The organism is Sulfitobacter sp. 1A13421 (genome assembly GCF_043557285.1).
GTDB lineage: Bacteria > Pseudomonadota > Alphaproteobacteria > Rhodobacterales > Rhodobacteraceae > Sulfitobacter > Sulfitobacter faviae.
In genome coordinates this window covers 230,687-338,874 of the sequence record NZ_JBIFFQ010000004.1, presented here as the reverse complement: position 1 = coordinate 338,874, position 108,188 = coordinate 230,687, and the positions used below count along the sequence as shown (strand labels likewise).

Annotated in this window: 120 protein-coding genes (2 of these 120 running past the window's edge); 62 read left to right on the top strand and 58 right to left on the bottom strand. The window is 63.7% G+C overall.

What is annotated here, in order from left to right; translation table 11 throughout:
* Positions 1-1,188 carry the 5' portion of an AsmA family protein gene (locus ACGYLI_RS10620; protein ID WP_394419162.1) on the bottom strand. It extends 750 nt beyond the left edge of the window, so the window shows 1,188 of its 1,938 coding nt (coding positions 1-1,188); the start codon lies at positions 1,186-1,188; its stop codon lies off the left edge, out of view.
* A gap of 62 nt (positions 1,189-1,250) precedes the next feature.
* On the opposite strand from ACGYLI_RS10620, the gene rimO reads away from it, so the two are divergent.
* Complete coding sequence (rimO, locus tag ACGYLI_RS10615; protein ID WP_394419161.1) at positions 1,251-2,624, top strand: 30S ribosomal protein S12 methylthiotransferase RimO; 1,374 nt, start codon at positions 1,251-1,253, stop codon at positions 2,622-2,624.
* Positions 2,625-2,642: 18 nt separating this feature from the next.
* Here the strand turns inward: rimO and ACGYLI_RS10610 are convergent, their stop codons facing one another.
* Positions 2,643-3,137: a lactoylglutathione lyase family protein gene (locus tag ACGYLI_RS10610; RefSeq protein ID WP_209217428.1), complete on the bottom strand. Its 495-nt coding sequence runs from the start codon at positions 3,135-3,137 to the stop codon at positions 2,643-2,645.
* A gap of 95 nt (positions 3,138-3,232) precedes the next feature.
* Between ACGYLI_RS10610 and ACGYLI_RS10605 the strand changes: the two genes are divergently transcribed.
* From ACGYLI_RS10605 to ACGYLI_RS10595, 3 genes are all read left to right on the top strand, one after another.
* Positions 3,233-4,123, top strand: coding sequence for a LysR family transcriptional regulator (locus tag ACGYLI_RS10605; protein WP_394419160.1), 891 nt, complete (start codon positions 3,233-3,235; stop codon positions 4,121-4,123).
* A gap of 138 nt (positions 4,124-4,261) precedes the next feature.
* Positions 4,262-4,645: a hypothetical protein gene (locus ACGYLI_RS10600; RefSeq protein WP_394419159.1), complete on the top strand. Its 384-nt coding sequence runs from the start codon at positions 4,262-4,264 to the stop codon at positions 4,643-4,645.
* A 69-nt stretch (positions 4,646-4,714) separates the two neighbouring features.
* Entirely contained in the window at positions 4,715-5,335 is a 621-nt protein-coding gene (locus ACGYLI_RS10595; protein ID WP_394419158.1) for a hemolysin III family protein, read from the top strand.
* On the opposite strand, the gene ACGYLI_RS10590 is transcribed toward ACGYLI_RS10595, so the two are convergent.
* Both ACGYLI_RS10590 and ACGYLI_RS10585 read right to left on the bottom strand, forming a co-directional pair.
* Positions 5,332-5,688 (bottom strand): YigZ family protein, encoded by a 357-nt coding sequence (locus ACGYLI_RS10590; RefSeq protein ID WP_394419157.1) that lies wholly within the window; start codon positions 5,686-5,688, stop codon positions 5,332-5,334. The two genes, ACGYLI_RS10595 and ACGYLI_RS10590, sit on opposite strands and share 4 nt — an antisense overlap.
* Positions 5,689-5,692: 4 nt before the next feature.
* Positions 5,693-6,412 carry a M48 family metallopeptidase gene (locus ACGYLI_RS10585; RefSeq protein WP_394419180.1) on the bottom strand — a complete coding sequence of 240 codons (720 nt, stop codon included), beginning with the start codon at positions 6,410-6,412 and terminating at the stop codon, positions 5,693-5,695.
* A 163-nt stretch (positions 6,413-6,575) separates the two neighbouring features.
* Between ACGYLI_RS10585 and ACGYLI_RS10580 the strand changes: the two genes are divergently transcribed.
* From ACGYLI_RS10580 to ACGYLI_RS10525, 12 genes are all read left to right on the top strand, one after another.
* Complete coding sequence (locus ACGYLI_RS10580) at positions 6,576-6,806, top strand: hypothetical protein (protein ID WP_067261534.1); 231 nt, start codon at positions 6,576-6,578, stop codon at positions 6,804-6,806.
* A 10-nt stretch (positions 6,807-6,816) separates the two neighbouring features.
* The gene (locus tag ACGYLI_RS10575; protein WP_394419156.1) at positions 6,817-7,695 is read left to right on the top strand and encodes a branched-chain amino acid aminotransferase; all 879 of its coding nucleotides are present in this window, start codon (positions 6,817-6,819) and stop codon (positions 7,693-7,695) included.
* A 97-nt stretch (positions 7,696-7,792) separates the two neighbouring features.
* Entirely contained in the window at positions 7,793-8,251 is a 459-nt protein-coding gene (locus tag ACGYLI_RS10570) for a universal stress protein (RefSeq protein ID WP_040700546.1), read from the top strand.
* 113 nt (positions 8,252-8,364) lie between these two features.
* The gene (locus ACGYLI_RS10565; protein ID WP_067261530.1) at positions 8,365-8,925 is read left to right on the top strand and encodes a NifU family protein; all 561 of its coding nucleotides are present in this window, start codon (positions 8,365-8,367) and stop codon (positions 8,923-8,925) included.
* The gene (tsaB, locus tag ACGYLI_RS10560) at positions 8,918-9,541 is read left to right on the top strand and encodes a tRNA (adenosine(37)-N6)-threonylcarbamoyltransferase complex dimerization subunit type 1 TsaB (RefSeq protein WP_394419155.1); all 624 of its coding nucleotides are present in this window, start codon (positions 8,918-8,920) and stop codon (positions 9,539-9,541) included. Before ACGYLI_RS10565 ends, tsaB begins: the two co-directional genes overlap by 8 nt.
* A complete protein-coding gene (locus tag ACGYLI_RS10555; protein WP_394419154.1) occupies positions 9,538-9,993 on the top strand; it encodes a GNAT family N-acetyltransferase in 456 nt (151 codons plus the stop codon). Before tsaB ends, ACGYLI_RS10555 begins: the two co-directional genes overlap by 4 nt.
* 107 nt (positions 9,994-10,100) lie before the next feature.
* Entirely contained in the window at positions 10,101-11,102 is a 1,002-nt protein-coding gene (locus ACGYLI_RS10550) for a BMP family protein (RefSeq protein WP_271689361.1), read from the top strand.
* Positions 11,103-11,238: 136 nt separating this feature from the next.
* A complete protein-coding gene (locus tag ACGYLI_RS10545; RefSeq protein WP_394419153.1) occupies positions 11,239-12,840 on the top strand; it encodes an ABC transporter ATP-binding protein in 1,602 nt (533 codons plus the stop codon).
* A 1-nt stretch (position 12,841) separates the two neighbouring features.
* Complete coding sequence (locus ACGYLI_RS10540; RefSeq protein WP_394419152.1) at positions 12,842-13,978, top strand: ABC transporter permease; 1,137 nt, start codon at positions 12,842-12,844, stop codon at positions 13,976-13,978.
* A gap of 35 nt (positions 13,979-14,013) precedes the next feature.
* Positions 14,014-14,982 (top strand): ABC transporter permease, encoded by a 969-nt coding sequence (locus ACGYLI_RS10535; protein WP_394419151.1) that lies wholly within the window; start codon positions 14,014-14,016, stop codon positions 14,980-14,982.
* Positions 14,983-15,096: 114 nt separating this feature from the next.
* Positions 15,097-16,011, top strand: coding sequence for a sulfite exporter TauE/SafE family protein (locus ACGYLI_RS10530; protein ID WP_067261874.1), 915 nt, complete (start codon positions 15,097-15,099; stop codon positions 16,009-16,011).
* Entirely contained in the window at positions 16,008-16,775 is a 768-nt protein-coding gene (locus tag ACGYLI_RS10525) for a TIGR02186 family protein (protein ID WP_271689357.1), read from the top strand. Before ACGYLI_RS10530 ends, ACGYLI_RS10525 begins: the two co-directional genes overlap by 4 nt.
* On the opposite strand, the gene ACGYLI_RS10520 is transcribed toward ACGYLI_RS10525, so the two are convergent.
* From ACGYLI_RS10520 to ACGYLI_RS10500, 5 genes are all read right to left on the bottom strand, one after another.
* Positions 16,772-18,310 (bottom strand): ATP-dependent RecD-like DNA helicase, encoded by a 1,539-nt coding sequence (locus ACGYLI_RS10520; protein ID WP_271689356.1) that lies wholly within the window; start codon positions 18,308-18,310, stop codon positions 16,772-16,774. The genes ACGYLI_RS10525 and ACGYLI_RS10520 overlap by 4 nt on opposite strands.
* A gap of 80 nt (positions 18,311-18,390) precedes the next feature.
* Positions 18,391-19,110, bottom strand: coding sequence for a LuxR family transcriptional regulator (locus tag ACGYLI_RS10515; RefSeq protein WP_067261877.1), 720 nt, complete (start codon positions 19,108-19,110; stop codon positions 18,391-18,393).
* The gene (locus tag ACGYLI_RS10510; RefSeq protein ID WP_082851964.1) at positions 19,058-19,264 is read right to left on the bottom strand and encodes a hypothetical protein; all 207 of its coding nucleotides are present in this window, start codon (positions 19,262-19,264) and stop codon (positions 19,058-19,060) included. Before ACGYLI_RS10510 ends, ACGYLI_RS10515 begins: the two co-directional genes overlap by 53 nt.
* Positions 19,265-19,455: 191 nt before the next feature.
* On the bottom strand, positions 19,456-20,736 hold the full coding sequence (gene ccrA, locus ACGYLI_RS10505) for a crotonyl-CoA carboxylase/reductase (RefSeq protein ID WP_209217441.1): 1,281 nt from the start codon (positions 20,734-20,736) through the stop codon (positions 19,456-19,458).
* 125 nt (positions 20,737-20,861) lie between these two features.
* Positions 20,862-22,259, bottom strand: coding sequence for a 1-acyl-sn-glycerol-3-phosphate acyltransferase (locus ACGYLI_RS10500; RefSeq protein ID WP_394419150.1), 1,398 nt, complete (start codon positions 22,257-22,259; stop codon positions 20,862-20,864).
* Positions 22,260-22,424: 165 nt separating this feature from the next.
* Here ACGYLI_RS10500 and ACGYLI_RS10495 point away from each other — a divergent pair, with 165 nt between their 5' ends.
* From ACGYLI_RS10495 to deoD, 3 genes are all read left to right on the top strand, one after another.
* Positions 22,425-24,392: a methylmalonyl-CoA mutase family protein gene (locus tag ACGYLI_RS10495; protein ID WP_394419149.1), complete on the top strand. Its 1,968-nt coding sequence runs from the start codon at positions 22,425-22,427 to the stop codon at positions 24,390-24,392.
* 83 nt (positions 24,393-24,475) lie between these two features.
* Complete coding sequence (locus ACGYLI_RS10490; protein ID WP_271689351.1) at positions 24,476-24,820, top strand: H-NS histone family protein; 345 nt, start codon at positions 24,476-24,478, stop codon at positions 24,818-24,820.
* A 199-nt stretch (positions 24,821-25,019) separates the two neighbouring features.
* A complete protein-coding gene (gene deoD / locus ACGYLI_RS10485) occupies positions 25,020-25,724 on the top strand; it encodes a purine-nucleoside phosphorylase (RefSeq protein WP_394419148.1) in 705 nt (234 codons plus the stop codon).
* 191 nt (positions 25,725-25,915) lie between these two features.
* Here the strand turns inward: deoD and ACGYLI_RS10480 are convergent, their stop codons facing one another.
* The 10 genes from ACGYLI_RS10480 to ACGYLI_RS10435 form a co-directional block, all read right to left on the bottom strand.
* Complete coding sequence (locus ACGYLI_RS10480; protein ID WP_394419147.1) at positions 25,916-27,568, bottom strand: FAD-binding dehydrogenase; 1,653 nt, start codon at positions 27,566-27,568, stop codon at positions 25,916-25,918.
* A gap of 55 nt (positions 27,569-27,623) precedes the next feature.
* Entirely contained in the window at positions 27,624-27,839 is a 216-nt protein-coding gene (locus tag ACGYLI_RS10475; protein ID WP_067261889.1) for a hypothetical protein, read from the bottom strand.
* A 54-nt stretch (positions 27,840-27,893) separates the two neighbouring features.
* Positions 27,894-28,673 (bottom strand): succinate dehydrogenase iron-sulfur subunit, encoded by a 780-nt coding sequence (locus ACGYLI_RS10470; protein ID WP_067261891.1) that lies wholly within the window; start codon positions 28,671-28,673, stop codon positions 27,894-27,896.
* 10 nt (positions 28,674-28,683) lie between these two features.
* Positions 28,684-29,019, bottom strand: coding sequence for a hypothetical protein (locus ACGYLI_RS10465; RefSeq protein ID WP_394419146.1), 336 nt, complete (start codon positions 29,017-29,019; stop codon positions 28,684-28,686).
* Complete coding sequence (sdhA, locus tag ACGYLI_RS10460; RefSeq protein ID WP_209217448.1) at positions 29,019-30,824, bottom strand: succinate dehydrogenase flavoprotein subunit; 1,806 nt, start codon at positions 30,822-30,824, stop codon at positions 29,019-29,021. Before sdhA ends, ACGYLI_RS10465 begins: the two co-directional genes overlap by 1 nt.
* A 28-nt stretch (positions 30,825-30,852) precedes the next feature.
* The gene (gene sdhD / locus ACGYLI_RS10455) at positions 30,853-31,224 is read right to left on the bottom strand and encodes a succinate dehydrogenase, hydrophobic membrane anchor protein (RefSeq protein ID WP_132446572.1); all 372 of its coding nucleotides are present in this window, start codon (positions 31,222-31,224) and stop codon (positions 30,853-30,855) included.
* Between the two features lie 11 nt (positions 31,225-31,235).
* A complete protein-coding gene (gene sdhC / locus ACGYLI_RS10450; protein ID WP_067261898.1) occupies positions 31,236-31,619 on the bottom strand; it encodes a succinate dehydrogenase, cytochrome b556 subunit in 384 nt (127 codons plus the stop codon).
* Positions 31,620-31,870: 251 nt separating this feature from the next.
* The gene (gene mdh, locus ACGYLI_RS10445) at positions 31,871-32,833 is read right to left on the bottom strand and encodes a malate dehydrogenase (protein ID WP_067261933.1); all 963 of its coding nucleotides are present in this window, start codon (positions 32,831-32,833) and stop codon (positions 31,871-31,873) included.
* Positions 32,834-32,987: 154 nt separating this feature from the next.
* Positions 32,988-34,103, bottom strand: a complete 1,116-nt coding sequence (locus ACGYLI_RS10440; protein WP_394419145.1) for a PRC-barrel domain-containing protein — start codon at positions 34,101-34,103, stop codon at positions 32,988-32,990.
* A 178-nt stretch (positions 34,104-34,281) separates the two neighbouring features.
* On the bottom strand, positions 34,282-34,608 hold the full coding sequence (locus tag ACGYLI_RS10435; RefSeq protein ID WP_067261901.1) for a hypothetical protein: 327 nt from the start codon (positions 34,606-34,608) through the stop codon (positions 34,282-34,284).
* Between the two features lie 303 nt (positions 34,609-34,911).
* Between ACGYLI_RS10435 and ACGYLI_RS10430 the strand changes: the two genes are divergently transcribed.
* The 14 genes from ACGYLI_RS10430 (at position 34,912) to lpdA (ending at position 48,582) form a co-directional block, all read left to right on the top strand.
* Positions 34,912-35,778 (top strand): HpcH/HpaI aldolase/citrate lyase family protein, encoded by an 867-nt coding sequence (locus ACGYLI_RS10430; protein WP_394419144.1) that lies wholly within the window; start codon positions 34,912-34,914, stop codon positions 35,776-35,778.
* Complete coding sequence (locus ACGYLI_RS10425; protein WP_394419143.1) at positions 35,775-36,332, top strand: NnrU family protein; 558 nt, start codon at positions 35,775-35,777, stop codon at positions 36,330-36,332. Before ACGYLI_RS10430 ends, ACGYLI_RS10425 begins: the two co-directional genes overlap by 4 nt.
* A 14-nt stretch (positions 36,333-36,346) precedes the next feature.
* Positions 36,347-36,550 carry a DUF1737 domain-containing protein gene (locus ACGYLI_RS10420; protein ID WP_067261906.1) on the top strand — a complete coding sequence of 68 codons (204 nt, stop codon included), beginning with the start codon at positions 36,347-36,349 and terminating at the stop codon, positions 36,548-36,550.
* Positions 36,550-37,581: a MaoC family dehydratase gene (locus tag ACGYLI_RS10415; RefSeq protein WP_394419142.1), complete on the top strand. Its 1,032-nt coding sequence runs from the start codon at positions 36,550-36,552 to the stop codon at positions 37,579-37,581. Before ACGYLI_RS10420 ends, ACGYLI_RS10415 begins: the two co-directional genes overlap by 1 nt.
* Positions 37,582-37,804: 223 nt before the next feature.
* A complete protein-coding gene (gene sucC / locus ACGYLI_RS10410; RefSeq protein ID WP_271691982.1) occupies positions 37,805-38,998 on the top strand; it encodes an ADP-forming succinate--CoA ligase subunit beta in 1,194 nt (397 codons plus the stop codon).
* Between the two features lie 133 nt (positions 38,999-39,131).
* Positions 39,132-39,425 carry a hypothetical protein gene (locus tag ACGYLI_RS10405; protein ID WP_394419141.1) on the top strand — a complete coding sequence of 98 codons (294 nt, stop codon included), beginning with the start codon at positions 39,132-39,134 and terminating at the stop codon, positions 39,423-39,425.
* 73 nt (positions 39,426-39,498) lie between these two features.
* Positions 39,499-40,185: a hypothetical protein gene (locus tag ACGYLI_RS10400; protein WP_394419140.1), complete on the top strand. Its 687-nt coding sequence runs from the start codon at positions 39,499-39,501 to the stop codon at positions 40,183-40,185.
* A gap of 52 nt (positions 40,186-40,237) precedes the next feature.
* Positions 40,238-41,125 carry a succinate--CoA ligase subunit alpha gene (gene sucD, locus ACGYLI_RS10395; RefSeq protein WP_067261915.1) on the top strand — a complete coding sequence of 296 codons (888 nt, stop codon included), beginning with the start codon at positions 40,238-40,240 and terminating at the stop codon, positions 41,123-41,125.
* 305 nt (positions 41,126-41,430) lie between these two features.
* Positions 41,431-44,391, top strand: a complete 2,961-nt coding sequence (locus tag ACGYLI_RS10390; protein ID WP_394419139.1) for a 2-oxoglutarate dehydrogenase E1 component — start codon at positions 41,431-41,433, stop codon at positions 44,389-44,391.
* 3 nt (positions 44,392-44,394) lie between these two features.
* Positions 44,395-45,969 carry a 2-oxoglutarate dehydrogenase complex dihydrolipoyllysine-residue succinyltransferase gene (odhB, locus tag ACGYLI_RS10385; protein ID WP_394419138.1) on the top strand — a complete coding sequence of 525 codons (1,575 nt, stop codon included), beginning with the start codon at positions 44,395-44,397 and terminating at the stop codon, positions 45,967-45,969.
* A gap of 79 nt (positions 45,970-46,048) precedes the next feature.
* Entirely contained in the window at positions 46,049-46,432 is a 384-nt protein-coding gene (locus ACGYLI_RS10380; RefSeq protein WP_271691987.1) for an MAPEG family protein, read from the top strand.
* A gap of 11 nt (positions 46,433-46,443) precedes the next feature.
* Entirely contained in the window at positions 46,444-46,707 is a 264-nt protein-coding gene (locus ACGYLI_RS10375; RefSeq protein ID WP_271689334.1) for a hypothetical protein, read from the top strand.
* Positions 46,704-47,099, top strand: coding sequence for an MAPEG family protein (locus ACGYLI_RS10370; protein WP_394419137.1), 396 nt, complete (start codon positions 46,704-46,706; stop codon positions 47,097-47,099). The genes ACGYLI_RS10375 and ACGYLI_RS10370 overlap by 4 nt, the downstream gene beginning before the upstream one ends.
* A gap of 94 nt (positions 47,100-47,193) precedes the next feature.
* Positions 47,194-48,582 (top strand): dihydrolipoyl dehydrogenase, encoded by a 1,389-nt coding sequence (lpdA, locus tag ACGYLI_RS10365; protein ID WP_394419136.1) that lies wholly within the window; start codon positions 47,194-47,196, stop codon positions 48,580-48,582.
* Between the two features lie 418 nt (positions 48,583-49,000).
* Here lpdA and ACGYLI_RS10360 read toward each other — a convergent pair whose 3' ends face one another.
* From ACGYLI_RS10360 to ACGYLI_RS10350, 3 genes are read right to left on the bottom strand one after another with little or no spacing between them, the layout of a single operon-like run.
* Complete coding sequence (locus ACGYLI_RS10360; protein ID WP_394419135.1) at positions 49,001-49,738, bottom strand: lysophospholipid acyltransferase family protein; 738 nt, start codon at positions 49,736-49,738, stop codon at positions 49,001-49,003.
* A complete protein-coding gene (locus ACGYLI_RS10355) occupies positions 49,735-50,643 on the bottom strand; it encodes a cell division protein FtsX (protein ID WP_394419134.1) in 909 nt (302 codons plus the stop codon). Before ACGYLI_RS10355 ends, ACGYLI_RS10360 begins: the two co-directional genes overlap by 4 nt.
* Positions 50,640-51,317 carry a cell division ATP-binding protein FtsE gene (locus ACGYLI_RS10350; RefSeq protein WP_394419133.1) on the bottom strand — a complete coding sequence of 226 codons (678 nt, stop codon included), beginning with the start codon at positions 51,315-51,317 and terminating at the stop codon, positions 50,640-50,642. The genes ACGYLI_RS10355 and ACGYLI_RS10350 overlap by 4 nt, the downstream gene beginning before the upstream one ends.
* A 162-nt stretch (positions 51,318-51,479) precedes the next feature.
* Here ACGYLI_RS10350 and ACGYLI_RS10345 point away from each other — a divergent pair, with 162 nt between their 5' ends.
* Positions 51,480-52,460, top strand: coding sequence for a zinc-ribbon domain-containing protein (locus tag ACGYLI_RS10345; protein WP_394419132.1), 981 nt, complete (start codon positions 51,480-51,482; stop codon positions 52,458-52,460).
* A 6-nt stretch (positions 52,461-52,466) separates the two neighbouring features.
* Here the strand turns inward: ACGYLI_RS10345 and ACGYLI_RS10340 are convergent, their stop codons facing one another.
* The 6 genes from ACGYLI_RS10340 to argH are packed head-to-tail and all read right to left on the bottom strand — an operon-like array spanning position 52,467 to position 58,390.
* Positions 52,467-55,019 carry a DUF4175 domain-containing protein gene (locus ACGYLI_RS10340; RefSeq protein WP_394419131.1) on the bottom strand — a complete coding sequence of 851 codons (2,553 nt, stop codon included), beginning with the start codon at positions 55,017-55,019 and terminating at the stop codon, positions 52,467-52,469.
* A gap of 35 nt (positions 55,020-55,054) precedes the next feature.
* On the bottom strand, positions 55,055-56,320 hold the full coding sequence (gene lysA, locus ACGYLI_RS10335) for a diaminopimelate decarboxylase (protein ID WP_394419130.1): 1,266 nt from the start codon (positions 56,318-56,320) through the stop codon (positions 55,055-55,057).
* A 27-nt stretch (positions 56,321-56,347) separates the two neighbouring features.
* Positions 56,348-56,665: a DUF2834 domain-containing protein gene (locus ACGYLI_RS10330; protein ID WP_394419129.1), complete on the bottom strand. Its 318-nt coding sequence runs from the start codon at positions 56,663-56,665 to the stop codon at positions 56,348-56,350.
* Positions 56,665-56,826: a hypothetical protein gene (locus ACGYLI_RS10325; protein WP_271689321.1), complete on the bottom strand. Its 162-nt coding sequence runs from the start codon at positions 56,824-56,826 to the stop codon at positions 56,665-56,667. Before ACGYLI_RS10325 ends, ACGYLI_RS10330 begins: the two co-directional genes overlap by 1 nt.
* Positions 56,823-57,002 carry a hypothetical protein gene (locus tag ACGYLI_RS10320; RefSeq protein WP_271689320.1) on the bottom strand — a complete coding sequence of 60 codons (180 nt, stop codon included), beginning with the start codon at positions 57,000-57,002 and terminating at the stop codon, positions 56,823-56,825. Before ACGYLI_RS10320 ends, ACGYLI_RS10325 begins: the two co-directional genes overlap by 4 nt.
* On the bottom strand, positions 56,999-58,390 hold the full coding sequence (argH, locus tag ACGYLI_RS10315; protein ID WP_394419128.1) for an argininosuccinate lyase: 1,392 nt from the start codon (positions 58,388-58,390) through the stop codon (positions 56,999-57,001). The genes ACGYLI_RS10320 and argH overlap by 4 nt, the downstream gene beginning before the upstream one ends.
* A gap of 23 nt (positions 58,391-58,413) precedes the next feature.
* Between argH and ACGYLI_RS10310 the strand changes: the two genes are divergently transcribed.
* Positions 58,414-58,983 (top strand): TlpA disulfide reductase family protein, encoded by a 570-nt coding sequence (locus tag ACGYLI_RS10310; RefSeq protein WP_394419127.1) that lies wholly within the window; start codon positions 58,414-58,416, stop codon positions 58,981-58,983.
* A gap of 36 nt (positions 58,984-59,019) precedes the next feature.
* On the opposite strand, the gene ACGYLI_RS10305 is transcribed toward ACGYLI_RS10310, so the two are convergent.
* Positions 59,020-60,087 carry a Hint domain-containing protein gene (locus tag ACGYLI_RS10305; protein ID WP_394419126.1) on the bottom strand — a complete coding sequence of 356 codons (1,068 nt, stop codon included), beginning with the start codon at positions 60,085-60,087 and terminating at the stop codon, positions 59,020-59,022.
* Between the two features lie 198 nt (positions 60,088-60,285).
* Between ACGYLI_RS10305 and ACGYLI_RS10300 the strand changes: the two genes are divergently transcribed.
* On the top strand, positions 60,286-60,813 hold the full coding sequence (locus ACGYLI_RS10300) for a winged helix DNA-binding protein (RefSeq protein WP_394419125.1): 528 nt from the start codon (positions 60,286-60,288) through the stop codon (positions 60,811-60,813).
* 39 nt (positions 60,814-60,852) lie between these two features.
* Here the strand turns inward: ACGYLI_RS10300 and gap are convergent, their stop codons facing one another.
* The 6 genes from gap to ACGYLI_RS10270 all read right to left on the bottom strand — a co-directional run bounded on the left by gap (position 60,853) and on the right by ACGYLI_RS10270 (position 67,891).
* Positions 60,853-61,854 (bottom strand): type I glyceraldehyde-3-phosphate dehydrogenase, encoded by a 1,002-nt coding sequence (gene gap / locus ACGYLI_RS10295; RefSeq protein WP_394410865.1) that lies wholly within the window; start codon positions 61,852-61,854, stop codon positions 60,853-60,855.
* 148 nt (positions 61,855-62,002) lie between these two features.
* Positions 62,003-63,283 carry an amidohydrolase family protein gene (locus ACGYLI_RS10290; RefSeq protein ID WP_394419124.1) on the bottom strand — a complete coding sequence of 427 codons (1,281 nt, stop codon included), beginning with the start codon at positions 63,281-63,283 and terminating at the stop codon, positions 62,003-62,005.
* Positions 63,284-63,352: 69 nt separating this feature from the next.
* A complete protein-coding gene (locus ACGYLI_RS10285; protein ID WP_394419123.1) occupies positions 63,353-64,297 on the bottom strand; it encodes an ABC transporter permease in 945 nt (314 codons plus the stop codon).
* On the bottom strand, positions 64,297-65,346 hold the full coding sequence (locus tag ACGYLI_RS10280) for an ABC transporter permease (RefSeq protein ID WP_394419122.1): 1,050 nt from the start codon (positions 65,344-65,346) through the stop codon (positions 64,297-64,299). The genes ACGYLI_RS10285 and ACGYLI_RS10280 overlap by 1 nt, the downstream gene beginning before the upstream one ends.
* Positions 65,336-66,883: an ABC transporter ATP-binding protein gene (locus ACGYLI_RS10275; protein WP_394419121.1), complete on the bottom strand. Its 1,548-nt coding sequence runs from the start codon at positions 66,881-66,883 to the stop codon at positions 65,336-65,338. Before ACGYLI_RS10275 ends, ACGYLI_RS10280 begins: the two co-directional genes overlap by 11 nt.
* Positions 66,884-67,891, bottom strand: a complete 1,008-nt coding sequence (locus ACGYLI_RS10270) for a BMP family protein (RefSeq protein ID WP_394419120.1) — start codon at positions 67,889-67,891, stop codon at positions 66,884-66,886.
* Between the two features lie 173 nt (positions 67,892-68,064).
* Between ACGYLI_RS10270 and ACGYLI_RS10265 the strand changes: the two genes are divergently transcribed.
* The gene (locus tag ACGYLI_RS10265) at positions 68,065-69,399 is read left to right on the top strand and encodes an aspartate aminotransferase family protein (protein WP_394419119.1); all 1,335 of its coding nucleotides are present in this window, start codon (positions 68,065-68,067) and stop codon (positions 69,397-69,399) included.
* A 17-nt stretch (positions 69,400-69,416) separates the two neighbouring features.
* Here the strand turns inward: ACGYLI_RS10265 and ACGYLI_RS10260 are convergent, their stop codons facing one another.
* The 5 genes from ACGYLI_RS10260 to ACGYLI_RS10240 are packed head-to-tail and all read right to left on the bottom strand — an operon-like array spanning position 69,417 to position 72,288.
* A complete protein-coding gene (locus tag ACGYLI_RS10260) occupies positions 69,417-70,385 on the bottom strand; it encodes a TonB family protein (RefSeq protein WP_394419118.1) in 969 nt (322 codons plus the stop codon).
* On the bottom strand, positions 70,382-70,771 hold the full coding sequence (locus ACGYLI_RS10255) for a biopolymer transporter ExbD (RefSeq protein ID WP_209217482.1): 390 nt from the start codon (positions 70,769-70,771) through the stop codon (positions 70,382-70,384). The genes ACGYLI_RS10260 and ACGYLI_RS10255 overlap by 4 nt, the downstream gene beginning before the upstream one ends.
* A gap of 2 nt (positions 70,772-70,773) precedes the next feature.
* A complete protein-coding gene (locus ACGYLI_RS10250) occupies positions 70,774-71,151 on the bottom strand; it encodes a biopolymer transporter ExbD (RefSeq protein ID WP_394413674.1) in 378 nt (125 codons plus the stop codon).
* The gene (locus tag ACGYLI_RS10245) at positions 71,144-71,830 is read right to left on the bottom strand and encodes a MotA/TolQ/ExbB proton channel family protein (protein WP_322329195.1); all 687 of its coding nucleotides are present in this window, start codon (positions 71,828-71,830) and stop codon (positions 71,144-71,146) included. The genes ACGYLI_RS10250 and ACGYLI_RS10245 overlap by 8 nt, the downstream gene beginning before the upstream one ends.
* Complete coding sequence (locus ACGYLI_RS10240; RefSeq protein WP_394419117.1) at positions 71,830-72,288, bottom strand: hypothetical protein; 459 nt, start codon at positions 72,286-72,288, stop codon at positions 71,830-71,832. The genes ACGYLI_RS10245 and ACGYLI_RS10240 overlap by 1 nt, the downstream gene beginning before the upstream one ends.
* Positions 72,289-72,567: 279 nt before the next feature.
* Here ACGYLI_RS10240 and ACGYLI_RS10235 point away from each other — a divergent pair, with 279 nt between their 5' ends.
* Complete coding sequence (locus ACGYLI_RS10235) at positions 72,568-73,026, top strand: beta-lactamase hydrolase domain-containing protein (protein WP_394419116.1); 459 nt, start codon at positions 72,568-72,570, stop codon at positions 73,024-73,026.
* Between the two features lie 27 nt (positions 73,027-73,053).
* Here the strand turns inward: ACGYLI_RS10235 and ACGYLI_RS10230 are convergent, their stop codons facing one another.
* On the bottom strand, positions 73,054-73,359 hold the full coding sequence (locus ACGYLI_RS10230; RefSeq protein ID WP_067261016.1) for a metalloregulator ArsR/SmtB family transcription factor: 306 nt from the start codon (positions 73,357-73,359) through the stop codon (positions 73,054-73,056).
* 92 nt (positions 73,360-73,451) lie between these two features.
* Between ACGYLI_RS10230 and ACGYLI_RS10225 the strand changes: the two genes are divergently transcribed.
* From ACGYLI_RS10225 to ACGYLI_RS10200, 6 genes are all read left to right on the top strand, one after another.
* Positions 73,452-73,886: a YeeE/YedE family protein gene (locus ACGYLI_RS10225; RefSeq protein ID WP_271692019.1), complete on the top strand. Its 435-nt coding sequence runs from the start codon at positions 73,452-73,454 to the stop codon at positions 73,884-73,886.
* Between the two features lies 1 nt (position 73,887).
* Entirely contained in the window at positions 73,888-74,331 is a 444-nt protein-coding gene (locus ACGYLI_RS10220; protein ID WP_394419115.1) for a DUF6691 family protein, read from the top strand.
* Complete coding sequence (locus ACGYLI_RS10215; protein ID WP_394419114.1) at positions 74,328-75,245, top strand: MBL fold metallo-hydrolase; 918 nt, start codon at positions 74,328-74,330, stop codon at positions 75,243-75,245. The genes ACGYLI_RS10220 and ACGYLI_RS10215 overlap by 4 nt, the downstream gene beginning before the upstream one ends.
* A gap of 49 nt (positions 75,246-75,294) precedes the next feature.
* Positions 75,295-77,019 (top strand): SulP family inorganic anion transporter, encoded by a 1,725-nt coding sequence (locus ACGYLI_RS10210; RefSeq protein ID WP_394419113.1) that lies wholly within the window; start codon positions 75,295-75,297, stop codon positions 77,017-77,019.
* Positions 77,020-77,072: 53 nt separating this feature from the next.
* Positions 77,073-77,537: a CreA family protein gene (locus tag ACGYLI_RS10205; RefSeq protein ID WP_394413652.1), complete on the top strand. Its 465-nt coding sequence runs from the start codon at positions 77,073-77,075 to the stop codon at positions 77,535-77,537.
* A gap of 116 nt (positions 77,538-77,653) precedes the next feature.
* Positions 77,654-78,802: a lytic murein transglycosylase gene (locus tag ACGYLI_RS10200; RefSeq protein ID WP_271692024.1), complete on the top strand. Its 1,149-nt coding sequence runs from the start codon at positions 77,654-77,656 to the stop codon at positions 78,800-78,802.
* Positions 78,803-78,964: 162 nt separating this feature from the next.
* Here the strand turns inward: ACGYLI_RS10200 and ACGYLI_RS10195 are convergent, their stop codons facing one another.
* Positions 78,965-80,305: a FliI/YscN family ATPase gene (locus ACGYLI_RS10195; RefSeq protein WP_209217492.1), complete on the bottom strand. Its 1,341-nt coding sequence runs from the start codon at positions 80,303-80,305 to the stop codon at positions 78,965-78,967.
* A 70-nt stretch (positions 80,306-80,375) separates the two neighbouring features.
* On the opposite strand from ACGYLI_RS10195, the gene flgB reads away from it, so the two are divergent.
* The 8 genes from flgB to flhB are packed head-to-tail and all read left to right on the top strand — an operon-like array spanning position 80,376 to position 86,606.
* The gene (flgB, locus tag ACGYLI_RS10190; protein WP_067261029.1) at positions 80,376-80,780 is read left to right on the top strand and encodes a flagellar basal body rod protein FlgB; all 405 of its coding nucleotides are present in this window, start codon (positions 80,376-80,378) and stop codon (positions 80,778-80,780) included.
* A gap of 9 nt (positions 80,781-80,789) precedes the next feature.
* The gene (gene flgC, locus ACGYLI_RS10185; RefSeq protein WP_067261031.1) at positions 80,790-81,200 is read left to right on the top strand and encodes a flagellar basal body rod protein FlgC; all 411 of its coding nucleotides are present in this window, start codon (positions 80,790-80,792) and stop codon (positions 81,198-81,200) included.
* 12 nt (positions 81,201-81,212) lie between these two features.
* Positions 81,213-81,545: a flagellar hook-basal body complex protein FliE gene (locus ACGYLI_RS10180; RefSeq protein ID WP_067261033.1), complete on the top strand. Its 333-nt coding sequence runs from the start codon at positions 81,213-81,215 to the stop codon at positions 81,543-81,545.
* A gap of 3 nt (positions 81,546-81,548) precedes the next feature.
* The gene (gene fliQ / locus ACGYLI_RS10175; RefSeq protein WP_067630399.1) at positions 81,549-81,818 is read left to right on the top strand and encodes a flagellar biosynthesis protein FliQ; all 270 of its coding nucleotides are present in this window, start codon (positions 81,549-81,551) and stop codon (positions 81,816-81,818) included.
* On the top strand, positions 81,815-82,645 hold the full coding sequence (locus ACGYLI_RS10170; protein ID WP_394419112.1) for a lytic transglycosylase domain-containing protein: 831 nt from the start codon (positions 81,815-81,817) through the stop codon (positions 82,643-82,645). The genes fliQ and ACGYLI_RS10170 overlap by 4 nt, the downstream gene beginning before the upstream one ends.
* Positions 82,642-84,726, top strand: coding sequence for a flagellar biosynthesis protein FlhA (flhA, locus tag ACGYLI_RS10165; protein ID WP_394419111.1), 2,085 nt, complete (start codon positions 82,642-82,644; stop codon positions 84,724-84,726). The genes ACGYLI_RS10170 and flhA overlap by 4 nt, the downstream gene beginning before the upstream one ends.
* Before the next feature lie 2 nt (positions 84,727-84,728).
* On the top strand, positions 84,729-85,484 hold the full coding sequence (locus tag ACGYLI_RS10160) for a flagellar biosynthetic protein FliR (RefSeq protein ID WP_394419110.1): 756 nt from the start codon (positions 84,729-84,731) through the stop codon (positions 85,482-85,484).
* Positions 85,485-85,487: 3 nt separating this feature from the next.
* Positions 85,488-86,606, top strand: coding sequence for a flagellar biosynthesis protein FlhB (flhB, locus tag ACGYLI_RS10155; RefSeq protein ID WP_394410929.1), 1,119 nt, complete (start codon positions 85,488-85,490; stop codon positions 86,604-86,606).
* A 7-nt stretch (positions 86,607-86,613) separates the two neighbouring features.
* Here the strand turns inward: flhB and ACGYLI_RS10150 are convergent, their stop codons facing one another.
* From ACGYLI_RS10150 to fliL, 4 genes are read right to left on the bottom strand one after another with little or no spacing between them, the layout of a single operon-like run.
* Positions 86,614-87,243, bottom strand: coding sequence for a MotE family protein (locus ACGYLI_RS10150; RefSeq protein ID WP_067261044.1), 630 nt, complete (start codon positions 87,241-87,243; stop codon positions 86,614-86,616).
* Positions 87,240-87,638: a flagellar motor switch protein gene (locus tag ACGYLI_RS10145; protein ID WP_394419109.1), complete on the bottom strand. Its 399-nt coding sequence runs from the start codon at positions 87,636-87,638 to the stop codon at positions 87,240-87,242. Before ACGYLI_RS10145 ends, ACGYLI_RS10150 begins: the two co-directional genes overlap by 4 nt.
* Positions 87,622-88,569: a flagellar motor switch protein FliM gene (locus ACGYLI_RS10140; RefSeq protein WP_394419108.1), complete on the bottom strand. Its 948-nt coding sequence runs from the start codon at positions 88,567-88,569 to the stop codon at positions 87,622-87,624. The genes ACGYLI_RS10145 and ACGYLI_RS10140 overlap by 17 nt, the downstream gene beginning before the upstream one ends.
* Positions 88,566-89,099, bottom strand: coding sequence for a flagellar basal body-associated protein FliL (gene fliL / locus ACGYLI_RS10135; RefSeq protein WP_394419107.1), 534 nt, complete (start codon positions 89,097-89,099; stop codon positions 88,566-88,568). Before fliL ends, ACGYLI_RS10140 begins: the two co-directional genes overlap by 4 nt.
* Positions 89,100-89,281: 182 nt before the next feature.
* Here fliL and fliF point away from each other — a divergent pair, with 182 nt between their 5' ends.
* The 5 genes from fliF to ACGYLI_RS10110 are packed head-to-tail and all read left to right on the top strand — an operon-like array spanning position 89,282 to position 93,975.
* Positions 89,282-90,985 (top strand): flagellar basal-body MS-ring/collar protein FliF, encoded by a 1,704-nt coding sequence (gene fliF, locus ACGYLI_RS10130; RefSeq protein WP_394419106.1) that lies wholly within the window; start codon positions 89,282-89,284, stop codon positions 90,983-90,985.
* Positions 90,982-91,644, top strand: coding sequence for a FliH/SctL family protein (locus tag ACGYLI_RS10125; protein ID WP_394419105.1), 663 nt, complete (start codon positions 90,982-90,984; stop codon positions 91,642-91,644). Before fliF ends, ACGYLI_RS10125 begins: the two co-directional genes overlap by 4 nt.
* The gene (locus ACGYLI_RS10120; RefSeq protein ID WP_394419104.1) at positions 91,631-92,080 is read left to right on the top strand and encodes a FliM/FliN family flagellar motor switch protein; all 450 of its coding nucleotides are present in this window, start codon (positions 91,631-91,633) and stop codon (positions 92,078-92,080) included. The genes ACGYLI_RS10125 and ACGYLI_RS10120 overlap by 14 nt, the downstream gene beginning before the upstream one ends.
* Positions 92,067-92,903 (top strand): flagellar type III secretion system pore protein FliP, encoded by an 837-nt coding sequence (gene fliP / locus ACGYLI_RS10115; RefSeq protein WP_394419103.1) that lies wholly within the window; start codon positions 92,067-92,069, stop codon positions 92,901-92,903. The genes ACGYLI_RS10120 and fliP overlap by 14 nt, the downstream gene beginning before the upstream one ends.
* 22 nt (positions 92,904-92,925) lie before the next feature.
* On the top strand, positions 92,926-93,975 hold the full coding sequence (locus ACGYLI_RS10110) for a flagellar motor switch protein FliG (RefSeq protein WP_394419102.1): 1,050 nt from the start codon (positions 92,926-92,928) through the stop codon (positions 93,973-93,975).
* A gap of 6 nt (positions 93,976-93,981) precedes the next feature.
* On the opposite strand, the gene ACGYLI_RS10105 is transcribed toward ACGYLI_RS10110, so the two are convergent.
* The 11 genes from ACGYLI_RS10105 to ACGYLI_RS10055 form a co-directional block, all read right to left on the bottom strand.
* On the bottom strand, positions 93,982-94,815 hold the full coding sequence (locus ACGYLI_RS10105) for a DUF1217 domain-containing protein (RefSeq protein ID WP_394419101.1): 834 nt from the start codon (positions 94,813-94,815) through the stop codon (positions 93,982-93,984).
* Entirely contained in the window at positions 94,812-95,237 is a 426-nt protein-coding gene (locus ACGYLI_RS10100; protein WP_394419100.1) for a flagellar biosynthesis repressor FlbT, read from the bottom strand. The genes ACGYLI_RS10105 and ACGYLI_RS10100 overlap by 4 nt, the downstream gene beginning before the upstream one ends.
* Before the next feature lies 1 nt (position 95,238).
* Positions 95,239-95,643, bottom strand: coding sequence for a flagellar biosynthesis regulator FlaF (flaF, locus tag ACGYLI_RS10095; RefSeq protein ID WP_300053929.1), 405 nt, complete (start codon positions 95,641-95,643; stop codon positions 95,239-95,241).
* 105 nt (positions 95,644-95,748) lie between these two features.
* Positions 95,749-96,711 (bottom strand): flagellin, encoded by a 963-nt coding sequence (locus tag ACGYLI_RS10090; protein ID WP_394419099.1) that lies wholly within the window; start codon positions 96,709-96,711, stop codon positions 95,749-95,751.
* Positions 96,712-96,818: 107 nt separating this feature from the next.
* On the bottom strand, positions 96,819-97,196 hold the full coding sequence (locus ACGYLI_RS10085) for a hypothetical protein (protein ID WP_394419098.1): 378 nt from the start codon (positions 97,194-97,196) through the stop codon (positions 96,819-96,821).
* Positions 97,193-97,495 (bottom strand): rod-binding protein, encoded by a 303-nt coding sequence (locus ACGYLI_RS10080; protein WP_394419097.1) that lies wholly within the window; start codon positions 97,493-97,495, stop codon positions 97,193-97,195. The genes ACGYLI_RS10085 and ACGYLI_RS10080 overlap by 4 nt, the downstream gene beginning before the upstream one ends.
* Before the next feature lie 9 nt (positions 97,496-97,504).
* Complete coding sequence (locus ACGYLI_RS10075) at positions 97,505-98,605, bottom strand: flagellar basal body P-ring protein FlgI (RefSeq protein ID WP_168612836.1); 1,101 nt, start codon at positions 98,603-98,605, stop codon at positions 97,505-97,507.
* 13 nt (positions 98,606-98,618) lie between these two features.
* The gene (locus ACGYLI_RS10070; protein WP_394419096.1) at positions 98,619-99,680 is read right to left on the bottom strand and encodes a flagellin; all 1,062 of its coding nucleotides are present in this window, start codon (positions 99,678-99,680) and stop codon (positions 98,619-98,621) included.
* A gap of 7 nt (positions 99,681-99,687) precedes the next feature.
* Positions 99,688-101,103, bottom strand: coding sequence for a flagellar hook-associated protein FlgK (flgK, locus tag ACGYLI_RS10065; RefSeq protein ID WP_394419095.1), 1,416 nt, complete (start codon positions 101,101-101,103; stop codon positions 99,688-99,690).
* Between the two features lie 12 nt (positions 101,104-101,115).
* Positions 101,116-102,384, bottom strand: coding sequence for a flagellar hook protein FlgE (locus ACGYLI_RS10060; RefSeq protein ID WP_394410967.1), 1,269 nt, complete (start codon positions 102,382-102,384; stop codon positions 101,116-101,118).
* A gap of 98 nt (positions 102,385-102,482) precedes the next feature.
* Positions 102,483-104,243, bottom strand: a complete 1,761-nt coding sequence (locus tag ACGYLI_RS10055; protein ID WP_394419094.1) for a hypothetical protein — start codon at positions 104,241-104,243, stop codon at positions 102,483-102,485.
* A 98-nt stretch (positions 104,244-104,341) separates the two neighbouring features.
* On the opposite strand from ACGYLI_RS10055, the gene flgF reads away from it, so the two are divergent.
* From flgF to ACGYLI_RS10030, 5 genes are all read left to right on the top strand, one after another.
* Complete coding sequence (flgF, locus tag ACGYLI_RS10050; RefSeq protein ID WP_394419093.1) at positions 104,342-105,085, top strand: flagellar basal-body rod protein FlgF; 744 nt, start codon at positions 104,342-104,344, stop codon at positions 105,083-105,085.
* A 32-nt stretch (positions 105,086-105,117) separates the two neighbouring features.
* Entirely contained in the window at positions 105,118-105,903 is a 786-nt protein-coding gene (gene flgG, locus ACGYLI_RS10045; RefSeq protein WP_067262392.1) for a flagellar basal-body rod protein FlgG, read from the top strand.
* Complete coding sequence (gene flgA / locus ACGYLI_RS10040) at positions 105,903-106,562, top strand: flagellar basal body P-ring formation chaperone FlgA (RefSeq protein WP_394419092.1); 660 nt, start codon at positions 105,903-105,905, stop codon at positions 106,560-106,562. Before flgG ends, flgA begins: the two co-directional genes overlap by 1 nt.
* Positions 106,559-107,329 carry a flagellar basal body L-ring protein FlgH gene (locus tag ACGYLI_RS10035; protein ID WP_394419091.1) on the top strand — a complete coding sequence of 257 codons (771 nt, stop codon included), beginning with the start codon at positions 106,559-106,561 and terminating at the stop codon, positions 107,327-107,329. Before flgA ends, ACGYLI_RS10035 begins: the two co-directional genes overlap by 4 nt.
* A gap of 80 nt (positions 107,330-107,409) precedes the next feature.
* Positions 107,410-107,988, top strand: a complete 579-nt coding sequence (locus tag ACGYLI_RS10030) for a hypothetical protein (protein ID WP_394419090.1) — start codon at positions 107,410-107,412, stop codon at positions 107,986-107,988.
* Between the two features lie 19 nt (positions 107,989-108,007).
* On the opposite strand, the gene ACGYLI_RS10025 is transcribed toward ACGYLI_RS10030, so the two are convergent.
* Positions 108,008-108,188 carry the final stretch of a flagellar hook assembly protein FlgD gene (locus ACGYLI_RS10025; RefSeq protein ID WP_067262400.1) on the bottom strand. It continues 488 nt past the right edge of the window, so the window shows 181 of its 669 coding nt (coding positions 489-669); the start codon falls outside the window, past its right edge; the stop codon is at positions 108,008-108,010.

Below are 108,188 nucleotides of genomic sequence, written 5' to 3'. Positions count from 1 at the left end.
ACGGTCATTGCGCAGCACAGCGCGGGTGGGGCCAAGGTCAAGCTGCCCCAGATCGATGTTTTCCGCGCTCAGGGCGATGTTCCCGTCAAAGGTGGCGAGCCAGTCGCCGTTGATCTCTTGCCGTGACCAGCCCTCTGTCTCAGCCGTGACGGTGCCGTCGGCGCCCGCGGCCTGTTCGCTTTCCTCGGACAGGGCCGAGAGGTCCAGCGCCCCGGTCCGCAGGTTTGCGGTGATCCGCGGCCTGCCGTTCAGGGCCAGATCGGCCTGCCCGGTCAGGCTGTTGCCACCCAAATCCACCGCGAGATTGCGCAGCGACAGACGCCGATCCGCCGTCAGGGTCAGCCCAGAGCGCAGATCAACCGACCGGCCCAAACCGCGCGGCAGCGTCACAGCGCCCGCGCCGAGCGACGCCAGAAACCGCGCCGTATCAGGGCTGTCGATCCGGATATCCCCCGCCAGCGCCCCGTTGAGCGCGCCGCGCCCATCGAACAGGGCTTCACCCCCGCCCGTCGCAACCTCCGCCCGCAGCGGCTGCACGCCGCCTTCCAGAAAATCCGCGAAACCTTCGATCCGCACGGCGAGCTTAACCGGCTCGCTCGCTGGTGCCATGCTGGCGGTGATCTCCCCCGCCCCGCCCCGCTCGGGCCAGTCCAGCGCCAAATCGACACCATCATAGCGTAGCAGGTCCGCCCCTTCGGCGTCATAGATCAGCGTGGCATCGGTGACCGTCAGCTTCTGAATACTCAGCGGGCGGCGGCTGGCGCTCGGCGCGCTCTCGGTCTCGATCCGCGCACCGCTGGCGCTGTCGGTGAACTGCCAGCTTGCGCGCCCATCAAGACGTTGCTCCAACCGGATCACCGGGCTTTGCGCCGCGATATTGGTGATGCGTATCTCACCGCGCAAAAGCGCGCCCGCGTCCACCCCAATCGCCGCATTGGCCGCCGTCAGCAGCGCGCCCTTATCGGTCCAATCGGCATTGCCGACCTCAAGCCCGCCCGCGGTCACCCCCAGCACCGGCCAGAGCGTCACCCCCACATCGCCGGTGATCGACACCTCCCGCCCGGTCATCCGGCTGAGTTGGTCACTGGCGATCCGCGCGATCCGCTCAGCGGGCAGCAGGAACAGCGCCCCCAGCATGATCACGACGATCAGCAACAGCGCGCCGATGACCCGTATAATCCATCTCATGGCTCTCTCCTCCTGCCAGGCGGCTCTTTCCCCGCTCATCCGCTTGCCTTATAGCGCAAGCCATGAGCACAAACCCACCCAATCTGCGCCCCGACCTCGCCCCGCAGGCGAAGATCAGCGATCCCGCCCGCCCTGGCCAGCCGACCATCGGCATGGTCAGCCTCGGCTGTCCTAAGGCATTGGTCGATTCCGAACGCATCCTGACCCGGCTCCGCGCCGAGGGCTATGGCGTTTCGCCCGATTACGCGGGCGCCGATGCGGTGATCGTGAACACCTGCGGCTTTCTAGACAGCGCCAAGGCCGAAAGCCTTGATGCCATTGGCGAGGCGCTAACTGAAAATGGCAAGGTGATCGTCACCGGCTGTCTGGGTGCCGAGCCGGATTATATCCGCGAACATCACCCCCGCATCCTCGCCGTCACGGGCCCGCATCAATACGAACAGGTGCTCGACGCCGTGCATGGCGCGGTGCCGCCCGCGCCTGATCCCTTCATCGACCTTCTGCCCGCGCAGCAGGTCTCGCTCACCCCACGGCACTACAGCTACCTCAAGATTTCCGAGGGCTGTAACCACAAGTGCAAGTTCTGCATCATCCCCGACATGCGGGGCCGCCTACGATCGCGCCCCGCCCATGCCGTGATGCGCGAGGCCGAGCGGCTGGTCGATAATGGCGTCAAGGAACTGCTGGTCATCAGCCAAGACACCTCCGCCTACGGGGTCGACATCAAACATGCCGAAGACCGTGGCCACCGCGCGCATATCACCGATCTGGCGCGGGATCTCGGCTCGCTCGGCGCATGGGTGCGGCTGCACTACGTCTATCCCTACCCGCATGTGCGCAAGCTGATCCCGCTGATGGCCGAGGGGCTGGTGCTGCCCTACCTCGACATCCCCTTCCAACACGCGCATCCGGACGTGCTGAAACGCATGGCCCGCCCCGCCGCCGCCTCGAAAACCCTCGATGAGATCGCCGCATGGCGCGCCACCTGCCCCGACATCACCCTGCGCTCGACCTTCATCGTCGGCTACCCGGGTGAGACGGAAGCGGAATTCCAAACCCTGCTCGACTGGCTGGACGAGGCGCAGCTCGACCGGGTCGGATGCTTCCAATATGAAAACGTCGAAGGCGCGCGCTCGAACGCGCTGCCGGACCATGTGGCGCCCGAGATCAAGCAAGACCGTTGGGAGCGCTTCATGGAAAAGGCGCAGGCCATTTCCGAGGCCAAGCTCGCCGCCAAGGTCGGCAAACGCCTCGACGTGATCGTGGATGAGATCGACGAAGACGCCGCCACCTGCCGCACCAAATCCGACGCGCCCGAGATCGACGGTAATCTCTTCATTGACGAGGATTTCCAGAACCTCAAAGTGGGCGATATCGTCACGGTCGAGGTCGAAGAAGCCGGCGAATACGATCTTTGGGGACGTCAGATCACCTGACGCCCCCAAAGGCTGCTCTCAGGCGTATGCGCCCGCCGAATAGGTCAGCTCATAGCTGTGGCTATAAAGCTCGAAGACGATGCCGAAGGGGTCTTCGACATAGACCATGCGGTAGGGTTTCTCGCCCGGGAAATACTCCCGCACCGGCATCCGCTGCTTGCCCCCCGCCGCGATGATCCGCTCCAGCAGACCTTCGACATCGGGGTCTTGGATGGCGAAGTGGAAGGTGCCGTGGCGCTTATGTTCCAGCTTTTCTTCGGGGGCGTAGTTGCCGGGGAACTCGAAGATTTCGATCCCGATGCCATCCGCTGTCGCCAAATGGGCGATGCGCAGCGATCCCCAGCCGGGGCCGAAAACATCGGTGCACATGACGCCGATGGCGCTGTCTTCTTCCACCGCTTCGGTGGGCTGCATCACGACATAGAACCCAAGAACTTCGGAATAGAATTTCACGGCGGCGTCGAGGTCCGGCACGGACAGGCCGATGTGGGAAAAGGTACGGGGGGTGGTCATATGCGGTCTCCTGTTTGCATTGAGGTTGAGATAGACAGGCGCACCCCACATGTGAAATTATCAAATCTCATCGAAATCATAACGAACTGTTTGCCATGCTGAACGCCACCTGGCTTGAGACCTTCACCACCCTTTGCGAGACCGGCCATTTCACCCGCACGGCGCAGCGGCTCAACATGACCCAGCCGGGGGTGTCGCAGCATCTGCGCAAGCTGGAAGACCAGTTGGGACAGCCGCTGATCGCGCGCGAGGGCAAAAGCTTCACCCTGACCCCGGCGGGCGAAGCGCTGTTTGAAACCGGCCTTGCCCGCCGCCGCGAAGAGCAGCGCCTGCGCGAACGCATCGCGACCGACCTGCCCGACCGGGGAGTGGTGCATATCGCCTGCTCCGGCAGTTTCGCCATGCTGCTTCAGCCGCTGCTGCTGGAGTGGATGGCCGAAGCGCCCGACCTCTCTCTCCATCTCGAAGCCGCACCCCAAGCCACGATCCGCGCCGGGCTGCTCGATGGGCGGTTTGATCTGGGCGTGCTGGCCGATGACCCTGCCCATGCAAGGCTTGAGGCCCGGCATCTGGGGCGCGAGGAACTTTGCCTTGTGCTGCCGGTTAATGCATTGGAACAGATAGAAAGTTTTGCCGATCTCGAAAGCCGGGGCTTCATCGCCCACCCCGATGGTTTCGCCTATGCCGACGATCTGCTCCAGCTAAATTTCCCGGACAGCTATCCGGGGGCCGACCGGATGCGCCTGCGCGGCTATGTGAACCAGATCGGCCAGATCCCGGCGGCGGTGGCGCGGGGCGTGGGCTATACGCTTCTGCCCCGCAGCGGGGTCGAAACCTTTGCCGCCAAGGACCGGCTCAGGCTGCTGCCTTTGCCCAAGCGGCGCTGGCATGACCTCTGGCTCGCCTCACGGCGTGGGCGGCCCCTGCCCGCGCGGATGGTGAAGACGGCGGAACTGATCGCAGAGGCGGCAGAACAGCTACGATAGCGCGCGCATCACAGATATTGCGGAACAAAACACCCTCGCTACTAGATATACCACCATGGAAGGGCGTGATTACGGAGAGACTTGCATATGTTCCCTTTCTGTTCTATATGTAGAACGCAGTAGCAGAGGAATGACCACATGTCTTTTCAACCTCAGTTCCCCGGCATCTTCGACCTTGAGCAGCAAGGTCGCCCGCCCCGTGGCAACGATAGCGCGCAGCCCAAACAGGCCGACCGCCGCATGCCCGCGACCGAAAAACAGATGCAATACGCCCAGTCCCTCGCCAAGCGAACGGGTGAAGAGCTTCCCAAAGGCATCGAAGCGGATCGCGCGGCGGTCTCGGAATGGATCGACGCCCATAAACCGCAGGCGTTGGAGGGGCCCTTTGCCGCCTACCCTTCCGCCAAACAAGTCGCCTTTGCCGAACGCATCGCGCGGTTGAAACGCCGCGATGTCCCGCAGGAGTGTTTTCGCGACAAAACCCTGATGTCGCGCTGGATCGACGGCAACAAACCGCGCTGATCCACCGGGCTCTGCGCTTTACCTTTCGTCACCCATGGCAGAGGGCGGTTTCGCTGCTACCTTTCTGTCATGGGCTATCCGACCTCCATCGCTGAGACTTTGGCCGACGGCACCGTGCATGTGCTGAGCCTCGGCTTCGCCATTCCCGCCAGTATCCTTTTGATGATCCATGCCGCCGGGCAAGAGGGGCAATTGACCGCAACGGCGATCTACGCGGGCTGCATCCTTGCCTCTTTTACTGCCTCTGCCATCTATCACCTGCTGCCCTTCGACCGCAGCCGTGCCTTTCTGGGCCGGGTCGATCATGCGGCGATCTATTTCAAGATTGCGGGCACCTATACGCCGCTGGTGATGGTGATCGGCTCTGGCTTTGCCTATGGCATCCTTGGAGTGGTCTGGGCACTGGCGGTGATCGGCGCGGTGGCCAAGCTCTGGTTCTGGCGCACCGATGCGCGCGGATCACTCGCGCTCTACCTCGGCATGGGCTGGCTCTCGGTGCTGCTGATCTACCCGATGTGGCACAATCTTCCGGGGGCGGCACTGGCGCTGGTGGCCGCGGGCGGGCTGACCTATTCGGCGGGCACCTTGGTCTATGCCCATCCCGGCATGCGCTATCAAAACGCGATCTGGCATGTCTTCGTGCTGGCCGCCACGGCCTGTTTCTTTGCCGCCATCGCGCTCAGCCTTTAGCCTGCAGGCGCATCCAGATAGGCCCGCACGCAGGTCTGCACATGGCGAAACCGATCGCCGCCCAGATGTTTGCCGCCGTACCAGCGGGTGACGACGATCAGATGATCGGTCAGCCCCTCGCGCTCCAACATCCGCAGGATCACCATGCCCGCGCCGGATTCGCCATCGTCGCCTTTGAGCGGGCCGCCATCCGACAGCAGCACCGCCCAAGTGTTATGCGTGGCCTTGGCGTAGGATTTGTCGCGTTTGAGGTCTTTCAACGCGGCATCGACCTCGGCGCGGTTGCGCGCAGGGCAGCCCGACACCGCATATTTCGACCCGCGGTCGTTCAGCACCTGCCCCAGTTTGCGCAAACCGTTAAAGCCCCGCCATTGTGCGCCGCACGATATCAATCCGGGCGTTATTGGGCGGATGGGTGCCAAGGAAACGGTCGCCGGGATCGGGAATGCGGGTAAAGAACTCGGCCCCCCTCAGCGGATCATAGCCCGCCCGCGCGGTGATGATCGTGCCAAGGGCGTCGGCCTCAAGCTCGAAATCCTTGGAATAACGCCGCGCGCCGACCTCTGCACCCAATTCCTGCGCCGTGCGCACGGCAGTCGCATCGCCCCCGCTGAGCGTGGCGAGACCGGCAAAGATCACCGCTCCCGCCATGGCGTTTTGCTGCTGCCGTTCAATATGGCCCGCGATGTGATGCGCGGCCTCATGGCCCAGCACGAAGGCAAGCTCGTCTTCGTTGCGGGCATCGGCGATCAGCGCCAATGTGAACGCCACGATGGGGCGGCCATTTTTATCAAGCGTTTGAAAGGCGTTGGCCGGTTGGCCGGGGCGGTCATCAACCACGATATTGAAATCACAGTTCATCCCCGTCGTCCGGTTGCGACACTCCCGTTCGGCCACGGGTTCAAGCGTGCGGACCACCTGAACAAAGCTCCGCGCCGCCGCGCTTGCGCTCAGCCGCGGGCTTGTCTGCCCCGTGGTCTGCGGCCCGTCGGCCGGGATTGGGCCTGTTTGGATCGGTGCCACCTCACAGGCAGAAAGCAGGGCGATGACGGCAAATGCGCCAAGGGCATTTAACAATTTCACGGCTGATCCTCGCTCGGGGGTCCTTGAGCCACCTGTCTATCATGACGCCTTGCCGCCGCCACCCCCGTTCACGGCGCTTTGACACCCCACGGCGGTCTTGCGCTTGGCGTCACAAACCCTGTCTTGCGCTCGCGAGCACAAAGCCTAATGTGCCCTCATGTTTACCATCGAGCATGAATTCGACGCCACCGTCATCACCCTGATCGACGAATCCGACGCGCCCCTGCGCGAGGACGTCACCGTCTCTGCCTTCGCGGGACAAATCACGATCGAACAGTGGGACGCCCGAACCGACCGTGTGGCCAAGATCACCCTGTCCCCCGCGCAGCTGAGCGATCTGACGGCGGCACTGAACCTGCCCGAGGGCATCTACCGAAGCAATTCCTGAGGATCGTCACATGGCCACCGGCACAGACATCAAGACCTATTTCAACGGCGCATGGCATGACGGCGATCTGCCGACCATCAGGGCCGCCGACCACGGCGCATGGCTCGGCACCACCGTTTTCGACGGCGCACGGCTGTTTGACGGGCTCGCCCCCGACCTTGAGGCGCATTGCGCGCGGATCAACCGCTCGGCCCGCGCGCTGATGATCACCCCCACGGTTGAGACCGAGGATATGATTGAGATGTGCCGCGAGGGGCTGAAGAGCTATTCGCGTGATCAAGCGGTCTATATCCGCCCGATGTATTGGGCGCTGGCGGGCGACGAGCTCGGGATCGTACCGCGCGAAGGTGCCACCGGCTTTGCCATCAGCCTTGAGGCCATTCCCATGGCCCCGCCCGAGGCCGCGACCACCCTCACCCGTACCCGCTTCCGCCGCCCGGTGCTGGAAGATAACGTGGTCAACGCCAAGGCGGGCTGCCTTTACCCCAACAACGCCCGCATGATGGTCGAGGCGCGCGCCAAAGGGTTTGGCAACGCACTGGTGGCCGATGCCATGGGCAATGTCGCCGAAAGTGCCAGCGCCAATGTCTTCATGGTCAAGGATGGTGAGGTCTTCACCCCCATCCCCAACGGCACCTTCCTTGCCGGGATCACCCGTGCGCGGCATATGTCGAACATGCGCGAGGCGGGGATGAAGGTGCATGAGACCGTCCTCAGCTTTGACGACTTCCATGCCGCCGATGAGGTCTTTCTGTCGGGCAATATGATGAAGGTCACACCTGTCAGCGCCTTTGACGACACGCAATATAGCACCGGGGACAACCAGAACCCGGTCACGCGCCGGGTGCGTGAAATGTATTGGGATTGGGCCGCAAGTCAGCGCGGCTGAAGGCCCGGACGGCGGCGGCGCGCGAAAGCAATTGCCAGCGCCGCCCGCCCGCGCCATGATCGTACCGCACCGGGAGGAGGTGCGGAGAGAGGGTTTGATGCGGAAATTCCTAGTGGTGTTGGACGATAGCACCGAATGTTTGAATGCCATGCGTTTCGCCGCCCTGCGCGCGGCGCGCACGGGGGGCGGCGTGGCCGTGTTGTCGGTGATCCCGCCCGAAGAGTTCAACCATTGGATCGGCGTTGGCGACCTGATGCGCGAAGAGGCCCGCGAACGGATCGAGGTGCATTTCGAGGTCTTCGCCAAATGGATGCGCGACAAACAGGGCGTCGATCCTGAGTTAATCATCCGCGAGGGCGAACCCACGGATGAGATCATCCAGCAGCTGTCCGACGACCCCGACATCGGCGTTCTGGTGCTCGGCGCCAGCGGTGACCGCAAGAAAGGCCCCGGCCCGCTGGTCACGCAATTGTCGCGCTCTGCCGGTGCCCTGCCTGTGCCGATCACCATCGTGCCCGGCGATCTGAGCAAGGAACGGCTCGAAGCGATCACCTAAGCGCTCTGCCGCCCGCCCAATGCCCGGCGCCGTAATTTAGAACGGTTCTAAATCTTGACTTGCCGCCCGCGCAGGCGCATATCAGGAGCCACGCCGAAAGCGAGGTACACTCCATGTTCATCCAGACCGAATCCACTCCGAACCCCGCAACGCTCAAGTTCCTGCCGGGTCAGACCGTGCTGGAGATGGGCACCGCTGATTTCCCCTCCCCCGAAGCCGGGGCGACCTCCCCGCTGGCCCAACGGCTCTTTGCGGTCGAAGGCGTGACCGGTGTGTTCTTCGGCACCGATTTCGTCACCGTGACCAAGCAAGACGCGGTGGAATGGGACCATGTGAAACCCGCCCTGCTCGGCGCCATCATGGAGCATTTCCAGTCCGGCGAGCCGGTCATGGCCTCCGACCACCAGCCCACATCCGGCCACGCCGCGCATGACGGCGAAGACGGTGAAATCGTCGGCCAGATCAAAGAGTTGCTGGACAGCCGCGTCCGCCCCGCCGTGGCCCAAGACGGGGGCGACATCACCTTCCACGGCTTTGAGCGTGGCGTCGTCTATCTGCACATGCAGGGTGCCTGCGCGGGCTGCCCCTCTTCGACACTGACGCTGAAGATGGGCATCGAGAACCTGCTGCGCCATTACATCCCCGAGGTCACAGAGGTGCGCCCGGTTGCCTGAGCATCACGCAAGCGGGCCACTGATTCTGGCCTTCGACACATCGGCCGCGCATTGCGCGGCCGCTTTGCTGTCGGGCGACCGGATCTTGGCCTCCCGCACCGAGCCGATGACCAAGGGTCAGGCCGAGCGGATCATGGTCCTTTGCGAGGAATTGCTGAGCGACGCCGGGCTCGCCTATGCCGACCTCACCGCGCTTGGCGTCGGCATCGGGCCGGGCAATTTCACCGGCATCCGCATCGCCGTTTCTGCCGCCCGCGGGCTGGCGCTTGGCCTTGGCATTCCGGCGGTTGGGGTCGATGCCTTCGACGCGCTGCGCGAAGGCCATGATGGCCCCTGTGCCTGTGCGGTGGATGCCCGCCGTGATCAAGTTTTCTTGCAAGGCTTTGACAACCCCGGCATTTCCGAACCCGCACTACACGACGCCGCCGCCCTCCCGGCCTTCAACGGCCCGCTGATCGGCGCGGGCGGAGAGCCGCCAGCGATGCCTGTGGCCGAAGCCATCGCCCGCATCGCCGCGCGCCGCTTTGCCAGCAATCCGCCGCGCCCCGCGCCGCTTTACCTGCGCCCCGCCGATGCCGCCCCCGCCCGTGACGCGGCACCGGTGCTGTTGCCGTGACACCGGCAGAGCTTGCCGCGCTCCATGCTGCGGCCTTCACCCAAGACAGGCCGTGGCAAGAGGCAGAATTCGCAAGCCTGCTCGACAGCCCCTTCGTGCGGCTTTTCACCCGCCCGGGCGGCTTTGCCCTGACCCGCACCATCGCGGGCGAATCCGAATTGCTGACCCTTGCCGTTGACCCTGCGCAGCAGCGCCGGGGGCTGGGCCGGGCGCTCCTGCGCGACTGGCTGGCAGCCCTGCCCGCCGACTGCGAAAGCGCCTTTCTCGAAGTCGCTGCCGATAATCTGCCCGCCCGCGCGCTCTATGCGGATCAAGGCTTTGCCCAAATCGCCATCCGCCGTGCCTATTACGCGCGCAGCGGCGTCCCACCCGTGGATGCCTGCATCCTGCAACGCGTCTTGACCCATGGTCACGCTGGCGATCCGTGCGGCTTGCCCTCAAAAAGCGGTTGACCCTACCCCCCGCCTGCGCCCTAGATTATACCTGATCACATGATCCACAAACGCCGTGGCGGCAGCATCTGATTGACCGCCCGACACCACAACCCGGGAGACACCAAATGACCCTCATGACGAAATTCCTCGGCGCTGCTGCGGGCCTTGCCCTCACCGCGGGCGCGGCAGCGGCTGAACCGGCGCTGATCTTCGACCTCGGCGGTAAGTTCGACAAGAGCTTCAACGAAGCGGCCTTCAACGGTGCCTCCCGCTGGGCCGAAGAAACCGGCGGCAAGTTCGCCGAGATCGAAATGCAGTCCGAAGCGCAGCGTGAGCAGGCCTTGCGCCGCTTCGCCGAATCCGGTGCCAACCCGATCATCACCATGGGTTTTGCCATGGCCGATCCGCTGGCGACCGTCGCGCCCGACTATCCCGACACCAAGTTCGCCGTGATCGACGTGAACTGGCTCGACCTGCCCAACGTCCGTCAGGTCAGCTTTGCCGAACATGAAGGCTCCTACCTCGTCGGCGTCATGGCCGCGATGGCCTCCGAGAGCGACACCGTGGGCTTCGTCGGTGGCATGGACGTGCCGCTGATCCGTCACTTCGGCTGCGGCTATGCCCAAGGCGTCAAAGCGACCAACCCCGATGCCACCGTCATCGCCAACATGACCGGCACCACCCCCGCCGCGTGGAACGACCCGGTGAAGGGCTCTGAGATCACCAAGGCGCAGATCAACCAAGGCGCTGACGTGGTCTATGCCGCGGCGGGCGGCACCGGCGTGGGCGTGCTGCAAACCGCTGCCGACGAAGGCATCCTGTCGATCGGCGTCGACAGCAACCAGAACCACCTGCACCCGGGCAAGGTCCTGACTTCCATGCTGAAACGCGTCGATGTCGCCGTCTATGACGCGATGATGGCGGGCGAAGACCTTGAAGTCGGCGAAGTCGTGACCCTCGGCCTTGCCGAAGAAGGTGTTGGCGTTGCCATCGACGAGCATAACCAAGATCTCGTGACCGAAGAGATGAAGGCCGCTGTCGACGAGGCGCGCCAGAAGATCATCGACGGCGAGATCAAAGTGGTCTCCTACTACGAGAACGACAGCTGCCCGGCACTGGACTTCTGAGCCCGATTTATCCACAATCGACCCCCGGGGCCGCGCCGATCATCGGCGCGGCCCCTTTTAAAACCCCACAGCGTGACCGGGGCAGCGATGGACCAACGCCAGATCAAGGGCTGCAACGCCCGCAGGACCTTTTGACATGACCGATACCGCCCCCGCGATCGAACTCAAGGGCATCTCCAAGGCCTTCGGCCCGGTACAGGCCAACAAAGATATCTCCATCCGCGTCATGCCGGGCACGATCCACGGCATCATCGGCGAGAACGGCGCCGGGAAATCGACGCTGATGTCGATCCTCTACGGCTTTTACAAGGCCGATGCGGGCGAGATTTACATCGGTGGCCGCAAGACCGAGATCCCCGACAGCCAAGCCGCCATCGCCGCCGGCATCGGCATGGTGTTCCAGCACTTCAAGCTGGTCGAGAACTTCACCGTTCTGGAAAACATCATCCTCGGCGCCGAGGATGGCCGCCTCTTGAAGCCCTCGCTGTCGAAGGCGCGCAAGACGCTGATCGAACTGTCGAAGGACTACGGCCTGAACGTCGACCCCGACGCGCAGATTCAGGACATCGGCGTGGGCATGCAGCAGCGCGTAGAAATTCTGAAAGCGCTCTACCGGCAGGCCGATATCCTCATCCTCGACGAGCCCACGGGCGTGCTGACCCCCGCCGAGGCCGACCAGTTGTTCCGCATCCTCGGGCGTCTGCGCTCCGAAGGCAAAACCATCATCCTGATCACCCACAAGCTGCGCGAGATCATGGAGATCACCGACACCGTGTCGGTCATGCGCCGCGGGCAGATGACCGCCACCGTGAAAACCGCCGAGACCTCGCCGCAGGAACTGGCCGAGCTGATGGTCGGGCGCAAGGTGCTCTTGCGCGTCAACAAAGAGCCCGCCACCCCGGGCGACGTGATCCTCGACATCAAGGGGCTGCGGGTCGTCGACGACAAGGGCGTCGAGCGGCTGCGCGGGATTGACCTGCAGATTCGCGCCGGCGAAGTGCTGGGCCTCGCGGGCGTTGCGGGCAACGGTCAGTCGGAACTCTTGGAAGTACTGGGCGGCTATGCCGACGGCAGTGGCAACGTTACGCTCAACGGCACCCCGCTGGACCTCTCGGGCAAGAAAAGCGACGGCCAGTCGCGCCGCGCGCGCGGCGTGGCCCATGTGCCCGAAGACCGCCAGCGCGAAGGTCTGATCATGGATTTTCAGGCGTGGGAGAACAACGTCTTCGGCTACCACCACGACGACCGCTTCAACAGCGGCATGTTGATGGATCACGCCGCGATCCGCGCCGATGCCGAAGACAAAATGGCGCGTTTCGATGTGCGCCCGCCAGACCCGACGCTGGCCGCCAAGAATTTCTCGGGCGGCAACCAGCAGAAAATCGTTCTGGCGCGCGAGATCGAGCGCAACCCCGACCTTTTGCTCATCGGCCAGCCCACCCGCGGCGTCGACATCGGCGCGATCGAGTTCATCCACGAGCAGATCATCGCCCTGCGCGATCAGGGCAAGGCGATCCTGCTGGTCTCGGTCGAGTTGGAAGAAATCCTCGCCCTGTCGGACCGCATCGCGGTGATGTTCGACGGGCAGATCATGGGCGAACGCGCCGCCGATCAGACCGACGAAAAGGAGCTTGGGCTGCTGATGGCCGGGATCACCGATACCGAGAACGAACACAGCGTGGCCGAGGTCGAGGCCAATCTCGCCCGGGCGGGCGGCGACGCGCGCAAGGAGGTCTGAGATGGACGTGATGCCGAAATGGGCCGAGGTGATCCTCGTGCCGCTGATCTCCCTGCTGCTGGCCGCCGTGCTCTCAGCGCTGGTGATCCTGTCGATCGGCGAAGACCCGGTCGCGGCGGTGAACCTCATGGTCAAGGGCGCACTCGGCTCGACCTATGGCTGGGGCTACACGCTGTATTACGCCACCAACTTCATCTTCACTGGTCTTGCCGTCGCCGTGGCCTTTCACGCGCGGCTGTTCAACATCGGTGGCGAGGGTCAGGCGATGCTGGGCGGCCTTGGCGTGGCGCTGGCCGCGCTCTACATCCCGTGGCCGCATTGGACGCTGGCACTGATCGGTTGCGGCGTCATGGCCGGTCTTCTGGGCGCGGTCTGGGCCGCGATCCCCGGCTGGCTGCAGGCCAAGCGCGGCTCCCACGTCGTGATCACCACGATCATGTTCAACTTCATCGCCGCGGCGCTTTTGAACTACGTTCTCGTCAACGTCATGCGCCCACCGGGCAGCATGGACCCGGCCAGCGCCCGCTTCCCCGAGGCCGTGCATCTGCCGACCTTGCACGAGTTGCTGGCGCCGCTGGGCATCGCCTTCTCGAAATCCGCGCCCGCCAACGTCTCGCTGCTGGTGGCGGTCGGCGCCTGCGTGGCGATCTGGATGCTGATCTGGCGCACCCGTCTGGGCTATGAAATCCGCGCCTACGGCCATTCGCAGCCGGCGGCGAAATACGCGGGCATCTCGCCCGTGCGCATCACCATGATCACCATGATCATCTCGGGCGCGCTGGCAGGGCTGATGGCGATCAACAACGTCATGGGCGAAAGCGAACGTCTGGTGCTGAACGCGACCGAGGGCGCGGGCTTCATCGGCATCGCCGTGGCGCTGATGGGCCGCTCGCATCCCGTGGGCGTCTTCTTTGCCGCGCTCCTGTTCGGCTTCCTCTACCAAGGCGGCGCGGAACTGGCGCTCTGGACCTCGATCCCGCGCGAGTTGATCGTCGTGATCCAAGCGCTCGTGATCCTCTTCACCGGCGCGCTCGACAACATGGTGCGGATGCCGCTGGAGCGTCTCTTCTTGATGTTCCGCCGCCCCGGCCCGCCCAAACCCGGCCCCCGCAGCGCCCAGTCGGAGAGCGCGGAATGAGCCCCTATACCCCCCTGAGAAAGCGGGTCTGACCTATGGACTACATCACGCTCATCCAATTGCTCGACAGCACCGTGCGGCTGGCCACGCCGTTGCTTCTGGCCTGTCTTGCCGGTCTTTTCTCCGAACGCGCGGGCGTCTTCGACATCGGGCTCGAGGGCAAGATGCTGGCCGCGGCCTTCTTCTCGGCGGCGCTTGCGTCGATCACCGGCTCGGTTTGGATCGGTCTGGCGGCGGGCATCGCCTCCTCGCTGGCGCTCAGCGCGGTGCATGGCCTTGCCTCGATCACCTTCCGCGGCAACCAGCTCATCTCCGGCGTGGCGATCAACTTTCTCGCCGCGGGCATGACGGTGCTGATCGCGCAGGACTGGTTCGCCCAAGGCGGCCGCACGCCCTCGCTCTTCGGCGGCGCGCGGTTCGAGCCGATCACTCTGCCCTTCGCCGAGGCGATGGAGGACGTGCCCATCATCGGCCCGCTTTACGAAGAGCTGATCTCCGGCCATTCGATCCTCGTCTATGCCGCTTTCCTCGCGGTGCCGCTGACATGGTGGATCCTGTTCCGCACCCGCTTCGGCCTGCGCCTGCGCGCGGTGGGCGAAAACCCTGCCGCCGTCGACACCGCCGGTGTCTCGGTCGTGGGTCTGCGCTATGCCGCGGTGGCCATCGCGGGGCTGCTCTGCGGCGTGGCGGGCGCCTACCTCAGCACCGCGCTGCAGGCGGGTTTCGTCAAGGACATGTCGGCGGGCCGCGGCTTCATCGCGCTGGCCGCGCTGATCTTCGCCAAGTGGCGTCCGTGGTACGCCCTTTGGGCCACCCTGCTCTTCGGCCTCTTCGGCGCGCTGGAGACCCGACCGGACGTGATCCAATCGGTCATCGGCATCAAGGTGCAGGGCCAGCTTCTGGGCGCCCTGCCCTACCTGATGACCGTGGTGATCCTCGCCGGTTTCGTCGGAAAAGCGATCCCGCCGCGCGCGGGTGGCGAGCCCTATGTGAAAGAACGCTGACACTTCCTTCCGGCCCTTGCACCCGAGGGCCGGATCGGCGCAACCTGTCAAAGTGGTCGCCTCACCGCGACAAGCTATGTTGAACTGCGCGGCCGTTCGGGGCTAGGAAACGTCATGCAAATCTACCTGCCCATTGCCGAAGTATCGGTTAACGCCTTCCTCCTTTTGGGGTTGGGCGGCATCGTGGGCATCCTTTCGGGCATGTTCGGCGTCGGCGGCGGGTTTCTGATCACGCCGCTGCTGTTCTTTGTCGGCATCCCGCCCGCCGTGGCGGTGGCGACCTCGACCAATCAAATCGTGGCCTCTTCCTTCTCGGCGCTTCTGGCGCATCTCAAGCGAAAGACGGTCGATTTCCGAATGGGCTGGGTGCTGCTGGCCGGAGGCCTGATCGGCTCCGGCATCGGCATGTTCATTTTCAACTACCTGAAATCGCTGGGCCAAGTCGATCTGCTGGTGACGCTTTGCTATGTCGTCTTCCTTGGCATTATCGGCGGGCTGATGTTCGTGGAATCGCTCCGCGCCATCCGCCGCACCCGCAAGGGGGGCCGGGTCAAACGCAAGAAACACTATTGGGTGCATGGCCTGCCGTTCAAAATCCGCTTTCGGGTGTCGGGTCTCTATATCTCGGTGATCCCGCCGGTGCTGGTCGGTGCGGCGGTCGGGATGCTCTCTGCGATCATGGGTGTGGGCGGCGGCTTCATCATGGTGCCCGCGATGATCTACCTGCTTGGCATGCCAACCAAAGTCGTGATCGGCACCTCGCTGTTGCAGATCATCTTCGTCACCGGCTTCACCACCATGCTGCATGCCACCACCAACCAGACGGTCGACATCGTGCTGGCGGTGCTGCTGCTGGTGGGCGGCGTGCTCGGCGCGCAGGTGGGCACGCGGATCGGCGTGCGGATGCAGGCCGAACAGCTGCGCATCCTGCTCGCGGTGCTGGTCTTGGCGGTCTGCGGCAAGCTGGCGCTTGACCTGTTGCTGGAACCAGCGGAACTCTATTCACTCAGCCCGGTGGCGGCGGAATGATGCGCGCGCTGATCGCCTTCCTTGGCCTGTGTTTCACGGCCCTGACCGCCACGGCGGAAGAGGAAATCGTGCTTGGCCTCAGCCAGGCCGAAGTCTCCATCACCACCAATTTCGACGGGTCCGAGATCCTCGTCTACGGGGCCGTTAAACGCGAAACCCCGATCCCCGATGGCGCGCCGCTCGAAGTTGTCATTACCGTCTCCGGCCCCTCGGCCCCGGTGATGGTGCGCCGCAAAGAGCGGCGCTTTGGCATCTGGGTGAACACCGCCGCGGTTGAGGTCGACCGCGCACCAAGCTTCTACGCCGTGGTCACCTCCGGCCCGCTGGCCGAGGTGCTCAAACGTATCGAAGACCTGCGTCACCGCATCTCCATCCCCCGCGCCATCCGGTCGGTCGGCGCCCCGATGGAGATCGCGGACCCCACCCAATTCACCGATGCGCTGATCCGCGTGCGCAAGGATGCGAACCTGTACCAAGTCATCGAAGACGGGGTGAAGGTCGATGAGCAAACCCTCTTCCGCGCCGCCGTCGCCCTGCCCGCCTCGCTCACCGAAGGGGCCTATGACACGCGGATTTTCCTCACGCGCGGCGGCGATGTGGTAGCGCAATATGAGACGATCATCGACGTGCGCAAAGTCGGGATGGAGCGTTGGTTGTTTAACCTCGCCCACCAACAGGCGTTTCTCTACGGGCTGCTGTCGCTCTTTATCGCGGTCGCGGCGGGTTGGGGCGCCTCTGCCGTCTTCGGCCTCATGCGCCGCTAAGCCGCGCCATCCTCGGTCGCCTCAAGCGTCAGCGCCGCCGCTGGCGCGGCCCGCAGATCATCCACCCGCAACGGCCCCGAAGGCTTGCTGAGCCGGTTGCGCACCACCCAGATCAGTCGCTCCTGAGCGCGGGTGATGGCGACGTAAGCCAGCCGTTTCCACAGCGGCTGCCCCGCCTCCGACCGCCCCATCCGCGCGGCGGCATAGAGATCGGGCGCAAAGACCTGCACGTTCTCCCACTGGCTGCCTTGGGCCTTGTGGATCGTCACCGCCGCCCCGTGCAGAAAGGTCGCCCCCATGCGCGCGGCGAAGGGGATGAAGGGCTCTTCTTCGTCGGGTTTCTCGATCTTCACGATCGAGGCGGCACTCACCTGCGGGTCTTCGGCGCCGATCACATGCAAGCGGCTGAAGCCGGGCTTGCGCCCCTCGCCCAGATAGACCACCTGCGCGCCCTTGATCAGGCCCCGCGCTTCAAGGTCCAGCCGTTTCTTCCGGTGTTTCAGCGGCAGTTCGATCCCATCGCAGATCAGCGGCTCGCCCGCCAGCAACGCATCCTCTGGCGCGCCATGCACGCTGCGGAACGCATTGATCAGCCGAATACGCGTCGCATTGCGCCAGACCAGCACCGGGCTGCGCGCCATCAGGTCGACCTCAACACGCTGGCCCCAGACCACGCGGTCATCGCGGCGCGCCGCGTCTTCGATCATCCGCTCGAAGTCATGAAACTCCAACTGCGGATCGGCCAGCGCATGGGCGAGATCAAGGATCGGGTTGTCGGCCTCTTGCCGGTGGATGCGGTTGAGGTTCAAGACGCGCTTCTCGGGCAGTTTCTCGAAGACCATCGTGCCCGATTGCCCCACCGGCGCCAACTGCGCCGGGTCACCGAACAACAGCAGCGTCGGGAAAATCTCTTTCAAATCCTCGAACTGCTTGTCGTCCAGCATCGAGCTTTCGTCGACGAAACCAATGTCCAAGGGCTCTTCCCGCCGTTTCCAGCCGGTGATGAAGTCGCTGCCGCGCAGCCCCGCCGCCGCCAGCGCCCCGGGCACGGACTTGTTGTTCGCAAAAAACGCCGCCGCCCGGTCCAGCGCCATTTCACTGAGGCCCTCGATCTCGGGCTTCTCGCCGTTGCCGGTCAGCCATTCGGCGATACGCTCGTATTCAGGGTGATAGACCGGCGTGTAGAGAATGCGGTGGATCGTCGTCGCGGGCACCCCGCGCAACCGCAGCACGCTCGCCGCCTTGTTGGTGGGCGCGAGGATCGCCAAGGTCCGCTTCTCGCGCTTCTTGCGCGATTCGTAATCGCCCGACACGATCTCGACCCCTGCCCCTTCCAGCGCGCGGTAAAGCTCGGCCAGCAGCAGGGTCTTGCCCGATCCGGCCTTGCCGGTCACCGCCATCACCTGATCCGGCCCGCCCGCAGGCGGCATCAAAAGCGAGTCGTCCAGATCGATGCCCGCCGAGCGCAGCATATCGGCCACCTTGTCATGGGCGGCGGCTTGGTCTTCGGAATAGGTGAGCGCGGTAGATGTCATTGGGCGACCCTAAATGAGCCCCGCGCCGGGGGCCAGATGGCTTTGCCCCGCGCGCCTGCGATTCATGTGGATTATCCGCCTCAGACGACGATCAGCCCCCGGCTGAGCGCACGGGCGACCGCATGGGTGGTATTGGACGCCCCCAGTTTGAAGCGGGCGCTTTCCACATAGGCGCGCAACGTATGTTCCGAGATCGACAGACGGTCAGCCACCTGCGCGCGGCTGTAGCCCACCGCCAGCAGGGTCATCGCATCCACCTCGCGCGGAGAGAGCGCCTGCACCGCACCCGGTGCCCGCTCCGGGGCCAGCGCCAGCGCCTTTTCGTTGAAGCAATGGGCCGCCCAGATCAAATCGCGCCGGTGCCGCGCGGTGAAAGCGGCCCAAACCCGATCGGTGCAACTGTGGTTCGTGGTGAAAAGCGCGAATTGCCCATGCGGCCCCCGGATCGGGACCGAGAACCCCTGATCGCCGACCCCATGGTCCAAAGCATCCCGGCGAAACTGCCGCGCCGCGCGCGAGGACCAATCGAGGTCTTTCCAATCCACCGGCTCGAACCGGCGATAGCAGCCCGCGACCACGGGATCGATGCGCAGGTAGTTATGCGCCTGATAGCGCTCAGACCAAAGCGCGCCATAGGTGCCGCAGCCATATTGCACCCCCGCCGTGTCGACCCAGTGATAGACGACATGCAGAATGCCATAGTGATCACGCAGGTCTTTGCAGGCCTGCCCAAGGGCGGGCTGGCCATCAGCCTGCGCCAGCCTTTCCCAAATCCGTTCCAGATGCGGCTCTATCCTCATGCGTCCGGCCCATGGCCCTTTCGCGTTGCAAGGACATCTCAGCCAGAGCGATCAGCGCCGCGTCGTCCAACTGTTCCGCCGTGCGCGGCAGTTGGTTCGCCATGGCAAAAGCCCTGAGATCGGCCAAAACGTCCAATATCCAATCATCTCGCATGAGGGTCGCCCAGCTTTGGTTAATGGCAGATTAATACAACCATAGCATGTACATTATTTTGCACCATCCGCGCTTTCTGCCCCCCCATAAATAGCGGGGCTTCGGGCGCTAAGCCTCTGTTTCGACAGGGCACCACGCAAAACCCCCGCAGCCGAAGCCACGGGGGTCTCATCTTAGCCGATCCGTGTCGCTTAGTCGCGGGCGACCAGCGTGTCTTCCAACGTGCGCAGCCCGGTCGTCGGGGCCTGCACCAGCACCGACATATTGCCCGGCTTATGCTCATTACGCATCATCTTCATATGCGCCTCGGGCAGATCGGCCCAGCTAAAGACCTCGGACATGCAGGGGTCGAGCCGCCGTTCCATCATCAGCTTGTTGGCGGCACTCGCCTGTTTGAGGTGGGCAAAGTGGCTGCCCTGCAAGCGCTTCTGGTGCATCCACATGTAGCGCACGTCGAAGGTCAGGTTGAACCCGCTTGTGCCTGCGCAGATCACCACCATGCCGCCCTTCTTCACCACGAAGGTGGAGACCGGGAAGGTCGCCTCACCGGGGTGCTCGAACACCATATCGACATTCACGCCCTTGCCGGTGATGTCCCAGATCGCCTTGCCGAACTTGCGCGCCTCCTTGAACCACTCGGCATATTCCGGCGTGTTCACGGTGGGCAATTGGCCCCAGCAGTTGAAGTCCTTGCGGTTCAGCACCCCCTTGGCACCCAGATCCATCACGAACTGGCGCTTGCTCTCGTCCGAGATCACGCCGATCGCATTGGCGCCCGCAGTGTTGATGAGCTGGATCGCATAGGAGCCGAGGCCACCGGAGGCGCCCCAGACCAAGACGTTCTGGCCGGGCTTCAGGTCGTGCGGCTCGTGGCCAAAGAGCATCCGGTAGGCGGTCGCCAGCGTCAGCGTGTAGCAGGCGCTTTCTTCCCATGTCAGATGCTTGGGGCGCGGCATCAACTGCTGGCTCTGCACCCGGGTGAACTGCGCGAAAGAGCCGTCGGGCGTCTCATAGCCCCAGATCCGCTGGCTGGGAGAATACATCGGGTCGCCGCCGTTGCATTCCTCGTCGTCGCCGTCGTCTTGGTTGCAGTGGATCACCACCTCATCGCCGACCTTCCAACGGGTCACCTTATCGCCCACCGCCCAGACGATGCCCGAGGCATCGGAGCCCGCGATGTGGTAAGGCTCGCCATGGCCGTCGAAGGGGCTGATCGGCACGCCGCGCGCGGCCCAGACACCGTTGTAGTTGATGCCCGCCGCCATCACGAGGACCAGCACGTCTTGGCTGTCGAGCTTAGGCACGTCGACCACCTCTTGCAGCATCGCGCTGTCCGGGTCGCCGTGCCGTTCGCGGCGGATCGCCCAAGCATACATCTGTTTCGGGACATGCCCCATCGGGGGCATCTCGCCCACTTCATAGAGGTCCTTTTGCGGGGCGTCATATTCGGCGTGTTTCGTATCCAGTGCCATGTGGGCCTCCTGCCGGTGATCGGTGTCTACAAGGTCTGTGCCGCACCGCAGAATCGCGGTGGCTCCCTTTCGGGATATGATCCACCGCGCAACAATGCAACCCCTAGATACCGCAGTTTGTAATTTTATGACCCAGCAGTCGCAGCAATTTCTGCCGCAGCTGCAGCATCCTCCGAGGGGAAATGTGCAATGGAATTAGCGTAGAAGGCCAAAACAGGCCCCTGCCCCTCGACGATCTCCAGCCCTTCCGGGCCTTCGGAAATGACGCCACGTTTCTTGAGCCGCGCGACGGCGCGGGCGACCCGTTCGGGCAGGACGTCTGGCTTCGGCACCCGATTGCGCGGTGGCATCTGCTCCAAAGTGGCAGCCACTTCGGCCAGCAGATCGGCCTCCTTCATCGGGCGGGCGGCCTGCAACATCACCCGCGCGATCAGCGGCACGGTCAGCACCGGCATCGCCTGCGCGATCCGGTCCATCAACATTTCGGACAACTCCGAGACCGGCACGCCGGCCCCAGTACGACGCAGCGACAGCGGATCGCCGAAAGTCACCGCCGCCGTGCCAAAACGCGTGTCGCGCCCGCGCAGCCGCCGCCACATCTTGCGCAGCACGAAGCCCACGACCACCGTGATCCGCGCCCCAAAACGCCGGTCCCCGCGCTGCCCGGCGGCGATCAACACGCGGTCTTCCAGCACCCGGTCATAGTTAATCGCCACGGGCACAAAGATGATATCGCGCGCGCCCTCGGGGTCGAACCCATCCACGACATAGGACAGAAGCCCGACCTTCGGCGGCTGCAAGGCCCCGGTCAGGCTCAAGCCGCCCTCGGGGTAGAAGGCCTGCGTCACCCCGCCCGTCGTGGCCATCTGCACGTAGCGCGCCAAGACCTTGCGATAGAGCGCCCCGCGCGACCGGCGCCGGATGAAGTAGGCCCCCATGGAGCGGATCAACGTGCTTAGCGGCCAAACCCGCGCCCATTCCCCCACCGCATAGCTCAGCGCCGAAGACCGCGCGGCGAGATAGGTCACCAGCATGTAATCCATGTTCGACCGGTGGTTCATGATGAAGACCACCGTGGCATCCCGCGGCAGCGCGGCGAATGTCGTCTCGTTACTCACCGCCGTCTCGACCCGGTAGACCGTATTGGTCAACAGCCGCGCCAAGCGGATGCCGAAACTGAAATAGGCGAAGGCCGAAAACCGCGGCACGATCTCGCGCGCATATTCCCGCGCCTTTTGAAAGGCCACGTTCTCCGGCACGCCGTTGCTGCGGGCATAGTTGACGATCTCCTGGCTGACCTCCGGATCATAGATCAGCCGTTGGATCATGTCGTACCGCCGCGCCAGTTTGAAGGGCTCGATGGGCCGCGTCAGCCGCTTGTTCAACCGCGCCACCGCCCGCTCAAGCCGCCGGCGAAAGAACCAACGCACCGAAGGCAGTAGAAAATGGCTCAGCGCCGTGACGGCTGCGAAAACCACGATGAGGATGAACAGCCAAAGGGGCAATTGCACAGTCTGCGTCATGGCTTAACCCTTACAGTGCAAGGGCGAGAGGACAATATTTATCTGTTTCCCGCCCGCCCAAGCGGCCCGAGTGATGCCGCAACGCAGCGAATTGACAGAGGCATATTATTTCCCCTATCAACGTCATGACGCAACTTTATTGCCACTCAGATTCAAGAGGCCACGATGACCCAACCGCAGAAAGACCGCCCCTGGCTCATTCGCACCTATGCGGGCCATTCCACCGCCGCCGCGTCTAACGCGCTTTACCGCTCGAACCTTGAGCGCGGGCAGACTGGGCTTTCCGTGGCCTTCGACCTGCCGACCCAAACCGGATATGACAGCGACCATGTGCTCAGCCGCGGCGAGGTTGGCAAGGTGGGCGTGCCGGTGAACCACCTCGGCGATATGCGCGCGCTGTTTGATGGCATCCCGCTGGAACAGATGAACACCTCAATGACGATCAACGCCACCGCCCCATGGCTGCTCGCGCTCTATATCGCGGCTGCCGAGGAACAGGGCGCGGATGTCTCCAAGCTGCAAGGCACGGTGCAAAACGACCTGATCAAGGAATACCTCAGCCGCGGCACCTATATCTGCCCGCCCGCGCCATCGCTCAAGATGATCGCGGATGTGGCCGAATTCTGCTATACGAATGTGCCGAAATGGAACCCGATGAACGTCTGTTCCTACCACCTGCAAGAGGCGGGCGCGACGCCGGAACAGGAATTGGCTTTCGCGCTGGCCACCGCCACCGCCGTGCTCGACGCGCTGAAACCCCGCGTCCCGGCAGAGGATTTCCCGAAATTGGTGGGCCGCATTTCCTTCTTCGTGAACGCAGGCATCCGTTTCGTCACCGAAATGTGCAAAATGCGCGCCTTTGTAGATCTTTGGGACGAGATTTGCCGTGAGCGCTATGGCGTCGAAGACCCCAAATTCCGTCGCTTCCGCTACGGGGTGCAGGTCAATTCACTGGGGCTGACCGAACAACAGCCCGAGAATAACGTCTACCGTATTCTCATCGAAATGCTGGCCGTGACCCTGTCGAAAAAAGCCCGCGCCCGCGCCGTGCAATTGCCCGCATGGAACGAAGCCCTCGGCCTGCCCCGCCCCTGGGATCAACAATGGTCGATGCGGATGCAGCAGATCATGGCCCATGAAACGGACCTTTTGGAATTCGACGATCTATTCGACGGCAACCCGGCGGTCGATGCCAAGGTCGAATTGCTCAAAGAAGGCGCACGGGCCGAATTGGCGAATCTCGACGGTATGGGCGGCGCGATTTCCGCGATCGATTACATGAAAGGACGTTTGGTCGAAAGCAATGCCGACCGGCTGCGCCGCATCGAAAGCGGTGAAACCGTCGTGGTGGGCGTCAACAAATGGCAGCAAGGCGCGCCCTCGCCCCTGATGACCGGCGCAGGCGATATCATGCAATCCGACCCCGGCGCCGAGGCCGACCAGCTCGCCCGGCTCGACGCGTGGCGCAGCGCCCGCGACGCGGCTGCCGTGAAACAGGCGCTGGCCGATCTGCGCGCCGCGGCGCAGGCGGGCGAGAACATCATGCCCGCCTCCATCGCCGCCGCGAAAGCCGGGGTGACGACCGGCGAATGGGCCGCGCAGATGCGCGCCGTTCACGGGGAATATCGTGGCCCCACAGGGGTTTCCGCAGGCCAGTCCAACAAGACCGAAGGTCTGGACGACCTGCGCGATGCGGTAGACGCGGTCAGCGACAAACTGGGCCGCAGGTTGAAATTCCTCGTCGGCAAACCAGGGCTCGACGGCCACTCAAACGGGGCCGAGCAGATCGCCGTCCGCGCCCGCGATTGCGGCATGGATATCAGCTATGAAGGCATCCGTCTAACGCCTGCGGAGATTGTCGAAGCAGCACAAACGGAAGCCGCCCATGTTGTCGGCCTGTCGATCCTCTCGGGCTCCCATGTGCCCTTGGTCGAAGACCTAATGAAACGCATGGCCGAGGCCGGGTTGACCCATATTCCCGTCATCGTCGGCGGCATCATTCCCGAGGCCGACGCCACCCGTTTGCGCGCCGCCGGGGTGGCGCAGGTCTATACGCCGAAGGACTTCGAATTGAACGTCATCATGCAGGATATTATTACGCTCGCCGATCCCAAAGCGGTGGCGGCGGAATAGGCTGACACAAAATACATCGTGCAATTAACCTATTGGCGCTATAATTCCCTCTACCAGCACAATCTGGAAAGGAAATATCAGATATGGAAAAAGACCTGAAATCCATGAGCCGCAAGGAACTGGAGAAACTTCTGTCGGATGTCAAAAAGGCATTGCAGGCCGCACAGGCGCGCGAACGCCGCGCCGCACGCAAGGCGGCGCAAAAGGCAGCGGCGGAATACGGCTTTTCCCTGAATGAGTTAGCTGATGAGGCCCCCGCGCCCAAGAAGGCCAAGAAGCCACGCAAAGCGCCTGCCGGTCCGAAATCGAAACCTCAGTTCGCCAATCCGGAGAACCCATCCCAGACTTGGACCGGAAAAGGCCGCCAGCCAAATTGGTTCCGCGCCCAAGTAGAGAATGGTGCCGATCCGGAAACGATGCGGGTTTAATACTTCCCGAAATACGGGAATTTTGCGCCGGTTGAATAGCAATTCACCGGCGCTTTTTTATTGCTAACGGAAATGTGAATTCGATAGCCACCGCCCGCACGGCACCGCGCGGAAGTTTACGTCACGCCCCCTGCCCCACCGCAGCCCTTGTGAAGCCCGCCTTGCGCGGGCAAAATGCGCCAAACATCAGGAGACAGAAATGACCGTCCATATTGGCGCAAAACCCGGCAATATCGCCGAAACCGTATTGATGCCCGGCGACCCCTACCGCGCGAAATGGGCGGCGGAGACCTTTCTCGAAGGGGCTGAACTGGTCAACGAAGTCCGCGGTATGCTCGGCTTTACCGGCACATGGCGCGGCAACCGGGTAACGATCCAAGGCTCGGGCATGGGCATGCCGTCGCTGTCGATCTACGCCAATGAGTTGATGACCGAATATGGCGCGCAGACCCTGATCCGCATCGGCTCTTGCGGGGGGATGCAATCCCATGTCGGCATCCGCGACGTGATCATCGCCATGACGGCGAGCACAATCACTTCGCCCTCCTCCGGCATTTTCCGCGAATTGAACTACGCCCCCTGCGCCGATTACGGCCTTTTGAGCGCCGCTGTGGCTGCAGCCGAAAAGCTGGAGGCCAAGACCCATGTGGGGGGGATCTATTCCTCGGATGTTTTCTATGCGGAGCGCCCGGATCTCGATGAGCAGATGGTGCGCCATGGCATCCTCGGTGTCGAGATGGAAGCGGCGGAGCTTTACACGCTGGCCGCGCGGCACAAGCGGCGTGCTTTGGCGGTGTTGACGGTGAGCGATCATTTGCAGACCGGCGAGGCGTTGCCGTCGGAGGATCGCGAAAAGAGTTTTGGCGATATGGTCGAGATTGCGCTGGAGGCGGCCTTTGCCTGAGTGCGGCGCCTGCTGAGAGGGCGGGATTGGTATTTGAAAAAGGATGAAGGGGCGCGGCGGGGGTCGCGCCTTTTTTCGTGGCTTGGCGGGTGGTTTGAGCGAGGGGGGTGCTTCGTTGGTTGGCGCTCGGGTGTGGGGAGAGTGCGGAAGGTATTTGGGAAAGGATGAAGGGAGGGGGTGTGGCGCGTCTTTTAGGCGTGTTGGCCGGCGAGGCGGCCGGAGTAGAGGCAGCCGCCCAAGAAGGTGCCTTCGAGGGCGTTGTAGCCGTGGTAGCCGCCGCCGCCGAAGCCGCAGACCTCTCCGGCGGCGAAGAGACCGGGGAGGATGGTGCGCGCAGGCGTGAGCACGCGGCCATGGGTGTCGCTGTGTAATCCGCCGAGGGATTTGCGGGTGAGGATGTTGAGGCGCACGGCGATGAGCGGGCCGTTGGCCGGATCGAGGATGGCGTGGGGTTTGGCGGTGCGGATCAGGCGGTCGCCACGGTAGTTGCGGGCGCCGCGGATCGCGGTGATCTGGGCGTCTTTGGCGAAGGGGTTGCCCAATTGGCCGTCGCGGGCTTTGATCTGGGCGCGGATGTGCTCTAGGGCGACGGGGGTCTCGGGTGTGAGGGCGTTCATGCGGGAAACGAGGGTTTCCAGATCCTCGGCGACGATGAAGTCCGCGCCTTTTTCTTTGAAGGCCTCGACTGCGGCGGTTGCCCCCTTCCCGAGCCGTGCTTTCAGGACTTCGCCCCATCTGCCGGAGGTGAGATCGGGGTTCTGTTCGGATCCCGAGAGGGCGAATTCCTTTTCGATGATCTTTTGCGTGAGGATGAACCAGCTGTGTTCGCCCGCCTGTAGGATGCGCCCCAGGGTCGAGAGCGTGTCGAAGCCGGGCAGGCAGGGGGCCTCCATCCGGTCGCCGCGCGCGTCGAACCACATGGACGAGGGACCGGGTAGGATGCGGATGCCGTGATTGGGCCAGATCGGCTCCCAATTTTGCACGCCTTCGCAGTAGTGCCACATGCGGTCTTCGTTAATGAGCCCCGCCCCGGCCTTTGCCGCGATGGCGTGCATCTTGCCGTCGACGTAGTCGGGCACGCCGCTGACCATCCGGCGCGGCGCGGGGCCGAGACGGTCTTTGGGCCAGTGTTGCCGCACCAGATCGTGGTTGGCGCCGATACCGCCGGTGGTGAGGATGACGGCCTCGGCGGTATGCTCAAAGTCGCCGGTAACATTTCGCGATGTGCTCTGACCGCGCGGGGCGTCGCTGTCTTCCAGCACCTCGCCCGCCACGCCGGTGACCGCCCCATCCGTTGCAACCAGCCGCGTGACGCGGTGGCGGAAGGCAAGGCGCAGTTTGCCCGCTGCCGCGTAGTCCTGCATCAGCCGCGCGAAGGGGCCGACGACGCCGGTGCCGGTGCCCCAAGTGATATGAAAGCGCGGGACGGAGTTGCCGTGGCCTCCGGCCCCTGCCCCGCCGCGCTCGGCCCAGCCGACGACCGGAAACCAGCGCATGCCAAACCCTTGGAGCCAAGCGCGCATGTCGCCTGCGGCCCATTCGATGAAACCCTCCGCAAGCTTGCGGGGGTTGGCGTCTTCGGAGCGGTCGAATTGCGCCGAGCCCATCCAGTCGCGATAGGCCAGTTCGGCGCTGTCGCGGATGCCCATGCGGCGTTGTTCGGGTGTGTCGACCATGAAAAGCCCGCCGAGCGACCAGAACGCCTGCCCGCCGAGGCTTTGCGGGCCTTCCTGATCCAGCAGCAGAACGCGACGCCCGCGCAGCACCGCTTCATGGGCGGCGACCATCCCGGCCAAGCCCGCGCCGACCACGATCACATCTACTTTGAAACTCTCATCGCCCATCGAACCGCCTCCCCTTTTGACAGGAGTGTGCGCTGCGTTCACCGCAAAGGCAATGTCACAGGCGCGGGGTGTCGAGCCCTTTGAGGCAACGATCTGGCGGCCCTTCGCTGCGGTAGGCTTCGGCCCCGCAGGCGACGCAGTGGTATTTGCGCAGCGCGCCCTTGTCCCCCGCCCGGTCTTCGCGCCAGCGGCAGTCGCGCGTGGGCGCGTTGCGACGGGCAAAGATCAGCACGATCACAAAGACGATAACGATGACAAAGGGCAGGATCATGGGAAAAACCAAAGGCCCGGCGCTTGGCCGGGCCTTCCTGTCGGATTGGGTGGATCAGACGGTGCGCTCGACCATCAGTTTCTTGATATTGGCAATCGCCGCCGCCGGGTTCAGCCCCTTGGGGCAGGTCTTGGCGCAGTTCATGATCGTGTGGCAGCGGTAGAGCTTGAACGGATCCTCAAGGTCATCCAGACGCTCGCCCGTCGCCTCATCCCGGCTGTCGATGATCCAGCGGTAGGCATGCAGCAGCGCGGCTGGCCCGAGGTAGCGGTCGCCGTTCCACCAGTAGCTGGGGCAGGAGGTCGAGCAGCAGGCGCACATGATGCACTCGTACAGACCGTCCAGCTTGGCGCGATCGTCGATCGATTGTTTCCACTCCTTGCGCGGCTCGGGCGTGTCGGTCTCCAGCCATGGCTGGATGCTGGCGTGCTGGGCGTAGAAGTGGGTCAGATCGGGGATCAGGTCCTTGACCACCGGCATATGCGGCAGCGGGTAGATCTTCACCACGCCGTTGATCTCTTCCATGCCGTAAGTGCAGGCCAGCGTGTTGATCCCGTCGATGTTCATCGCACAAGAGCCGCAGATGCCCTCGCGGCAGGAGCGGCGGAAGGTCAGCGTCGGGTCGATCTCGTTCTTGATCTTGATCAACGCGTCGAGAATCATCGGCCCGCAATCGTCCATATCGACGAAATAGGTGTCGAGCGCCGGGTTCTTCCCATCATCGGGGTTCCAGCGATAGATGTGGAACTCGCGCAGGTTGGTCGCCCCTTCGGGCTTGGGCCATGTCTTGCCGCTGGTCATGCGGGAGTTTTTCGGAAGCGTCAGTTGAACCATTATGCGTCTCCTAAAGCGTCAGACCGGCTGCGGGCGCGGCGGCCAGCAGGCAGGTACGGGTCTCGGGGCGCGACAGGATGGTGCGCACGGTGCCCGTTGTTGTGTCATCCACGCCAACCACGGTGGCGCGGGCCAATTCGCGCAGCTCCAGCGCATCGGCATTGTCGATGATGCAATCGGTGAAGGGGGTGATCAGCTCTTTCGGCACCTGCGGGAAACGGGTGGCCAGAACCTCGGTCACCACGCCTTTGGAGGTCTGGCGGGCGGTGTCATCCACCGCCTGCTGAACCTCCACACAGCCCGACAGACCGAGCAGCGTGGCCGCGATGAGTGCTGTGCGGACCATCAATACACCCGTGCCTTGGGGGCGATCTTCTTCATGTCGATGCCGCCTTCGTCTTCCTTGGTCAGCGGATCGAGATGCACGGCGCGGTAGGTCAGCTTGGCGTCGTTGCCATCGAACCATGCCAGCGAATGCTTGCGCCATTCGTCGTCGTTCCGGTCCGGGTAATCCTCATGCGCATGCGCGCCCCGGCTCTCTTTCCGCGCGGCGGCGGCGGTGATCGTGGCGGTGGCGTTGGGCATGAGGTTGGTCAGCTCCAGCGTCTCCATCAGGTCCGAGTTCCACACGAGGCTGCGGTCCGTGACATGCAGATCGTTCAGCTTGTCGGCCACGTCGATCATCTTCTTGCGGCCTTCCTCCAACGTCTTATCGGTGCGGAAAACGGCGGCATCGGCCTGCATGGTCTTTTGCATCTCAAGACGCAGTTCGGCGGTCGGCGTGCCGCCTTTGGCATTGCGCAGACCATCGAAGCGATCAAAAGCCTTCTCGACCGATTTGAGGTTCGGCGCGGGCACCGGGCTGTCGGCGTCGACGATCTTGGCCGCACGGATCGCGGCGGCGCGACCAAAGACCACGAGGTCGATGAGCGAGTTGGAACCCAGACGGTTCGCCCCATGTACCGAGGCACAGCCCGCCTCGCCCACAGCCATCAGGCCGGGTGCTACGGCATCGGGGTTGTCGGCGGTCGGGTTCAGCACCTCGCCCCAGTAGTTCGTGGGGATGCCGCCCATGTTGTAGTGCACCGTCGGCAGCACCGGGATCGGCTCTTTCGTGAGATCCACACCCGCAAAGATGCGCGCGGATTCCGAGATGCCCGGCAGGCGCAGGTCCAGCGTTTCCGGGGGCAGGTGGTTGAGGTGCAGGTGGATGTGATCCTTGTTCTCACCCACGCCGCGGCCTTCGCGGATTTCCATGGTCATGCAGCGCGAGACCACGTCGCGCGACGCCAGATCCTTATAGGTGGGCGCATAGCGCTCCATGAAGCGCTCGCCTTCGGAGTTGGTGAGGTAGCCCCCCTCGCCGCGCGCACCTTCGGTGATGAGGCAGCCCGCGCCGTAGATGCCGGTGGGGTGGAACTGGACGAATTCCATGTCTTGCAGCGGCAGCCCCGCACGGGCCGCCATGCCGCCGCCGTCGCCGGTGCAGGTATGTGCGGAGGTCGCCGAGAAATAGGCGCGGCCATAGCCGCCTGTCGCCAGCACGACCATCTTGGCGCTGAACAGATGCATGGTGCCGTCGTCGAGTTTCCAGCAGAGCACACCTTGGCAGACACCGTCGTCCGACATGATCAGGTCGATGGCGAAATATTCGATAAAGAATTCCGCGCTCTGCTTCAGCGACTGGCCGTAAAGCGTGTGCAGGATCGCGTGACCGGTCCGGTCAGCGGCGGCGCAGGTGCGCTGCACGGGCGGGCCTTCGCCGAATTCGGTGGTGTGGCCGCCGAAAGGACGCTGGTAGATCTTGCCCTCTTCGGTGCGCGAGAAGGGCACGCCGTAATGCTCAAGCTCGTAAACCGCCTTGGGCGCTTCGCGGGCGAGGTATTCCATCGCATCGGTATCGCCCAGCCAGTCCGAGCCCTTGACAGTGTCATACATATGCCACTGCCAATTGTCGGGGCCCATGTTGCTCAAGGACGCGGCGATGCCACCCTGCGCCGCCACGGTGTGGCTGCGGGTCGGGAACACCTTGGAAATACAAGCCGTGCGCAGCCCCTGCTCCGCCATGCCCAAAGTCGCGCGCAGACCAGCACCGCCTGCCCCCACCACGACAACGTCATATTCGTGGGTTTCGTATTCATATGCTGCCATTTAATCGGTCTCCCGTTTGGGCGTATTGTTACAGGGCGAGCTTGGCGATGGCGAAAACGCCAACCGCTGCTGCGCCGTAGCTGATGATGGTCATCACGATGAGAGCGACTTTGTTGGCCAGCCCATGGACATAGTCCTCGATCAGCACCTGCACGCCGTCATTGAAATGTTTAAAGCCCACGATCAGCGTCAGCGCCGCCACGATGGCCGGGAAGGGCCGCGCGTAATAGGCAAGGATCTCTTCATATGTGCCGCCAAGCGCGCTGCCGAAGGTAAAGACGAACAGCGGGATCAGCACCAACAGCGCCAGCGAGGAGACTTTCATCGCCCAGAAATGCGCGGTGCCGGTTTTCGCCGAGCCAAGGCCGCGGGCGCGTTTGCGATCTGTCATGTATGCCATGGTGTCGCTCCTCAAACGATGATGATGGTCAGGATGGTCAGCACGACCGATCCGATCAGCACGGTCCAGCCCAGCTTTTCCGCGGTGGGGATATCGAGCATGCGGCCCGTGTCCCAGATCAGGTGCCGAACACCGGCCAGCGTGTGATACCACAGGCCCAAAAGCGACAGGGTAAAGACCAGATCACCGAACCAGCTGGTCATGATCCCGTTCACCGTGTCGAAATACTCAAGCGACGTGGCCGCGGCGAGGAACCACCACACGATCAGCAGCGCGGTAATCAGCATCGCGTTGCCGGTGATCCGGGTGAGAATCGACGTCATGGAGGTCAATTGAGGGCGGTAGATCGTCAAATGCGGGGAAAGCGGGCGGTTACCCCGGTTCACATCGGCCATGGCGCGGTCCTTTGTCCTGTGCTTTGTCCTGTGCTTTGCATCTTGATAGCGGTTTTTACAGGACTGTCACGGGGAACTGCGGGGAATCTGCGGGGTTTGGCCGGTGTTTCGGTGGAAAAATGACAGAGTGATGTGGTCCTGCCCGCTTTTGTGATCACAGCAGATTATCGTGTGATCACAAAACTGCCCACCCCCGAACGAAAAAGCGCGCCCCGATTGGGACGCGCTTTCGAACGCATATGCCTTGAGGCTTAGGCGAGGCTCTCGTCGATGCCTTTGCAGGCTTCGACCAGACCTTTGACCGCGTTAACGGAATTGTCGAACATTGCCTGCTCGTCTTTGTTCATCGAAATCTCGACGACACGCTCAACACCGCCTGCGCCGATCACGGTGGGCACGCCCACGTAGAAGCCGTTCAAGCCGTAGGCCCCATCGACATGCGCCGCTGCGGGCAGAACGCGCTTTTGGTCCTTGAGATAGGCTTCGGCCATCTCGATCGCGGAGGTAGCAGGCGCGTAGAAGGCCGAACCGGTCTTCAACAGGCCCACGATCTCGGCACCGCCATCACGGGTGCGCTGCACGATCGCGTCGAGCTTGTCCTGCGTGGTCCAACCCATCTTGACCAGATCGGGCAGCGGGATGCCTGCGACGGTGGAATAACGTACCAGCGGCACCATCGTGTCGCCGTGACCGCCCAGAACGAAGGCGGTGACGTCTTTCATGGACACGTTGAATTCGGTCGCGAGGAAGTGGCGGAAACGCGCAGAATCGAGAACCCCTGCCATGCCGCAAACCTTGTTGTGCGGCAGGCCCGAGAATTCACGCAGCGCCCAAACCATCGCGTCGAGCGGGTTGGTGATGCAGATCACGAAAGCGTCGGGGGCGTGCTTGGCAATGCCCTCGCCCACGGATTTCATAACCTTGAGGTTGATGCCCAAGAGGTCGTCGCGGCTCATGCCCGGCTTGCGCGCCACACCGGCGGTGACGATGCAGACGTCCGCGCCGGCGATGTCGGCGTAGTCTTGGGTGCCCGACATGGTGGCGTCGAACTTGCCTGAGGGGCCCGACGACGCGATATCGAGAGCTTTGCCCTCAGGGGTGCCCTCGGCAATGTCGAACAGGACGACATCGCCCAATTCTTTCAACGCTGCGAGATGGGCGAGAGTGCCGCCGATTTGCCCCGCGCCGATAAGCGCGATTTTGGGTCTGGCCATGGTCATGTCTCCGACAGAGGTTTCATTTGCGCCGGAGATACCGAAATGCACGGTCCCGTGCAAGTTGCAGCATCGGCGGGCGGCTAACCCCTGCCCTCACCACGAAAAAGGCCGCCCCGAGGGGCGGCCAATTGCTAAACCTTAAGGCGAAGGATTAGTCGCCTTGGTACTCAGGCTGCGATTCCAGACGCTCTTCGGTGCTGTCGATGTAGATGCGCACGTCGTCGCCTTCCACGTTTTGCAGAACCTGAAGTTCGTCAAATGTCACGGCCACCGGCTTTTCGCCCAGACCAAGGAAACCGCCCACGTTGATGACAACACGGTCAATCTGGCCGTTGTCGCCGATCAGCAGCGAGTCGATTTCACCGACGGTCTCATCGTTGGCACCATAGACATAGGAGCCTTCGAGGTCTTCGGCGCTCATCTGCTCGATCATCTCGGCTTCGGCATTGGCATAGCCTTCACGCTCAACTTCGGGGCGCGGCAGCAGTTCACGCTCAACGGTTTCGTCACCTGTGATCACGGTGGTGTTGGCTTCCGCTTCGTTGACAGCTTCTTCTGTCTCGGCTTCGGCGTTCTCCATCATGGTTTCGGCTTCTTGCGCCATTTCCTGGGATTCGGCCTCTACGTCATTGGCCATCTCTTCGGTCTCGGCTTCAAGGTTCTCGGCCGTGTTCTCGGTGTCTTGCACCAGTTCCTCGGTCTCGGCCTCTACGTCATTGGCCATTTCCTCGGTCTCGGCTTCGACATCGTTCGCCATTTCTTCGGCTTCGGTCTCGCCGTTGATGACGGTGACGTTCGCGTCAGTCTCGTTCATGGCGTCGCCTTCCATCTGCTCGCCATCCATCATGGGACGTTCGAACTCAGGCGCCTGCTCCAGCATCTCTTTCGAGGTGTTCACAACAAGGAAGCGCTCGCCGCCTTCGTCATTCAGGATGCGAATCTTGTCCATGGAGATGGAAACGTCACGTTCGCCCATGCCAAGGAAGCCGCCGATGCCGAGGATCACGGCAGTCACTTCGCCGTCCTGCGACACGATGATGTCGTTAATCTCGCCAATGTCATCCCACTCCTGCTCAGCGCCATCGGCGACGGGGGTGGCCGCGTCAACTTCGGCTTCGGAGTTGTAGATGCGCATGCCGATCAGGTCGGATGCAAGGAAATCTGTCTGCTCTACGGCAACGTTGCCAAAGCCTTCGGAATGCGCGTCAGCAAAGGCTGCGCCGGTCATGGTCAATACGATGGCCGTGGTGCTCAGAAAACGTTTCATTGTAGGTCTCCTTCCAAAAATGAGCGTTGCTTGCTCTTCTGGAACCACAACCCGGATGGCCCTTTCCAGTTCCACGGCGGCACAAATAAATGTGCGGGACTTCGCCCAAGCATCGGCAAGCCCCAAACATGGAAAAGGTGGCCCTAGGCCGCCCGCGCTTCCCCGATATATTCCGCCCTCAGGCGTCTTCGCCCTTGGCGGGCAACTCCTCCGCCAGCGCCTCGAACCCTTGGCCCGAGGCGACGAGACAGGTGATGCCGTTGACCCCGGTGACCGTGATCGTCCAACTGCCCGTCTGGTCGGAGGCGAAAACCTCAACCACCGCATTATCGCCGCCTAGCCCCATGGACTGGCGCGTCTCGCCATAGCCATCGGCCAGCCGCAGCACCACATGATCGCGCGGCGCGCAATTGCGCGGCGTCTGCGCCTCGGTCGTGGTGGCCAGCACAATCGCCGAAGCGGCGGTGAGCGCCGCGAGGTGAAGAAATTTAACGAAACCTGTCATAGCATCTGCCTTCGTATCGAAAGGCGTGATCCTTGGAGGATGGCAATGCGCCGTCTTTCGCACTGGCCCCAAAGCAGCCTTGGTTGAAATGACTGCATCCGCTGCGCTGGAAACTGCCTCAGATGCGACGCAACAGAGAGTGCGCCCCAAGGCTGAAAGACTGGTTAATCCGCCGCGCGGAAATCACCCCAACAGCTTCGCTGCGTCGCGGCATGTTTTGCCTTGAAGTTTTCGCACAAAAATGCCCCTCTGTGCGCAACAATGTTAGGCGGCCAGCGCGCCGCCCTGCCTGAGGAGCCTCTCATGACCGCCACAACCCGCCCCCTGCGTTCCGTTCTCTACATTCCGGGCTCCAAGCCCCGTGCCTTGGACAAAGCTCGCGGATTGGCCTGCGACGCGGTGATCTTCGACCTAGAAGATGCCGTTTCCCCCGATGAGAAGGTCGCTGCACGTGAAACATTGGCCGAGGCACTGGCCGAAGGCGGCTACGGCGCGCGGATGCGGGTGGTGCGGATCAACGGGCTCGATACCGAATGGGGCGCCGATGACGCCCGCGCCGCCGCCGCAATGAACCCCGATGCGATTCTCCTGCCCAAGGTCGGATCCCCCGCCGATCTCGAAGCGCTGGCCGAGATCGTGGGCGACATCCCCCTTTGGGCTATGATGGAAACCCCGGGCGCCATGTTGAATGCTGCCGCCATCGCCGGGCACCGCCAGTTGCAGGCGATGGTCATGGGCACCAACGATCTGGCGAAAGACCTGCAAACCCGCTTCCGCCCCGACCGGCTGCCGCTGATGACCGGCCTCGGGCTTTGCCTGCTGGCCGCCAAAGCGCATGGCGTGGCGATCATCGACGGGGTGTATAACGCGTTCAAAGACGAAGACGGCCTGCGCGCCGAATGCGAACAGGGCCGCGACATGGGCTTTGACGGCAAAACCCTGATCCACCCCGCACAGCTCGACATCGCCAATGCGGCCTTTACCCCGTCAGAGGAAGAAGCCGCCCTCGCCCGCCGCCAGATCGACGCCTATGAAGAGGCACAGGCCGCAGGTCAGGGCGTGGCGGTCGTCGACGGTAAAATCGTGGAAAATCTCCATGTTGCCACCGCCCGCGAAACACTGGCAAAACTGGCGGCAATTGCAGCCATGAGCCCGGAGCCTTCGACATGACAATCCTCATCCTCGGCCTGATCCTTTGGATCGGGGCCCATCTCTTCAAACGCTTGATGCCTGCCCAACTGACGCAGATGGGCACCGCAGGCCGGGGCGCGGTGGCCGCCGCATTGGTCCTGGCGCTGGCCCTCATCATCTGGGGCTACCGCGCGGCGGAGTTCATTCCCGTTTGGAACCCGCCCAGCTTCCTGACGCACATCAACAATCTTCTAATGGTGCTGGCTTTCTGGGTCTTCGGCTCAAGTGCTGCTAAGGGCGCCAAAGCATGGCCCGCTTATAAAACCCGCCACCCGCAACTGCTGGCGGTGAAAATCTGGGCCACGGCGCACCTGCTGGTGAACGGCGATCTCGCCTCCATCCTGCTCTTCGGCACCATGCTCGGCTGGGCGGTGAGCGAGGTGATCTTGATCAACCGCGCCGAGCCGGGCTGGACACCCCCGCCCCGCGCAGGCCGCGCCACCTATATCCGCCTCATCGTGATCTCCACGATCCTCTTCGTTCTCGTCGCCGGCATTCACACATGGCTCGGCGTCATCCCCTTCCCCCATTGATCCCGGAGCCTTCCATGAAAGTTTACCGATTCCTCTCCGAAGAAGACACATCCGCCTTTTGCCACAAAGTCACCGATGCGCTGAACAAAGGCTGGGAGCTTTACGGCTCTCCCACCCAAACATGGGACCACAAGGCCGGGGTCATGCGCTGCGGCCAAGCCGTGGTGAAAGACGCCCCCGGCACCTATTCGCCCGACACCAAATTGGGCGAGCAGTGATGAGCAAGACCAACCGGGGCCGCTTTTTCGAAGACTACAAACTGGGCGAGGTGCTGCATCACGCGGTGCCCCGCACAGTCGGCGCGGGCGAACGCGCGCTTTATCACGCGCTCTACCCCGCCCGGCACGCGCTCTATTCCGCCGACAGTTTCGCCCAGTCCTGCGGGCTGAAGGCCATCCCGCTCGACGATATGATCGCCTTTCACATCGTCTTTGGCAAAACCGTGCCCGATGTCTCGCTCAATGCCGTGGCAAATCTGGGCTATGCGCAGGGCCGCTGGCTGCGCCCCGTCTGGCCCGGAGACACGCTGCGTGCGGAAAGCGAGGTGATCGGCCTCAAACAAAACTCCAACGGCAAGACCGGCGTTGTCTGGGTCCGCACCACGGGGCTGAACCAAAACGACGAAAAGGTGCTCGACTATGTCCGCTGGGTCATGGTCCGAAAAGGCGATCTCGACGCCCCCGCGCCCGAGACCATAGTGCCCGACCTGCCCGATGCGCTGACCGTGGATCAATTGCACATCCCGCAGGGCCTCGACTTTACCAATTACGACTTCGCCCGCGCCGGGGAGCCGCACCGCTGGGGCGATTATGAGGTCGGCGAAAAGATCGACCATGTCGACGGTGTCACGATTGAGGAAGCCGAACACATGATGGCCACGCGCCTGTGGCAGAACACCGCCAAGGTGCATTTCGACACCTCCGCCCGCCCCGGCGGCTCGCGGCTGATCTATGGCGGTCATGTAATCTCCATGGCCCGCGCGCTGTCCTTTAACGGGCTGGCCAATGCGCAGATGGTCGTGGGGCTGAACGGCGGCGCCCATGCCAACCCCTGCCTTGCGGGCGATACCGTCCGGGCCTGGACCGAAGTGCTCGACAAGGCCGAGACGTCGGCCCCCGGTGTCGGTGCGCTGCGTCTGCGCCTTGTGGCGACCAAGGGCGGCGCCCCCTTCGAGCTGCGCGATGAGGCCGGAAAATACCGCTCCGAGGTTTTGCTTGACCTCGATTACTGGGCGCTCATGCCGCGCTAAACAGCCGGTCCGCCCCTTCCGTGGGGCGGCCTATCCCCCCTTATTCAAGCAAAAATCAGCCGATTCGGAGCCGCTGAGCGGAAATGTGATCACACGTATTTATCGTGTGATCACAAAACTCATTTTTAGCTGGTCAAACCCGGCTTTCTCCGAAAAAACCCTTACAGGAACGAAAGTCATCCCCATACTACGGGGCAACTGGAACAGAAACGGGACCGTTTTCATGAACATCCACGAATATCAGGCAAAAGCCCTCCTGCGCAGCTATGGCGCCCCTGTCTCCGACGGCCGCGTTGTGCTGAAGGCAGAAGACGCCAAGAACGCAGCCGGCGAAATGGACGGGCCCCTCTGGGTTGTCAAAGCGCAGATTCACGCAGGCGGTCGCGGCAAGGGCAGCTTCAAAGAAGCCGCCGCTGGCGAAAAGGGCGGCGTGCGCCTGGCCAAATCCGTGGAAGAAGCGGCCGAGGAAGCCAAGAAGATGCTGGGCAAAACACTGGTCACGCACCAGACCGGCCCGGCAGGCAAGCAGGTCAACCGCATCTACATCGAAGACGGCTCCGACATCGAGCGTGAGTTGTACCTTGCCCTGCTGGTCGACCGTCAGACCAGCCGCATCTCCTTTGTCTGCTCCACCGAAGGCGGCATGGACATTGAAGAAGTCGCTGAAGCGACACCTGAGAAAATCCTCAGCTTCTCCGTCGACCCGGCCACCGGCTACCAGCCCTATCACGGCCGCCGCGTTGCCTTCTCGCTGGGTCTTGAGGGCGCCGCCGTCAAGCAATGCGTCAAGCTGATGGGTCAGCTCTACAAAGCCTTCATCGAGAAGGACATGGAGATGCTCGAGATCAACCCGCTGATCGTCATGCCCGGCAACGAACTCAAGGTGCTCGACGCCAAGGTCGGTTTCGACGGCAACGCCATGTACCGCCAGCCCGACATCGCCAACCTGCGCGACGAGACCGAGGAAGACGCTAAGGAACTCGAAGCCTCCAAGTATGACCTGAACTACATCGCGCTCGACGGTGAGATCGGCTGCATGGTGAACGGCGCGGGCCTTGCCATGGCGACGATGGACATCATCAAACTCTACGGGGCCGAGCCTGCCAACTTCCTCGACGTGGGCGGTGGCGCGACGAAAGAGAAGGTGACCGAAGCTTTCAAGATCATCACCTCCGATGAGAACGTCAAAGGCATCCTCGTGAACATCTTCGGCGGCATCATGCGCTGTGACGTCATCGCCGAGGGCGTTGTCGCCGCGGTGAAAGAAGTCGGTCTGAAAGTGCCGCTGGTTGTCCGTCTCGAAGGCACCAACGTCGAAGAAGGCAAGGCGATCATCAACAACTCCGGTCTCGACGTCATCGCCGCCGACGACCTGAAAGATGGCGCGCAGAAGATCGTGAAAGCGGTCAAAGGCTAAGCCTTTTCGGCCATGCCTGCGGGGCACTGTGCCCCGCAGGCTTGGTCGATATCACCGTTCCCGCCGCCCCATGACGGCGGGGCAGATGCGACGACACCGCGCCGCGCCCACCCGATGATGCAATGAGGTCAGTATGGATCAATCTCCCAAATCCTCCCCCGTTCTGACGGGTATTGCGCTATTGGGGGCTGGAATTCTGATCCGGCAGTGGCAACCCGCGGCCCTGCGTCTGCCCGAAGCCGCCAACCACCGCCGCCGCGACCGCGGGTTCAGCCGCGCGGCACGGAAATCCCGCAACGGGCTGGCGATGATCCTGCCGTCGAACCTCACCGGCTCCATTGGCCGCAGCCTCATGGTCATGGGCGCGGGTCTGCTGACCCTGCGGGTGCTGGACCTGTTGGTCGATCAAGATGAGCAGCTTTACTGATGCCCGTGCTGTCGCTCGCCCCCTTTATTCAACATGCGGCCAAGCGCGACAGCGCCCCGCGAAAGGCGGGCCGATGACACAGGCGTTTGCCTCTTCACGTGCAGGCTGGTGGGTGATCCTTGCCCTGATCCTGGCCTTTGCCGCGCAGATGGTCGTCGTGAACGGCCTCCCCGCCGCCACCCAAACCACCCTGCTGGCCGAAGGCGGCTTTTACGAAAGCCTCTCCGTCGTGGGTTACATCCTTTGCATTCTCGCATTGGTCTGGACCCTGCGCGCCGCGGTGCTGCGGGTCTGGTATCTGCCGCTGGTGCTGGCGGTCATGGCAGCGCGCGAGTTGGACCTCGACAAAAGCCTTTTCACCCGCGGCCTGTTCAAAGCCCGCCAATATACCGGTGAGGGTGTCCCGCTGGGCGAGCGGCTAATCGCCGCGCTGATCCTTGCGCTGATCGTCACCGCGATCCTGCTGATGCTCTGGCGTCACGCCCGGCCCTATCTCACGGCCCTGTTTCGGGGCCGCGCTTGGGCGGGGGCGGTCCTGCTAGGGATCGGTTTCACCGTCGCTTACAAACTGCTCGACGGCATCGCGCGCAAACTCGCCCCGCTGGGGATCGAGGTCAGCGCCGATGCCGAACGCACCGCCTTCGTCGTCGAGGAGATCGGGGAGCTTGGCATCCCGGTCATGTTCCTCGTCGCCATCCTGCTGTGGCCCGGCCCTGCGCCTGCCACGGCCCATCCCACCAACCGGGCGCACCGCGTCTGACGCCCCCGGGGCCTGCCCCCGGGATTAAACATCACCGACCAAGGAAGAAATCATGGCCGTACTAGTCAACGAAAACACCAAAGTCATCTGTCAGGGTCTGACCGGCTCGCAGGGGACGTTCCACACCGAACAGGCCATCGCCTATGGCACCAAGATGGTCGGCGGCGTGACACCCGGCAAAGGCGGTCAAACGCATCTCGACCTGCCGGTCTTCAACTCCGTGCACGAAGCCAAACACGCGACCGAGGCCAATGCCTCCGTGATCTACGTCCCGCCCCCCTTCGCTGCCGACTCGATCCTTGAGGCGATCGACGCCGAGATGGAGCTGATCGTCTGCATCACTGAAGGCATCCCGGTTCTGGACATGGCTCGCGTCGCCCGCGCGCTCGAAGGCTCCAAGTCGCGCCTCATCGGCCCGAACTGCCCCGGTGTCATCACGCCCGATGCCTGCAAGATCGGCATCATGCCGGGCCACATCCACCGTCGCGGCTCCGTCGGCGTCGTGTCGCGCTCGGGCACCCTGACCTATGAGGCCGTCAAGCAGACCACCGACATGGGCCTCGGCCAATCCTCCGCCGTGGGCATCGGTGGCGACCCGATCAAAGGGACCGAGCATATCGACGTGCTGGAGATGTTCCTTGCCGATGACGAGACACAGTCGATCATCATGATCGGCGAAATCGGCGGCTCCGCCGAAGAGGAAGCGGCACAGTTCCTCGCCGATGAGAAGAAGAAGGGCCGTTGGAAGCCCACAGCTGGTTTCATCGCAGGCCGCACCGCCCCTCCCGGACGCCGCATGGGCCACGCAGGCGCGATCGTCGCCGGTGGCAAGGGCGACGCGGAGAGCAAGATCGAAGCGATGAAAGAAGCCGGGATCGTGGTCGCCGACAGCCCCGCCACATTGGGCGAAGCGGTCAAAGAAGCGATCGACAAGGGCTGATGCCTGCCGGGCGGGCCACGGCCCGCCCATTGACCCACTCCGCAAAGCACTATGTTTTGCGGGGTCTTGATAAAAACCACCCGGCGCCGCCGACAGCGAAGGAGGGCAAGATGCACATTCAGACCGCGGTCAATCTCTGCCCGCTTTCGCCCGGCGCCGGCCCGCGGGCAAGCGCCCGACCCGGCGGCCTCGCAGGGCCCTGCACCTCCGCCTTCGATACCTATGGCCCCCCGCCCCGGGCCTGACTATAGACCGACCCTGATTCTGACCCTGTCCCGTCTGCCCCGCCGAACAAAGGTGACCCAATGACCGACCAACCCGCCAACGAACAATTCCACGCCTCTTCCTTTATGGAAGGCGACAACGCGGAATATCTTGAGGCGATGTACGCCCGCTATGCCAACGATCCCAACGCGGTTGACGAGGCATGGCAAACGTTCTTTGCGGCGATGGGCGATGACGCCGAAACCGCGCAAGCCGAGGCCGCTGGCCCCTCTTGGGCACGCCCCGATTGGCCCCCCGCCCCGCAGAGCGAGGTGATGGGCGCGCTGACCGGCGTCTGGCCCGAACCGACCGAGGCGAAGGCCGCAGGCGAGAAGATCAAGAAAAAGGCCGAGGAAAAGGGCGTGCCCGTTTCCGACGATCAAATCCGCGCCGCCGTGCTCGACAGTATCCGCGCGCTCATGCTGATCCGCGCCTACCGCATTCGTGGCCACCTCGCCGCGACGCTCGACCCTCTGGGCATGCGCGACATGGGCGAACAGCCCGAGCTTGACCCCAAGTCCTACGGTTTCACCGATGCCGACATGGACCGCCCGATCTTCATCGACAATGTGCTGGGCCTTGAAGTGGCCACCATGAAGCAGATCGTCGGCATCGTCCGCTCGACCTACTGCGGCACCTTCGCGCTGCAATATATGCATATTTCCGACCCCGAGCAGGCCGGTTGGCTGAAAGAACGGATCGAAGGCTACGGCAAGGAAATCGCCTTTACCAAGGAAGGCCGCAAGGCGATCCTGAGCAAGCTGGTCGAAGCCGAGGGTTTCGAGAAGTTCCTGCACGTCAAATACATGGGCACCAAGCGTTTCGGCCTTGATGGCGGCGAAAGCCTTGTTCCGGCGATGGAGCAGATCATCAAGCGCGGCGGCCAGTTGGGCGTCAAGGACATCGTCATCGGCATGCCCCACCGGGGCCGTCTGTCGGTCCTCGCTAACGTCATGCAGAAACCCTACCGCGCGATCTTTAACGAGTTCCAAGGCGGCAGCTTCAAACCTGACGATGTGGATGGCTCGGGCGATGTGAAATACCACCTCGGCGCCTCGTCCGACCGTGAGTTTGACGGCAACTCCGTGCACCTGTCGCTCACCGCGAACCCCTCCCACCTAGAGGCGGTGAACCCCGTGGTGCTGGGGAAGGTCCGCGCCAAGCAGGACCAATTGAACGACGAGGACCGCACCGCCGTCATGCCCGTACTGCTGCACGGCGACGCGGCTTTTGCGGGTCAAGGTGTCGTGGCCGAATGTTTCGCGCTTTCGGGCCTCAAGGGCCACAAAACCGGCGGCACCATGCATATCGTGGTGAACAACCAGATCGGCTTTACCACCGCGCCGCATTTCTCGCGCTCCTCGCCCTATCCGACCGACAACGCGCTGGTCGTCGAGGCGCCGATCTTCCACGTCAACGGCGATGACCCCGAAGCCGTGGTCCACGCCGCCCGCGTCGCGACCGAGTTCCGCCAGAAGTTCCACAAGGACGTGGTCATCGACATCTTCTGCTACCGCCGCTTCGGTCACAACGAAGGCGATGAGCCGATGTTCACCAACCCGGTGATGTACAAGAGCGTCAAGAAACAGAAAACCACGCTGAGCCTTTATACCTCGCGTCTGGTGGCCGACGGTCTGATCCCCGAGGGGGAGATCGAAGACATGAAGACCGCCTTCCAGAACCATCTGAATGATGAGTTCGAGGCCGGGAAAGACTACCGCCCGAACAAGGCCGACTGGCTCGACGGCAAATGGTCCGGCATGGACAAAAAGAACAAGTCCTACCAACGCGGCAAAACCGCCATCGCCCCCGAGACGCTGCAAGATGTCGGCAATGCGATCACCAGTGCGCCCGAGGGCTTCCCGCTGCACAAGACCATCGGCCGTCTGCTCGACGCGAAGAAGAAGATGTTCGAAAGCGGTGAGGGCTTCGACTGGGCCACGGCAGAGGCGCTCGCCTTCGGCTCCCTGCTGACCGAGGGGTACAAGGTCCGTCTGTCGGGTCAGGACAGCACGCGCGGCACCTTCAGCCAACGCCACTCGGCCTTCATCAACCAAGAGAACGAAGATCGCTACTACCCGCTGAACCACATCCGCGAAGGTCAGGCCGAGTACGAAGTCATCGACTCGATGCTCAGCGAATATGCAGTGCTGGGCTTTGAATATGGCTACTCGCTGGCCGAACCCAATGCGCTGACGCTTTGGGAAGCGCAGTTCGGCGACTTCGCCAATGGCGCGCAGATCATGTTCGACCAGTTCATCTCAAGCGGTGAAAGCAAATGGCTGCGCATGTCGGGCCTCGTCTGCCTGATGCCGCATGGCTATGAGGGTCAGGGGCCAGAGCACTCCTCGGCCCGTCTGGAGCGTTTCCTCACCATGTGCGGCGGCGACAACTGGATCGTGGCGAACTGCACCACGCCCGCCAACTACTTCCACATCCTGCGCCGCCAGCTGCACCGCAGCTACCGCAAGCCGCTGATGTTGATGACGCCCAAGTCGCTGCTGCGCCACAAGCTGGCCATCAGCAAGGCCGATGAATTCACCACCGGGTCGAGCTTCCACCGGGTGCTTTGGGATGACGCCGAAAAGGGCAACTCCGACACCAAACTGGTCGCGGATGACAAGATCAAGCGCGTGGTGATGTGCTCGGGCAAGGTCTATTACGACCTGCTGGAAGAGCGTGACGCCCGCGGCATCGACGACATCTACCTCCTGCGCTTCGAGCAGTTCTACCCCTTCCCCGCGCAATCCGCCGTGAAGGAGCTAGAACGCTTCAAAGGGGCCGAGATGATCTGGTGTCAGGAAGAACCCAAGAACCAAGGTGCGTGGTCCTTTATCGAGCCCAACATCGAATGGGTTCTGGGCCGCATCGACGCGAAACATGGCCGCGCCTCCTATGTGGGCCGCGCCACTTCGGCCTCGCCCGCCACGGGTCTGGCCAGCCAGCACAAAGCACAACAAGCCGCCCTCGTTGACGAGGCGCTGACCATCAAAGGAAAGTAAACCATGACAAGCGAAGTACGCGTCCCGACGCTGGGCGAATCCGTCACAGAAGCCACCGTTGCCACATGGTTCAAGAAACCCGGCGATACCGTTGCGGTGGATGAAATGCTCTGCGAGCTGGAAACCGACAAGGTCACCGTCGAAGTGCCCAGCCCCGTCGCTGGCACCCTGAGCGAGATCGTGGCGCAGGAAGGCGACACCGTGGGTGTCGACGCCCTTCTGGCCAATGTCAGCGAAGGCGACAGCGGCACCGCCGCCGCGCCCAAGGCCAAGGAAGCCGCCGGTGCCGCCTCCCAGTCCGACCGTGGCGGCGATGCGCCCAAAGCCATCGACGCAGGCGCTACCGAAGTCGCCGCCCGCGAAGGTCAAAGCATCGACGTGCAAGTGCCCACCTTGGGCGAGTCGGTGACCGAAGCGACCGTGAGCACTTGGTTCAAAAAGGTCGGCGACAAGGTCGAAGCCGATGAAATGCTCTGCGAGTTGGAGACCGACAAAGTTAGCGTCGAAGTCCCCGCCCCCGCCGCAGGCGTGCTGGCCGAAATCTTTGCCGAAGAAGGCAGCACCGTCGAAGCGTCCGCCACACTGGCCGCGCTGACCACCGGCGCAGGCGCTGCTGCCCCCAAGGGTGAAGACGCCAAATCCGGTGCCGGTGCCGCGCCTGAGACCAAGCCCGCCGATGGCAAAGATGTCGAAGACGCACCTTCCGCCAAGAAAGCCATGGCCGAAGCGGGGATCAGCCGCGATCAGGTCACAGCTTCGGGCCGTGACGGTCGCGTGATGAAGGAAGACGTGGCCAAAGCCGTGGCCGCAGGCGCCTCCGCGCCGAAAGCCGAGGCGAAACCCGCAGCACCCCGCGCAGCCTCCGCCCCCGATGACGCCGCCCGCGAAGAGCGCGTCAAGATGACCCGCCTCAAGCAGACCATGGCGCGCCGCCTGAAGGAAGCGCAGAACACCGCCGCGATCCTGACGACCTTCAACGAGGTCGACATGACCGAGGTCATGGCCCTGCGCAACGCCTACAAGGCCGACTTCGAGAAGAAGCACGGCGTTCGGATGGGCTTCATGTCCTTCTTCACCAAGGCCTGCTGCCACGCGCTGAAAGAGATCCCCGAAGTCAACGCCGAGATCGACGGCACCGACGTGATCTACAAGAACTACGTCCATATGGGCGTCGCCGCGGGCACGCCCACGGGCCTCGTGGTGCCGGTGATCAAGGACGCCGACGCGATGTCCTTTGCCGAAATCGAGAAGGCCGTGAACGCCATGGGCAAGAAAGCCCGTGACGGCAAGCTGACCATGGCCGACATGACTGGCGGCACCTTCACCATCTCCAACGGTGGCGTCTACGGCTCGCTGATGACCGCGCCCATCCTGAACCCGCCGCAGTCCGGCATCCTCGGCATGGCGAAAATTCAGGACCGTCCGATGGCGATCAACGGCGAGGTCGTGATCCGTCCGATGATGTATATCTCGCTCAGCTACGACCACCGCCTGATCGACGGCAAAGGTGCTGTGACCTTCCTCGTCCGCGTCAAAGAGATGCTGGAAGATCCGCGCCGTCTGTTGATGGATCTGTGATACTATGGGCGGGGGGCGACCCCCGCCCTATCTACCTGTGGACCCGTGGGTTTTCCCACATAGCGAAAGGACACAGACCATGAGTGAAACCACCCTCCTCGCCGCCTATGGCCTTCTGGTCATGCTGACGATCCTCTTGCAGGTGCTGGGCGCGACCCGGCAACTCTCGATGGGCTACCTGATGTCCTCGCGCGATGAGACGCGCACCACCACCGGCATGACCGCCCGTCTGGGCCGCGCGCTCGATAACTCCGTCGTGGCCATGGCGATCTTCGCCCCCGCCGTGCTGCTGGTCGAGATCATGGGCCGCAATAACAGCGCCACGCTTTTGGCCGCGCAGGTCTTCTTGCTCGCGCGGATCATCTATCTGATCGTTTATGCCCTCGGTGTGCCGACGATCCGGACCCTCGCTTGGCTGGCGGGCTATGCCGCCACCGCCGTTCTCTATTTCCACGCGCTCTGAAAGGCATTCCCATGCAGATGATCTGCCACTTCGACGTCACCGATTTCGCCGCTTGGAAAGACGCATTCGACGCCGATGCCGAGGCGCGGCGCAATGCGGGGCTCTCGGTGCTGCAAATCTGGCAACACGCCGACAGCAGCAGCAAAGCCTCCGTTCTCTTGGATGTGAACGACCGCAAAAAGGCCGATGACTGGCTCGCCCGATCAGATGCGCTGAGCAGCGATGACAAGGGCACCGTGACCAGTTCCACCGCCTATTTCGTGAAATCCGCATGAGCGCCGAGCTGACCGTCCTGACCCTCGCGGCCCTGCTACAGGGGCTGCAATTCGTGCTCTACGCCGTGCCCGCCAACCGCGAGCTTGGCCCCGGCTACACCATGTCGGCGCGTGATCGTGAGCCTTCGCAGGCCATGAGCGACCGCACCGCCCGTCTGGGGCGCGCGATGAACAACCATTTCGAAGGGCTGATCCTTTTCGGCATCGCCGTGGGCGTGGTGCAGATGTCGGCCCAGAACACCGCCTTCACCGCCGCCTGCGCTTGGGTCTATCTCATCGCCCGGCTGCTCTATATTCCCGCCTATGCGCTCGGCCTGCGCCCGCATCGGTCGTTCATCTGGATCGTCGGTTTCGCCGCGACCATGCTGATGCTGCTGGCGGCCCTCATTTAACCCTTTCCCCCAACACCCGCAGGCAGCGGCGCTTGCACCTGAAACCCGCGCCTCATACCTTGCCTGCACCACCCGACTGCTAAGGAGACCCCCCATGTCGAGCTATGATGTCATCGTGATCGGCTCCGGCCCCGGCGGCTATGTCGCCGCCATCCGTTGCGCGCAACTGGGCCTGAAAACCGCCTGTGTCGAAGGCCGTGAGACCCTCGGCGGCACCTGCCTCAACGTGGGCTGCATCCCCTCCAAGGCGCTGCTCCACGCCACGCATATGCTGCATGAGGCCGAGCATAATTTCGAAGAGATGGGTCTCAAGGCGAAAGCGCCGACCGTCGATTGGAAGCAGATGCTGACCTACAAAGACAAGACCATCGAGACCAACACCAAAGGCATCGAATTCCTGTTCAAAAAGAACAAGATCGACTGGCTGAAGGGCTGGGGATCGATCCCCGAAGCGGGCAAGGTCAAGGTTGGCGATGAGGTCCATGAGGCCAAGAACATCATCATCGCCTCCGGTTCTGAGCCCGCAGGGCTGCCGGGCGTCGAGGTCGATGAGAAGACCGTCGTGACCTCCACCGGCGGGCTGGAATTGGGCAAAATCCCCAAGAAGATGGTGGTGATTGGCGCGGGCGTGATCGGGCTGGAACTGGGCAGCGTCTACGCCCGTCTCGGCACCGAGATTACGGTCGTCGAATACCTCGACGTGATCACCCCCGGCATGGACCCCGAGGTGCAAAAGACCTTCCAACGCATGCTGAAAAAGCAGGGGCTGAACTTCGTCATGGGCGCTGCCGTGCAGAAGACCGAAGTCGCCAAAGGCAAGGCCACGGTCAGCTACAAGCTGCGCAAGGACGACAGCGAACATGAGATTGAAGCCGATGCCGTGCTCGTCGCCACAGGCCGCAAGCCGGTGATCAAAGGCATGGGGTTCGACGATCTCGGCATCAAGATGACCGAGCGCGGCCAGATCGCCGTCAACGAGCATTGGGAGACCTCCGTCAAAGGCGTCTATGCCATCGGCGACGTGATCGAGGGCCCGATGCTGGCGCATAAAGCCGAGGACGAAGGCATGGCCGCCGCCGAAGTCATCGCGGGCAAGCATGGCCATGTGAACTACGGCGTGATCCCCGGCGTGATCTACACCCACCCGGAAGTCGCCAGCGTGGGTGAGACCGAGGCGACGCTGAAGGAAGCGGGCCGCGCCTATAAAGTCGGCAAATTCTCCTTCATGGGCAACGCGCGGGCCAAAGCGGTCTTTGCCGGCGACGGTTTCGTCAAGCTGATCGCGGATAAGGAAACCGACCGCATCCTCGGCTGCCACATCATCGGCCCCGGCGCGGGCGACCTGATCCACGAGGTCTGCGTGGCGATGGAATTCGGCGCCTCGGCGCAGGATCTAGCGATGACCTGCCACGCGCACCCGACCTATTCCGAAGCCGTGCGCGAAGCCGCACTGGCCTGCGGCGACGGGCCGATCCACATGTAAGACGACGGGGCGGGCCAAGGGTCCGCCCCTTTTCGTTGCGCAGGCGGCGCACGCTGCGGCTATCGCGCGTTAACACCCCTGCCCTACAACCTCCCCCGTCGCGACATTCACGGAAGACGAGGCCCCTCGCGGGTCATGTCGATACGTAGAGACATGCAGGGTGACGCCTGTCTTTTCCACCACCCTCGGCGGCGCCGCCACTTTCGAACGGCTTCCTAAATTTCTGAGTTTGCGTCCCGCGAAACCATCGTTTCAGCGGGCACTACAGCATGCCGAAAAATCGCGAAGGGCAGCGCCGACCCGCGGGGTGGTGCTGAAAGCGCCGCCCCAGGGGGGCGGGTCGGCGCTGCCCGGCCTGCGGCCGGGCGGGTCATTCCGAGAGCCCCCCCCGAAGACCAACAAGGCGCGCGCCTCGCGCTTACTCCACCTCCGCAGGCTGCCACCCCGCCTCGCGCAGCAGCGCGTCGGAATGGCTCTCCACCTCCTGCTCCAACCGCGCCATGAAAGCGCGCTTGTCCAGCCCCGGCTCGATCGGCTCCAGAAACTCCACCACGGCCAAGCCCGGGCGGCGGTAGAGGCCCCGGCGTGGCCAGAAGTAGCCCGCATTGGTCGCCGCAGGCACGCAGACCTGCCCCAGTTGATCGTAAAGCACCGCCGTACCGACCTTGTAAGGCGCGCTCAGCCCCGGGGCGACGCGGGTGCCTTGGGAATAGATCACGATCTGCCCCGGCTCCACCCGGCCCGCGTTCACGTCTTCCATCATCTTGGTGATCGCCTGCCCGCGCTTGCCCCGGTTCACGGCGATCATCTGCATCCGCTTGGTGTATTGCCCGATCACCGGCGTCCAAAGAACCTCGCGCTTCATGATGAACTTGGCCCGTGGCAGGGCGTGGAAGATCATGATGATATCGAGGAACGATTGATGCTTGGCCGCGATCAGAACCTCACCCTCGGGGATTTGGCCGCGCACTTCGCAGCGCAGCCCGATCAGCCAACGCGCCGTCCACATGGCCCAAGCGGCATAGGCTTTGCAGCCCGCATAGGCCCCGCGTTTGGAAAACATCGCCCAAGGCGCGAAGGCCAGCCCGATCATCGGCATCGCCACGGTCACCTGCACGATATAGAGGATCGAGCGGACCCATTGCAGCAGCTTCATGTCAACTCCCTCAATGTACGCCGCGCGGCGGCCCCGGTGGCGGCAAAGGCGACCGCGCCGACAAGGAATGGCACCATCAGCGGCACGGCCCAATGCCAACCTTGGAAGCCCAAACCGGTCAAGAATCCGCCTGCCTCGCCCGCGTCAGGCAGCAACACCACCGCGATCATGCCCAAAGCCGTGCCCGCCGCTGCACCCAGCAGCGCGCGCAGGGTGAAACGGCGAATGAAGGCCCGCGCGATATAATCATCGGTCGCCCCCACCAGCCGCAGCACCGCGATCACCTGCGCATTGGCCGCAAGCGCCGCTTGCGCGGCAAGTGTCACCATCGCGGCCACCGCAGCCCCGATCAGCAGCGTCGAAATCCAGCCCAAAAGGCGCAAACGACTCGCCGCCGCGACCAGCGGCGCGCGCCAGCGGCTGTGATCGTCAAGCACTGCGCCCGGCACCTCGGCCGAAAGACGCAGGCGCAGTCCCACAGGGTCCAGCCCCTCGCCTTCCTCGACCACTTCGATCAAACGCGGCACCGGCAGGTTCTCCATCGCCAGTTCCGGGCCGAACCACGGGGCAAGCAGCTTTTCCTGCTCCGCATCCGTCAGCGCCCGGGCCGAAGCGACGCCCTTGGTCGTCTCCAACACCTTCAACGCGGCCTCGGTCTGGGCTGCGCGTTGGTCCAGCGGCGCCACGATCCGCACCGTTGCCGACTGCGCCAACTCCTGCCCCCAGACCTGCGCCAACCGGCCCGAGGCCAGCGACAGCGCCAAGGCAAAGACCGCCAGAAAGGCCATCGCCCCCGCTGCGAAAAGGGTCAGTTGCGCGGTGAACCCCGAGGGCGGCACCACACGGTCCGCTTGTCTGTCACCTTTGAAAATCGCGCGCAGGGCGCCCAGATCGAAGCGCTTCACAGATCCGCCCCCGCCAGTTGAATGCGCCGGTTCGCGATACGCAGCACACGGGCCTGCACATGCGCCTTGGTGGCGCGAATGAGGCCCAGATCATGGGTGGCGATCAACACTGTCTTGCCCATGCGGTTCAATTCGATCAACAGCCGCAGCAGCCGCTGGGACATTTCCCAATCGATGTTCCCCGTCGGCTCATCCGCCAGGATCACATCGGGCGACATGATCACCGCGCGGGCCAGCGCGGCCCGCTGCCGCTCCCCGCCCGAAAGCTCGGGCGGGAGGGCGTCGGCGCGGTTGGTGAGGCCAACCCAAGACATCAACTCTTCCAGATCGGTGCCCTCTGCTTCGGCCCCGCGGCCCGAGACGTTGAGCGGTAGGGCCACATTCTCGGTCAGGGGCAGATGGTCGAGGAATTTCACGTCCTGATGCACCACGCCGACACGGCGGCGCATCAGCGCGATGTCATCGCGCCCCAGCCCGCGCACGTCTTGCCCAAACATCCGCAGATGCCCCGCCGTGGGCAAAAGCGCCCCATAGCAGAGCTTCATCAAGGTGGTCTTGCCCGCGCCCGAGGGGCCGGTCAGAAAATGGAAGGATCCGGGGGCGAGTTTCAGCGTGATGTCGGACAGCAATTCGCCCCCGCCATAGCTGTAGGCCACATTTTCGAGCTCTATCACGCATCCACCTTAAAAAACTTCGACCTGTTGTGCCTCAGCACCGGAAAGGATTCAATCTCTCAGAACCCCAGCACCCTGCCCAGATATCACTTTTCCTACGTTATTCTAGGACATATGCTGCCCGTTACGATCTCAGAGCACCGAACGAACCCAGGAATGACCATGCGGCTGATCTGCCCCAACTGCGACGCGCAATACGAAGTCCCCGACGATGTGATGCCGGCGGCGGGGCGTGATGTGCAATGTTCCAACTGCGGGCAGACGTGGTTCCAGCATCACCCCGACAATGCGCCAGAGGCCGAAGAGGATGATTTCGCCGACGATGTGATGCGCATGAAGCAGCGCGGCCTGGATGAGGATACGGAAGCCGCCGCAGCGGCCAGCCTGCCCGATTTGCAACCCTTCGGCGATGAAGAGGAAGACGCGCCCTTTGAAGACGATCAAGACGACGACTTCGAAGACGCATTCGACCCCGAGGAGGAGGCGCCCCAACCCGCCCCCGCCGCGCCGGTGCGTCGCCCCCTCGACCCCGCCATCGCCGAGATCCTCCGCCAAGAGGCCGCGGCAGAGCAAGAAGCCCGCCGCCGTCGCCAGTCGGAACCGCTGGAAAGCCAGCCGGACCTCGGTCTAGACGACGCGCCCCGGCCCCAGCCGCAGCAAAGGGCTGAGATTGCGGCAGAAGACCATGTGCCCGAGGATGAAGACGCCCGCCGCGCCCATGAGGCGCGCCTGCGCATGGCCAAGATGCGCGGAGAGCCGGTGCCCGAGAGCGAGGTTGACGCCTATGGCAGCGCCTCGCGCCGCGATCTTCTGCCCGATATCGAAGAGATCAACTCGACCCTGCGCCATGACCGGCAAGAGGGCGCGCAGGCCGGGCCCACCCCCACCGCCGCGCTCGACCGCCCCGAAAAGCCGCAGAAATCCGGCGGGTTCATGCGTGGGTTCACCATAATGATCGTCTTGGCGGCCCTGCTCGCGGCGGTCTATGTCTACGCGCCCGAGATCGCGCAATCCCTGCCGCAGGCCGATCCCTATCTGTCGTCCTATGTGGCATGGATGGACGATGCGCGGCTCTGGCTCGACGGGCAGTTGCAAGACCTGCTGGTCTGGCTCGACACCGTGGCGACCCAATCTCAGGGCTAACCCCGATCAGAACCGATCCAACAGCCTGTTAAGGTAATCCCGCTCGACCTCGGGCCGCTCCGCCTCGCCCGAGCGGCGGCGGATTTCGTCCAGCAACCGCCGCGCGCGGCCCTGATCGTCCGGCCCCTGCGCCAGCGGCGCGTCCGAACTGTTGGCCCCGCTGCCGCCCTGCTCCCGCCCAAGCGGATCGCGCCCCTCGCCACGCTGATCGCCACCCTCTGCCGTGCCTTGACCCGGCTGGCCTGCGCGTTGCTCCTGCTCCATCGCTTCACCGAGGGCGCGCATGCCCTCGCGCAGCGCCTCCATCGCCTGTGCCTGATTGTCGATCGCCTCGGCCAGTTCATCGCGGCGCAGCGCCTCTCCGGCGCGGTCCATCGCCTCGCCCGCGCGGTCCAGCGCGTCGCGGGCCGCGTCCCCCTCAGCCGTGCCCTGCCCGGGCAAACGTCCCTGCTGGCGGCGCAGCTCGTCGCGCAGTGCTTGCTGGCGTCCGGCCAGCCCTTCCTCGCCCCCTTCTTCACCAGAGGGGCCGCCCTGCCCGCGCTGGCCTTCATGGCTCTCGCCGCGCCCCTGCCCGCCGTTGCGGCCTTCGTTGCCGTCACTCTCCCCCGCGCCGGTGCCGGGGTTGAACTGTTCCTGCAGGTCGCGGAAGGCCTGATCGCTTAGCCCTTGCTGTTCTCGCAGCGTGTCCGACAGCCCCTCCATCGCCTGCTCACCGGGCGAATTGCCGCCCTGACCCGGCTGGCCTTCGGTGACGCGCATGTTCTCCATCATTTCCTGCAACTGGCGCAGCGCCTCGGCGGCTTCGGCCATGCGGCCCTGTTCCATCAACTCCTGAATGCGGTCCATCATGCGTTGCAGATCGTCTTGGGTCATCTGCATCGCTTCGCCCTGCGGCTGCTGGTCTTCGCCCGCGCCCTCCTGCGCCTGCTGCCGCTGGAGTTGCTCAAGGTAGTCTTCGGTGGCGCGGCGCAGCTCGTCCATCAGCTCGGCGATTTCGGCCTGAGAGGCGCCGTTCTTCATCGCCTCGTTCAGCTGGTCCTGTGCGCGGCGCATCCGCTCAAGCGCATCGGCCAGCACGCCTTCTTCCAACTCGATCGCCAGCGCCCAAAGGTCTTCGGCCAGATCGGTCTGCAGCTCTTCGTCCAGCCCGTAGCGCGCCCGCAGTTCCAGCCGCCGGATCACCTGCTTGAGCCGCAGCGCCGTCACCTCCGAGCGCAGGTCATCGCCGGGGGCATAACTCACCGCGCGCAGCACCTGCGCAATGCGCGGCGCATTGGCGCGCGACCACAAAAGATCGCGCCGCATCTCAATCACCGCTGCCGCCGCCGGATCGAAAAAACGCCGCCCCGGCAGGGTCAGCTGGCTCACCTCGGTCACGGCCTGCTGTTCGGAGGCGTCCAATACCGAAAGTTGCAGCGACACCGGGAGATTGGCCCATGGGTGTTTCGAGAAATTTTCGATCAACGTCTCTTCGAAATCGCGCCGGTCGCCGCTGATCGGCATGGGCAGCGGCACGACGATCTCAGGCCGCGGCTCAGGCTCGACGGTCAGACCATAGCGCCGGTCGACAGAAGCCAGATCAAGACTGAACCGCGCCTCTCCTGCCTCGACGCCATAGTCGTCGCGCGCAAGGAACGGCAGGCTCATCTCTCCCAAGGCGGTCACCTCAGGCGCGCCGAGCCTTTCGACCTGCGGCGCGGCATCGGGCAAAAGCGTGATCTGCCACGCCCGCGCCCCCGGCCCGTCGATGCTGATCTCCCCGCTTTGGCGCAGGGTGAAATCCTGCGCGGGTTCCGAGGATGCCGCCACCTCGCGGCCCGACACGGTCTCAGCCACCGTCAGCGCGCCCAATTCGCCGTAGAGCCGCAGGGTGATCAGCGTGCCCTCGGGCAGCGACAGCGCCCCGGCCTCAAGATCGTTGAGGTAGAGCGTCGGCTTGCCGGTATGGCGCGGCGGCTCGGCCCAGCCTTCCCAAACGGGGCCGGAGGCGAGCGTGCCACCCGCCCCGCCGGGGGCCAGATGCGTCACCTCGCCCAACCGCCAGACGGAGCCAAAGACAAGCGCCACGATGAACCCAAGCAAAGCCACATAGCGCAGCGCATAGGGATCGGCCTGCGCGACCCGAAGGTCGCCCTTCACCGGTTTCGCCGCAGCCGCCCGCGCGGCCATGCGCCGCTGATGCGCTTGCCAGACTGCCGCCGAGGCGGCATCGCCCGCGCCAATCGCCTGATCGTCCAAGAGCGCCCGAATGGGCCGCCCCGGAAGGCTGGCATCCAACCGCGCCAGCGCCGCTGCACGGGACGGCAGGCGGAAACGGCGCAGGGCAAAGAACAAAGCAAAGAGGGCCGCAAGACCGATGACGGCCAGCACCGCCCAAAGCGCGCTGCCCGCCAAAGCATCCTGCGCCCCCATCATCAGCGCTGCCAGCACCGCCAGCACCAGCGCCAGCATGGGCCAGAACGCCTGCACCATGGCCTCGGCCAGCATCCCCGCCCAGGTCAGCCGCAGGGGCCAACGCAAAGCGCGCAGCCCGTCTATCCTGTCAGTGGATGTCTCCATGCGTCACGCTCCGGTGGCCCGGCGGCGGGATGCCGTCAAAGCCATTCAGGGATGGTATCGCGGTTTATCATTTCGTCAAAGCTTGGCCGTGGGCGGATAACCGCGAATTGATCGCCGTTCACCAGCACCTCGGGGATCAGGGGCCGCGAATTATACTCGCTGCTCATCACCGCGCCATAAGCCCCGGCAGAGCGGAAGGCCACCAGATCGCCTGAGCCCAGCACCGGCATCATGCGCTGCTTGGCGAAAGTATCACCGGATTCGCAGACCGGGCCCACGATATCGACGGGGCGCGGCTCGGCCCCCGGGGTGGGTTCGTTCAGCGGCACGATGTCATGCCATGCGTCATACATCGCAGGGCGGATCAGATCGTTCATCGCGGCATCGAGGATCAGAAAATCGCGGCCTTCGCCGGATTTGAGATAGATCACCTCGCTCACCAGCACACCTGCGTTGCCCGCGATCAAGCGGCCCGGTTCGATCTCGACCTCGCAGCCCAGATGCCCCAGCGTGCGCTGCACCATCGCGCCGTAATCCGTGGGCAGCGGCGGGGCGGAATTGGACCGCTCGTAAGGGATGCCCAAGCCGCCGCCAAGGTCGAGCCGCCGGATGTCATGGCCATCGGCCCGCAGCACCTCGGTCAGTTCCGCTACCTTGCCGTAGGCCTGCTCGAAAGGGGCGAGATCGGTCAACTGGCTGCCGATATGCACGTCGATGCCGACAATCTTGAGCCCCGGCAGTTTGGCCGCCATGGCATAGACTTCGCGGGCGCGGGCGATGGGGATGCCGAACTTATTCTCGCTCTTGCCGGTGGCGATCTTGGCGTGGGTTTTCGCGTCAACGTCCGGGTTCACCCGGATGGTGATCGGGGCGACCTTGCCCAATTCACGTGCCACGACGTCCAGCAGGATCATCTCTGGCTCGCTCTCGACGTTGAACTGGCGGATGCCCCCCGTCAGCGCCAATTCGATCTCTTCCCGGGTCTTGCCAACGCCGGAAAAGACGATCCTGTCGCCCGGCACGCCCGCCGCCTTGGCCCGGCGGTATTCCCCGCCCGAGACCACATCCATCCCCGCCCCCGCCTGCGCCAGCGTGCGCAAGACGGCTTGGTTGGAATTGGCCTTCATCGCGTAGCAGACCAGATGGTCCATCCCCGACAGCGCGTCGTCAAAAAGGTGGAAATGGCGCAGCAGCGTGGCGGTGGAATAGACATAGACGGGCGTGCCCACGGCGGCGGCAATCTCGGCCAGGCTTACGTCTTCGGCGTGCAACACACCGTCTTTATAGAGAAAATGATCCATCTGCGCTTGGCCCCATGTCGTCGCCGCTTATCTGATGGGCGCTGTCCGCAGGAACAGATAGAGCGGCAGGCCACAACTCACCCCAATACAGAACGTGGCGGGAATGGCAATCAGGCTGAGGAAATTGCGCCGCACGGCGACCTCGGCAATGATCCAGATGGTCAAAGTGACGGCAGCGATGGTCAGATCCCAGACCAGCCCGCTGGCGGCGGTATTGGCATGCCATGCGTCCACCATGGCGCTCAGGCTCCAGCCTTCGGCGTTGAACCATGTGACGAAGTAATACATCGGATGCACCGCCCCCCAGACCGCGAGGGCGAGGTAGAGCATCCGCAAAAGCGACATCAGAAACTCTTGACCACGCCGACAGTGGCATAGCCCGACAGGCTGATCCCCGGCTCGGTCGGCGGTGTCGGCGCGGCCTGCCGTGGGGCGGACTGCGGCGGGGTGCAAGCGGCCAAGGCAAGCGCCCCGGCCACCAGCGTGATCTGCAACAGCGGCCTCACGACCCGGCCCCAAGCGAGACGGAGAACGGCCCCCGGCGCAGCCCCACCGCTGTGCCTACCGAGACGCCCGACGAGGACATGGTGATGCTGCTGCTCGCCGTGGGCCGCACCGGCTCACCATCCGCGCCACAGGCCGCAAGGCTCAACAGGGAAAGGGCCGCAAGGAGGCGTTTCACTTCAGGATTTCCTTCCAACGCGCGATCTGGGCACGCACCTGCGCGGGCGCGGTGCCGCCATAAGACATGCGTGAGTTTACCGAATTTTCGACGCCAAGCACATCAAAAACATCCGCAGTGATCTCGGCATGGACCGATTGCATCTGCTCCAGCGTCAGGTCCGGCAGATCGCAGCCCTGCGCCTCGGCCATGGCGACCAGCGTGCCGGTCACGTGATGCGCGTCGCGGAACGGCAGGTTCGGCACGCGCACCAGCCAATCGGCGAGATCGGTCGCGGTGGAGAAGCCCGAGCCTGCGGCAGCGGCAAGGTTCTCGCGCTCGGCGGTCATGTCACCCACCATCCCGGTCATCGCGGCCAGCGCCAGCATCAGGTTGTCGGCAGCGTCAAAGACCTGCTCTTTGTCCTCTTGCATGTCCTTGGAATAGGCCAGCGGCAGCCCCTTCATCACCATCATCAGGGCGGTATTGGCCCCAAAAATGCGGCCCACCTTGGCACGAATGAGCTCGGCGGCATCGGGGTTCTTCTTTTGCGGCATGATCGACGAGCCGGTCGAGAAGCGATCCGACAGCGCCACGAAACGGAACTGCGCGGAGGACCATATCACCAGTTCCTCGGCGAAGCGCGACAGGTGCATGGCGCAGATGCTGGCGGCTGACATGAATTCCAGCGCGAAGTCGCGGTCGCTCACCGCGTCGAGGGAGTTCGCGGCGGGGCGGTCGAAACCAAGCGCCTCTGCCGTCATCTCGCGGTCGATCGGGAAGGAGGTGCCCGCCAGTGCGGCGGCCCCCAACGGGCATTCGTTCATCCGCTTGCGCGCATCGCGGATGCGCGACAGATCACGGCCAAACATCTCGACATAGGCCATCATGTGATGACCCCATGTCACGGGCTGGGCGGTTTGCAGATGCGTAAAGCCCGGCATGACCCAATCGGCCCCCGCTTCGGCCTGAGACAAAAGCGCGCGGATCAGGGCCTGCAGCCCCTCGTCGGCGGCGTCCAATTGGTCGCGCACCCAGAGTTTGAAATCGGTCGCGACTTGGTCATTGCGGCTGCGGCCCGTGTGCAGGCGGCCTGCGGGCTCTCCGATCAGGTCTTTCAGCCGTGCCTCCACGTTCATGTGGATGTCTTCCAGCGCGGCGGAAAACTCGAACCGGCCCTCTTCGATCTCTGACAAGATTGTGAGAAGCCCTTCCCGTATCGCGTCAGCGTCGTTATCAGTCAGGATGCCTGTGGCTGCCAGCATGGCGGCATGGGCACGCGACCCTTTGATGTCTTGCGCGGCCATCCGTTTGTCGAACCCGATCGAGGCGTTGATCGCCTCCATGATCGCATCCGGTCCGGCGGCGAAACGCCCGCCCCACATTTTGTTCGAGGTCGTGTCGGTCATGTTGAATACCCTTGGAGGGACGTATGAAAAATCTTGTGCTCGGCCTCGTTTATACGCTGCTTGTCGCAGGTGCAAACCCCGCCCTTGCCGGAACGGCTGACATCGCGGGGCTGCGCGAAGGGGACATGAAGAAACTCGTGATCCATGACGCGCCGCAGGCGACCTCTGACGTAACCTTTGAGCGTGAGGACGATGGCGAGGCGATGTCGCTGGCGGATTACGAAGGCAAGGTCGTGTTGGTGAACTTCTGGGCCACATGGTGCGCGCCCTGCCGCAAGGAGATGCCGCAGTTGAATGCCCTGCAAAAGGAATTCGGCGGCGATGATTTTCAGGTGCTGACCATCGCCACGGGGCGCAACTCTGAGGAAGGGATCAAACGGTTCTTCGAGGAAGCGGGCGTCGACAGCCTGCCCCGCCACCAAGACCCCAAACAAAAGCTCGCCAGCCAGATGGGCGTGTTCGGCCTGCCGATCAGCGTGATCCTAGACCGTGAGGGGCGCGAGATTGCCCGGTTGCAGGGCGATGCGAAATGGGATTCCGACAGCGCACGGGCGATCATCGCAGCCCTGATCGAAGAAGGCGCCGAGAGCTAAGCGCCCAACGCAAGGCCGGGCGCCCGGGCCCGGCCTTCACGCCACATGCCGCAGGATCGCCGCCTCCGAAGTGCTGAGATTGCGCCGCGCGAAACCGCCATAGCTGTGCGGGTCCGTCTCAAGCTGCGGATAGGCCGCCAGCAGCCGCGCCCGGTCCTGCGCGCCGAGGCTGGTGAGCGGGGCGGAGGCGGGATGAAAGCTCTCGGTCTCGACCCCATTGGCCCACATCACCTGATGTTGGGCCAGCAACACATGGACATAGGTCACCTCGCGCAGGGACATATCGCTGGCCACGCTGTGGCCGTTGATCAGATCCTTGGCGGCGACCAGCACTTCGTCACAGTTGAACAGATCACGGGCCTGAGCGCCTTGCAGCACGATCCGGTGGTCGGGCGAGACCAGCAGCGGGGCGTCGGGCCGGGCGAGCCCCAAGGCACCGGGGCGGAAGCGCACGGGGCGCAGATGCGGCATGGCATGCAGCCGCGCGCCGGTCATCCGGCGGCTGCCGATCCACTCCAGCGGCTGTGCGCCATTGTCCTTGGTCTGGATCAGATCGCCCTCGCGCAACTCTTCAATCAGGGCGCTGCCCTTGGGGGTGCGGATGCGGGTGCCGGGGGTGAAACAGATCACCCCGCCGCGCTCGCGCCGGTCATCGCGGCACGGGGTCAGGGTGCTGTGCATCACCCAAAGCTCACTGTCGCGCGGGGGCAGCTCATCGACGAACATCAGCAGCGGGATCCGCCCCGGGCCTGCGTCAATCAGGGTGACGGTGTAGGTCCGCGCACCATTGGTAACCATGAAGCTGTCGTCGGGCAGCGGGGCCGTGCCCAGATCGCGCCGCGGCGCGGGCGGCATCATGCCCCCCTCCTCAAGCGCTGCCCCGATCAGGCGCTGCACCTTGCGGGCCGCGCGTTTGCGCAGCCGCTCTGCCCCGTCCGCCATATCCAGCCGCAGCACATCATTCGGCCCATCCACCCGGATGGTATCCCCGCGCCACGCCCAGGCCGAACCCAGTTCGAGCGACTGCACCGGCGCGGCCTCCAGACCGTCGATCTCTGTTTGCGACCAGCTGATGACAAACGTGCCCCGAAAGCCCGTTTTCATAACTGCTCTGCCTGCCTCGTTTATTATTGCCAGCAGCCTAGCAAAGCCGGGGGCCGCGCGAAAGATGGCGCGAATGTGGCGGCGCAACCTGTTGCAAATTGATCTTTGTCCCCGTCGCTCCGGCGGAGCGCCGCGAAACGCTTGTAAATTATCAGCGTCTTGGTAACGTCAGAGGGGTCAAACAGCCGGAGGCACCGCATGTCGGAAGAAGTACCCCCCACCCCGTCACGCCGCATCGTCTCTTCGCGTCACTTGGCCGAGGGCGATGGCTGGGAAGCCTCGGAACTCGAATACGGCATGATCATCGCCTATAACGCCTTCACCCGCTGGATGTCGCGTTGCATGGCAGCGGCGGGCAATGGCGACCTGACGCCGCTGGAAATCCTCGTGTTGCACAACGCCAACCACCGGGGCCGGGAAAAGCGGCTGACGGATATCTGCTTCCTGCTCAACATCGAGGACACGCATACGGTGAACTACGCGCTGCGCAAGCTGGTGAAAGCCGAGCTGCTGACGGCGGAGAAACGGGGCAAGGAGGTGTTCTATCGGACCTCCCCCGCCGGGGCCGAGCTATGCGAGGCCTATCGCGCAATCCGTCAGGCGTGTTTTCTGGACGGCTTGCCGCGCACCGATATCTCAGGCGAGGAGTTGCGCAAGATCGCGGCCCAGCTTCGGGCGATGTCGGGGCAATATGACCAAGCGAGCCGCGCGGCGGCCTCACTGTAGAGCGCGGGCGCGAGGGCTGCCCCCCGCGCCTGCCAAAGCTTAGATCAGCGCGGCAATCGCGCGCGCAGTGTCGTTCATGCGGTTCGAGAAACCCCATTCATTGTCATACCAGCTGACCACGCGGATCATGCCGCCATCGGTCACCCGTGTCTGATCGGGCGCGAGGGTGGAGGAATGCGGATCGTGGTTGAAATCGGTCGAGACCAGCGGCGCGGGCTCATAGGCCAGCACGCCTTTCAAGGCGCCATTGGCGGCCTCTTGCATCGCGGCGTTCACCGCCTCTGCCGTGGCGGGTTTCTTGGGCATGATGCACAAATCCACGAGCGAGACATTGGCCGTCGGCACCCGCACGGCGGAGCCTTCGAGCACACCTTTCAGATGCGGGATCACCTCGGAAATCGCGGCGGCGGCGCCGGTCGAGGTGGGCACCATCGACAGGGCGGCGGCACGGCCACGATAGGGGTCGCGGTGCGGGCTGTCATGGGTCGGCTGATCGCCGGTATAGGCGTGGATCGTGGTCATATAGCCGGTTTCGATCCCGAAAGTATCGTCCAGCACCTTGGCCACGGGGGCGAGGCAGTTGGTGGTGCAGGACGCGTTGGAGACGATTACGTCTTCGCCGGTCAACTCATCATGGTTGACGCCGTAGACCACGGTGCGGTCCACGCCCTTGCCGGGGGCCGAGATCAACACGCGTTTGCTGCCATTCTCCAGATGTTTCGCCGCCGCGTCGCGGGCGGTGAAAAAGCCAGTGCATTCATAGGCGACATCGACGTCACCCCAAGGCAGTTTCGCCGGATCACGCTCTGCCGTCATGCGGATGGACTGGCCCGCCACATGCAGGGTGCCGTCTTTCAATTCCGCATCCACCGGCAGGCGGCCATGGACGGAGTCGTATTTCAGCAGGTGCAGCAGGTTCTCGGCATCGGTCAGGTCGTTGATGGCAACGACTTCGATCCCGTCGAATCCGTTCTCGATCAGCGCGCGCAGCACGCAGCGTCCGATGCGGCCAAAGCCGTTGATGGCGATTTTAGTGGTCATGGTGAGTCCTCCGGTGGCCCGGTTTCGGGCGGATTGGCGCGGTTAGCGCTAACATAGCATCGGATTTGATGGAGTTCAATTGGCCAGAGGTAGGAAATCGGCACCCGGTTTCAAGGCGCCGATTTTGGGCCGTGTTTTCAGCCCGTCTTCATGAATGCGCGCTATGGCGGCGGCGCACGCTGTCGGGCCGCCCCGGCAGGCTGAGCCGCGCGTCGTTGCGCGCCTGTTGTGAGATCACGCGGCCCTTGGCCACCACAAAAAGCCGGTCAGGCCGCAGACGCAGCGCTTCGATCGGGTTGCCTGCGTCCAGCACCACCAACGAGGCCGTCGCGCCGACCTTCAGGCCATAGTCCTGCAAACCCAGAATCCGCGCATTCACATTCGTCACCATGTCAAAGCAGCGGCGCATCTCCTCGGGCGAGGTCATCTGCGCCACATGCAGCCCCATAAAGGCCACGTCGAGCATGTCGCCCGTGCCCATGGAATACCACGGGTCCATCACGCAGTCCTGCCCCCAGCCGACGTCGATGCCCATGGCCTGCATCTCTTTCACGCGCGTCAGGCCGCGGCGTTTCGGGAAGCTATCGTGGCGGCCCTGCAGGGTGATGTTAATGAGCGGGTTGGGGATCGCGGCGACCTGTGCTTCGGCCATCAGCGGCAGCAGTTTCGAGACGTAGTAATTGTCCATCGAATGCATCGAGGTAAGGTGCGAGCCAGCCACCCTGCCCTGCAACCCGAGGCGTTGGGTCTCATAAGCCAGCGTCTCGATGTGGCGCGAATGGGGGTCGTCGGTCTCGTCGCAATGCAGGTCGACCATGAGGCCGCGCTCGGCGGCGAGTTCGCAAAGCGCGGTGACGGAGCGCGCGCCGTCGGCCATGGTGCGTTCGAAATGCGGGATCCCGCCCACCACGTCGACGCCCATGTCGAGGGCGCGGATCGTGTTTTCATGGGCCGTGGGGTCGCGGTAGAGCCCGTCTTGCGGGAAGGCGACGAGTTGCAGGTCGATGTAGTCCTTCACCGTCTCGCGCACGTCGAGCAGGGCTTCGACGCCCAGAAGCCGGTCGTCGCAGGTATCGACATGGCTGCGGATCGCCAGAAGGCCCAGCGAGGCGGCCCAATCGCAGTATTCCAGTGCGCGGGCTTTGACCTCGTCCTGGGTCATTACTTCCTTGAGTTCGCCCCAGAGGCCGATGCCTTCGAGAAGTGTGCCCGAGGCGTTGATCCGCGGGGTGCCGTAGCTGAGCGTGGCGTCCATGTGGAAATGCGGGTCGACGAAGGGCGGGCTGACGAGGTCGCCGCTGGCGTCGATGGTGTCGCGGGCCTCGGCGCTGGAGAGGTCTTCGATGGCGGTGATCTTGTCGCCCTTGATGCCGATGTCGGTGCTGCGGCCATCGGGAAGTGTGCCGCCTTTGATGATGAGGTCGAACATGGGTTGGTCCTTGTGACGGGGGCTGTCCGGCCTGCGGTCGGACGGAAGGGTTGAGAGGGAGCGCTGCGTTCAGCGCTCACCCTTGTTGAACGGCACCATCAGCGCCGCTGGCACCTGTGCGCGGCGTGACATCACGACCAACGCGAGGATCGACAGAATATAAGGCGCCATCAGGAAGATCTGATAGGGAATGTCGGCCCCGAGCGGTGTCTGCTGCACCCGGATCTGCAGTGCGTCGAAGGCCGCGAACAGCACCGCGCCCAGAAGCGTCTTGCCCGGTTTCCACGAGCCGAAGACCACCAGCGCGATGCAAATCCAGCCGCGCCCGTTGACCATCTCGAAGAAAAACGAGTTGAAGGCGCTCATGGTCAGGAAGGCCCCGCCCACGGCCATCAGCCCGCTGCCGACCATCACCGCGCCGATGCGGATGGCCGACACGCTCAGCCCCTGCGCCTCGACCGCCGAGGGGTTCTCGCCCGCCGCGCGCAGGGCGAGGCCCATGGGCGTGCGGTAGAGCACCAGCGTCACCACCAGCACCAGCGCGAAGGCCAGATAGGTCAGCGGGGTCTGGTAAAAGAGCGCGGGACCGATCACCGGAATGTCGGACAGAAGCGGGATTTCCAGAGGGCGGAAAGCCTCGATCTTGGGCGGCGAGGTCACCTCGGGCAGCGCCAGACGGTAGCAATAGTAGGTGAGCGAGGTCGCCAAAAGCGTGATGCCGAGGCCGACGACATGCTGGCTGAGGCCGAAAGGCACCGTCAGCACGCCATGCACCAGCCCGAAAGCCATGCCCGAAAGCATCGCCACCGCGACGCCGAACCACAGCCCGCCGCCGAGGTAGACGGTGAGCCAGCCGGCAAAGGCGCCGACGACCATGATGCCCTCGATGCCGAGGTTCAGCACCCCTGCCCGCTCGCAGATCAACTCGCCCAAGGCGGCAAAGATCAGCGGAGAGGCGATGCGGATCGCGGCGGTCCAGAAGCTCGCCTGAAGGAGAATGTCGAAGATATCCATCAGTCGCGCCTCACCCGGAATTTCGTGAGCATGATCGCCAGCACCATCGCCAGCAGCGCCAGCGCCAGCATGATGTCGGCGAGGTATGTCGGCACGCCCGCCGCGCGGCTCATGCTGTCGGCCCCGACGAAGATGCCCGCGACGAAAAGCGCCGCGACCACCACGCCCAAGGGGTTCAGGAGCGCCAGCATGGCGACGATGATTCCAGTGTAGCCGAAGCCGGGCGAGATATCCAAGGTGAGGCTGCCCTTCAGCCCCGCCACCTCGGAAAAGCCCGCAAGCGCGGCGAGGCCACCCGAGAGCAGCGCCGTCTTGATCAGCACTGCGTTCACCGGGATGCCCGCGAAACGCGCGCCGGCGGGGTTCAGCCCCACCGCGCGCATCTCGTAGCCCAGTGTGCTGCGCCGCTGGATAACCCAGACCACCAGCGCCGAGATCAGCGCGAGGCCGAAGCCCCAATGCAGGCGCAACCCCTCGGCGATGCGGGGTAGCCGCGCCTCTCCGATCAGCCGCGCGGATTTGGGCCAGCCGAGGCCCATCGGGTCTTTCAGCGGGCCTTCGAGCAGCATGGAGACCCAGAGCAGCACGACGAAATTCAAGAGCAGCGTGGTTACCACTTCATCAACGCCGAAGCGGGTTTTCAGGAAAGTCGGCACCAGCAGCACCACGGCCCCGGCAAGCATCGCGGCAAGGGCAATTGTCGGCAGCAGCGCGAAGCTAGGCCAAGCCAGCGCGCCGGTGCCCAGCACCACGGTGACCACCGCGCCCATGTAAAGCTGCGCTTCGGCCCCGATGTTCCACAGCTTCGCCCGGAAAGCGACGGCGACGGCGAGGCCGGTAAAGATCAACGGCGTGGCGCGGTTGAGCGTCTCCAGCAGCGCGAATTTCGAGCCGAAAGCGCCTTTGATAATGAGGCCCAGTACCGAGAAGGGCTGCGCGCCTGCAATCATCGCGAGCAGAGAGGCGACAACCACGGTGGCCAGCAGCGCCAGCGCGGGCAGGCCCAGCGAACGGGTCCATGTGGGATTGGCGACGGGTTCAAGCCGCATGGGAGGTCTCCTCGAATCCATCGCCCGCCATCCAGACGCCAAGCTCGGCGGGGGTCAGTGCGCCACGGGCGAAGGGGGGCGAGAGGCGGCCTTCGGAGATGACATGGATCACGTCCGACAGCGCCGTCACCTCGTCGAGGTCTTCGGAAATGAGCAGCACCGCCGCCCCCCGATCGCGGGCTGCGAGCAGTTGTTCGTGCACGTAAGTCAGCGCCCCGATGTCCAGGCCGCGCACGGGCTGGTTGGCCAGCACCACAGCGGGGGTGGTTTCCAACACGCGGCCAAGGATCAGCTTTTGCATGTTGCCGCCCGACAGCAGGCGGATGCGGGTCTCGGGGCCGGGGCAGCGGACGTCGTAGCCTTTGATGATCTTGGTGGCGAAATCGCGCGCGGCGCGCCAGTTCATCCAGCCGTGACGGGAGAAACCGGGGCGCGAGTAAAGCTCGAGCACCGCGTTTTCGGTGAGGTCGAAATCGGCGATGGTGCCGGTCTTGTGGCGGTCTTCGGGGATGCGGGCGATGCCCGCGCCGATGGCGGCATGGGGCGACCAGCCGCGCGGGACGTCGCCCTTGACGTGGAACGTGCCCGAGGCGGGGCGGAGCAGGCCGCCGATGAGGTCCGCGAGGGCGGTTTGGCCGTTGCCTGAGACTCCGGCGAGGCCGGTAATCTGGCCCGCGCGCAACTCAAGGTCGACGTTCTTCAGCCCCGGTGCAGAGCCGATGTCGGGGGTGGAAACGCCTGTGAGCGTGACCAAAGCCTCGCCCGGATCGGCGCGGCGCACGACCGGGGCTGCGACCTCGGAGCCGACCATCATCTGCGCCATCGCGGCGCGGTCGGTCTCGGCTGTTTTGGCCTCGGCGACCAGCTTGCCGTGGCGCAGAACGACGACGCGCGACGAAATCGCCATGACCTCATGCAGTTTGTGGGAAATGAAGATGACCGACAGGCCAAGTGCGACGGCCTTGCGCATGGTGGCGAAGAGGTCTTCGGTCTCTTGTGGGGTCAGAACGGCGGTGGGCTCGTCGAGGATCAGGATGCGGGCCTCGCGGTAGAGGGCTTTGAGGATCTCGACCCGCTGGCGCTCTCCGACGCTGAGGCTGCCGACCTGCGCGTCGGGGTCCACGCGCAGCCCGTAGTCCTCCATCAGCGCCACGATCCGCTGCCGCGCCTGCGCACGGCCAAAGCCGGGGCGCCAGATCGAGCGGGTGCCGAGCACGATGTTTTCGAGCACGGTCATATTGTCGGCCAGCGTGAAATGCTGGTGCACCATGCCCACGCCCGCGGCCAATGCAGCACGCGGATTGCCCGCAGGCAGGCGCTGGCCAAAGACTTCGACAAACCCTTCGTCCGGCGTGTAATGGCCGAACAGGATGTTCATCAGCGTGGTCTTGCCCGCGCCGTTTTCGCCAAGCAGGGCAATGACTTCGCCCTGCCGCAGATCGAAAGAGATCGCGTCATTGGCCGTGAGCTTGCCAAATCGCTTGGTAATGTTGTCGAGGCGCAGGACAACCTGCGCCTCGGGATTTTGATCGGTCATTTAGTTGGACTTCGGCTCTTCGTCGTTGATTTCGACCGTGAAGGACCCGTCGCGGATCGCCTTCTCGCGCTCCTCGATGAGGTCCATCGCCTCCTGCGGGACCTTGCCCTCGAAGGTGCCCAGAGGCGCGAGCGAGGAACCACCCTCGGCCATGAAGGAATAGCGGCCGTAGTCGTCGGCCTTGAACTCGCCCGCCTTGACCGCGGCGATGGCGGCATCGAGCGTCGGCTCGAAATGCCACAGGGCGGAAGCAACCACCGTCTCGGGGTATTCGGCTTGCGTATCGATCACGTTGCCGATGGCCAGAACGCCCTTCTCCTGCGCCGCGTCCGAGACGCCGAAGCGCTCGGCATAGAGCACGTCCGCCCCCTGCTCGACCATGGCAAAGGCGGTTTCCTTGGCCTTGGGCGGATCGAACCACGAGCCGATGAAGCTCACCTGGAACTTGATATCGGGGTTCATTTCCTGCGCACCGGCCATGAAGGCGTGCATCAGGCGGTTCACTTCCGGGATCGGGAAGCCGCCGACCATGCCGATGTTGCCGCTCTCGGTCATGGCGCCCGCGACGATGCCCGACAGATACGCGGCATCCTGAATATAGTTATCGAAGACCGCGAAATTCGGCAGCGCCTCGTCCTGCTTGAAGCTGGAGCCCATGAGGAAAGCGACCTCGGGGTAATCGGCGGCGACTTCGCGCGCCTCCGCCTCGGCGCCGAAGACCTCGCCCACAATCAACTGGTTGCCGGCCTCGGCATATTCGCGCAGCACGCGGGCATAATCGGTGTTGGAGACATTCTCGGTGAAGGTATATTCAATGTCGCCACGTTCCTGCGCCGCTTCGGCGGCTTTGTGGATGCGGCTAACCCATTGTTGCTCCACGGGGACGGTGTAGACACCCGCCACCTTGATCGGCTCAGCGGCCAGCGCGCCCTGCGGCAAAAGGCTGGCCCCGGCCAGCATGGCTGCCGTGCCCAATAGGAAGCGGCGTGTGAAATTGCGTTGTGTCATTTTTATCCCCCGTTGCTTAGGTATTTTACCGTTTGATAAAATATTTTACCTGTCAAGCTTCTCCTGACCCTAGGTCAGCCCAAGCTTTTCCGAATACGCGCGTGGTGCTGATTAATGTGGCAGTCAGCAAGCGAAGCGGTAAATAGGGTCGACCCCAAGGATCGGATTCTACGATGAGCCATGTATTGCACCGTAACCTGCGCGCCACGCAACCTGTGATCGTACGCGGGGAAGGAAATTTCCTTATTGATGACAAAGGGAAGCGCTATCTGGACGCCTGTGGCGGTGCGGCTGTATCAAGCCTTGGGCATGACAATGCCGCCGTGCGCGCCGCCGTCGCCGCGCAGATGGACAAGCTTGCCTTTGCCCATACCGGCCTTTTCACCAACGCCCCGGCAGAGGCGCTGTCCGACCATCTGATCGCCCGCGCGCCTGAGGGTACGGGCGAAGGCCGGGTCATGTATCTGGGCAGCGGGTCGGAGGCGATGGAGGCGGCGCTGAAGCTCGCGCGGCAGTATCATTTGGAGCGCGGCGACACGGGCCGTGCCAAGATCATCGCGCGCAAGCCCAGCTATCATGGCAATACGCTCGGCGCGCTGGCGGTGGGCGGCCATGCCGGACGGCGGGCGCCATTTGCGCCGATGCTGATGGAGGTGGAACATATCGACGCCGCTTATGCCTACCGTCTCCAACGCGAGTGCGAGAGCGAGGCGGATTTCGCGCGGCGACTGGCGGATCAGTTGGACGCGCGGATCGTCGAGTTGGGGCCGGAGACGGTTGCCGCCTTCGTGGCAGAGCCTGTGGTAGGAGCCTCGCTCGGCTCTCAGCCAGCGCCCGCGGGATATTTCAAACATGTGCGTGAGATTTGTGATCGGCATGGCGTGCTGCTCATCGCTGACGAGGTGATGTGCGGCATGGGGCGGACGGGCAGCCTTTTCGCGTTGGAGCAGGAAGGGATCTGCGCCGACATCACCACCATGGCCAAGGGCCTCGGCGCGGGCTACCAGCCGATCGCGGCGGTGATGGCGCGCGAAAGCGTGATTGACGCGATCATGGCGGGCAGCGGCAATCTGTGGAACGGGCACACCTATATGTCCCACGCGGTGGCCACGGCGGGCGCCTTGGCCGTTTTGCAAGAGGTCGAGAGCCGTGATCTGCTAAGCGCGGTGCGCATACGGGGGCAGCAGTTGGAAACCGCGCTGCGCGACCGCTTCGGCGAGCATCCCCATGTCGGTGACATCCGCGGGCGCGGGCTGTTTTGGTCCATCGAACTGGTGGCCGAGCGCGACAGCAAGACGCCCTTCGACGTCAGCCGCAACCTTGCGGGCAAGATCCAGCGCGCGGCGATGGAGGCGGGGATGATCTGCTACCCCTCGCAGGGCTGCGCCAATGGCACGGCGGGGGATCACGTTCTGCTGGCCCCGGCCTTCACCTCCCCGCCCGAGGAAATCGAGATGACGGTCGAGATCCTCGGCACGGCGGTCGACGGGGTGATCGCGGAGGGCTGAGCCCTCCGCCTGCCCCGTTACCGGCCTTTGATCTGGATCGAGAAGTTGCGCCGCGCCCCGGCGGGTGGGCGCGGGAAAGGGGCGGCCTTGCGGATGATGCCAAGCGCCGCCTGATCCAGCGCCGCCGACCCGGAACTGCGGGCCACGCGGACCCCTGCCAACTGCCCGCCGCCACCGATGGAAAAGGCGATTACGGCTGTGCCGCGGGAGCGGACGCGCGGCTTGCCGACGCGGGCGATGCGGCTCATCACCTTGCCGGGATAGTTGCTGGCCGCCGCATTGCCCGCAGGCGCTGCGGCCCGCTGACGGGTGCCGGATTGCGCGGCGTTGCCCGCGCGGCTGGCGGTCTGCGCGCCCTTGGTGTTGTTGCGCTTCGCATTGCCGCGCGTGGTCTGTTTGGGCTTGGGTTTCGGCTGTGGCTTGGGTTTGGCCTTCTTGGCGGCTTCGGCGGCGCGTTCGGGGTCGCGGCGCTGCGGGCGCTGCGACAGGCGCGGCGCGTCATCCTCGGCCTCAGCGGTGAGGGTTTCGACCGGCGGCACCGGGGCGGCAGCCGTGATCGTTGGCGTGACCTCAGTCGTCTCGGGCGGGGTTTCGACCGGGGTCAAGGCGGGCAAGACCGGCGTCTCTGTCGGCGCGGCGGCGGGCGGGGCCACGGGCATCGGCTCGGCCTCAACCGCCTGCACCGGCTCTGCGACGGGCGCAGGCGTGGGGGGGAGCGTGGGCTCCGGCGCGGGGGTCGGCGGCAGCGCCTCTGCGGTCTCCAGCGGTTCGGGTTCGGGGGTTGGGGTGATCTCTTCCACCGGTTCGGCATCCAATGTGCCGACCGCCATATCCTCAAACCGCGTGCCAAGCTGGGCCGCGGCGGGCGCGCCGCCGCCTGCGATCTTGGCGCTGTCGTCGATCTGGGCGAGTTGCGACACGCCCACGACGAGGCTGGCAGCGACGCCGATGGAAAGTGTTTTGACGAGACCGGAACGGGGGATCATTGCAGCGCCCTTTCGGTGACAAGCATGACGCGCGCGGCCCCTGCCCCGCGCAGTTCGCGGGTCAGTTCGACAAGGCGGCGGGCGGGCAGCGCGCGGTCGGGGAGGAGCCGCACGGTGTCGCGCTCTTCTTCGGGCAGCGCGTCGATGAAATCGACCACGCTGGCGCGGTCTTGGCCTGCGTAGGTCATGCGGCCATCGGCATGGACCACCAGCGCATTGGGCGGGGCGCGGCCCTCAAGCTCGCGGGTTTCGACGAGGTTGAGATCGGAATCGAGCGGCTGCGACAGGGTGCCTGCGACCATGAAGAAGACCAGCATCAGAAAGACGATGTTGATCAGCGCGATGGTCGGTTCGCGTTGCGGCTTGGCCTTGGCGATGGGTCGCATGGTCAGCCCTCCAGAACCGAGACGCTGAGCCCCGGCAGGGCGCGCAGCGCGATGAGCAGATCGGCCAGCGCCTGCGCCTCGACCTCGGCCCCGAGCGAGACCAGAAGCGGCGTGCCCTCCTCAGCCTCGGCCAAGGGGCTGGCGGTCAGCGCGTCGAGCGTCAGCGCATCGCCATTAAGGCGCAGCCCTTCGGTGGTCAGTTGCAGGAAATAGGGTTTCGCCCCCGTCTCGGCCCCTGCCCCGGATGTCGCTGCGGCCAATTCGATCTCGGCAAATTTTGAGAAGGTCGAGGTCAGCATGAAGAACAACAACAGCAGAAAGATCACGTCGATCAGGGAGGTCATGGAGAGGCGGTTGCGCCGCCGGCGTGGCCTAGCCATGGGCTGGCCGGGGCGCGGCGGCGGCAAAGGGGGTGGCGGCGGGCGCAGCGGCGGGGGCCGCGTTCTGGCCGGGATGCAGCACGGTGAGGATCGCCTTGTCGGCGATGACGCGCTCGTTCTCCATGCGTTGCTCAAGCCAGCTGAGCACCAGCGCGGTCGGCATGGCCACGACAAGCCCCACGGCAGTGGTCAGAAGCGCCACCCAGATGCCACCGGCGAGGATCGACGGGTCCACCTGAGAGCCCGCATCCTGCAAGGCGCGGAAGGCTTCGATCATGCCCAGAACCGTGCCGAAGAGACCCAAGAGCGGGGCAAGCTGCGCCACGGAATCGAGCAGGCGGAAGCCGCGCTCTAGCTTGGCAAAACGCATCTCGGCCTCGGCCTGCAAGCGCGAAGCACCGGCCTCGGGCGCGGACATGGCCAATTCGATCACCGGGGCGAGGTAGCTTTTCGACCGGCCCAGCGCCGCGCGGGCGGCGGCGCCATCGCCGCGCTCCCATGCGTTGACCGCTTCGGACAGCGCGCGGTGGCGGCCCACGGCGGCGGCGCGGAACTGCCATGTCTTATAAAGCGCGACCGCAAGGGTCAGCACGGCCACGGCCATCAGGATCACCACCACCGGGCCACCGGTTTCGGCAATGCCCCGCAGCGGGGTCAGCAGCGCGTCAAGTTGATCCATCAGCCCAGCACCTCGATCTCGGTCCGGGTCGCCGGGGCCAGCGCGCTTTCGCAGGTTCCCGCCTCGATCCCCGCGCCGTCACAGCTTTGCGCGCCGTTAAAGAGGATGCGGCCAAGGTTCTCGCAGGTGGTCTGCGGCACCACGAATTGGCGCACGCGCGGGCGGCCAACGGGCAGTTCGCCGAAATCGAAGAGCGTTAGCCGGTTCACGGTGCCTTCGCGGTCGAACAGCACCGTTTCATAGACCGCCTTGTCGAGCGGGGCGGAAAGCTCGTTGGTGATGAGGAAGGTCAGCTTGCAATTGGCCTCCGTGGTGTCGGCGGCGTTCAGTTCGACCTTGAGCGCGGGCGAGGCGCTGGCCGGGGTCGCGGCGGGCGTCTCGGCGGGCGTCTCGGCGGCGGCGCCTTGGGCGATGGTCAGGGACAGGGCCGCGAGGAACGCGGAACGAAAATGCGGCATGGGGGTGGCTCCCGATGAGTTTGTCTTTGATCACGGCGCAGGTCTGGGGCGCCTGCCACAGCGGGGCAGAATCGTCGCAGCACCTCTTGCGCCAAGCGGAATTTCTGCCAGCTGCCTAGCAAAACCGGGCGGCGGTGACAATCCTGACTTTAATACTCGGATTATATCTGCGTAGCGCGGCCCGTTCCGCCAAGCGGGGAACAGTTGCGCCGGGCTGGGGTTGGGTCGCTGAAACCACCACGCGCGGGCGGCCGCATCCGCGCAGAGAAGGAGGCCAGAATGACCGACGCTAGCCAAAAGATCGCGACCATCGACCCTGCCCATAACGTGGCCCTGTTCACGCCGGACGCAAAAGCGCTGGAGCAGGCGGCCTCGGCCGGGATGAAAACGTTGGTGAACTTCCGTGCCTCGGATGAGAAAGGCGGCCTCTCCCCCGATGCAGAGCGGCTGGTGGCCGAGAAACTGGGGTTGAACTACCTGCACCACCCGGTCACGCCGGACAGCCTCGGCCCCGAAACGGTGGATGAATTCCGCAAATCACTAGACGACCTGCCCCAGCCGGTGTTTCTGCACTGCGCGTCGGGCAAACGTGCAGCGGCGATGACCTTGATGGCGCTCGCGGCGGATAAGGGCTGGGACGGTGATACGGCCTTGCAGGAGGGCAAGGCCCGGGGCATCGACCTGACCGAAGAGAAGATCGGCCAGTTGGTCAAATCCTACGCGGATAGCAAAGCGTGAGCGAGGCGCCCGGTTTTGCCGGGCGTTTTACTTTTGCGCGCAGTAGAGGCCGTGCAGCGTTTCCAGAACGGCCACGGCCTCCTGACCCTTGACGCGGTAAAAGATCGTCTGCCCCGCCCGGCGGCTGTCGACCAGACCGGCATCTTTCAACTTTTTCAACTGCTGCGACATGGTGGATTGCGACAGACCGCAGGCCTGCGCCAAATCCCCGACCGAGCGTTCCCCCCCGATCAGACGGCACAGGATCTGCAACCGCGCCTCCGATGCAAGCATCGTCATGAGCGCCGCAGCCCCGGCGATATCGCCATCCAGAAAGTCGTCCGTGTTTTTCATATTAGCATCATTGAATATTATGAGAGCGTAATATATACTGGTTTCCAGTCTGACACAAGCCAGCCGCTTGGCGGGCCGTAAGGAGTTGAGAGATGGAAACCGAATTCACACCATGGCTGTCGCTGGGCGGCGGCGCGATGATCGGGGCCTCGGCGGTGCTGTTGATGGCCACGAACGGCCGCATCGCGGGGATCAGCGGGCTGACATCTCGACTTTTCGCCCGCGACAGCGACGGCGAAGCGCGGGGTGTGTCGTTTTTCTTCGTGTTGGGGCTTTTGCTGGCCGCCCCGCTCTGGTTGCTCGTGTCGGGCGGGTGGCCGCAGCAATGGGTGCCTTCGAACCCCGTCCTGATGGCCGTGGCCGGGCTGCTCGTCGGCTTTGGCGCGACCTATGGCAATGGCTGCACCTCGGGCCACGGCGTCTGCGGGATCAGCCGTGGCTCGGCGCGGTCGATCGTGGCGACGGTGACCTTCATGGCGACGGCATTCGTCACCGTCTTTGTCATGCGCCATGTGATCGGAGGGTGACATGAAACAGTTCTTCGCCCTGCTCTCCGGCCTTTTGTTCGGCATTGGCTTGATCGTTTCCGGCATGGCCGTCCCGGCCAAAGTGCTGAACTTCCTCGATGTTTTTGGCATATGGGACCCCAGCCTTGCCTTTGTCATGGGCGGCGCCATCGCGGTGACGGCACCGGGGTTCGCATGGCTGTTCCGCAGCCGTCAGACCCCCTTTTTCGACCATAAATTCCGCCTGCCCACCCGCAACGATCTTGAGCCGAAACTGCTGACCGGCGCCGCGATTTTCGGCATCGGTTGGGGCTTGGGCGGCTTTTGCCCCGGCCCGGCATTGACCGCCCTGCCCATCGCGGCCAGCGGCACTTTGATCTTTGTCCCCTTCATGCTGGGCGGCATGTGGGTCGCCCGGCACAGCCCTGATTTGACCTCACTAACTAAGAAAGGACCAGCCAGATGAGCGACCCTCTCAATTCACCCGTCGTGCGCCACTCCCCTTCGAACGGCGCAGGCAGCCCCGATGTCTGGGGCATCTATGAGCCTGACACCGGCTCGATCCAGTACATCTGTGCCGATCCGGCGACAAAGAAGGCCGCGTTGATCGACGTGGTGTGGAACTTCAACCCGAAGAACTACAAATTCACCACCGAAAGCATGGATCAGGTGCTTGATCTGGTGAAAGAAAACGGCCTTACCGTGGAATGGGTGTTGGATACCCACCCCCATGCGGATCACGTCATGGCCTCGGCCCAGTTGAAAGAGCGCACGAGCGCGCCCAATGCCATCGGCGCACTGGTGCCCGAGATCGCCAAGATTTGGGCCGATCTTTACAACATGCCCGATGCCTTTGACCCGGACCGCGATTTTGATCACCTGTTTCAGGAGGGCGAGACCTTCAAGATTGGCGAGCTTGACGCCAAGGTGATGCTCTCGCCCGGGCATACGCTGGGCTCGATCTCCTACGTCTGCGGCGATGCGGCCTTCGTGCATGACACGCTGATGCAGCCCGACGCGGGCACCTCGCGGTCGGATTTCCCCGGCGGCACGACCGAGGAGCTGTGGGACTCGATCCAAGACATCCTCGCCCTGCCCGGCGACACGCGGCTTTACATCGGCCATGACTACGGCACCGATAACCGTGACGAGCCGCGGTGGGAGGCCACGGTGGACGAGCACCGCGCCCATAACATCCACGTCAAGGATGGCACCAAGCGCGATGATTATATCGAGCGCCGCCAGAAACGCGACGCGACCCTGTCGCTGCCCAACCGCATCCTCGCGGCATTGCAGATCAACCTGCGCGGCGGGCGGCTGCCCCCGGCGGAGGATGACGGCCATCACTACCTGAAACTGCCCGTGAACCGTTTCGACTGAGCCAACCGGGTGGCCCCTTGGGCCCCCCCTTTCTAACGGATCGCCGCCCATGCCTTTCCCTTCGCTTTCGCGCTACCTGCCAATCCTCGACTGGGGGCGGCGCTACGACCGCGGCCAATTCACCGGGGATATGATCGCGGCGGTGATCGTCACGATCATGCTGATCCCACAATCGCTGGCCTATGCGCTTTTGGCAGGCATGCCGCCCGAGGCTGGCATCTATGCCTCCATCGCGCCCATCGTGCTCTACGCCATCTTCGGGACCAGCCGGGCGCTGGCGGTGGGGCCGGTGGCCGTGGTCTCGCTGATGACGGCGGCGGCGGTGGGCGAGATCGCGCAAAGCGGCACGGCAGGCTATGTCACGGCGGCGCTGACGCTGGCCTTTCTGTCGGGCGCGATGCTGCTGGCGCTTGGACTGTTTCGGCTGGGGTTTCTGGCAAATTTCCTGTCTCATCCGGTGATTGCAGGCTTCATCACCGCCTCCGGCATCCTGATCGCCGCCAGCCAGCTGCGGCACATTCTGGGGATCGAGGCCGAGGGCCATACCCTGCCGCAGATTCTCTCCAGCCTCTGGGCGCATCTGGGGGAGGTCAATGTCATCACCCTCGGCTTGGGCTTGGCCGCCACGGCCTTCCTGTTCTGGGTGCGCGGCGGGCTGAAACCGCTGCTGCGGCGCATGGGGCTGGGGCCGCGTATGGCAGATATCGGGGCCAAGACCGGGCCGGTGCTGGCGATTGTGGCGACGACGCTGGCGGTCTGGGGCTTCGATCTGGGCGCGCGGGGCGTTTCAATCGTGGGCCAAGTGCCGCAGAGCCTGCCGCCGCTCACCCTGCCCTCCTTCTCCCCCGACCTGCTGTCGCAACTCTTCGTCCCGGCGCTGCTGATCTCGGTCATCGGCTTTGTCGAGAGCATCAGCGTGGCGCAGACCTTGGCCGCAAAGAAACGCCAGCGGATAGACCCGGATCAGGAGCTGATCGGTCTCGGCAGCGCCAACCTTGGCGCGGCCTTTACCGGGGGCTTTCCGGTCACCGGGGGGTTCTCGCGCTCGGTGGTGAACTTCGACGCGGGCGCCGAGACCCCCGCCGCCGGGGCTTTCACTGCCGCCGGACTGGCGCTGGCGGCGCTGTTCCTGACGCCGCTCATCCACTACCTTCCCAAGGCCACGCTGGCCGCCACGATCATCGTCGCGGTGCTGAGCCTCGTCGACTTCTCGATCCTGAAACGCGCATGGGCCTTCAGCCACGCCGATTTCGCCGCCGTCAGCGTGACGATCCTGCTGACGCTGATTTTTGGCGTCGAGGCCGGGGTGAGCGCGGGCGTCGTGACCTCGATACTCGTTCATCTCTACAAGACCTCGCGCCCGCATATGGCCGTGGTGGGCCGGGTGCCGGGGACAGAGCATTTCCGCAACGTGCTGCGCCACGAGGTCGAGACCCAGCCCCATGTGCTGAGCCTTCGGGTCGACGAGAGCCTCTATTTCCCCAACGCGCGGTTTCTTGAGGATCAACTGGCCCAATATGCCGCCGACAAGCCGGATCTGACGGATGTGGTGCTGATGTTCCCGGCGGTGAATGAGATTGACCTCTCGGCGCTGGAGTCGCTCGAGGCGATCAATACCCGGCTGAAGGACGCCGATATCCGCCTGCACCTGAGCGAGGTGAAAGGCCCGGTGATGGACCGGCTGAAGCGCAGTCATTTCCTTGACGAGTTGACCGGGGAGGTCTTTCTCAGCCAGCATGAGGCGGCCTGTGCGCTGGCCAAACATCCCCGGTGACGCCGCCGAGAAAAATTCCGGGAACCGCGCCGCCCGGTGCGCGTTTGCCTGCCATGAACAAGACATTTGCCCGCGCCGCCGCCCTCTCCGCCAGTATTTTCGCCACCACTGCCAGCGCCGAAGAGGTCGGCAAGGTGGATGTGGATTGGCTGGGCAATGACATCATCGTCGAAGCCGTGGCCGACCCCAAGGTGAAGGGCGTGACCTGCCATCTGGCCTTTTTCGAACGCGGGCTAATCGACCGGCTGCAAAAGGGCAACTGGTTCGAAGACCCGTCGAACTCTTCGATCTCCTGCCGTCAGACTGGCCCGATTGAGATCGGTGACATTGACCGTGGCGACGAAGGCGAAAACGTCTTTAGCGAACGCCGCTCGATCATCTTCAAGACCTTGAAGGTGAAGCGTATTTTCGACGAAGCAAACAACACACTGATCTACATCAGCCACAGCCAGCGGGTGCAAGACGGCTCGGCCAAAACATCGATGTCGACGGTGCCCCTGTACCAGCCCGGTCAGTAGCCGAAAGCCAAAGATCGCTTAGGCAAAGCCTTGCCATTAGGGCGATCCCGCCTTGTCGGGCGACCTGCCTGCGATATGCTGCGCAAAAGGCAACAACGCAGCGACAGGCAGGTTTTATGAGACATTCACGCAGAACATTCGCATTCGGGCTTGCCGCATTGGGGCTGACCTCGGCCTGTTCGACCGGGGGCGGCACGCTGGGCCCCGCGGCGGCGGCGGGGGTGCCGGACGATCTGCGCCCGGTGCCCAACGCGGGCTATGACGCATGGGTCGCGGCCTTTAAAAGCCGCGCCTCGGCACAGGGGATTTCGGCCAGCACCTTGGCCCAAGGGTTTCGCGGCGCGGGCTATCTGCCCGGCGTGGTCAAACGCGACCGCAATCAGACGGAATTCAGCCGCAGCTTGGAAGATTACCTGTCAATCGCCGCCTCGGACGAGCGGGTGTCGAAGGGGCGCGCGGCCTTTGCCCGCCACCGCAGCACATTGAACGCGATTGAGAGCCGCTACGGCGTCGCGGCAGAGATCGTCGCGGCGGTCTGGGGGCTGGAGAGCTTCTTTGGCGAACGGCGTGGCAATGTGCCGGTGGTATCGGCCACCTCAACGCTTGCCTATGACGGGCGGCGTGGGGCGTTCTTTGAAAAGCAGCTGATCGCGGCGCTGAAGATCCTGCAAAACGGTGACATCACCGCCGACCGGCTGACCGGGTCTTGGGCCGGGGCCATGGGGCATACGCAGTTTATTCCCACTTCCTATCAAGCCTTCGCGGTGGATTTCACCGGCGACGGGCGGCGCGACATTTGGTCGGAAGACCCCAGCGATGCGCTGGCCTCGACCGCCGCATATCTGTCGCGCAACGGCTGGACGCGGGGGCTGAAATGGGGCGGTGAGTTGGGCAGTCTCCCCGCCAGCGCGGGGTCGGTGATCCAGCCGCAAGCGGGCGGGCCGCAGTTCGTGGTGACCAGCAACTTCCGCGCGTTGAAACGCTACAACAACTCCGACAGCTATGCGATTGGCGTGGGCCATCTGGCGGATCGCATCGCGGGCGGCGGGCCGCTGCGCGGCAGCTTCCCGCCCGATGCCAATGGGCTGACCAAGGACGACCGCATCGCGTTGCAGCAACGGCTGACCGCGCGGGGGTTCGATACCGATGGCGCGGATGGGGTGATCGGGCCGAACAGCCGCAAGGCGATCAGCGCCTATCAGGCCAGCGTCGGCCTGCCCGCGACGGGTGAGCCTTCGGTCGAGTTGCTGCGCCGGTTGCAGTAGGCGACGTAGGTCGGCCTTTCCCACCCTCCACGCTGGGGGTGGCGGCGAGGCAATCGGGGCGAGATTTTTTATACCACGAAGGGCAGCGCCGCCCCAGGGGGGCGGGTCGGCGCTGCCCGGCCTGTAGCCGGGCGACCCTAGAAGTTCAATCTGCAGTAAGGCTCAGCCCGGGCTGATCCCGGCACGGTCGAGCATCCCCGCCACCTCCGCGAAAGAGGATTGCGGCGGGGTGTGTTCGGCCTTGCGCTGGCTGAGAAACGCCTCACACGGCCCGGCAAAGGCGATGGCGCGGTCAAGCTCGGGGTTGCTGCCCGCACGGTAGGCCCCGATGCGGATCAATTCCTCCATATCCGCATGAGCCGCCAGCGCCTTATGGGCGGCGGTGAGCAGCGTATATTCCACATCACTGTGGCAATCCGGCAACGTTCGAGAGACGCTCGCCAGCAGGTCAATCGCCGGGTAGCGGCCCTTTTCGGCGATCTTGCGGTCAAGCACGATATGCCCGTCGGTGATCCCGCGCACGGCATCGGCGATGGGGTCGTTCATGTCGTCGCCATCGACCAAAACGGTGAAAATCGCGGTGATATCCCCCTTGCCCACCGGCCCCGGCCCGGCGCGTTCCAGCATCTGCGGAAGCTCCGAGAAAACCGTCGGCGGATAGCCCTTGGCGGTGGGCGGTTCGCGCGAGGCGAGGCCGATTTCGCGCTGCGCCATGGCGAAGCGGGTGACGCTGTCCATCAAGAGCAACACATGCTGGCCCTGATCGCGGAAATGCTCGGCCACAGCCATGGCGGTCCAAGCGGCTTGGCGGCGGGTGAGCGGCGGCTCGTCCCCGGTGGCGACGACGAGAACCGCCTTCTCCATCCCCTCGGGGCCGAGGTCGGAGGCGATGAAATCCTGCACCTCGCGTCCGCGTTCGCCGACCAGCGCCATAACCACCACGTCACAGTCCGTATAGCGTGCCAGCATGGCCATGAGCGTCGATTTCCCGACGCCGGAGCCTGCGAAAATGCCCAAGCGCTGGCCCTGACAAAGCGGGGTGAAAACATCCAGCGCGCGGACATGGGTCGCCAGTTTCGGCCCGATGCGCTTGCGGTCGAAAGCGCCCGGCGGGGCGGCGCGCAGCGGGCGGGGGTCGTTGCCCTCGGGCAGATGCCCCTTCCCGTCGAGCGGGGTCGCCGAGGCGCTGATCACCCGGCCCTTCCAGCTTTCATCGGGGCGGATCACATCGCGGCCAATCGCGACCTCGACCCGGTCGCCCGCCGCCACCCCGCGCCATGAGCCGAAGGGGAGCAATTCAGTGCCGTGACTGCCCAGCCCCACCACCTCGGCATGGACCGGCCCGTCGGAGCCATGCACGATGCAGCGCTCGCCGATGCCCAAGACCCGCTCCAGCCCCACGGCGGTCAGCGTGATGCCGGTGATCGCGCGCACTTCGCCGGTGATCTCGGCCTCGCCTGCCTCGCGGGCGAAACTGGTCAGCTCGGAAAAGAGTGTCTGCATGGATAAATTTCCTCTAGGAGCGCGGGGCAATATTTACTATACAAGGATTAAACAGGCTATAGGCAAAAAAATGAACTTGTCTAATCTTTCTATTCTTGGACTCGCGTCGGACCGGATGCAGTGGCTCTCGGCCCGGCAGAAGGTCGTGTCTGAAAACGTCGCCAATGCCTCGACCCCGAACTACAAGGCGCGCGATGTATCGTCCTTTGAATCGATGCTCAGTGGCGAGTTGTCGCGCGATACCGGGCTGGTGACCACCCATGACAAACACTTCACCGGCGTCGCCCATGGCACGCCCGGCGTGCGCGAAGTGACGGATGGCCACGCCAAGGGCACCACTTTGGATGGCAATACCGTGAACCTTGAAGAACAGGCCGTGAAGGCCGCCGAGATCGGCGATCACTACAGGTTGGCCGCACAGCTTTACCGCAAAAGCTACGACATGCTGACCATGGCCGTCACCGGAAACAGGTAAGGAAAGCCCATGGATCCGCTTCAGTCCATCGCCAAAATCGCCGCCAGCGGGATGACCGCGCAGACCGCGCGTTTGCGGGTGATCTCGGAAAACGTGGCCAATGCCGATTCAACGGGCACCACGCCGGGCGCCGATCCGTTTCGCCGCAAGACCATCAGTTTCTCAGAGTTGATTGACCGCAATGGCGGCGGCTCTTTGGTGGAGGTCGACCGTATCGGGCGCGACCAATCCCCCTTTCGCCGCGATTATGACCCGGCCCATCCGGCGGCGGATGAAACCGGCTATGTCAAACGCCCCAATGTCGATCCGATCATCGAGATGGCCAACATGCGCGAAGCCTCGCGCAACTATGAGGCCAATATGAACATGTTCGAGTCGGGCCGCCGGATGCGCGGCCAGATGCTCGACCTGCTGAAGTGAGGCTGACCTGAGATGAGCGATCCCGCCTCCCTGATCTCGACCGCCGCGGTTCGCGGTGCCTATCGCACCTCGCAATCTCTGACGGCGCAAAAGGGCGAAGCCATCGCCGAAGAGGCAGGCGCCAGCGCCAATAGTTTCACCAATATGGTGCAGCAAGCCTCGGAAAGCGCGCTGGAAACGGTGCGTGAGGGCGAAGCCGTAGCCCAAGCCGGGCTGCGCGGTGAGGCGGATACCCAGCAGGTGGTCGAAGCCATGCTGGCGATGGAATCCACCGTCAAAGTGGCCGTCTCTGTGCGCGACCGCTTTGTCGAAGCCTATCAGGAAATTCTGCGGATGCCGATCTAGGCCATGACCGAAACCCAGACCTATGACATCATCTCTGCTACCGTCTGGGCCGTGCTTCTGGCCTCGGGTCCGGTGTTGGGGGTGGCGCTGGCGATTGGTCTGGTGATCGCGTTCTTTCAAGCGCTCACGCAGATTCAGGAAATGACGCTGACCTTCGTGCCCAAGATCGTGATGATCTTTGTCACCCTACTGGCGGCGACGCCATTTATGTATGCCACGCTGAAGAACCTGTCGGATACAGTCTTTGACCTCGTGCAGAACGGTGGGCTGTGAGGGGCTGGCGGCATATTGCGGCGGCGCTTTTGGCAGCCGCGCTCGCCTCCCCCGCCCTCGCGCAGGGCTGGGGGTCTTTCTATGAGCCGTCGCAGAAGAATGCGGTGACCAAGACTGCCCGGACGCTGGCCGCCGAGGGCGGGCCCGAAGGCGTCTGCATCCGCGAAATCCTCGCCGCCCAAACCCGGCATGGCATCCCCGACAATCTGCTGCTGGCCATCGGCCTGCAAGAGGCGGGCACCCGCCGCAACGGGCATTTCACGGTCTGGCCCTATGCGGTCAACGCCGCAGGCGAAGGGCGGCTGTTCGACAGCCGCACTGCCGCGCTGGATTGGATTGCAGAGCGTCAGGCAAGCGGCATCCGCTCCATCGACGTGGGCTGTATGCAGATCAACATGCGCTGGCACCCGGAGGCGTTTGACAGCCCCGCCCAAGGGTTCGACCCGCGCGTGAATGTCGACTACGCAGCGCGCTTTCTCAAGCGCTTGCATCGGCGCACGGGCAGTTGGCTACAGGCGGCGGGGTCGTATCATTCTTTTGAGCCGGAATACCGCGACACCTACCTCGACCGGCTGCAAAAGAACATTTCCGCCGCCAATGCGCGGCTGCCAGAGTTTCAGGCGCTGGCCAGTGCCAGCCCCGTTCCCGCGCGTCCACGCAAGACCCCCCGGAGTACGTCAGGCAGTTATGACAGGCTGGCGGCCAAGGCCACATGGGGTGCGCAGATCGGCGGGGCGGCGAACGCGCGGCGCTCGCTTTACTCGGCGCACGAGATGCAGCCGGTCCTGCCGCAGTTTACCACCGTCCCGGCGGAGGATGCGGGATGAGCACGAAACCCAATACCCTTCTGCCGCAACTGAGCATGTTTGGCGCCAATAAGGACGTGAGTTTTGCCGTTGGCATGGCGCTGGTGCTGGCGGTGCTGTTCCTGCCGCTGCCGCCGATCCTGTTGGATTTCGGGCTGGCGCTGTCGCTCTCGCTCTCGGTGCTGATCTTCATGGTGGCGCTTTGGATTCCGTCACCCTTGCAGTTCAACTCTTTCCCGACGCTGCTGCTCGTCACCACCATGCTGCGGCTGTCGCTCAACGTGGCCTCGACCCGGCTGATCCTCAGCGAAGGCCATGCGGGGATGCATGCGGCGGGGGATGTGATCCAAGGGTTCTCCAAATTCATCGTGGCGGGGAATTTCGTCATCGGCGTGGTGATCTTTGCCATCCTCGTGATCATCAACTTCGTCGTGATTACAAAGGGGTCGACCCGTATCGCCGAGGTCGCCGCGCGGTTCTCGCTGGATGCGATGCCGGGCAAGCAGATGGCGATTGATGCTGATATGGGCGCGGGGCTGATCGACGAGGATGAGGCCCGCCGCCGCCGCAAGGAGCTTGAGGACGAAAGCGCTTTCTTCGGGGCGATGGACGGTGCCTCGAAATTCGTGCGCGGCGATGCGGTGGCGGGGCTGATCATCACGCTGATCAATGTGATCGGCGGCATCCTCATCGGCGTCGTGCAGCGCGGCATGGGCGTGGGCGATGCCTTCAACGTCTTTACCTCGCTGACCATCGGCGACGGGCTGGTGAGCCAAATTCCGGCGCTTGTCGTCTCGCTCGCCGCCGGTCTGATCGTGACCAAGGGCGGGACGCGGGGGGCCGCCAACGAGGCGGTCTTCGATCAGCTTTCGAACTTCCCCAAGGCGCTCTACATGGCGGCTCTGCTGCTCTTTGGCATCGGTCTTTTGCCCGGCTTCCCGCTGCTGGTCTTTGCCCTTCTGGCCGCGGCCATGGTGGGCTTGGGCGTGGTGATCCAGCGCGGCGCGGCCGAGGCGGCTGAGGCCAAGGCGAAGGCCGATGCCGAGGCGCAGAAAAAGCAGGAGATGCCGGAGGTCGACAACAACCCGATGCATCTGGATGAGCTGCGGCTGGTGCTGGGCGAAGGGCTGGTGGCGCTGGCCAACCGCCCCGACGCGGTACTGCCGAGCAAGATCAAATCCCTGCGCAAACATTTCGCCGAAGAGTTCGGCTTTCCCATGCCCTCGGTACGGATCAAGGATGACGTGAGCCTGCCGATCAACAGCTACGCCTTCCAAATCCACGGCGTCGACGCGGCCAAGGGTGACATCCGCGCCAATCAGATGATGGTGATCAATCCCGAGGGCGCGCCGCTGCAACTGCCGGGTGAGGCCACGCGCGAGCCGACCTTTGGGCTGGATGCGCTTTGGGTCGACAGCAAGGTCGCCGATCAGGCCGAGGCGCAGGGCTATACGGTGGTGGACCCGGAAAGCGTGATCACCACCCATCTGACCGAAGTTGTCAAAGAGAACATGTCGGAACTGCTGACCTATGGCGCGGCGAAAGAGGCGATCGAGGGGTTGGACCGGAACTATCAAAAGCTGGTCAACGACCTGCCCGTCCCCTCCCCCGCCATTCTGGTGCAGCAGGTCTTGCAGGAACTGCTGCTCGAACGCGTCTCAATCCGCAATTTGCCGCTGATCGTCGAGGCGATGGCCGAGGCCACGCGTCAGACTTCCAAGCCCGCGCTGGTGCTGGAGAACGTGCGCCGCCGCCTGTCGAGCCAGATTTGCCAAGGGCTGGCCGATGGGCAGGGCTTCGTGCCGGTCATCACCCTGTCGCCCTCATGGGAGGCGGAGTTCATCGAGGCGGTCAAGATCGTGGGCGAGGACCGCACCTTTGTCATGTCGCCCAAACGGGTGCAGGAATTCGTGCTGCAAGCCCGCCAACAAATCCAGCGTTTCGCCTCGGAAGACAGTTGGCCCGCGCTGATGGTCAACCCCGAGGCGCGGTCCTATGTGCGCTCCATGCTGGAACGGGTCAGCCCGATGACGCCGGTGATCTCCAATGCCGAGATCCATCGCAAGGTATCCCTGCGGACCGTCGCCACCATCGGGGGCTAGGGATGGACCTTTCGGCCCTCCTGACCGACGCCCTGATGGGGTATTTCGTCGTCTTTGCCCGGATCGGCAGCGCGCTTATCTTCATGCCGGGGTTCGGGGAGACCTCGGTGCCCACGCGGCATCGGTTGTTCTTTGGTCTGATCCTGAGCGCCGCGCTCTATCCCGTGACCGGCATCGGCCCGGTGGCCGAGGATCGCCCCGCCGCGCTGCTGCTGATCTTTGGCTCTGAGATCACCGTGGGGCTTTGGATTGGGCTTGTCGCGCGCACGCTGCTTTCGGCGCTGCAATTCGCGGGCTATCAGATGGCACTGATGTCGGGGCTGGCCAATGCTTTGGCCCCGAACATTGGCGCTTTCGAGGGGGCGACCTCTATGGCGGCGATGCTGTTGATCGGGGCCACGGCGCTGATCTTCATCACCGACCTGCACCACCTCATCATTGAATCGCTGCTGATGTCCTATCAGGTCTTCGTGCCCGGCACCTTCATGCTGGCCGATCTGACCGACCAATTCGCGCGGGCGACGCAGGTGAGCCTCTACCTCGGCCTGTCCATCGCAGCCCCCTTCTATGTCGCCGGGCTGGTGCTGAACGTCGGCATGGGTCTGGCCAACCGCATGATGGCGAGCCTTCAGGTCTTCTTTATCGCGCAGCCCCTGCTGATCGCCGCAGGGCTGGCCTTGATGGTGCTGGCGGTTCCGACCATGATGCGCGGGTTTCTTGAGCCCTTCGCGAATTGGCTCACCACCTACGGATTCTAGGCCATGTCGGAAGAGGACAAGAGCAGTAAGACCGAAGAGCCGACGGAGAAAAAGCTCCGCGACGCGCGCAAGAAAGGCGACGTGCCGCAATCGCGCGAGACCGGCACCGCGATGCTGGTCTTTGCCCTGCTGATGATCCTGATCTTCGTGCTGCCCGCCTCGATCGACGGGATCGTGGCGGCGCTGCAAAGCCCCCTTTTGGGGGCGGGTGTCACCGCCATCGGCACCGGCGGCACTGGCGTCGCCGAAGCGGGCCAAGTGTTGAAATCGCTGGGGTTCACGCTGGGGCTGGCGATGATGCCGGTGGTGGGGATCATGGTGCTGGCAGCCCTTTTCGGCGTGTTGATCCAAGGCGAGACTGTCGTCTCGGCAGAGCGGATCAAACCGAAGTTTTCCAAACTGAACCCGCTGTCGGGGTTCAAGCGGCTGTTCTCGGCCGAGGCTTTCGTGGAGTTTGCCAAGAATACGGCCAAGGTACTGGTGATCGGTTTCATTACCGTCTGGGCCGTGCGCGACATCGCGCAGTCGCTGGGCCAGACGCAGGCTTTCATCCCCGAGACGCTGCTGCAAGCGACCCTGCAAAAGGTTCGCTGGATTTTTCTGGTCACCACCGTGCTTCTGGTGCCCATCGCCATCGCCGACATCATCTGGAAGCGGGCGCAGTGGAAAAAGAAACAGATGATGAGCCTCAAGGAGATCCGCGACGAGCATAAAGACAGCGAGGGTGATCCGCAGATCAAGGGCCGCCGCGCCGAATTGCGCCGCGCCCGAGCCCGCCAGCGCATCGCGCAGGCCATCCCCAATGCCAGCGTGATCCTGACCAACCCGACCCATTACGCCGTGGCGCTGAAATATGAACAGGGCGTCGATGACGTGCCGGTCTGCGTGGCCAAAGGGGCCGATGTCATGGCCCACCGCATCCGCGAGTTGGCCAAGGAACACGACATTCCGATGATCGAGAACCGCCCGCTGGCCCGTGCGCTTCACGCGGCGGTGGAGGTGGACGACCGCATCCCGATGGAGCATTGGCAGGCCGTGGCCGAGATCATCGGCTTTGTCATGGATCTGCGCCGCAATGTGCGCCGCAAGCCCCCTGCCGGGTCGTCAATCCGCGAGGAGTGACGCGCGCTCAGCGCAGGCGCAGCCCTTCGAGGTTGCGGTCGGCGGGGAGTTTGGAGCGTTCCAGCAGGATTTTCGTGATCAACCGCGCCCGGACGAGGCTGAACGACCCCATGATTTGCGCGGCATCGCGTTCGGGCATGGCACCAATGACCTGCACGGCGGTCTCCACGTCGATCTCGTCCATGATGCCCGCCGCCACCTGCGGCTTCATGTTGCGGTAAAGTTCGACCAGTTTGGTCATGTCCTGATTGTTCGCCTCTTCGATCACCTTCAGCTGCGCGCCGATCTCGTCGCGCAGGCTGGCGAGACGGGTCTGCTCGGCCTTGAGGCTCTGTTCGGCCAGCGCAAGCTTGGCTTCGCGGTCGGCGATCGTGTCGCGCTGCTCTTTCAGCAGCGCGCGCTCTTCGGCGATGGCTTCGGCGATCAGATGGCTTGGCTCGCACATGCCGCTCTCGCCCGGGGCGCTGGCGTCATAGCTGGGTGGCGCAGGGGCGGCGGCAAGCTCAACAGGGACCGGGGGCGTGTCATCGGGGGTTTCGGCAATGGCCATCATCGGCATGAACTCAACCGTGAGCTTGAGCACACCAGCCACGCCAAGGCCAAAAAGCGCGATCTTGGGCAGGGAAATACGGCTCATTCCTTACGCTCCTTGGTGATGTCGAAAAAGGTGCGGACCAGTTCAGATTTGCCCTGTACCGCCGCTTGGCCCCGGACCTGCGCACGGCCCTTGAGCCGCGCGGCGCGCATCTGGGCCGGGCTTTGCCCTGTGGGGGCGGGTTCAGCCGCGGCTTGACGGGACGGCGCCGCCTCGCGCTGCACCGGCGGCTCGGGGCGCTGTACCTTGGTGCTGAGGTCACGCAGGTCTTCGACCGATTTCGCCGATTGATCGACCGCGTTGGAAAAGGCCCCGACCATCGGCTCCATCTCTTTCAGGGTCGCCATCAGGGCGCGAACGCGGCGGTCGAGGATAAAGGCATAGACCAGCGTGCCGACCAGCAGCACGATGATGAGGATATCAATCAAGGCCGGCATCATCGTCGCTGTCCTCCTGATTTTCCTCAGGGAGCAAGGATTGGATCACCCGCAGCGCCAAAGCGCCATTGCTGCGCTGGCCAAAGGCCGCTTGGAACATCGGCTGGGCGTTCACCATGCCGACCACGGGGGTATCGACGGTCATGCCCAGATCGATCACCTGACCGGGCTTCCATTCCAACACCTCATGCAGCGGGATCGTCACCTCTTGAAGCACGCCGGTGATGGTGACCGTGGTGCTGGAGATCTGGCTGTTCATATCCTTGCGCGCGTTGCTGTCGGTTGGCGAACGCCCGCCAAGGAAGGGCTGCGCAAGCTGGGCGCTGACCTCGTCCAGCGTGCCATAGGGCAAGACCAACGCCATATGGCCGCTGCGGTCTTCGAATTGCATATGCAGCCGGACCAGCACCGTCGCCGTGCGCGGCGCGGCCAGCATGACCGACCGAGGGTTGGATTCGAGCGATTGAATGTCGAATTGCACCGGGCTGACATCATGCAGGCAATGGGCCAAACCTTTGAGCGATAGTTCCGCCAGCCTGCGACCCAGTTTCTGCTCAATCGCGGTCAAGCCGCGGGGTTTCCACTGCTGACTGGTGGCGCGACGGCCACCCAGCATGATCTCAAGCACCGAAAACAGCAGGTCAGGCTCGACCACACAGGCGATCTGGCTGCCCCAGCTTTCCGCATTGGCAATGGCGATGAGTGAGGGCGACTGGATGCTCTCCATCGCGTCCTCATAGGGCATGTATTCAAGCGAGCTCAGCTCGATCTCGGGGGCAACGGTGCAATAGGATTTGAGGTCGGGCACCAGCGCCAACAGCAGACGGTCGATGATGATCTCAAGCGTGGGCAGGCGCTGGAAGCTTTCGCGCGCCTGACGGATCATCGTCTCTTCGAGGCTCAGCGCATCGGGGGAGGCCGCTATCGTCATTGCACCACCATATCGGCAATCAGGATTTCATGCGGCGCGTCGGTGTGCCCCACCGCCCGCGCCCGGCGCAGCAGTTCGGTCTTTAGCATCGCCAGCCCATAGCTGCCCGACAGATCGCTGACATGCAACTGGCGCAGGAAATCTTGGAAGCTGTCGCGCAGGTAAATCTCACGCGCGATCAAACGGTCCGCGCCCTCGGCGGTTTCGTCATAGACCATCAGCATGTTGAGCTTGAGAAAGCGGCTGGTCTGTCCGCCCTGCGGGCCGGTGTCGGTGACGTTCACGATGATCTCAGGAAAAGGCATGACCGGCATTTTGACTTCGGTCTTTGGCTTTGCGCCGTGGCCGTCTTCGCCGCCCTTCTCGCCGTGATCGTTCTCAGCCGTCTCAACGGTCTCTTCGGCGGTTTCCTCACCCCCCAGCCCGGCCATTTCAAGCAAACCCGAAGGCCCGATGGCCAGCGCGACCCCACCCAGACCCGCAAGAAGGCAGAGCAAGACGACAGCAAGGATAGCGAGAGGCTTTTTCATTCTTTCACTCTTAATCGGATCCCGCGCGAAGCGCCACATGCAAGAACAAATACATCTCCAAACAAGCTTTATTGCAACAGAAACCTGTTTATTTATCGGATCGACCAAGTATAAATCGATATATGCTTGCATAGTGAGGGCCGAGTGGAGAATGCTCGGACCATACAACCGAGTGAGGGGCCGTGAATCAGATCGTTGAAAACCTTAAGGATTTGGGTCCAAAGCGGCTGGCTCTTCTCGGTGGCATCGGTCTGGCGATCACTGCGGCCATCTTCATCGGCGCGCGAACCATCCTCGCCCCCACCTATGTCCCGGTCTACAGCCAGTTGAGCCCCGGCACGGCGTCACAAATGATGCAGACGCTGGAACAGGCGGGGCTGACGGTCGATCTGTCGCGCAACGGCGACACCATCTCGGTCGCCGAGACAGACATCGCCCGCGCCCGCATGGCACTGGCCGATGCAGGGCTGCCGGGCGAAGGCGTGCCGGGTTGGGAGATTTTCGACAACATGTCCGGCATGGGGATGAACTCCTTCATGCAAAAGGTGAACCGCCTGCGCGCGCTGGAAGGTGAGCTGGCCCGGTCGATCCAGACGATCAGCGGCATCAAGGCCGCGCGGGTGCATCTGGTGCTGCCCGAACGCGCCGCCTTTTCGCGCAGCCGGGCCGAGGCCAGCGGATCGGTCATCGTGCGGTCGCAGGCCAATACCAGCATGACGCGCCGTCAGGCGCAGGCGATCCAAGCGCTGGTGGCCTCCGCCGTGGCGGATTTGGAAGCGCAGAACGTGACCGTCCTCTCGGCCTCCGGCGAGACGATCCTGGCCAAGGATGAGGGCGGCAGCTCCGACTTCTCGCTGCAAGGGCAGCGCAGCATGATCGAAGAGCAACTGGCGCAAAAGGTTGAATCGATCCTCAACGCCCGCGTTGGGCCAGGCAATGCCCGCGTGCGGGTCAGCGTCGATCTGACGACCGAGCGCGAAGTCCGCGTCTCGCGCAGCTTCGATCCCGCCCAGCAGGTCGCCCGGTCGATCGAAACCCGCGTACGCAACTCGAACGAGACCGATCCGGCGGCGGCCACGGTGGATGTGGCCAACAACATCCCCGATGAGCTGCGCGACGATGCGGGCGGGGCCGCAGGCCAGTCCACCCGCTCGGAAAACGATGAGATCATCAACTACGAAATCGGCTCGGTTCAGAGCGAATTGGTGCGCGAGCCGGGCGATATTGAGCGTATCTCGGTCGCGGTGCTGGTCAACGGCAGCTACGGCACCCTGCCCGATGGCTCCGAAGGCTATATCGAGCGCAGCCCCGAGGAGATGGCGCGTCTGACGCAATTGGTCAGCACGGCCATCGGCTTTGATCAGGCCCGGGGCGATCAGGTGCAGGTCGACAGTCTGCAATTCCTCGATTTCGATTCCGAGTTCAGCAACCCCGCCAGCCGTGGCTTGGGCGCGGTGCTGGCCGATAACGCCATGACCATTCTGCGTTCGCTCTTTGCCTTGGCGCTGGTGGCGATCATCATGGTGCTGGGCGCCCGCCCGCTGCGCATGGTGCTGGATGCCACCCTGCCCCAGCCCGCACTGGCGGGTGCCGGAGCCGATGCGGCGCTGCTGGACGGCCCTGCGGAAGACAACGCGCCCAAGGCGCTGACCGGCGGCACCCAGAAAGAGACCCCGCAAAACCGTCTGCCCACCCCGGCGGGGGCGCAGACCGGTGCGGTGCTTGGCCCGATGGATGAAATGCCCCGCGACATGGTGCATCTCGCCTCGGTAGAGGGGGCGGTTCAGCACAGCCAATTGCGCGCCGTGGCCGAACTGGCCGAGGACAACACCGATGACGCCCTGCGCGTTCTGGGCGAATGGCTGTCGGAAGGGGATGATCTGTGATCACGAGCCTCAAGCTTCAGAACTTCGACGAAGACGGCAAGAGCAAGCCGCAAGACCCGGCGCTGCCCACCCCCGAAGAGATCGAAGCGAAAATCAAAAAGGCCCATAAACAGGGCCATATCGAAGGCTATCTGGCCGGGGCCGATGCGGGCCGCGCCGAGATGCATCAGACCATGCAGGCCGAACATGCCGCCATGGCCGAAAAGCTCGCGCAGGAACTGGCGCGGCTGGCACAGGCGATGCAGGCTCATCAAGACGCGCTGATGGCGCAGATCGTGGGCTTTACCCTACAAACCTGCGAGATCGTCCTGCCCGAGGTGATCGAACGCCTCTCGACCGCGCGAGTGAAAAAGACCGTGACCCAATCGCTGAAAATGGCCATCGGGTCGAGCCATATCAAAGTGCGCCTGTCGCCCGCCACGCTGGATCAGATCGGCCCCGAGCTGCGGCAACGGGCGGTCTATTACAAATGCGACAGCGTGCTGGACCTGCGGGCCGATCCCGAACTGCCCGATGGCGATGCGCGCATGGAATGGGACCACGGCAGCCTTGATTACGGGTTCAAAAAGATTTGCGACCGCCTGCTCGCCGAATTGCGCGACACCCATGCGCGGGCGCTGAAAGCACAAAAGGAGAAGGACGGAAATGGACAAGCCTGACCTGCAATCCCCCCAAGACGACAACAACGCCACAGACGGCAAAGCGCCTGACGCCACGCCAGAGCAACCGCGCGCCGATGCCTTTGGCAACGCCGCCAGCGCGGGCGGCGATGATGCGGGCGTCTTCCCGCAGCTCGACACCGAAGACTCGCGCAATGCGCTGGCCCCCCGCCCCGAGGCGGGCGGCGCGGGCATCAACGCGATGCTGAACGTCGGCCTCGATGTGCAGATCGTGCTGGGCCAAGCCCGTATGCCGATTTCGCGCCTGTTGGAACTCACCCGCGGCTCTATCGTGGAGTTGAACCGCAAGATCGGCGCACCGGTCGACCTTATGGTCTCTGACCGTCTGGTGGCGCGCGGTGATCTCGTAAAGGTCGGCGAAGACCGGCTGGGCGTGTCCCTGACCCAGATCGTCAAGGACTATGTCCCTGACTGACCGCCCCTCTCTGCGCAGCCATGCGTCGGGCCGAATGGGCCTTGCCCTGCTGGTGCTTCTCGCCAGCGGCGGCATGGCCGTGGCCCAAGATGGCGGTTTTCTCGGCACGCTTTCGGATGTGATTGGCGACACCGCGCCGGGCAGTGATGAAAACGCCAATCTCTCGGGCCGGATCGTCCAGTTTATCGCGCTGATCACCGTGCTCAGCATCGCGCCGGGGCTTTTGGTGGTGATGACCAGCTTCACCCGCTTTGTCATCGTCCTGTCGATGCTGCGCTCGGCCCTTGGCCTGAACCAGACCCCGCCCAATATCGTGCTGACCTCGCTGGCGCTGTTCATGACCTTCTTCGTCATGCAGCCGGTGTTTGAGGACGCCTATGAGGCCGGGGTCGAGCCGCTGCTGGAAAACGCCATCGCCGAGGAACAGGCGCTGGAGCGGATCGCCGCGCCCTTTAAGACCTTCATGTACGTCAACACGCGGCCCGAAGACTACGCCCTGTTCCTGCGCATCGCGCCCGCGGATGAAGAGGCCGAAGAAAGCCCCCTGCCCGCCTCGGCGGAAGAGGCCACCTTCCGCCATCTGGTGCCCGCCTTCATGATCTCGGAACTGCGCCGGGCCTTTACCATCGGTTTTCTAATCTACCTGCCCTTCGTCGCCATCGACCTTATCGTCGCCTCGGTTTTGATGAGCGCGGGCATGATGATGCTGCCTCCGGTGCTGATCTCCTTGCCGTTCAAGGTGATTTTCTTTGTGCTGATCGATGGTTGGTACATGCTGGCCGGATCGCTGATCGAAAGCTATGTGCCGCTTGCCGGTGGCTGACCTGCTCTGAAAGGATCTCTCCATGTCGACCAATGCCCTTTCCAAATCCCGCAGAAAGCCCATCACGGTGGAGGATCTGAACGGTCCGACCAAGGCCGCCATCACCTTTCTCTGCCTTGGCGAGCAGACCGGATCGGAACTCATGCAAAAGCTCGGCACTGCCGAGATCGAGCGCATCACCAGCGCCATGAGCCGCCTTGGCCCGATCCCGGCAGAGGTGGTGGAACATGTGCTCAAAGAGTTCACCCAAAAGGTCGTCAGCGGCACCGGATCGGTCGTGGGGTCGCTGTCGACGGCGGAATCCATGCTGCGCAAATTCATGCCCGAAGAGCAGGTGACCAGCATCATGGAAGGCCTCAAGAACAGCGAGCGCGAAAGCGCCATGTGGCGCGGCTTTGGCGCGCTGGATGAGACCGTGATCGCCAATTACCTCAAGGGCGAGCATGACCAAACCGCCGCGGCGATCCTCAACAACGTCGACACCGGCGTAGCCGCCAAGGTACTGCCGCTGCTGGGCCCTGAACGGATGCAAGACATCGCCGAGCGCATGATCGCGATGGAGGCCGTACCGATCCACATGATGCAGCAGATCGAAGAGACGTTGAAACAAGACATCCTGTCGAACGCGATGCATACCAATTCGATCGAAACCCATCAGCGCATGGCGGATCTGTTCAACCAGTTGGACGTGCAGGCCTTTGAGGAGCTTTCCGGCGCGCTCGACGCGCGAATTCCGGACGCCTTCCAAGCCATCAAACAGCGCATGTTCGTCTTTGACGACCTGTTCAAACTGCCGATGCAGGACTTGGCGCAGGTCATGCGCGGGCTCGATGGGGCGACCCTGCCGATGGCGATGCGCGGCGCCAAGAAAGAGCAGCGCGATCACCTGATGGAATGCTTGCCGCAACGCTCGCGTCAGATGCTGATGGACGAGATGGCCGCCACCGGCCCGGTCCGGGGCCGCGACGTGCGCGCGGCACAGGCCGCCATGGTGGAATATGCCAAAAGCCTTGCCGATCAAGGCGTGATCGAACTGCCCTCGGCAGCCGATGACGACGAATTCATCGAATAATGGGGGTCAGCGGTAGACGCTCGACGCGCTATAGCCGCCGGTGATCGTGGGGATGTCGATGGTCGCGGCCGTAAAGCTGCCGCCCTGCCCGATCGAGACAGCCCCCTGCATCAGCGAAAGCACCGTGCTCGACGACGAAGAGACACCTTCGACCGCATCGTAAATCGCCGAGAACCGCGAGACGAGCTTGTCGACCTCCGCCGGGTCTTGCAGCTTTTCGATGTCGAACTTCTGCTCGAAAAGCGCGATCTGACGGTCGAGATCGACCTGGATCGCCTCATCCGGCACACCAAGCGCGCGGCGCATGAATTTGCCGAGGTCTTCGTCCTTCAGCACGTCGAGCCAGGAGTCGATCTCAGCGGCTTTGGATTTGAACTCCAAGGCGATCCGCGCGCCTTCGTTGTCCTCTCCGGCCTCGTTCAGCACGAAACGTTCCTTGAAACGGTCGATCATCTCGGCCTGCCACTCGACCTTATCAAGGTTCTCGCTGCTCCCCCCTCCGGGCGTGAAGCCCAAAGTCAGATACATCTCGCGAATCTTGGGGTCGCTGAGGCGGTTCACCAGTGCGGAACTGTCGGTGATATCGCTCTCCAACGTCTTGCGGATCATCGCCTTGCCAAAGATCTGATCTTCAAGGTCAAATGCCCGCATGACGAAAGTATAGACTTCCGTATCGGCAATCAGTTCCTGCGGGGAAGAGATGCTGCCGATACGCTCTTCAAAGGCTTCGATCTGCCGGGCGTTCAGGGCATTGCTGGCGGCAAGGTCGAGCTGTTTGTCGCGCGTTGCGTCAAACAGTTTGACCGCCACCTGCGTGCCCATGCCGCCCAGCGAAATCATGCGTGCGCGGCCTCATGGCTGGAGGCGGTCGGCACCGGGCGAAGCTGCATGAGCTCGGTCTCGTATTTGAGCACCGCGCGCAGTTCGCTCATGGCTTTGTAAAAGTCAGCCATAGAGACGAAGTTCGCCGCTTCCATGATCCGGGCGCGCATTTCCGCGCCAAAGCAACAGGCCAGATCGGCCAAGCCCTGCTGGATCATCGGCAGGATTTGGTCGCGGGTGTCGGGACGGATCAGCGCAGTCTGCACCAAGAAGTAGACCTTGGAGACGGGCGTGGATTCCGCATCCGGCTTCAACAGATCGGACTCGCGCACGATGTCGGCGCGGTTCTCGACGGTCAGCGCTTGGCGGCGGTCGCCGTTGCGGATGACGCAGCCGTTTACAACAACGCGTTCGCGGGGGCGGAGGGTGAGTTTCAGCATCTTACACCTCCTGCATCTGCGGCGCGGCCTGCCCGGCCAGACCGGCGGCGATGTTGCCGTTGATTTCGACAAGACCCGCCAAGCGGCCTTCGCCAGCCATCAGCGCGGTGCTGTGACGGTCCACCCAAAGCGCGATGGAAATGAGCGAGGCTTTCAGCCCGTCAGGCATCTTGTTTTCCGGCTCGGACAGGTCAAAGCGCAGAGCCGACCAGAACCGTTGATTTTCGTAGATCGCGTCGCGCAGACCGGAGGCGAGGATGTTCAACCGCTCGCTTTTATCCTCGGTGGCATCAAAGCCTTGGCCCTTTTCGGCAAGGTCATGTGTGACGCGGCTCAGGATGCGGCGCTCGATCTGCCGCGGGGTTTCGCTCTCGCGAATTGTTCGTTTGTATGCTGCCAGCCCCATAGGAATTCTTCCTTGTTTTTATCGTTTGCTGCCTGCCAACCGCAAATTCTGAGGCGGTTGGATCGGGGCCAGAGCACTAGGCTCCGGCCCCGAAAACCCTAATCCTTAACGGAACAGGCTCAGGATGTTCTGCGGCGCCTGGTTGGCAATCGACAGGGACTGCGATGCCAGCTGCTGCTGAACCTGAAGCGCCTGAAGACGGGCGGCTTCTTCTTCCATGTTGGCGTCAACCATCGCGCCAACGCCGGCGTCGAGGTTGTTGGAGAGTTTGGTCAGGAACTCCTGCTGGTTCTCGATGGACTTTTGACCGACGCCCAAAGTAGTCGCAGCGTCGATCGCCTCCCCCAGAAGCTTCTCCGATGCTGCCAACGAATTATTAAGATAAGTTTGCCCCGATTCTTCTTTCGCGGCGGCATCGGCGCCAGTGTCTGCAGCCGTGTCAAAACCAGATTTAAAATCCTCTGCAATAGCCGCGAAATCGAGGTATGCGCGCTTCAAATCAACGCCTTCGACGGTCATTGATGTAGCCGTAATGCCATCCGCGCCACGTTTGATACCGGTCACGACCGACATAGAGCGCGCACCATTATCAGTTTCAGCTGCAGTAGTAATACTCCCATCGTCTCCAATGGTTGCCGTGACCCCGGTCTTTGCTTCGTTTCCAGAACCGATCAGGTCGTCGCCATTAAATGTCGCTTGGCTGATAGAAGCGTCCATCTGCTTTACGATCTCGTCCAGCTCATCTTTTACGTCATCAACGCTACCGCCGGCCTGTGCAAAGGCCACACGCTCGGAGAATTGACGGGCAAGGTCTTGAAAACTTTCTGCACCTACCTTCGCTGTCGCCAGAGAGTTCTTGGTCAACGTTAAGCTTTCGTTAATCGATTTGGTCATCCCGCTGTCGCCCTTCATCGTTTCCGAGATGGCGAAGTATGCGGCATTATCGCCAGCGTCAGAGACTTTCAGACCTGTCGAAATACGGTCCTGCGTTTGGTTGAGGCCTTGGTTGACGTTCCGCAAAGTTGCGAGAGCGTTCATTGCGGAGTTGTTTGTGTTGATCGAAGACATATTCTTATTCCAGACTATTCTAGTTCGTTATGTCGTCTTTCTGACAACTGCGGGGCGAACCCGCTTGATTACGTTTTTACGCGAAAAACTGGCAACATTGAGGCAATTCAGAAACTTTTGTCCACGGTTGTCATCAGTGTTGCGCGGTTGTCACGTTTCGCACCGCTTCGGCCGTAAATGCCTGCAATGCTGTGCTTTTCCCGGATTTGGGAAACCTGTGAGATCATCTCTGACGTGGCTTGGCGGGCCAATTGCAGGTGGTCATGATCGCGCGCGATCAGATCTTTCAGATCGCGCAATTTATCTTTGCTGACCGCTTCGGGGTCGTGGCTGAGTTGCTCTTCCAGCACGGCGGTGAGTCGGGCCTTTTCGCTGGCGAATTCGACCAGCTGGTTGAATGCTCCGCCCTCGACCGCGGCGATTTCGCGGCGCAGCAGATTGCCCAAGGCGTCAACGGCGGCGAGTGCTTTGCGCGGATCGCTCATCGGTTGGCCCCCGTTTGATAGCGCTGCATGGCGGTTTCAATTGTGCGGGCGATTCCGGTGCTGTTCTGCTCGGCGATGCTTTCGCCGATCGCGTTGGACAGAAAGCTGCGCCATGTCTCTTCGGCGTGGCCGCCGCCAAAGCTGCCGATATCCACGGTCGAGAGCATTTCATCGACCATCTGGCCGAGGAACATCGCCTCGAACTCCTGCGCTTTTTCGGCGGTGAGGGCATCGGCCTGCGGGGCTGCCGGTTTGGCCGCAGGGGTCGGCGCGGGGATTGGGAGAGATGCGAATTCCATGACCTGCCCCTAGATGATCTCAAGGTCGGCATGCAGAGCGCCCGCCGCCTTGATGGCTTGAAGGATTGAAATCGTCTCGGTCGCGCCGACGCCGATGGCGTTCAGCCCGTCGACGAGCCGTTGCAGGCTGACCGATCCATCGATGACGGCGAATTTCGCGTCTTTCTCTTCCACGCCGACCGAGGAGTTCGGGACCACTACGGTGGTCCCGCCGATGGACAGCGATTCGGGCTGGCTCACGTTGAAATCATCGCGGACGGTGACGGTCAGCCCGCCTTGGCTGACCGCGACACGGTCGATGCGGACATTGGCCCCGATGACGATGGTGCCGGAGCGCGCGTCGATCACCACTTTGGCGACTTGATCAGGCTGAACTTGCAGCGGTTCGATCAGGGCCATCGTCTCCATCAACGATCCTTTGCCATAGGCCGATACGGTGATGGTGCGCGAATCGATGGCCTTGGCGACCGGGCCCATGGCTTGGTTGATCGCCGCCTCGACCCGCTGTGCGGTGACGAAATCGGCGTTGCGCAGGGCCAGTTTGATGCTGTTCATCTCGCTAAAGTCGAAATCGACCTCACGCTCGACGATGGCGCCATTGTCGATCCGCGCGCCTGTCGGCACCCCTTCGACGATGGAGGCGTTGAGCCCCTGCGCCGCGAAGCCGGCGACGGCGATCGGGCCTTGGGCCACGGCGTAAATCTCACCATCGGCGGCGGTCAGGGGGGTGACGATCAGCGTGCCGCCGCGCAGCGATGAGGCATCGCCCAGCGAAGAGACCACCACGTCGATGGTGCTACCGGCCCGCGCGAAGGGCGGCAGGGAGGCGGTGACCATGACGGCGGCGGTATTGGCCGTGCGCATCTGGTCTTCGGTCAGGTTGCCGATGCCGAGACGCTCCAACATGCCTTCGATGGCGCGTTCAGTGAAAGGCGCATTGCGCAGGCTGTCGCCCGTGCCGTTCAGCCCCACGACCAGCCCGTAGCCGACCAATTGGTTCGACCGCACGCCCTCGACGGTGACGATATCCTTGATCCGCACCTGTGCTGCCGCCGGCGCGGCGAGCGCGAAGGTGAGGCCGATCAGCAAGAGTTTAAACAAGGCGTTCATGGGGCGGTTCCGGTTAGAGGTAGTTCAGGAAGGACAGGCGCGAGAGCCGCGCGGTGATGGCAAAGCTGGAGTCGAGTTGGTTTTGCAATTGGGTCAGACGGGTGGCCGCGTCATATTGGTCGACCCCTTCGAGGTTCATCACCTCCCCGTCCAGAAACAGCGCCCGGCTTTCTTGAGCCGCGATCGTATCGGCCAGCTGTGCCCGTTTCAGGCCGGTCTGGGTTTCCAGGTCGGTCAGCCCTTCAAGCCCCGCCCCGATGGCGCTGCGCGCCTCGGTTAGCCACGCATCGCGGGCGGCCTCATCGGGGATGTCGCTGGGGTTTACCGCGCTCAGCATCGCCAGCCCACGGACCAGATCGCGGATTGCCGGGTCATTGGCTTGGGCGGTTTGGGTGATGGTTTGCGTCTCTGAGGTGCGCGAGGTCAGCGGCGGATTGCCCGACGGCGCGCCGTTGTAAAAAGTGTTCTCGAAATCATGGTTGGGGAACACCGAACTGTCGCCAAAGCCCGCCTTAAGGTCATCGATGGCGCGCTGCACATCCGCCACATCGGTCAGAGGGCCGCCGATCATGTGATCGACCGCAATCGCCGGGGATTCGCCGGTGCGCGGGTTGACCTCGTCCCATGCTTGCAGCGGGTTGGTGTCGCTGCGGGTGCCGGACATCAGGAAACCGGAACTGTCGCTGACCGCCGCACGCTCCAACACCCGGTCAAGCGCCGTGCGCGCGGCCTGCGACAGATAGGTCGTCGAAAGCCCGCCAGCACTGTCGGCGGTGAAGGCTTGCTCAAGCGCACTCTGACCGACGTCGCGCATGGCACCAAGCGATGTTTCGACGGCCAGAAAGCGACGATCCAAGAGCGCATTGGAGGTCAGGAAACCATCGTTGCGGGTGATCTGCATGCGAATGGCGATGGCATCGGCAGAGCGGTGGCCCAGATCGTCATAGGGGTTGGCCTTCAGCCCGGTCGTCACCTCTTTCGACACGTCCGAGATCTCGGCGGCGAGGCGGCTGGTCTGTTCGCGCTGGCGCAGGCTTTGCAAAGCGGTGGAGACGGCGCGGGAAATCTCGGTCATCCTATCCTCACACGCTGGCCAAAAGGGTATCGAGCATATCGCTCAGGCTGGTAAGCACCTGCGAATTCGCGCCATAGGCCTGTTCGATTTCCAGAAGCTTTTGCAATTCGGTATCGACGTTCACACCCTCGATGCTGCTGCGGTTGTCCTCGAAGGTGATGAGCCGCACGCGCGCCGTCTCGGCCTGCCCATCCGCCCCGACCCGCAGCACGTTTTGTTGGCTGACCAGATCGGCGGCGTAATCCCCCAGACGCGCATTGGTGCTGAGGCCCGTGGACGCGTCAAAGGCCATGCCCGTTTCAAGCACGTCGACAAAGGCGTTCAACTGCGTGGTGTCGCCCGGCTCGCCGGGGAATGTGGCTCCGGCACCGTCGCGCAGACGCCAAAGCGCACCGCCCTTGTCGGGCTGGACGCTGTCATTGAGCGCAAGCCGCCCGGCCAGCCCGTCCAACTGCGCCGGATCGAAAGCCCCGCCCGCATCGGTGAAAAGCCCCGGCTGCCCGGCCCCGACGGAGGCATCTGCGGCCTCGAAACTCTGCACCAGCCCGCGGGCGAGTTCATCCAATTGCAGCTTCATCTGCGGCAGGGCATTGGCGATCAACCCGCTCAGCCCCGCAAGGCGGCCACTGTCGGACCCGCGCGCGGTGGCGCTGTTTGGCGTGATGTCGATGTCCCCCGCCATCAGCCGCCCCGTCTCGGGGTTGGCACTGAGTGGCACGGCGGTTTCGCCATAGACCAACTCCGTGCCGCCGGTGGTGTGCAGCGTCAGCGTTCCATCCGCTTCCCAGCGGCTTTGGAAGTCCATCTGACTGCCCAAAGCATCAAGGCCGCGGTTCATCTCATCCATCAGCCCGCTGGTGCCGGTGGGATCGGTCCCGGCAAGGGCCAGACGTTCGTTCAACGCGGCGATATCAGAGAGCGCCGCGTTCACCTCGGCCACGCTCGCCACAAGGCTGTCACCAGCCTGCGCGCGGCTGGCCTCAAGCCCGATGGCGGCCTCGTTGATGCTGTGCACCAAGGTCTCGCTGCGCGACAAAAGGTCGTTCTGCGCGGCGGGGTCGGAGGGGTTGTTGGCCAGAAGGTCGAGCCCTGCCTGAAACTCCGCTAGACGAGCGGCGGGGGAGACTTCATCGCCCGGCTCACCCAGAGTGATCAGATAGCTGCCGAGTATCTCACTGGTGGCAGAGGCGCGGCCCAATTCGGCCGAAGCATTCCGCGACATGCCTGCAAGGCGTTCATCCACCTGCCGCGCGATGCGCAGTTCCACCGTGCCACTTTGTCCGTTGGTCGTGACCTGCGCGGCCTCGCGCCGGACGTAGCCTTCGGTTTGCGCATTGGCGATATTGCCCGCAACGAGGTTGGCGCGACCCTCTGTCGTGCTCAGCCCGCTGCGGGCAATGCTAAAGGCAGATGAGATGCTCATTCATGCACCGGGTTAGCGTTTGATGCTTAGCGTTTCACTCAGCATCTCATCGCTGGTGGTGATGATTTTGGCGCTGGAGGAATAGGCCCGCTGCGTCTGGATCAGGTCGGTCAGCTCTTCCGCGATATCCACGTTGGAGCCTTCGAGCGCCCCGCTGTTGATGCTGCCGAGACCGTTCAACATCGGGTTGCCGATGCTCACCGCGCCGGAATCGCGGGTCGCCACATAGGCGTTGCCGTCGACCGAGCGCATCTGGTCGGGGTTGGCAACATTGGCAAGCGGCACTTGGAACAGCGCGCGGCGCTGGCCGTTGTCGAAGACGCCGTAAAGGATGCCGCTGTCGCTCATCTCGGCCCGCTCAAGGCTGCCGGTCTCGGTGCCGTCATCCGAAAAGGCCGGGGGCGTGTAGTCGCCCGAGAACTGGGTCATCCCCTCAAAGGTGCCGGGCGCGCCGAAGTCGATCTCAAGCGGTTGTGGGGTGCCGCCGTTGTTGATTTGCAGGGTCACCACGCCGGTCGCGGGATCAATCGGCAGGGTGCCGGGCGTGTAGCTCGCCGGGCTGCCTGCATTGACGCCGCTGTCGGTGAAATTCACCGTCGCATCGCCGTAGCTGTTGCCTGCCTCATCGCTGATGCTGACGGTCCATTCATTGGCCGTGGCCCCCGGTGTCCAAGACAGGTTCAGCGCATCGCTGCCGCCCAATTGGTTCACATAGCGCAGGGTGGATTCAAAGGCCGTACCGGTGGTGCCAGCGCCGGTTTCCTGCGCGGGGACATTGCCCGAAACGCCAACGCGGGTGCTGGGCGTGCCTTGGACCTGATAGCTCGCCACATTGACGGTGCTGAGGTCATTGTAGCTGGTGCTGCTGACGCTGCCCGTGGCGCCGCTGGCATCTGTGGGAAAGCCCGAGAGGAAATAGCCCGCCGAGTTGCGCAGGTTGCCGTCCTGATCCGGGGTAAAGGAACCGGCGCGGGTCAGGTAGTAGTTTGATTCGACAGGATCGTTGGGGTTGCGCGAGACGACGAAGAAGCCGTCACCCTGCACCGCAAGATCGGTCGAGCGCCCCGTGCCCATGATATTGCCATTGGCCGAGATATCGGCGCGCACATCCGTCAGCACCCCCGCCTGCGTCGACCCGGTGTTCTGTGTCACGAATTCCGAGAAGGTCCGTCGGTAGCCTACGGTATTGGCGTTGGCGATATTGCTAGAGATATTCTGGACGCGGGAGGAGTTGGCCTGCAACCCGCTGACCCCGATCTGAAGGGCGCTTGTAATGCTCATGACTTGATCCTGCTCGTTCTTGCTATTCTTGACTTATACATGAAGAAGCCGATTCTTCATGACTAAAGCAAGAATAAAATTTTTATTTGATATTTATGTCACTGACTTTCCTTGACGTCCGTCACTTTGGTCACGGCATCTAGGATACGGTCCGCGCTTTCCATGCTCAGCCGCATCACGTCTGACCCCAGCGGCCCCTCTTCGGCTGGGCGCGCGCCCAGCCCTGTGGCGATCTCGGCCCAGCCGGGCAGGTCGGCCAGCGCGGGAAAGGCCGTGGCGGCCCTTGCGACCGTGTCACTGTCGCCCGCCTGATAGGCGGCGAGGGTCAGTCGCGTGGCGTCGGCAAAGGCAAACTGCTTGGGGTGCGCTTCCCACATCTCAAGATAGGCGTGCCGCGCAGCGCCCCATTTGCCGGTCTCGTAGAGGGCCACCGCGCGGCTGCGGCGCAGGTCCATGTCTTGGGCGCGCAGGCGCAGGGCGGCGAGCTCATCCGAACGGCCCGCCTGCGCCAAGGCTTCGACCAAAAGTGCTTCGGCCTCGGCGCCCTGATCGTCGGCATAGCCGCTGAGCAGGTCCACTGCCGCATCCGCCTGCCCACCTGCCAAAAGCGCGCGGGCCTCACCGCGCCGCAAGCGGGCCATAAGGTTGGCATCGGGGGCAGTCGCCCCGCCCCGCTCCAAGGTCTGGGCCATTTCGCGCAGCGCGCGATACTCCCGCGCCGCAAGGGCGGTCATCCCGGTATCCAGCAGGCGTTGCGGCACGGCCATGGCATGGCCGACAAAACCCGGATCGAAACGCCAACGGGCGCTGATACGGGTGTGCCCTTCAAGGAAAGGGCCGAGGTCGATCTCCCCCGCCGCCCCCGCGGCATAGAAGGCACCGTAGATCGCCCGCGCCTGTGCGCGTAGCGCGTCGGCCTCCACTTCAGGGGCGGTGCGCAGCAAATTATGCAGCGCCCACAAGGCGGTATCGGTGTCGCCCTGCTCTGCGGCGACCTCTGCCAAAAGCTGCGCGCCTTCGCGCCCGAGGGCATCCCCGCTCCACATCCAGCGCGCGGTTTTCAGCAAAGACAGCGCGTCTTGTCCCGGCAAGGTCTCGGTCTCGCGCCCCATCCGAACCAAGGCCAGTCGCGCCCGCTGCGCATAGGCATCGCGGCCCTGTGCGGCTTGAGCATAGCCATCGAAAGCCATCAAAAGATCGCCCGACACCTCTGAGGCGCGGGCCAGAAGGTAGCGATAGGCGGGGCCATCGCGCAGCTCGGCATGGTCGGGGAATTCCGCGGCCAAAGCCTGCGCCACCTCCCAATCCTCGGCCTCCAGCGCCGCTTCAAGCAGATCGGGCAAAATGGCGGCTTGGATGGCGGGTGACAGGTCGGCGAGGCTTTCCAAGGTGCGCGGCATCAAGCGCGCCGCCTCAGCCACCGCGCCAAGCCGGGCAAAGGCCGCCGCGCGCAGAGCTTGCCCCTGCCCCCAGCCGACGGACCATGACACCGCCTGTCCCAGATCGCTTCCCGCGCCCCCATCGAGCAGGGCGAGCGCGAGGCTCAGGGTCCGGTGCCGCCGCGCGGCATGGCCGGAGAGGGTTTCGGCGTCGAGCGCTTCCAGAAAGCCAGCCGCCTCGGGGCGCATCATCCAAGCAAGGTGCAATTCCGCCAGCCCCAGCAACACTCCGGCCCGCGCAGGATCCTCCGGCGCGGAGACCTCTGCCAGCTGCGTCATCAATCCTTCGCGCATGGCGAGGAAGTCCTGCTCCCCCTGCTCGGCCAAGGACAAAGGCGCAAAGACAGCACCCTCCTCCGCCGTCGCGGGCGGGGCCAAGAGCAAAGACAGGCCAAGAACAATGTTGTGCAGATGCTTCATTATATGAATAGTTGCACTTTATTCTTGTAAAGATCCATTCTTTATTTCACACTGATCTTCATAATGTCACGCCATCCTTGCCAAAACTGAGGCCCGTTATGACGGAAACCAGCCATATCAGCATGTCGCTGGCGACTTCCCTCCAGCGCCAACTCGACATCACCGCCAACAATATCGCCAACGCCAGCACCGCGGGCTACAAGGGCGAACATGTGGTGTTCGAGGCGCTGTTGCAGGACAACACCGCGCTTGGCGACGATCAGGCGGCTTTCGTCAGCGATACCGGCTCCTACATCGACACCCGCCCCGGCGCGCTGTCGCAGACCGGCAACCCTCTGGACGTGGCGCTGCATGGCGAGGGGTGGTTCAGCTATCAAACCGCCGACGGGCAGCGGGCCTTTGGCCGCGACGGCAGCTTTGCGATCGACCCTGAGGGCAATCTGACGCTGCTGTCGGGGGCAAAAGTGCTCGACGCGGGCGGTGCGCCGATCCAACTGCCCCCTGCGGGCATGGGCGATATCAACATTTCCGAAGATGGCACCATTTCGGGCAGTGAGACCGGCCCACTGGGCCGGATCGGCGTCTTCGATATCCCCGAGATTCAAAGCTACAAACGGCTTGGCGGCGGCATGCTTGTCGCACCTGAGGGGGCCGCCAAACCGGGCGTGGCCGAAGCCGTGCAGGTGCGCCAAGGCACGCTGGAGCTTAGCAACGTGAACCCGGTGCGCGAGATGACGCGGCTGATCGACGTGCAGCGCGCTTATGAGCGCACCAATACCATGATGGGCAATGCGGACGACCTGCGCCGCGACTCGCTCAAACGGATCGCGCAGGCGGTCTGACCCGGCATCCGTAGAACGGAAGGAACGAGACAATGAAGGCACTCAGCATCGCCGCGACCGGCATGATGGCGCAGCAGACCAATGTCGATGTGATCTCGAACAACATCGCCAACGCGAATACCACCGGGTTCAAGGCCAGCCGCGCCGCCTTTCAAGACCTGATCTATCAATCCATGCAGCGCGAAGGCGCCGTCACCTCAGAGGCCGGATCGACCCGCCCCGTAGGCATCGACATCGGCATGGGCGTGCAGACCGCCGGCACCGTGCGGCTGAACACCCAAGGCGGCATGGTGGCCACGGAAAACCAACTTAACGTCGCCATTGACGGGCGTGGCTATTTCTCGGTCACGCTGCCCGATGGCGGCACCGCCTATACGCGCGACGGGTCGTTCCAACTCTCCCCCGAGGGGGAGATCGTGACGATGCAGGGCTACCGCGTCGAGCCCGGCATGGTCGTGCCCGAAAACACCACAGCGGTCGAGATCAACGAACAGGGCGTCGTCATGGCCTATGTTGAGAATGATCCCGTGCCGGTGGAACTTGGCCAGTTCAACCTGACCACCTTCGTTAACGAGCCGGGGATGCGTCCGGTGGGCAACAACTTTCTGCTGGCGACCGAAGCTTCGGGCGAAGCGCAGGTGGTGAACCCCGGCGATCCGGGCGCGGGGATGATCCGTCAGGGCTATCTTGAGGCGTCCAACGTGAATGTCATCCAGCAGATCACCGATCTGATCTCGGCGCAGCGCGCCTATGAGATGAACTCAAAATCCATCGAGACCGCAGACCAGATGCTCTCGGCTGCGAACCAAATCCGCTAATGCGACGGCTTGCCGCCCTCTTCCTCGGCTTGATGGTGCTGACGGGCCCTGCCCTGTCGGCCCCCATCGGCGTGTTGGTCGAGGAACGCGCGCGCACCGATTACGCCGACAGCCTGCCGCAGGATGGCGAGTTCGAGATCACCGTCAAGGACGCCCCCGCCGAGGCGGTTCTGACCCTCGCCGAGTTCTGGATGGACCCGCGCAGCGGCAAGTTTCTGGCCAATGCGGTGCTGGAAACGGGCGAGGTGCAGCGCATCGCGGGCTACGCCCTTGTCACCATGCCGGTCCCTGTGCCCATCACCCGCCTGCTGCCCGATGACATCATCATGGAAGACGACCTGACCGTCATGCGCCTGCCCGTGGGCCGGATCGGCGCCTATGTGATGACGGATATGGAAGAGGTCGTCGGCAAACAGGTGCGCCGCGTGCTGACGCCGGGGCGGCCCATTCAGACGCAGTCCATCATTCAGCCGCTGGTTATCAACCGGGGCGAGCGGGTGGAGATCTATTTCAGCGACGGGCTTCTGGCCCTCTCCTCACCCGGGCGCGCGCTTGATGACGCACATGAGGGGCAGGAAATCCGTATCGTGAACCTTGTCAGCAACAAAACGGTCACCGGCATCGCCACCGGCGAAGGGACCGTGGAGATCATTCGATGACCACCGCTTTCGCGCGCGCCACTGTCTTGATGTTGGGCGCGGCCCTTGCCCTGACCGCCTGCGATACCGCAGATCACTTCGACCGCGATCCGCAGCCCTCGCCGATCGTGGTGGACGGCCAAACCATCCCCGAGGTCGCCCGCGTACAGGTGCCGATGCCCGCCGTCGCGATGGAGCCGCCGCGCCGTGGCAGCGCCAAGGCCTCGCTCTTTTCTGCCCGCAGCGAAGCGTTGTTTGCCGACCAGCGCGCCGATGATATTGGTGATATCGTCACCGTCGTGATCTCCATCGACGACCGCGCGCAACTGCGCAACTCGACCGACCGGGAACGTGAGGGTGCAAGCTCCATCGGTTTCCCGACATTCTTTGGCTATGGCGCGAAAATTGCCGCAATTCTGCCCGGAATCAGCGCGGCAGACCTGCCGAGCGGTGATGTGGTCGAGATCGGCTCAGCCTCCGAAGCGAGCGGCTCTGGCGCTATTTCCCGCAACGAACAGATCGAACTCAAAGTCGCGGCATTGGTGATCGACAAGCTGCCAAACGGCACGCTCGTCGTCGCGGGACGCCAAGAAATCATGGTGAATCAAGAGCTGCGCGAGCTGCGCATGGCCGGGATCGTGCGCCCTGCCGACATCCGCGATGACAACACCATCTCTTACGACAAGATCGCCGAGGCCCGCATCGCCTATGGTGGCCGTGGCACGCTTTCACGCGCGCAAGAGCGGAGTTACGGCGAAGACGCGATGGATGTGATCCTGCCCTATTAATTCCTGACTTGGTCACAATGTGAGACCATTGCCGTCGCAATCGACCGTTAAACCTGACGAAAGCTCAGGAAAGGTCGAACATGAAAAAGGCAGCAATCGCATTCGTAGCACTCCCCTTGCTTTGCATGGGTGCAGGCTATGGCGCCGGTCTGGCCCTCGCCCCTGCCCCAGCCGAAGCGGCGGGGACAAAGAGTGATGACAAGACCGCTTATGACGCAAAGGAGACGGCAAAGGACGCCGCCCATGCGCCCGAGAAAGACGCCCATGGCGATAAAGGTGAGAAATCCGCCAAGGGCGATGATCACGCGCCGATGGACAGTTATGAACTGGCCAAGGACCGCACGGTGGTGCGCCTTGGGCAGATGACGATCCCGGTGGAGAAGACCAACAGCGTCTCTTATGTGGTCGCGGATTTCGCGCTCAAGATGGGGTCACTGGAATTGGCCGAACGCTACCGCCGCGTGGAAGACGCGACGCGGATGCGCGATTCGCTCTTGCAGGCGATGAACCTAGCCGCCGAAAGCGCCGTGCTGCGCGGCGTGGCGATCGACAGCGAAGCCCTGTCGCGGCTGCTGCGGGATCTAATCAGCAAAGAGCATAAGGGCGTCGATGATGTGATGTTCGTATCGCTTTACAAACAAGACGTGGCGCGGCTCTGACACGCGCCACAGCGCAGACTTAGAGAACCGAACGCACCACGTTCGACAGCACGGATTCCCCGTTATCCAGTTCCAACTCCGGCCCGTAGGCGGTGAAGTTCACCCGCGTCACCTCGGACCGGGTCAGCGGGGTGACGCCTACATCGTTGCCCTCGGCATCCGTCGCCGTGATCTCAACCCGGAAGGTATCGGGCGGCACC

Excerpts from the sequence above, each read along its gene's own strand:
- rimO (WP_394419161.1), top strand. The coding sequence starts at position 1,251 with ATGAGCACAAACCCACCCAATCTGCGCCCCGACCTCGCCCCGCAGGCG.
- ACGYLI_RS10610 (WP_209217428.1), bottom strand. The coding sequence starts at position 3,137 with ATGACCACCCCCCGTACCTTTTCCCACATCGGCCTGTCCGTGCCGGAC.
- ACGYLI_RS10605 (WP_394419160.1), top strand. The coding sequence starts at position 3,233 with ATGCTGAACGCCACCTGGCTTGAGACCTTCACCACCCTTTGCGAGACC.
- ACGYLI_RS10600 (WP_394419159.1), top strand. The coding sequence starts at position 4,262 with ATGTCTTTTCAACCTCAGTTCCCCGGCATCTTCGACCTTGAGCAGCAA.
- ACGYLI_RS10595 (WP_394419158.1), top strand. The coding sequence starts at position 4,715 with ATGGGCTATCCGACCTCCATCGCTGAGACTTTGGCCGACGGCACCGTG.
- ACGYLI_RS10580 (WP_067261534.1), top strand. The coding sequence starts at position 6,576 with ATGTTTACCATCGAGCATGAATTCGACGCCACCGTCATCACCCTGATC.
- ACGYLI_RS10575 (WP_394419156.1), top strand. The coding sequence starts at position 6,817 with ATGGCCACCGGCACAGACATCAAGACCTATTTCAACGGCGCATGGCAT.
- ACGYLI_RS10570 (WP_040700546.1), top strand. The coding sequence starts at position 7,793 with ATGCGGAAATTCCTAGTGGTGTTGGACGATAGCACCGAATGTTTGAAT.
- ACGYLI_RS10565 (WP_067261530.1), top strand. The coding sequence starts at position 8,365 with ATGTTCATCCAGACCGAATCCACTCCGAACCCCGCAACGCTCAAGTTC.
- ACGYLI_RS10550 (WP_271689361.1), top strand. The coding sequence starts at position 10,101 with ATGACCCTCATGACGAAATTCCTCGGCGCTGCTGCGGGCCTTGCCCTC.
- ACGYLI_RS10545 (WP_394419153.1), top strand. The coding sequence starts at position 11,239 with ATGACCGATACCGCCCCCGCGATCGAACTCAAGGGCATCTCCAAGGCC.
- ACGYLI_RS10540 (WP_394419152.1), top strand. The coding sequence starts at position 12,842 with ATGGACGTGATGCCGAAATGGGCCGAGGTGATCCTCGTGCCGCTGATC.
- ACGYLI_RS10535 (WP_394419151.1), top strand. The coding sequence starts at position 14,014 with ATGGACTACATCACGCTCATCCAATTGCTCGACAGCACCGTGCGGCTG.
- ACGYLI_RS10530 (WP_067261874.1), top strand. The coding sequence starts at position 15,097 with ATGCAAATCTACCTGCCCATTGCCGAAGTATCGGTTAACGCCTTCCTC.
- ACGYLI_RS10525 (WP_271689357.1), top strand. The coding sequence starts at position 16,008 with ATGATGCGCGCGCTGATCGCCTTCCTTGGCCTGTGTTTCACGGCCCTG.
- ACGYLI_RS10520 (WP_271689356.1), bottom strand. The coding sequence starts at position 18,310 with ATGACATCTACCGCGCTCACCTATTCCGAAGACCAAGCCGCCGCCCAT.
- ACGYLI_RS10515 (WP_067261877.1), bottom strand. The coding sequence starts at position 19,110 with ATGAGGATAGAGCCGCATCTGGAACGGATTTGGGAAAGGCTGGCGCAG.
- ACGYLI_RS10510 (WP_082851964.1), bottom strand. The coding sequence starts at position 19,264 with ATGCGAGATGATTGGATATTGGACGTTTTGGCCGATCTCAGGGCTTTT.
- ccrA (WP_209217441.1), bottom strand. The coding sequence starts at position 20,736 with ATGGCACTGGATACGAAACACGCCGAATATGACGCCCCGCAAAAGGAC.
- ACGYLI_RS10500 (WP_394419150.1), bottom strand. The coding sequence starts at position 22,259 with ATGACGCAGACTGTGCAATTGCCCCTTTGGCTGTTCATCCTCATCGTG.
- ACGYLI_RS10495 (WP_394419149.1), top strand. The coding sequence starts at position 22,425 with ATGACCCAACCGCAGAAAGACCGCCCCTGGCTCATTCGCACCTATGCG.
- ACGYLI_RS10490 (WP_271689351.1), top strand. The coding sequence starts at position 24,476 with ATGGAAAAAGACCTGAAATCCATGAGCCGCAAGGAACTGGAGAAACTT.
- deoD (WP_394419148.1), top strand. The coding sequence starts at position 25,020 with ATGACCGTCCATATTGGCGCAAAACCCGGCAATATCGCCGAAACCGTA.
- ACGYLI_RS10480 (WP_394419147.1), bottom strand. The coding sequence starts at position 27,568 with ATGGGCGATGAGAGTTTCAAAGTAGATGTGATCGTGGTCGGCGCGGGC.
- ACGYLI_RS10475 (WP_067261889.1), bottom strand. The coding sequence starts at position 27,839 with ATGATCCTGCCCTTTGTCATCGTTATCGTCTTTGTGATCGTGCTGATC.
- ACGYLI_RS10470 (WP_067261891.1), bottom strand. The coding sequence starts at position 28,673 with ATGGTTCAACTGACGCTTCCGAAAAACTCCCGCATGACCAGCGGCAAG.
- ACGYLI_RS10465 (WP_394419146.1), bottom strand. The coding sequence starts at position 29,019 with ATGGTCCGCACAGCACTCATCGCGGCCACGCTGCTCGGTCTGTCGGGC.
- sdhA (WP_209217448.1), bottom strand. The coding sequence starts at position 30,824 with ATGGCAGCATATGAATACGAAACCCACGAATATGACGTTGTCGTGGTG.
- sdhD (WP_132446572.1), bottom strand. The coding sequence starts at position 31,224 with ATGGCATACATGACAGATCGCAAACGCGCCCGCGGCCTTGGCTCGGCG.
- sdhC (WP_067261898.1), bottom strand. The coding sequence starts at position 31,619 with ATGGCCGATGTGAACCGGGGTAACCGCCCGCTTTCCCCGCATTTGACG.
- mdh (WP_067261933.1), bottom strand. The coding sequence starts at position 32,833 with ATGGCCAGACCCAAAATCGCGCTTATCGGCGCGGGGCAAATCGGCGGC.
- ACGYLI_RS10440 (WP_394419145.1), bottom strand. The coding sequence starts at position 34,103 with ATGAAACGTTTTCTGAGCACCACGGCCATCGTATTGACCATGACCGGC.
- ACGYLI_RS10435 (WP_067261901.1), bottom strand. The coding sequence starts at position 34,608 with ATGACAGGTTTCGTTAAATTTCTTCACCTCGCGGCGCTCACCGCCGCT.
- ACGYLI_RS10430 (WP_394419144.1), top strand. The coding sequence starts at position 34,912 with ATGACCGCCACAACCCGCCCCCTGCGTTCCGTTCTCTACATTCCGGGC.
- ACGYLI_RS10425 (WP_394419143.1), top strand. The coding sequence starts at position 35,775 with ATGACAATCCTCATCCTCGGCCTGATCCTTTGGATCGGGGCCCATCTC.
- ACGYLI_RS10420 (WP_067261906.1), top strand. The coding sequence starts at position 36,347 with ATGAAAGTTTACCGATTCCTCTCCGAAGAAGACACATCCGCCTTTTGC.
- ACGYLI_RS10415 (WP_394419142.1), top strand. The coding sequence starts at position 36,550 with ATGAGCAAGACCAACCGGGGCCGCTTTTTCGAAGACTACAAACTGGGC.
- sucC (WP_271691982.1), top strand. The coding sequence starts at position 37,805 with ATGAACATCCACGAATATCAGGCAAAAGCCCTCCTGCGCAGCTATGGC.
- ACGYLI_RS10405 (WP_394419141.1), top strand. The coding sequence starts at position 39,132 with ATGGATCAATCTCCCAAATCCTCCCCCGTTCTGACGGGTATTGCGCTA.
- ACGYLI_RS10400 (WP_394419140.1), top strand. The coding sequence starts at position 39,499 with ATGACACAGGCGTTTGCCTCTTCACGTGCAGGCTGGTGGGTGATCCTT.
- sucD (WP_067261915.1), top strand. The coding sequence starts at position 40,238 with ATGGCCGTACTAGTCAACGAAAACACCAAAGTCATCTGTCAGGGTCTG.
- ACGYLI_RS10390 (WP_394419139.1), top strand. The coding sequence starts at position 41,431 with ATGACCGACCAACCCGCCAACGAACAATTCCACGCCTCTTCCTTTATG.
- odhB (WP_394419138.1), top strand. The coding sequence starts at position 44,395 with ATGACAAGCGAAGTACGCGTCCCGACGCTGGGCGAATCCGTCACAGAA.
- ACGYLI_RS10380 (WP_271691987.1), top strand. The coding sequence starts at position 46,049 with ATGAGTGAAACCACCCTCCTCGCCGCCTATGGCCTTCTGGTCATGCTG.
- ACGYLI_RS10375 (WP_271689334.1), top strand. The coding sequence starts at position 46,444 with ATGCAGATGATCTGCCACTTCGACGTCACCGATTTCGCCGCTTGGAAA.
- ACGYLI_RS10370 (WP_394419137.1), top strand. The coding sequence starts at position 46,704 with ATGAGCGCCGAGCTGACCGTCCTGACCCTCGCGGCCCTGCTACAGGGG.
- lpdA (WP_394419136.1), top strand. The coding sequence starts at position 47,194 with ATGTCGAGCTATGATGTCATCGTGATCGGCTCCGGCCCCGGCGGCTAT.
- ACGYLI_RS10360 (WP_394419135.1), bottom strand. The coding sequence starts at position 49,738 with ATGAAGCTGCTGCAATGGGTCCGCTCGATCCTCTATATCGTGCAGGTG.
- ACGYLI_RS10345 (WP_394419132.1), top strand. The coding sequence starts at position 51,480 with ATGCGGCTGATCTGCCCCAACTGCGACGCGCAATACGAAGTCCCCGAC.
- ACGYLI_RS10340 (WP_394419131.1), bottom strand. The coding sequence starts at position 55,019 with ATGGAGACATCCACTGACAGGATAGACGGGCTGCGCGCTTTGCGTTGG.
- lysA (WP_394419130.1), bottom strand. The coding sequence starts at position 56,320 with ATGGATCATTTTCTCTATAAAGACGGTGTGTTGCACGCCGAAGACGTA.
- ACGYLI_RS10330 (WP_394419129.1), bottom strand. The coding sequence starts at position 56,665 with ATGTCGCTTTTGCGGATGCTCTACCTCGCCCTCGCGGTCTGGGGGGCG.
- argH (WP_394419128.1), bottom strand. The coding sequence starts at position 58,390 with ATGACCGACACGACCTCGAACAAAATGTGGGGCGGGCGTTTCGCCGCC.
- ACGYLI_RS10310 (WP_394419127.1), top strand. The coding sequence starts at position 58,414 with ATGAAAAATCTTGTGCTCGGCCTCGTTTATACGCTGCTTGTCGCAGGT.
- ACGYLI_RS10305 (WP_394419126.1), bottom strand. The coding sequence starts at position 60,087 with ATGAAAACGGGCTTTCGGGGCACGTTTGTCATCAGCTGGTCGCAAACA.
- ACGYLI_RS10300 (WP_394419125.1), top strand. The coding sequence starts at position 60,286 with ATGTCGGAAGAAGTACCCCCCACCCCGTCACGCCGCATCGTCTCTTCG.
- gap (WP_394410865.1), bottom strand. The coding sequence starts at position 61,854 with ATGACCACTAAAATCGCCATCAACGGCTTTGGCCGCATCGGACGCTGC.
- ACGYLI_RS10290 (WP_394419124.1), bottom strand. The coding sequence starts at position 63,283 with ATGTTCGACCTCATCATCAAAGGCGGCACACTTCCCGATGGCCGCAGC.
- ACGYLI_RS10285 (WP_394419123.1), bottom strand. The coding sequence starts at position 64,297 with ATGGATATCTTCGACATTCTCCTTCAGGCGAGCTTCTGGACCGCCGCG.
- ACGYLI_RS10280 (WP_394419122.1), bottom strand. The coding sequence starts at position 65,346 with ATGCGGCTTGAACCCGTCGCCAATCCCACATGGACCCGTTCGCTGGGC.
- ACGYLI_RS10275 (WP_394419121.1), bottom strand. The coding sequence starts at position 66,883 with ATGACCGATCAAAATCCCGAGGCGCAGGTTGTCCTGCGCCTCGACAAC.
- ACGYLI_RS10270 (WP_394419120.1), bottom strand. The coding sequence starts at position 67,891 with ATGACACAACGCAATTTCACACGCCGCTTCCTATTGGGCACGGCAGCC.
- ACGYLI_RS10265 (WP_394419119.1), top strand. The coding sequence starts at position 68,065 with ATGAGCCATGTATTGCACCGTAACCTGCGCGCCACGCAACCTGTGATC.
- ACGYLI_RS10260 (WP_394419118.1), bottom strand. The coding sequence starts at position 70,385 with ATGATCCCCCGTTCCGGTCTCGTCAAAACACTTTCCATCGGCGTCGCT.
- ACGYLI_RS10255 (WP_209217482.1), bottom strand. The coding sequence starts at position 70,771 with ATGCGACCCATCGCCAAGGCCAAGCCGCAACGCGAACCGACCATCGCG.
- ACGYLI_RS10250 (WP_394413674.1), bottom strand. The coding sequence starts at position 71,151 with ATGGCTAGGCCACGCCGGCGGCGCAACCGCCTCTCCATGACCTCCCTG.
- ACGYLI_RS10245 (WP_322329195.1), bottom strand. The coding sequence starts at position 71,830 with ATGGATCAACTTGACGCGCTGCTGACCCCGCTGCGGGGCATTGCCGAA.
- ACGYLI_RS10240 (WP_394419117.1), bottom strand. The coding sequence starts at position 72,288 with ATGCCGCATTTTCGTTCCGCGTTCCTCGCGGCCCTGTCCCTGACCATC.
- ACGYLI_RS10235 (WP_394419116.1), top strand. The coding sequence starts at position 72,568 with ATGACCGACGCTAGCCAAAAGATCGCGACCATCGACCCTGCCCATAAC.
- ACGYLI_RS10230 (WP_067261016.1), bottom strand. The coding sequence starts at position 73,359 with ATGAAAAACACGGACGACTTTCTGGATGGCGATATCGCCGGGGCTGCG.
- ACGYLI_RS10225 (WP_271692019.1), top strand. The coding sequence starts at position 73,452 with ATGGAAACCGAATTCACACCATGGCTGTCGCTGGGCGGCGGCGCGATG.
- ACGYLI_RS10220 (WP_394419115.1), top strand. The coding sequence starts at position 73,888 with ATGAAACAGTTCTTCGCCCTGCTCTCCGGCCTTTTGTTCGGCATTGGC.
- ACGYLI_RS10215 (WP_394419114.1), top strand. The coding sequence starts at position 74,328 with ATGAGCGACCCTCTCAATTCACCCGTCGTGCGCCACTCCCCTTCGAAC.
- ACGYLI_RS10210 (WP_394419113.1), top strand. The coding sequence starts at position 75,295 with ATGCCTTTCCCTTCGCTTTCGCGCTACCTGCCAATCCTCGACTGGGGG.
- ACGYLI_RS10205 (WP_394413652.1), top strand. The coding sequence starts at position 77,073 with ATGAACAAGACATTTGCCCGCGCCGCCGCCCTCTCCGCCAGTATTTTC.
- ACGYLI_RS10200 (WP_271692024.1), top strand. The coding sequence starts at position 77,654 with ATGAGACATTCACGCAGAACATTCGCATTCGGGCTTGCCGCATTGGGG.
- ACGYLI_RS10195 (WP_209217492.1), bottom strand. The coding sequence starts at position 80,305 with ATGCAGACACTCTTTTCCGAGCTGACCAGTTTCGCCCGCGAGGCAGGC.
- flgB (WP_067261029.1), top strand. The coding sequence starts at position 80,376 with ATGAACTTGTCTAATCTTTCTATTCTTGGACTCGCGTCGGACCGGATG.
- flgC (WP_067261031.1), top strand. The coding sequence starts at position 80,790 with ATGGATCCGCTTCAGTCCATCGCCAAAATCGCCGCCAGCGGGATGACC.
- ACGYLI_RS10180 (WP_067261033.1), top strand. The coding sequence starts at position 81,213 with ATGAGCGATCCCGCCTCCCTGATCTCGACCGCCGCGGTTCGCGGTGCC.
- fliQ (WP_067630399.1), top strand. The coding sequence starts at position 81,549 with ATGACCGAAACCCAGACCTATGACATCATCTCTGCTACCGTCTGGGCC.
- flhA (WP_394419111.1), top strand. The coding sequence starts at position 82,642 with ATGAGCACGAAACCCAATACCCTTCTGCCGCAACTGAGCATGTTTGGC.
- ACGYLI_RS10160 (WP_394419110.1), top strand. The coding sequence starts at position 84,729 with ATGGACCTTTCGGCCCTCCTGACCGACGCCCTGATGGGGTATTTCGTC.
- flhB (WP_394410929.1), top strand. The coding sequence starts at position 85,488 with ATGTCGGAAGAGGACAAGAGCAGTAAGACCGAAGAGCCGACGGAGAAA.
- ACGYLI_RS10150 (WP_067261044.1), bottom strand. The coding sequence starts at position 87,243 with ATGAGCCGTATTTCCCTGCCCAAGATCGCGCTTTTTGGCCTTGGCGTG.
- ACGYLI_RS10145 (WP_394419109.1), bottom strand. The coding sequence starts at position 87,638 with ATGCCGGCCTTGATTGATATCCTCATCATCGTGCTGCTGGTCGGCACG.
- ACGYLI_RS10140 (WP_394419108.1), bottom strand. The coding sequence starts at position 88,569 with ATGACGATAGCGGCCTCCCCCGATGCGCTGAGCCTCGAAGAGACGATG.
- fliL (WP_394419107.1), bottom strand. The coding sequence starts at position 89,099 with ATGAAAAAGCCTCTCGCTATCCTTGCTGTCGTCTTGCTCTGCCTTCTT.
- ACGYLI_RS10120 (WP_394419104.1), top strand. The coding sequence starts at position 91,631 with ATGGACAAGCCTGACCTGCAATCCCCCCAAGACGACAACAACGCCACA.
- fliP (WP_394419103.1), top strand. The coding sequence starts at position 92,067 with ATGTCCCTGACTGACCGCCCCTCTCTGCGCAGCCATGCGTCGGGCCGA.
- ACGYLI_RS10110 (WP_394419102.1), top strand. The coding sequence starts at position 92,926 with ATGTCGACCAATGCCCTTTCCAAATCCCGCAGAAAGCCCATCACGGTG.
- ACGYLI_RS10105 (WP_394419101.1), bottom strand. The coding sequence starts at position 94,815 with ATGATTTCGCTGGGCGGCATGGGCACGCAGGTGGCGGTCAAACTGTTT.
- ACGYLI_RS10100 (WP_394419100.1), bottom strand. The coding sequence starts at position 95,237 with ATGCTGAAACTCACCCTCCGCCCCCGCGAACGCGTTGTTGTAAACGGC.
- flaF (WP_300053929.1), bottom strand. The coding sequence starts at position 95,643 with ATGGGGCTGGCAGCATACAAACGAACAATTCGCGAGAGCGAAACCCCG.
- ACGYLI_RS10090 (WP_394419099.1), bottom strand. The coding sequence starts at position 96,711 with ATGTCTTCGATCAACACAAACAACTCCGCAATGAACGCTCTCGCAACT.
- ACGYLI_RS10085 (WP_394419098.1), bottom strand. The coding sequence starts at position 97,196 with ATGAGCGATCCGCGCAAAGCACTCGCCGCCGTTGACGCCTTGGGCAAT.
- ACGYLI_RS10080 (WP_394419097.1), bottom strand. The coding sequence starts at position 97,495 with ATGGAATTCGCATCTCTCCCAATCCCCGCGCCGACCCCTGCGGCCAAA.
- ACGYLI_RS10075 (WP_168612836.1), bottom strand. The coding sequence starts at position 98,605 with ATGAACGCCTTGTTTAAACTCTTGCTGATCGGCCTCACCTTCGCGCTC.
- ACGYLI_RS10070 (WP_394419096.1), bottom strand. The coding sequence starts at position 99,680 with ATGACCGAGATTTCCCGCGCCGTCTCCACCGCTTTGCAAAGCCTGCGC.
- flgK (WP_394419095.1), bottom strand. The coding sequence starts at position 101,103 with ATGAGCATCTCATCTGCCTTTAGCATTGCCCGCAGCGGGCTGAGCACG.
- ACGYLI_RS10060 (WP_394410967.1), bottom strand. The coding sequence starts at position 102,384 with ATGAGCATTACAAGCGCCCTTCAGATCGGGGTCAGCGGGTTGCAGGCC.
- ACGYLI_RS10055 (WP_394419094.1), bottom strand. The coding sequence starts at position 104,243 with ATGAAGCATCTGCACAACATTGTTCTTGGCCTGTCTTTGCTCTTGGCC.
- flgF (WP_394419093.1), top strand. The coding sequence starts at position 104,342 with ATGACGGAAACCAGCCATATCAGCATGTCGCTGGCGACTTCCCTCCAG.
- flgG (WP_067262392.1), top strand. The coding sequence starts at position 105,118 with ATGAAGGCACTCAGCATCGCCGCGACCGGCATGATGGCGCAGCAGACC.
- flgA (WP_394419092.1), top strand. The coding sequence starts at position 105,903 with ATGCGACGGCTTGCCGCCCTCTTCCTCGGCTTGATGGTGCTGACGGGC.
- ACGYLI_RS10035 (WP_394419091.1), top strand. The coding sequence starts at position 106,559 with ATGACCACCGCTTTCGCGCGCGCCACTGTCTTGATGTTGGGCGCGGCC.
- ACGYLI_RS10030 (WP_394419090.1), top strand. The coding sequence starts at position 107,410 with ATGAAAAAGGCAGCAATCGCATTCGTAGCACTCCCCTTGCTTTGCATG.